Below are 111,330 nucleotides of genomic sequence, written 5' to 3'. Positions count from 1 at the left end.
GGGGCATCGGGGCTCCTTCGCGGGGTGGACCGGTCGACGGTGACGGGGACCGGTCCATGCTACCGAGACGGCGGTCGGAGGGTGGTGCTCAGGCGGAGCCGCGCCAGACCACCTCGGTCGGCAGGATGAGTCCGTGCGGGCCCTCGTCGGCGCCGGCGATCTGCGCGAGTACCTGCTGCGCCGCGCTCTCGCCGAGGGTGTGCGCGGGTTGCCGGACCGTCGACAGCGGCGGATCGCAACGCAGTGCCCAGGCGCTGTCGTCGAAGCCGACCACGCCGACGTCACCGGGGACCGACCGGCCGCTGCGCTGCAGGACGTCCATCGCGCCGGCAGCCACGGCGTCCGAGGCGGCGAACACCCCGTCGAGGTCGGGGGCCCGGTCAAGGAGCTCACGCATGCCCTCGGTACCTGCGGTGTAGCTGAACAGCGGGTTCCGGGCCACCAGCTCGGGGTCGAAGCGGTCGCCGAGGGCTGCGGTGAAGCCGGCCAGTCGGTCCTGCCCCGAGTCGCGGTCGAGCCCGGACGCGAGCATGCCGATCCGCTTTCGGCCGGTGGCGACCAGGCGCCGGGTGATCTGCTCGGCGGCCGCGCGGTTGTCGATGCCGATGTACGAGATGTTCGCGGCGTCGGACGGGTGGCCGACGAAGCACGCCGGCATGCCGATCTCCTCGATCGCCCGGGTGATCGGGTCGCCGTCGCGGGCGGACAGCACGATGGCACCGTCGACGAACCCGCCGCGCAGGTACTCGACGACGCGCTCGTTGTCGCGGGCCGAGTCGACCATGATCGTGACGAGCTGCTGGTCGGCCTGCGACAACACCGTGTTGGTGCCGATCAGGATGTTGCCGATGTTCGGGTCGTCGAGCACCTGGACCGACGGCTCGTGCACGATCAGGGCGATCGCTCCGGAGCGTCGGGTGACCAGGCTCCGGGCCGCCGCGCTGCGCACGTAGCCGACGCGCCGGACGGCTGCCTGCACGGCTTCGCGGGCCTCGGGCGACACGTACGGTTCGTCGTTCAAGACCCGTGAGACGGTGCCCCGGGAGAGTCCTGATTCGTCGGCGACGTCCTGGATCGTGGCGCGCTGGCGTGCGGTTCGGACCTCGGACATGCGGCAACCATATCCGTCCCGCGACGGGCTCCAGCACGCGTCTTGTTGACAGCGGTCCGCTTCTGGTGTTCACTCTGGGAGCGCTCCCAGAACGATCCGAACCCGTTCGATCCGGCTGGACTGGGAGCGCTCCCAGAACCTGGGTGACCTTCGCCGTCGAAGGGGTCGTCAACGACCGGAGCGGCAGCGGTCGCCCCGATCAGCGAGGACCCTGACGTGACCACGACCACCCTGCCGACGCCCGCCACCGGGGCGCTCGGGCTCGGCTCGACCGGGCTCGCCTTCGGGTGCGACTACAACCCCGAGCAGTGGGACCCTGCGGTCTGGGTCGAGGACGTCCGGCTGATGCGCGAGGCCGGGGTGAACCTGGTCGCGATCAACGTCTTCGGCTGGTCGCACGTCGAGCCGCGTCAGGGCGAGTACGACTTCACCGCGCTCGACACCGTCATCGAGCTGCTGCACGGCGCGGGCATCGGCGTCGACCTCGGCACCGGCACCGCCTCGACTCCGCCGTGGCTCACCACGCTGCACCCCGAGGTGCTGCCCGTCGTGGCGGACGGCACCACGCGCTGGCCCGGCGGGCGGCAGGCGTTCTGCCCGAGCTCCCCGGTGTACCGCGAGCACGCACTGGCTCTGGTCCGCGCCACGGCGGAGCGCTACGGCGACCACCCCGCGGTCAAGCTCTGGCACGTGTCGAACGAGCTCGGCTGCCACAACGCGCACTGCTTCTGCGACGTCTCGGCCGAGGCGTTCCGTGGCTGGCTCCGTGCCCGCCACGGCACCGTCGACGAACTGAACGCCGCGTGGGGCACCTCGTTCTGGAGCCAGCGTTACTCAGCGTGGGAGCAGGTGCTGCCGCCCCGCGCGACGCTGTCGTTCACGAACCCCGCGCAGACCATCGACTTCGACCGGTTCTCGTCCGACGAACTCCTCGGCCACCACCGTGCCGAGGCCGCCGTGCTGCGCGAACTGAGCGACAAGCCCGTCACCACGAACTTCATGGTCGCCGCGCACATCACCGCGCTCGACTACTGGTCGTGGACGGCCGACATGGACGTCATCGCGAACGACCACTACCTCGACCACCGCCTGCCCCGCCCGCACGCCGAGCTCGCGTTCGCCGCGGACACCACCCGCGGACTCGCCGGCGGAGCCCCGTGGCTGCTGATGGAGCACTCGACCGGCGCCGTGAACTGGCAGCCGCACAACGTCGCGAAGGCACCGGGCCAGATGCTGCAGGACACCGTCGCGCACATCGCCCGGGGCGCGGACGGCGTCTGCTTCTTCCAGTGGCGCGCGTCGGTGCAGGGCTCCGAGAAGTTCCACTCCGCACTGCTGCCGCACGCCGGCACCGACTCGCGCACCTGGCGCGAGGTCGTCGCCCTCGGGTCGCTCGTCGAGCGGCTCGGCGAACTGCGCGGATCCCGGGTCGTCGCCGAGGTCGCGCTCGTCTTCAGCTGGGAGAACCAGTGGGCCGCCGACCTGGAGGCCCACCCCACCACGGCGCTCCGGTACCTGCAGCAGGTGCACGCGTTCCACGCCGCGCTCCGGGACCTCGGGGTCACGGTCGACGTCGTCGCGCCGGGCGCCCCGCTCGACGGGTACACCGCGGTCGTCGTCCCCGAGCTGTACCTGGTGCGTGACGAGCACGCCGCCGTGATCACCGACCACGTCTCCGCCGGTGGCCACGCGGTCGTCACCTTCTTCAGCGGGATCGTCGACGAACGTGACCGGGTGCGGACCGGCGGCTACCCGGGCGCCTTCCGCGACCTGCTCGGCATCCGCGTCGACGAGTTCCTGCCGCTCGCCGCGGACCAGGCGATCGCGCTGTCCGACGGCACCACCGGCACCGTGTGGTCGGAGCCGGTCGCGCTGCGCGGTGCCACGAGCGTCGTCGAGTACGCCGAGGGCCCGCTCGCCGGCACGGCCGCGGTCACCCGCAACGATCACGGCGCCGGATCCGCCTGGTACACGTCCACCGTGCTCGAGGCCGACGCGCTGCGCGACCTGCTCCGCCGCGTGCTCGCCGAGGCCGGCGTCTCCCCGGATCCCGCGACCGCACCGGGTGTCGAGGTCGTCCGGCGCCGCGACGACCAGCACGAGTGGGTGTTCCTGCTCAACCACTCCGACCAGCCCGCCTCGCACACCGTCACGGGCCACGAGCTCGTCACCGACCGACCCGTCGACGGCGTCACCGTCCTCGACGCCGGCAGCACCCAGATCATCCGCACCGACAGGAACCGATCATGACCACCACCACCCAGCGGCCCCGCGCCGTCCGTCGTCGGGGCGGGGGCTCCCGCTACCGCCTGGCGATCGCGATCTTCGTGGTCCCGTTCGCCCTGCTGTTCACCGCGTTCTACCTCGTCCCGATCCTGTACGCCGTGTGGCAGTCGCTGCAGAAGATCGAGCGCCAGGGCACGTTCGGCGCCCCGACACAGGTGTTCGGCGGGCTGAGCCAGTACGCGCTCGTGTTCCAGAACAGCGCGTTCTGGGACTCGGTGCTCCGCGTGCTGCTGTTCGGTGTCGTGCAGGTCCCCGTGATGCTCGGGCTCGCGCTCCTGTTCGCGCTGCTGCTCGACTCTCCGCTGCTGCGTGGCAAGCGGTTCTTCCGCCTGGCCTTCTTCGCGCCGTACGCGGTCCCCGGTGTCATCGCCGCGATCATGTGGGGCTACCTCTACGCCCCGGACCTGTCGCCGTTCTCCGCCGTCACCTCGAAGGTCGACTTCCTGGGGTCCGGCACCGTGCTCTGGGCCGTCGCGAACGTCGTGACCTGGGTCTTCGTCGGCTACAACATGCTCATCATCTACTCGTCGCTGTTGGCGATCCCGGCCGAGATCTACGAGGCCGCCAAGCTCGACGGCGCCTCGCAGCTCCGGATCGCACTGTCGATCAAGATCCCCCTGGTCGTGCCGGCGATCGTCCTGACCGCGGTGTTCTCGGTGATCGGGACGCTGCAGCTGCTGACCGAACCGACCGTCTTCCGGCAGTTCACCTCGACGATCTCGTCGACGTTCACGCCCAACATGCTCGTCTACTCGACCTCGTCGGTGCCGAACTTCAACCTGGCGGCCGCGTTCTCGGTCGTCCTCGCCCTCGCCACGTTCATCCTGTCGATCGGGTTCCTCCGACTGACCCAGCGGAAGGCCGCACAGTGACCGTCCACGCACCGACCCCGGGCGACACCGTGCGCGACGCGGGCCGACCGCTCGAGCCGAACCGGGCCTCCCGTCCGCACCAGCACGGTGCACGCGGGCCGCGGGAGAGCGTCATCTCGCGCAGCGCCGCGATGATCGTGATGGGTGTCTTCACCCTGTACTTCCTGCTGCCGATCTTCTGGCTGCTGGTCTCGTCGACCAAGACGGCCGCGAACTTCAACACCACGTTCTCGCTGTGGTTCAGCGCGACCTCGGTGCAGGACTTCTTCGCGAACCTCGCCGAGCTGTTCACGCGGCAGGACGGCATCTACCTGCGCTGGCTGCTCAACAGCATCGCCTACGCCGGTGTCGCCGGGCTGCTCGGCACCGTGCTGTCGGCGATGTGCGGGTACGCCCTGGCCAAGTACCGGTTCCGTGGACGCGAGGCACTGTTCAACACGTTCCTCGGCGGCGTCCTCGTGCCGGCCACGGCGCTCGCCCTGCCGCTGTTCCTCATCTTCAGCCAGGTCGACCTGACCGACACGTTCTGGTCGGTGTTCCTGCCGAGCATCGTCAGCCCGTTCGGCGTCTACCTGTCGCGGTTGTTCGCGGCGTCGAGCGTGCCCGACGAGATCATCGAGGCCGCGCGCATCGACGGCTCCGGCGAGGTCCGCACGTTCTTCACCGTCGCCGTCCGGCTCATGTCGCCGGCGCTCGTGACGATCTTCCTGTTCCAGTTCGTCGCCGTCTGGAACAACTTCTTCCTGCCGCTCGTGATGCTCCGCGACTCGTCGCTGTTCCCCGTCACCCTCGGCCTCTACACGTGGAACTCGAGCGTGAACCAGTACCCCGACCTGCGCACCCTCGTGCTCATCGGGTCGTTCGTCTCGATCATCCCGCTGCTCATCGCCTTCCTGAGCCTGCAGCGCTTCTGGCGCTCCGGCCTCGGGTCCGGCGGTCTGAAGTAGCCACCCCGACCAGCACTCCCTCCGCACACCAGCCCTCCCCACACCACATCCCGAACGGAAACAGCATGAAGACAACGAAGTTCCTCAGCGTCGCCGCCCTGGCGGTCGCCGCGACCGTCGCCCTCGCCGGCTGCAGCGCCGGCGGCAGCGGCAGCGGCGGCGGTTCCTCCGACACCGCAGCCGCGAGCTGCAAGCCCTCGAGCGGCAAGGTCACGCTCGACTTCACGACCTGGGTGCCGAACATGGACAAGGTCGTCGCCATCTGGAACAAGGCGAACCCGGACATCCAGGTGAAGACCTCGATCGTCGCGAACGGCAACAGCGGCACGTACCAGAACTTCTTCAACCAGCTCAAGGCGAAGCAGGCGCCGGACATCGGCCAGGTCGAGTACGACACCCTGCCGGCGTTCCGGGTGCAGGGCGGCCTCGAGGACATCGGTGCGTGCTCCGGCATCTCGGCGGCGAAGAAGGACTTCTCCGACGGCCTCTGGAACCAGGTCACCTTCGGCGAGTCGAAGTCCGTCTACGCCGTGCCGCAGGACTCCGGTCCGATGGCGCTGTACTACCGCAAGGACCTGTTCGAGAAGGCCGGGCTCGACGTCCCGAAGACGTGGGAGGAGTACGCCGAGGACGCCGTCAAGATCAAGGCGCTCGGCGGCAACATCACGAACTTCGCCAAGGGTGACGTCAACCAGTTCGCCGGACTCGTGTCGCAGGCCGGCGGCCAGTGGTTCGCGAACTCGGGCGACTCGTGGAAGGTCGACCTGACCGACGCGAAGTCGAAGAAGGTCGCCGACTACTGGCAGGACCTGATCGACAAGAAGCTCGTGAACACCCTGCCGAGCTTCACCGACCAGTGGAACGCCGCGTACGACAGCGGCCAGGACTGGACCTGGGTCTCTGCCGTCTGGGGTGCGAACACCATCTCGAGCGGTGCGCCGTCGACCTCCGGCAAGTGGGCCGTCGCGCCGATGCCGCAGTGGAGCGAGGGCGAGTCGAAGTCGGCCGCCTGGGGCGGTTCGTCGAACGTCGTCTTCGCCGGCAGCGAGCACCCCGCCGAGGCGTCGAAGTTCCTGGTCTGGCTGAACACCTCGACCGAGGCGCTCTCCGCACTGAACAAGGAGGCCAACCTCTACCCGGCCTCCAGCACCGGTGCCGAGCTGCCGGCCCTGACCGAGGGGCTGCCCTTCTACGGCAACCAGAAGATCTACGAGGAGTTCGCGACCGCGGCGAAGGACATCCAGCCCTTCACCTGGGGCCCGACGATGACGCAGACCTACTCGGACGTCTCCGACGGTTTCGGCTCGGCGGCGTCCGGTGACGGCACGCTGCTCGAGGCGCTCGAGTCCGGGCAGTCCAAGACGGTGGCGGCGCTCAAGGCGCAGTCGATCCCGGTCAAGGGCTGACAGCGCTGACGCGCTGACGGCGGACGGGAGGCACGGTCCCAGCTGGCGCCGTGCCTCCCGTCCGTTGCTCGGTCGCTGCATGTGATGTGTTGCCGGTTGCGATAATCGCAAGTAGGCTGAGCACATGGCCGAATCCCTGGAGCAACGTGTCGAAGCCGTGATCAATTCGGTCGACCTCGGGCGGGCGGACTTCGCAGCCTCCATCGGGATCGACGCGAGCAAACTCTCGAAGTCGCTCTCGGGCCGGCGACGGTTCTCGTCCCTTGAACTGGCCAGGATCGCCGAAGTGGGCCGTCGCAGCGTCGATTGGCTGATCACTGGACGTGAGCCGTTCCGACCGGTGTTCGCGCAGCGTGCCCGGCTCGCTGGTGCCGATGACGAGACGGGCGCGAGGACGGTCGAGCTCCTCGCCGCGGGCGTTCGTGGCCTCGCAGCGGTCGACCGCCCGTTGGTCCGGCCTGAGCTCCCGCAGCTCGCTCGACGGTCGAGCTGGTACACGGTCGAGGCGGCTGAGCTCGCTCGTCGCTTCGTCGCCGTGATCGGTCGACCGCTCGGCGGAATGTCGACGCATGATCTCATCTCGGCCATCGAACGAGTCTTCGGCGTGATGGTCGTCGTCACCGACCTGCCGGAGGGGATCGACGGCCTCTCGTACGAGGACACGCAATGTCGGGTGATCCTCCTTGCGACCACCGACCGGCCCTTGCGTCAGCGGTTCACGCTCGCGCACGAACTCGCACACATCGCCTTCGGCGATGCTCGCCAGGGCATGCTCGAGGAACAGATGGGGACGGCGCGCTCGAACGTCGAGCGGCGCGCGAACAGCTTCGCCGCGGCCTTCCTCGCCCCCACGGACGAACTCGGTGCGGCGATCGGCGAGCGCTCGACGGCAGCGGCGTTCCCGGAACTGGTCGAGCACTTCCAGCTCTCGCCCGAGTCGATGGCGTGGCGGCTCTTCAACGAGAAACGCATCGATGAGACCGTCCGAGCAGATCTGAACGGCCTGCGCGCTCGCTCGATCTACATGCAGCTCGGGAAAGCGGCCGAGTACGTCGACCTGTCGCACGCTGCGGGGGAGCCACGTCCGAGTTGGCTGCTCGTGAACGCTGCGCTCGATGCCTACCGCGACGGTGACACGACGGTGAAGCCCGTCGCGACGCTCCTCGGGTGGGCACCGCAGGATGCCGAGGAGTTCTTTGCACTGGACGACGGATCGACACCGATCCCAGAAGCCGGCGTGACCGAGATCTGATCGTGGCGCTCCACTGGTTCCCGGACAACTCGTTGATCTGCAACTTCGCTGCCGTCGACGAACTCGACCTCCTGCGTGCCAGCCTCCACGGTGCAGGAAGGGTCGTGGAAGCCGTCGCGTTCGAGATCGAGCGCTCCACAGCCCATGTTCCGAACCTGGCCCGGCTGGACCTCCACGACTGGTTCGGTCCGGCGATCGAATTCCGCGATGCAGTCGATCAGCTGCAGATCGAAGCTGTGCGCACGGCGCGATTCGGCGGTGGGGACGAGAAGCCCCTGGAACACCTCGGCGAGAGTCAGACGCTCCACCTGCTCCGGACCCGCGCGGAGTTCGCGGGAAGCGTCTGGATGAGTGAGGACGGCGGGTCGCTCAGAGTGGCCGCGCGCATGGGCATCCTCACTCGAGACACGCGTGCTGTCCTCGAGGAATTCGTCGCGTTCGGTGAGGTGACGGCGCAGCGGGCCTACACGATCGCCGTCGCGATCGAGCAGGCCGATCGGCCGATCCTCAGGATGCCGACGTCCTCCCGCGACCTGTCGTGATCGGACCAGTGTCAGGCGTCGAGGGCGCGCCGGGCGGCCGCGACGACCTCGGCATCGGTCACGAAGTGCGCGGAACCGTCGTCGGCCCCGCCCATCGGGACCCCGGCGTGCGCGCTGTCCGGCGCGGCACGCTTTGCCGACAGGTGCACGGCGGCGGCACCCGTCGCGACCAACGTCCGGATGTCGGCCGGGGTGACACCGGCACCGGCCATGACCTGCACCGGCCCGGCGGCGTCGACCATCCGGGCGATCGTGGCAGCGCCGGCTCCTGCGGTGGGGGCGCCGCCGGAGGTCAGCACGCGGGTGAACCCGAGCGCCGCGAGCGTGGCTGCTGCCGCGACGGGGTCCACCGCGTGGTCGATCGCCCGGTGCAGGGTGATCTCGGCGGTCGTGCTGACCGAGCGGGCGGCGTCGACGAAGCGGCGCAGGGCGTCCTCGTCGAGGGTCCGGTCCGGGCGCAGCGCACCGACGACGACGCCGGCGGCACCGGAGCGCAGGACCGTCCGGACCTCGCGCACCATGAGCTCGACCTCGTCGGGGGTGTGCACGAACCCGCCGGGGCGGCACCGGACCAGCGCGTGCGCCGGGATCCCGGTCTCGTGGGTCGTCTCGACCAGGGCCTGCGACGGAGTCAGCCCGCCGAGCTCGAGCCCGACGCAGAGCTCGACCCGGTCGGCCCCGCCGTCCCGTGCGACGACCGCACCCTGCGGCGAGGTGACCGCGATCTCGAGTGCAACGGGCGAAGGGGTCATGCAGAGGCTCCGAGTGGCTGGTCCGAGGCCGGGATGATCCTGGCGGTCAGGTCCGGGGCCTCGGGGAACACTCGATCGTAGGGGAACATCGGCCGCTCGATCCTGTGGTGCCCGAGGCGCAGCAGGTCCTGGTCGACACCGCCCGGGGTGAGCGCGAGCATCCAGTCGGCGGCCATGTCGAACAGCTCCGGCTCGAGGTACCCGATCTTCACGACGACGACGTCGGCCTGCCGTGGTGCCAGGTCGAGGTCGGTGAAGTCGTGCTCGTGGTGGTACGGCTTGCGCAGCTTCGTCAGGACAGCGAAGACGCTGCCGACCTGCAGCACGACCTCGGTCTCGGCGTCGCGGTCGCCGTGCTTGATCGCGTGGACCCGGCCGGTCATGGTGATCGGTCCGGCGTGCACGGCATCGACCGACGCACCCGCGGTCACCGTGACGGTCGCACCCACACCGGCCTCGACCGCGGTCGCCACGGCAGCGGCACCGGGGATGCTCGCGTAGATCAGGGTGGGGCCGTCGGCGCTCGCGAAGGCCGGGTTCGCGAGCACCTGCGTCAGTCCCCAGGTCATGTCGCCGGAGCCGCCCGCGGTGGGGTTGTCGCCGGAGTCGGACACGAAGTAGGGGTGTGCGGCGCCGGTTGCGAGCGCGGCGGCGAGGCACTCCTCGAACGTGCCGGTCGGTGCGACGAAGACGAAGTCCTCGCGGACGTCCCAGAAGGCACGGGCGAGGTGCTCGGCCCCGGCGGCCACGGCGGCCTCGTCCCACCCGGTGACGACGGTGACGGCCTGGTCGCGGGGCTGGTCCGCCCAGGCGTAGCCGACCCAGATCGCGGCGTCGAGCACGCCGTCGGTCTGCTCGACGAGCGGCACCTGGGCGTACAGCGAGGCGGCGGGTTCGAGGCGGGTCGAGGTCTGCTCCCCGGGCAGCAGGACGGGGATCGGGACCCAGGCCTTCACGGGGCGCTGCGCTCCGGCAGGACGCGTGGTGAGCACGTCGACCAGGTTCCGGACGGCACGTTCCTTGGTCTCCATGGCGTCCTCGTGCGGGGCCATCCGGTAGCAGGTGACGAGGTCGACCTGGTGGGCGAGCTCGCGCGTGACGTTGCCGTGCAGGTCCATCGACGCCGACACGATGACGTCCGGGCCGATCACCGCACGGATCCGGCCGAGCAGGTCCGCCTCGGCGTCGTCGAGCCCCTCGACGACCATCGCGCCGTGGATGTCGTACCAGAGGCCGTCCACGTGCTCGGCGTCGACGATCGCGCGCAGTCGCGTGACGATCTCGGCCGCGAGCTCCTCGTACGACGCCCGGTCCACGATGCCGCCGGGCAGCGCGTGCCCGATGAGCGCCCCGCGGAAGTCCGCCGCGTCCGACATCGCGGACAGGAACGGGTACCGTGCCACGACCTCGTCGCCACGGTCCGGGTGGAACGCCGGTGCGTGGGTGCGGGTGGGGGTGAAGGTCGACGTCTCGATCGCCAGTCCAGCGATGGCGACGACCGGACGACGGGCACCGGCGGGGACGGCGGGGGTGGCGGACACGGTCTCAGACACGGACGCTCCTGTTCCTGGTGGTGGACTGCGGGATGGGGGTGGACAGCTCCTCGAGCGAGGCTGCGAGGCCCCGCTGCAGCGCGAACTGCCCGGCACCGACGAGCCCGGCATCGGCACCGAGCGACACCGGCTCGATGGCCAGGTGCTGCGTCATGAGCGGGTGGCAGCTCTCGTAGAGCTGACTGCGCACGGCCGCGATGAACGGGTCGAGGGTGGAGAGGATGCCGCCCAGGTAGACGGCGTCCGGGTTGAAGAAGTTCACGTTGGCCGCGAGCACCTCGCCGAGGTACCGACCGGCCAGGCGCACGGCACGGGTGGCCTCGGGGTGGGCGTCCGAGGCGAGTCGGACGACGTCTGCGGTCGAGGAGACGTCGACGCCGGCGCCCGACAGGATCCGCACCAGGGCAGCTCCGGACGCGACGGTCTCGAGGCACCCGGTGTTCCCGCACGAGCACGGGGTGTCGCCGGCGGCGTCGATCCGCACGTGGGTGATGTCCCCGGCCGAGCCCGTGGACCCGCGGTACAGGCGGCCGTCGATGACGATGCCCGCGCCGATCGCCGACCCGGCCTTGATCGTGATGGTCTGCCGGCGTCCTGGAGGCTGCACGCTCTGCTCGCCGGCGGCCATGCAGTTCGCGTCGTTGTCGACGATCGCCGGCAGGCCGAAGCGGTCGGACAACCAGGCGGCCACCGGGAACCCGTTCCAGCCCGGCATCCGGCTCGGCAGGTCGACGACACCGGCCTCGACGTCGACGGGTCCGGGCAGGCTGAGCCCGACCCCGCGCAGACCGGCGCGGCCACGGTCGTCGGCGAGCCGCTCGAGCAGGCCGGCCAACCGCTGCAGGCCGGCGGTCGGACCGTCGGAGAGCGCGAACGGGACGTTCGCGACCGACTCGAGCGCGCCTCCCGGCAGCACGATCCCGACCCGCGCGTGCCCACCGCCGACGTCGGCGGCGACCGCGTACTCGTCGACGCCGCCGATGCGGAGCACCTTGCGGGGACGGCCGCCGGTCGAGACGTCGGTGCCCTCTTCCGCGAGCAGCCCGTGCGACAGCAGCTGGGTGACCACGTGCGACACCGTCGACGGAGCGGCGCCGAGCAGTGAGGCGATCTCGGTGCGACTCGCGGCCTGACCCGACGCGACGAGTTCGAGGACGCGAGCAGAGAGGTCCGTCACGACTTTCTCCAATCCGGGGGAAACGACGGCCGAACCGACCGAACACCCGGAGCCTAACCGGCGGAACGGCCCGTTCACCCTTTCGTCCAAACGGCAGAAACGCAGTTTTTACACGAAGATGTTTGTTTTTCCAACGGCTTTGGCCATTGACTGTGTCCGTGCCGCTCGGCACGCGTGCTCCACCTCCCCAGAACTCCCACGCACCAGGAGACACACATGACCAAGCCCCGCCGCTGGGCGCTCCTCACCGGAGCAGCGATCGCCGTGAGCGCCCTGCTCGCCGGATGTTCCGGGGGTGGTTCCGCCACCTCGAACGCGAATCCGGACGAGATCGACTACGCCCTTCCTGCGAACTTCACGCCCAACTGGATCCTGCCGATCGGCACCGCCGCGCACCTCAACACGAACAACGGCTCCATCGCGCAGTCGTTGTACGAGCCGCTCGTCGCGTACGACGGCTCCACCGGCAAGATCGCGTGGAACAAGGACGGGTCCGTCGCCACGGACGCGGAGTTCGCCGACGACGGCAAGAGCGTCGAGATCACCCTCGGTGACCGGCACTGGTCCGACGGCGAGGCGATCACGAGCCGCGACGTCGAGTTCTGGTTCAACCTGATCAAGGCCAACAAGGACCAGTGGGGCTCGTACTCGGAGGGCAAGGCGCCGGACAACTGGACCTCGTTCAAGACCGTCGACGACACCCACTTCACGATCACGTTCGACAAGGCGTACAACTCGGACTGGATGCTCGCCAACCAGCTGAGCCACATCATCCCGCTGCCGCAGCACGCCTGGGACAAGACGAGCGCGAGCGCGAAGGTCACCGACGCCGACGAGACCACGGCCGGCGCGAAGCAGGTCTGGAAGTACCTGAACACCGCGGCTGGCAAGATCTCGGACTACGCCACCGACGACCTGTGGAAGACCATCTCCGGTCCGTACGGCGTCAAGGCGTTCACCACCGCCGGCAAGGTCACCCTCACCGCGAACACGAAGTACGACGGTGGCGAGAAGCCCTCGATCACGACCGTCAACCTGCTGCCGTTCACGACGGCCGACGCCGAGGTGAACGCGGTCCGCTCCGGCGAGGTCGACTACGGCTACATCAACGCCACGGACATGGACCAGGAGTCCTCGTTCACGGCGAAGGGCTACGAGGTCGAGCCGTGGACCGGCTGGGCCATCACCTACATGCCGTACAACTTCAACAACCCGGACATGGGCGCCGTCTTCAAGCAGCTGTACGCCCGCCAGGCCGTGCAGATGTCGATCGACCAGAAGTCCCTGTCGAAGGTCGTCTTCAACGGCACCGCCACCTCGACCTACGGCCCGATCCCGCAGGCGCAGGAGTCCGACTACGTCTCCGACGTGCAGAAGGACAACCCGTACCCGTTCAGCACGTCGAAGGCCAAGGACCTGCTGACCAGCCACGGCTGGGAGGAGCAGGGCGGCACGATGGTCTGCACCGACCCCGGCACGTCGGCCAGCCAGTGCGGCGAGGGCGTGAAGGACGGCACGAAGTTCACCATGGGCGTGCTGTCGCAGTCCGGCTCGACCGTGACCGACAACATGATGAGCGCGATCCAGTCCTCGCTCGCGAAGACCGGCATCGGCTTCACGATCAAGACCGCGCCGGTGTCGAGCGTGCTCTCGCAGACCCCGACCTGCACGAGCGACGAGGCCAGCTGTGACTGGGACCTGTCGTTCTTCGGCACCGCGGGCAGCTGGTACTTCCCGGCCTACCCGACCGGTGAGTCGCTCTTCTCGACCGGTGGTTCGGCGAACTTCGGCAGCTACTCGAACAAGCAGGTCGACGACCTCATCGACGCGACCACCACCTCGACCGACGCCACCGCCGTGCAGGACTACAGCGCAGCGGTCGCGAAGGACCTGCCGGTGATCTGGCTGCCGAGCCCCGACTACCAGATCTCGGTCGTCAAGAAGGGCCTGTCCGGCTTCGACCAGGACTCGCTCGCCAACTTCCACCCGGCCCAGTGGAAGTGGAACAAGTAAGACCGTGACCACGGACGGGAGGCGCGGTGCGCGTCCGACGCGCACCGCGCCTCCCGTCCCTCGCACGTCTCCAATCCGACCATCGGAAGCCGCATGACCACAGCTCTCTACCTCACCAGGCGCGTCCTGCAGGCGCTCGCGGTGATCCTCATCGTCACGATCGTGGTGTTCTGCCTGCTGCACGCGCTGCCCGGCGGACCCGCCCGCGGTGTCCTCGGCGTCTCCGCGACGCCCGCGCAGATCACCGCCTTCAACCAGGCGCAGGGACTCGACCAGGCCCTGCCGGTGCAGTACCTGCGGTTCCTCGGCCGTCTGCTCAGCGGTGACCTCGGCACCTCGTACACGCTCAACGAGCCGGTGTCGCAGCTCATCGCCGAACGCCTGCCGAAGACCCTCGTCCTCACCGGCATCTCCGCCGTCCTCGGCCTCGTCGTCGCGATCCCGGTCGGCATGCTCCAGGCCGCCCGCCGCAACGGCGCGGTCGACTACGCCGCCACCGCGCTGGCCTTCGTCTTCTACTCGACGCCGGCCTTCTTCCTCGGCCTCATCCTGATCATCGTGTTCAGCCAGCAACTGCCGTGGCTGCCGTCGCAGGCGCCGAGCGGCACCACGCTCGCCGAGGTGTTCCAGGACCCGGCCGGGCTCGTCCTGCCGGTCGTCACCGGAGCGCTCGCGATGATCGCCGTGTTCAGCCGCTACATGCGGGCCTCGACCCTCGAGAACCTGCAGGAGGACTACGTCCGCACCGCCCGCGCCGGTGGCGCCTCGACGATGACGATCCTGCGCCGGCACGTGTTCCGGAACTCGCTGACGCCCGTCGTCGCGATGCTCGGCTACTACCTGCCCGTGCTGTTCGGCGGCGCCCTCGTCACGGAGCAGCTGTTCAACTACCCCGGCATGGGGCTCCTGTTCTGGAACGCGGCGCAGTCGTCGGACTACCCGACGCTGCTCGGCTGCGTCCTCGTCATCTCCATCGCGACCGTCATCGGCACCCTGCTCGCCGACGTCGCCCAGTCCCTCATCGATCCGCGAGTGAAGGCGAACCGCGCATGAGCGCCGTACAACTGGCACCCGAAGCACCGGGCGCCCCCGTCACCGTCGCGGCCACCGGGTTCCGGCTCGCCGCCCGCCGGTTCCGCGGCAACACGCTCGCCGCGATCGGCCTGGCCGTGATCGTCGTCATCGTCCTGTTCTGCTTCGTCGGGCCGTTCCTGTACCCGACCGACCAGACCCACACCCTGCTCGAGCAGGCCAACCAGGGTCCGAGCGCGGCGCACTGGCTCGGTACCGACGCCGTCGGCCACGACGTGCTCGGCCGGCTGATGTACGGCGGCAAGGTCTCGCTCATGGTCGGCATCGCCGCCGGGGTCCTGGCCACCGTCGTCGGCACCCTGTGGGGTTCCGTCGCGGGCTACGTCGGCGGCTGGGTCGACGCGCTGATGATGCGCGTCGTCGACGCGGGCATCGCGATCCCGGCGCTGTTCATCCTGCTCGTCATCTCGGCCATCACGACCCCCGGTGTCGCCGGGCTCATCCTGATCCTCGGGCTGGTGTCGTGGCTGGTGCCGTCCCGCCTGATCCGCGCCGAGACCCTGACGCTGAAGAACCGAGACTACGTGCTCACCCTGCGTGCGATCGGCGGCTCGCACGCCCGCGCGATCGGCAAGCACCTGCTGCCGAACTCGGTGTCCACGATCGTCGTCGCCGCGACCTTCCAGGTCGCCGACGCGATCCTGCTCGTCGCCTACGTCTCGTACCTCGGGCTCGGCGTGCAGCCGCCCGCGACGGACTGGGGCGGCATGCTCTCGGCGGGACTCACCGCCGCGTACTCCGGACACTGGTGGCTCATCGTGCCGCCGGGTCTGGCCGTGATCCTGATCGTCTGCGCCTTCAACGCCGTGGGCGACGGACTCCGGGACGCCTTCGACGTGAGGGGCCGCTGATGACCACCGAACCGATCCTGCGGACGACCGACCTCGGCGTCTCGTTCAGCACCGAGTCCGGCACCGTGTCGGCCGTCCGGGGTGTGTCCCTGTCGGTCGCGCCGGGCGAGACGCTCGCCCTGGTCGGCGAGTCCGGCTCCGGCAAGTCCACGGTGGCGCTCGCCGCGATGGGGCTGCTCTCCGGCAACGCGACGGCGACGGGCAGCGCGCTCGTCGCCGGGCACCAGGTGGTGGGCGCTCCCGAACCGTCGCTCCGTGCCCTGCGGGGCTCGACGGTGTCGATGGTCTTCCAGGAGCCCGCGACGGCCCTCGACCCGCTCACCCGGGTCGGCGCGCAGATCGCCGAGGTGATCCGGAACCACCGAACGGTCACCGCCGTGCAGGCCGCGGCCGAGGCCGTCGACCTGCTCCGTCGCGTCGGGATCCCGTCGCCGGAGCAGCGGGCCCGGTCGTTCCCGTTCCAGCTGTCGGGTGGGCAACGCCAGCGCGTGGTGATCGCGATGGCGATCGCGAACTCGCCGGAGCTGCTCATCGCGGACGAGCCGACGACCGCCCTCGACGTGACCGTGCAGGCCGAGATCCTCGAACTGCTCCGGAAGCTCGCCGTCGACACCGGCACGGGCGTGCTGCTCGTGACGCACAACATGGGCGTCGTCGCGGACTTCGCAGACCGCGTCGCGGTCATGCTGCAGGGGGAGATCGTCGAGACCGGCAGCGTCGAGGACGTCCTGCTCCGTCCGGAGCACGAGTACACGAAGCGGCTGCTCGCCGCGGTGCCGCGGCTCGAGACGCCGGCGTCGTCATCCGACGCCGCCGAGTCGGCGAGACGCCTCCGGATTCGGGGGCGTGATGCGCAGACGCCGGCGTCTTCCGAGCTGAGGACGTCGGGTGCGGCGGCCGGGAGGCCCGGTGCGGCCCCGGTGGTCGACCTGCGGGACGTCACGGTGACGTTCGGGCGCGGGGCGCGCGCCGTCCACGCGTTGCAGGGGATCGACATCGCCGTGCACGCGGGCGAGACGGTCGGCCTGGTCGGCGAGTCCGGCTCCGGCAAGTCCACCGCGGCCCGGGTGGCGCTCGGGCTCATCACGCCGACGTCCGGCACGGTGTCGCTGTTCGGGCAGGACCTGCGCAGCGCCCGTGGTCGCGACCGTCGGGCGCTCCGGTCCGGCATCGGCGTCGTGCTGCAGGACCCGGTGGCCTCGCTCGACGCCCGGATGTCCGTGGCGGAGTGCATCGCCGAACCGCTCGCCGTGCACCGCCGTGGGATGTCGTCGGCGGACCGTCGTCGGCGGATCGACGAGGTGCTCGACGCCGTCCGGTTGCCGCGGTCGCTCGCATCGCGTGCACCCCGCGAACTCTCCGGCGGCCAGCGCCAGCGGGTCTCGCTCGCCCGTGCCCTGGTGCTCGAGCCGCGGTTGCTCGTCGCCGACGAACCGACCTCGGCGCTCGACGTCAGTGTGCAGGAGACCGTGCTCGAGGTCCTCGGTGAACTGCAGGACGACCTGGGGTTCGCGTGCCTGTTCGTCTCGCACGACCTGGCCGTGGTGCAGCACTTCGCCGAGCGCGTCGTGGTGATGCGCCAGGGCGTCGTCGAGGAACAGGGCACCACCGGCACGACGCTGCTCCACCCCACCACCGACTACACGCGACGCCTGCTCGCCGCCGTACCCGTGCCGGACCCCGTCCTGCAACGGCAGCGTCGGACGGAGCGTCTCGCCTCGCTCGCGGCGGTGACCGCGTGACCCGGGTGATCGCCGGCGTCGACGTCGGCGGCACGAACACCAAGGTCGTGCTGACGACCCCGGACCTCGAGGTCATCGACCGCGTCGACCTGCCGACGCCCGCCCACGCGGGCGGGGCGGCGATCGTGACGGCCGCCGTCGGGGCGGTGACGGGCCTGCTCGTCCGGCACCGGGCCTCCTTGACGGGTGTCGGGGTGGGCGCGGCCGGCGTGGTCGACGCGGCCACGGGCACCGTCCTGGTCACGGGCAACTCGTTCACCGGCTGGGCCGGTTACGGTGTGACCCGCGCGGTCAACGACGCCCTCGGTGTGCCGGCGACGCTCGACAACGACGTGAACGCGTTCCTGCTCGGCGAGATCGCCACGGGTGCCGTCGCGGGGGAGTCCGACGTGCTCGGGATGACCCTCGGCACCGGGGTCGGCGGTGCGTTCGTGCTCGGCGGACGGCTGTTCGCGGGGCCGCGCGGTGCCGCCGGTGAGATCGGCCACGTGCCGGGCTTCGGCGACGCGACCTGCACCTGTGGACAGATCGGGCACCTCGAGACCATCGCGGGCGCGCGGGGCATCGCCGACCGGTACGCCGAACGGTCCGGCCGGCGGCTGTCGGCGCGCGACGTCGCGGTCGCCGCGCGTGCTGGTGACACGGACGCCGCTGCCGTCTTCGAGGCCGCGGGCTGGGGACTGGCGCGCGCCGCCCTGCTCACCGCGGGGATCCTCGACGTCACGACGATCGTGATCGGCGGCGGCATCGCGCGGTCGTGGGACCTGCTCGAACCGGCCATCACCGCGGCGATCGCGGCCGAGCCCCCGGTGAGCGGCGCGACGATCCGGCTGGCGCAGTCGACCCTCGGGTCGGACGCCGTGGCGCTCGGTGCCGCGTCGCAGGTGCGGGCGTTGGTGCCGGAGGCCGAGTCGGTCTAGGGCTTCGCGCGAGCGATCTCCGAGTGGAGGCTGTCATCGATCGGTTACATCAGTCAGGTGTAAGCGATCGGTTACAGTGCGACTGTGTAATCGATCGATTACAGTACGACTGTGTAATCGATCGGTTACAGTTGAGCTGCCGCGATCAGTTACTCCGGAGGTGTCCCGTGCGTGTAGACAGTGTCCTGGCGCTGGGCGATGCCGTCCACGAGCGCCGGGTGGAGCTCGGGTGGTCCCAGGGGGAGCTGGCGCAGCGCATGGGTGTGAGTCGCCGGTGGGTGAACGAGTTCGAGAATGGCAAGGGCACCGCGCAGCTCCGACTCGCTCTCGATGCGCTCACCGTGCTCGGCTTGGTCCTCGACGCAGAGGCTGCGGCTGCGGATGAGTGAGCTCCGCGCGTTCCTCGACGGCGAGCCGGTCGGTGCCTTCGAGATGAACGCCACCGGCAACACCACCTTCACGTACGACGAGGCCTACCGTTCCCGCCCGTCCGCCACCCCGCTGTCGCTGTCGATGCGAACCGGACGGCGCACGTGGGCAGCGAAGTCCGCCGGCCCCTTCCTCGCCGGGCTCCTGCCCGACAGCCCGGAACGGCTTCACGAACTCGCTTCCGAGAACCGCGTCTCGGAGAACCCGTTCCGGCTGCTCGAGCGCGTCGGTCGGGACGCCGCCGGCGCGGTCCAGCTCCTTCCACCGGACGTGGCATCGACGGACGCCGCCGTTCGGCGGGGGGATGTGCAGCGGCTCACCGACGACGACTTCTCCACGTTGCTGGATGCGCTCGCGCGCAACCCCGGTTCCTGGGGCGGAACGAAGAACGCCGGGCGATGGTCGCTCGCCGGCGCGCAGAGCAAGGCTGCCCTCTTCCGCTTCGACGACGGCACGTGGGGAGTGCCGCAGGACTCGACCCCGACGACGCACATCCTCAAGCCGGTGATCGCGGCGCTACCTGATCACGACGTGAACGAGTTCGTGTCGATGGAAGCCGCACGGCTGCTCGGGCTGCACGTTGCGGACCACGAGCTCCTGCGCACCTCGGCCGGGACACGGGTCTTCGTCAGCAGACGGTACGACCGTGCCCGCGACGCCAGTGGGCACTGGCGACGGCTCCACCAAGAAGACATGTGCCAGGCGCTGTCGGTCTACCCGGTCCGCAAGTACCAGGAGGAGGGCGGCCCGTCGGTGAAGCAGATCGCTGCGCTCCTCCGGAGTGCCATCACGAAGCCGGCGGAACGAAGCGCAGCGCAACGACAGTTCTTCGACGCGCTGGTGCTGAACGTCGCGATGCTCGGCACTGACGCGCACGCGAAGAACTACTCGTTGCTCCTCGACGGGTCCTCCGTCCGACTGGCGCCCCTCTACGACCTCGGATCGCATGCCGCGTACCCGTCGGCGGACGGGAGCGCGTTGCGCGCTGCGATGTCCATCGGCAACGAGTACCGATTCGACGGGATCGGGAGCGCGCAGTTCCGCGAGCTCGGGAAGGCGCTCGACCTCGCACCGGACGAGACATCCGAGCGGTACCGTCACATCACGTCGAACGTGGCTGCTGCCTTCGCACAGGCCGCGAGCGCTGTGGACGAGCCGTTCGCACAGGAGCTCGCCGACGCAGTGGCGAAGAACGCTGCGCAGCGCGGCTGGTGATGGCTGCGGGCCCCGTCCGTGCGCCCGCGGCCACACGCCGCTACGCTCCACTGCACCGGGGCCAGGGGCGACCCCGCACCAGGGGGTCAGGGGCACACCATGACGGTACGACGACGACGCACGTCGGTCGGGATCACGACCGCACTGACACTGATCGGTGTGCTGGTCGCGCCGGTCACCGCGGCGGTGGCCGCTCCGGACGACGGCGCGCTCACCGTCATGCTGACCGATCCGGAGAAGCGTCCGCTCGCGATGGAGGGCGTGGTCGTCGACCTCCGCACCCCGGACGGCGGCACGGCGGACTCGGCGACGAGCGACCGCCGCGGCCGGATGACGTTCGATGCGGTCCCGGCCGGCACCAGGACGCTGCACGGTGAGCGCGAGGGCTCGTACGGCTTCGACGACGTCATCCCGGCGGAGCGCACCGGTGTCGTGGTCAGTGCCGGCAGGCAGGAGACCGTCGTGCTGGTGGTGCGACGGGGTGCCTCGATCGGCGGCACGGCCCACAACCCGTACGGCGCGGACCTGTCCGGTGCAGCGGTCGTGGTCCGCGGTTGGAACACCGGCACCGTGCGGCGCACCGTCACCTCGCCCGACGGCCACTACTGGGTGCACGGACTGCCGAGCGACGACTACAGCGTGCAGGTCAACGCGCACGACGAGACACTCGACTCGTGGCCGGCGCTCCGCGGCGAGTCGTGGGCACCGACTTCACCGGCGCCACGGTCCACGTGTACGGCGAGTCGATCGGCAGCACGTTCGACACACACCTGAGCTACTGGTCACCCGGTCGAGGCGGGACCTTCGGCGCGGTGCTGAGCCCCGGACGCTACAAGGTCGAGGTCGTCGGCTGGTCGCCGAGCCAGCGCCGGTACGTCTCGTACTGGTACGGCGGCGAGGGCAACCGGCCCGTCGCGGACCGTGCGGCGTCGCACACGATCGTCATCCGCGACGAGAGTCGGTCGATCTCGTTCTGGAGCACCCGCTGACGGGGTCGCTGATCCGTCAGCCGGCGCGTCCGTCGGTGGGGGCCGGCTCGGTGATCCGCTCACCGGTCGCCGGGTCCCACCCGATCGTGCGGGGTTCGGCGGGGCGATCGCGGCGCTCGGTCTTCGGGAAGAACCCTCGCGTGGACGGCAGGTAGCTCAGGACCGTCGCGGCGACGAGGGCGATCGGGTAGAGGAAGCCTGCGGCCCCCGCGCCGAGCACGAGCCCGACCACGGTGTTCACCACGGCGAAGCCGGCGACGATCGCGAGCCAGAGCCGTGCGGACGCCGATCCGCGGGCCATCCGGATCGCCAGCCAGACGAACAAGGCCGCGAAGGCGAGGCCGATGAACGCGCCGACCAGTGCGACGGCGAGCCCGCCGCCGGTGTGCACCACCGCGACGACCAGGAACCCGAGGCGGACGAGCACCACGGCGCACCAGATGCCGGACGCGATGGTGACGACGTTCGGGCGCGTCCTCCGCGCGGTGTTCGTGCTCATGTCGCTCCTTCGGTTTCCCGGTCGACACGATCCTAGGGCGGCCCCGTCCGCCGAAGTGCGGACTGGCGCGGCCCCCGAACGAGGGTCAGGATGCTGCCTAGTTGCACAGCGCAACGGGTCAGGTGCTTCCCCCGACAGAGGAGTCGTCATGAAGAAGTCCATCGCAGCCGCGTTCGCCGCCGCGGCCGTCATCACCGCGGGTGTGTTCGCCGCGTCACCCGCTTCGGCACTGCCGGCCAGCACGAAGGTCGTCGGTGGCGAGAAGGCCCCCACCACCTCGTGGGCGGTCCAGCTCGAAGCGTCGGGCGGCTCCATCCCGTCGGGTTACGTCAGCAACTGCACCGGCGAGCAGATCAACGCCTCGTGGATCCTCACCGCCCGCCACTGCATGGACGGCATCGGTGCGATGAACGTCTACCACTCCAACTCCACCACCAACCGGGGCACCGCCGTCGCCGTCGACCGCGTCAGTGCCTCGCCCGCGGGTGACATCGCGCTCGTGCACCTGCGGACCGCCTACTCGCTGTCCACCTACGCCCCGCTCGACCTCACCGCGACCGCCAAGTCGAGCGGGACCGGCACCATCCAGGGCTACGGCCTGCGCGCGAACGCGACCCAGTCCGACGGCCTCTACCAGGCCACCGTCTCGCTCACCGGTGCGAGCACCGATGCGTACAGCGGTCGTGCGCAGCACCTCACCGGCGTGACCGGCGCCTCGAACCACGGCGACTCCGGCGGCCCGCTGCTCGTGAACGGCAAGGTCGTCGCCGTCTGCTCCACCGGCGACAGTGCCGACCCCGGCGCCGACACCAAGGCCGGCTCGAACTACGCCCTGCTGTCGCAGGCCTCGTCCTGGATCCGGACCACGGCCGGCGTCTGAACCACGTGGCGGACGGGAGGCCCGTGGCGACGCCGCCACGGGCCTCCCGTCCGTCACCAGCCGTGTCCCAGGACCGCAGCGGCTGAACGCGCGTCCACGCGCGACGACGACAGTGGAACGCATGAGCCAGTACGACAAGCGCGACCCGAACACCCTCTACCCGGCACCGCCGTACCCGAAGCAGGAGCAGTCGCTGCCCGGTGCCGCGTGGAAGATGGACCCGAAGCCCGACCACGGCGAGGAGAGCTACGTCGGCCGGGAACGCCTCACCGGCTACCGCGGCATCATCACCGGCGCCGACTCCGGCATCGGTCGCGCCGCCGCCATCGCCCTCTCGCGTGAGGGTGCCGACCTGGTGCTGTCCTACCTGCCGGACGAGCAGGAGGACGCCGAAGAGGTCCGCGACCTGCTCGAGTCCGAGGGACGTCGCGCCGTGCTCTTCCCCGGGGACATCTCCGACGAGCAGTACTGCACGGACCTGGTGCAGAAGGGCGTCGACGAGTTCGGCGGTCTCGACACCCTGGTCATGGTCGCCGGCCGCATGGACAGCAACGAGGACATCCTGACCCTCGACACGTCGATGTTCGACTCGACGTTCAAGACCAACATCTACTCGCTGTTCTGGCTGACCAAGGCAGCGGTGCCGCACCTCGAGCCGGGCTCCACCATCGTGACGACCGGTTCGATCCAGGCGTCGACGCCCTCGGCCGACAAGATCGACTACGCCGTGTCGAAGGGCGCGATCAAGCTCTTCACCGAGGCCGTCGCCCAGCAGCTCGCACCCAAGGGCATCCGCGTGAACTCCGTCGCCCCCGGGCCGGTGTGGACGCCGCTGCAGCCGGGCTCCGACGACGCCGAGACGGTGTCGCACTTCGGCGAGACCTCGCCGTTCGGCCGCCCCGGACAGCCCGCTGAGCTCGGTGCCGCGTACGTGCACCTGGTGAGCCCGGAGTCGAGCTACCAGTCCGGGTCCACGATCACGATCGCCGGCGGAACGCCCGCGTTCTGATCGGCGTCGTGACAGACGAAGGAGACCACGTGTCAGGAGTGACGCACACCGTGCTGGTCGAGTGGGACGGAGCGGACCGGTCGTCCGAGGCCGACGCCCTGTCGCGCGAGCACCTGCCGCGGATCGACGGTGTCGAGTCCGTGCAGTCGGGGACGAGCGTGAGCACCGAGGGGCTCGAGGGCGGGTTCCACTGGATGCTCGTGGTGCGGTTCCGCGATCGGGCAGCGCTCGCCGGGTACCTGCCGCACCCGGAGCACCGGCCGGTGGCGGAGTTCATCGGTGGTGCGAGTGCCCGGGTCGTGGTGTTCGACGTCGAGGACGCCGCGTAGCCGGACGAGCTCACTCCACCAACGACTGCGTCCCGAGCACGATCGCCAGCGCCAACCGCTCGGCGTCCACCGACCCCGGCACCGCCGTGTACGCCAGGATCCGCAGGTCCTCCGGCCCGACCACCAGGGTGTCGCAGTCGAGCGTGATGAGCCCGACGTCGGGGTGGTCGATCACCTTGCGACGGGCCGTCTCGCCCAGGGTCGTCGCACCCGAGTCCCACAGCTCGACGAACCGCGGGCTCGCCGCCCGCAGGTCCCGCACGAGCTGCTGCAACTGCCGGTCGAGCGGGTAGCGGGCCGCGGTCATGCGGAGTCCGGCGACCAGGTTCTCCTCGAACGCCGCCTGTTCCGCGGGCGTGTGCACGGCACGGCTCCCCGCGCCGACCAGGTGCCGCCAGGCGGTGTTGCGTTCGTTCCCGCGAATCCCGCCGATCGGTCCCATCAGGGCTTCGTGCGGAGCGTTGGTCACGAGCAGGTTCCCGGCGGCGTCGAGCACCGCGACCGGGGTGTCCGCCAGCCGGTCGAGCAGCCGTTGCACGCTCGGCGGGATCCGCGACGGCACGACGTCCGCGCCCGGGGCCGCGTGCCCGGCGAGCCGGTACAACAGCTCGCGTTCGGCGTCCGAGACCCGGAGGGCACGCGTCAGCGCCTCGACCACCTGGGCGGACGGCGACGTCGCGCGACCCTGTTCCAAGCGCGTCAGGTAATCGGCGGAGATCCCCGCGAGGCCCGCGAGTTCCTCACGCCGCAGTCCCGCCGCGCGACGCCGCGGCCCGACGGCCATGCCGGCGGCCGCGGGGGTGACGTGGTCGCGGAGCCGTCGCAGGGTGTGCCCGAAGTCCGTGTCCGCCATGCCCCCAGTCTGCGCGCACGTCGCGGCCCCGTCCTGGCCCCACCAGTCCTACGACAACCGGGCGACTCCCTGCGACGGACGACCGGCGCGACGCTGGACCCATGACAACGACACTCATCACCGGCGCCACCCGTGGCCTCGGCAAGGAAACCGCCCGCCAGCTCGTCGCAGCCGGCCACACCGTCTGGATCGGCGCTCGCGACGCCGACCAGGGAGCGGCCGTCGCCGCCGAGATCGGCGCACGCTCCGTCCAGCTCGACGTCCGCGACGACGACTCGGTCGCCGCAGCCTTCGCGCACATCGACGCGAACGGCGGCCTGGACGTCCTGGTCAACAACGCCGGCATCGCGATGTGGGGTCTGAACGGGCCGGACGCGCTCGCCGTCTTCGACACGAACGCCGTCGGCATCGTCCGCACGACCGAGGCCGCGTTGCCGATCCTGCGCCGATCGGCCAGCCCCCTCGTCGTCAACGTCGGGAGCGCGCTCGGCTCGTTCACGGCGGTCCACGACCCGGACAGCGCGGCGTCGACCGTGCAGGCCGCGGTCTACGGCGCGAGCAAGTCGGCCGTCTCGATGCTCACGGTGCAGTACGCCCGCATCGCACCCGAGGTGCGCTTCGTCGTCCTCGAGCCCGGCTACACGGCGACCGAGCTCGGCGGGGTGCCGAACCCGCACGGTCGCCCCGTCGAGGTGAGCGCGGCGACCGTCGCAGCCGCCGCGAGCGTGGGCCCGGAGGGCCCGACCGGCGTGTTCCTGGAGGACGGCCAGCCGCTCGGGTGGTGACGTCGTGACGGACGGGAGGCACGGTGCCAGCTGGCACCGTGCCTCCCGTCCGCCGTGCGGTCGCGTCTACAGCAGCTGTCGCGCGTTGGTCGACGCGAGGTCCAGCAGCTCGTCGCCGCGACCGGACAGCACCGTGCGGATGGCGTAGAGCGTGAAGCCCTTCGCCTGCTCGAGCGTGACCGCCGGGGGCATCGACAGCTCCTGCCGGTTCGCGCGGACGGACACGAGCGCGGGGCCGTCGTGCGCGAGCGCGGCGGCCATCGCGTCCTCGAAGTCGTCGGACACGTCGACCTTGAAGCCCTTGATGCCGATCGCCTCGGCGACCGCGGCGAAGTCCGGGTTCTGCAGCTCGGTGCCGTAGTTCACGAACCCGGCGGCCTTCATCTCGAGCTCCACGAAGTTCAGCGACGAGTTGTCGAACACGACGATCTTCACGGGCAGTTTGTTCTGCACGATCGTGATGAGCTCGCCGAGCAGCATCGTCAGCCCGCCGTCACCCGCGAGCGCGATCACCTGGCGGTCCGGGAACGCCGTCTGCGCACCGATCGCCTGCGGGACGGCGTTCGCCATCGTGCCGTGCACGAACGAGCCGATCAGACGACGCTTGCCGTTCATCGTGAGGTAGCGCGATGCCCACACCACGGGGGAGCCGACGTCCGGGATGAACACGGCGTCCTGCGCGGCGATCCGGTCGAGCACCCGGGCGACGTACTGCGGGTGCAGGGGCTTCTTCTTGCCGGCGGGGACGGCCAGGTCGTCGAGCTTCTCGCGGGTCTTCCGGTAGCGCTTCAGCGATTCCTCGAGGTGCTTCGTCGGGTGCGAACCGGTCAGCAGCGGGATGAGCGCGAGGGCGGTGTCCTTGACGGTGCCGACCAGGCCGATGTCGACGGGGTGTCGTCGGCCGAGCTGCGACCCGCGGATGTCGACCTGCACGTGCTTCGCCTTGGCGGGGAAGAACTGCTGGTACGGGAAGTCGGTGCCGAGCATGAGCACGACGTCGGCGTCCTCCATCGCGCGGTACCCGGACGCGAAGCCGAGCAGGCCCGTCATGCCGACGTCGTAGGGGTTGTCCCACTCGATGTGCTCCTTGCCCCGCAGGGCGTGCACGATCGGGGCCTGCAGCCGTTCGGCCAGCGCGATGACCTCGTCGTGGGCCCCAACGACACCGGCGCCGGCCAGGATCGTGACCTTGTCGGCGCCGTTCAGCAGCTCGGCGGTGCGGAGCAGCTCGGCCTCACTCGGCACGATGCGCGGCGTCGTGCGCTCGATGCGGGTGGTGCGGTCGTCCTTCGCCTCGGCGAGCAGGACGTCGCCGGGGATCACGAGCACCGCGACCCCACGCTTCTCGACGGCTTCGCGCATCGCGATCTCGAGCAGGCGGGGCATCTGGGTCGGGTCGGCGACGTACTCGACGTAGACCGAGCACTCGCGGAACAGCTCCTGCGGGTGGGTCTCCTGGAAGTAGCCGGAGCCGATCTCGGCGGTGGGGATGTGCGCGGCGATCGCGAGGACCGGGACGCGCGACCGGTTGGCGTCGAACAGGCCGTTGATGAGGTGCAGGTTGCCGGGACCGCAGCTGCCGGCGCAGACCGCGAGCTCGCCGGTCAGTTCGGCCTCGGCGCTCGCGGCGAACGCAGCGGCCTCCTCGTGGCGGACGTGCTCCCACCGGATCGTGCCGTCCTTGCGCAGGGCGTCGGTGAAGCCGTTGAGGGAGTCCCCCGGCAGGCCGTAGACGCGGGCGACGTCGTTCTTGCGGAGGGTGGCGACGATGTTCTCGGCAACGGTTGGCATGCCTCCTGTCTACTCGCGGGCGGCTGCGCTGAGTGCTTTCAGAGGCTCGCCGGACCCGTGGTCGGAGTCCGGGCTGGGACGATGGTCGGATGACCGATGCGCCGCTGCTCCGCCCCCGCCGACCGGAGTCCGACGGCGCCGGGATCCTCGAGCCGTCGCCCTACCCGCTCGTCTCCGTCGCGATCGCGGTCATCGCCGTGGTCGTCATCACGCTCGTCGGGTTCGCCCTCGGCACGGTCGACCTCGGACTGTCGAAGGCCCTGAACGCCCTGCACACCGGCGCGATCGGGGCGTTCACCACCGCCGTCTACCACGTCATCAGTCCCGGTCCGGCGATCGGGATCACCGTCGTCGTCGTGGCCGTGATCTGGTGGCGCACCCGGAGTCTCCGCACGGCCCTGGCCTTCGGCGGCACGATCGCCATCACGTGGGTGCCGTCCGCGGTCGTGAAGGAGATCGTCCACCGCGCCAGGCCCGACGTCGCCGTGCTGCCGCACCCGTTCCCGGTGCAGCCCGACCCCGGGTACCCGAGCGGGCACACCGTCTACATCACGGCGTTCGTCATCGCGCTGATCTGGCTGCTGCGCGAGACCCGGTGGCACCGACTCGCGCTGACGCTCGGGGTCGTCGCGATCGTGGTGGTGTTCTTCTCGGTGTCGATCGACGCGGTGCACTACCCGACCGACGCGGTGGCCTCGATCCTGTGGGCGCTCGCCGTGGCCCCGGGGGTGCGGGTGGTGTGGGTCGACTGGCTCATGCCGCGGATCCCGTTCCTGCGGGCGCGGTAGTCGACGGGGCTGCCGACTCGGGCCGACGTCCTGGTTGTCGTGCGACGTCGATGATGTCGTTCCGGGTCGGCCCCGACCGGGTCAGGCCAGGCGGGTGCGACCCCGGGCGACGAGCAGCGCCACGACGGCCACCACGGCGGACGCGAGCATCACGATCGCCAGCGGTGCCGCCGTCACCGAGCCGCCGATGCTGACGAGCGGGGACACCAGCGCCGCGAGCCCGAACTGCAGCGCACCGAGCACGGCCGATGCGCTGCCGGCAGCGGCGGGGACCGCACCGAGCGCCAGCGCCGTGGCGTTGCCGAGCACCAGGCCGAGCGAGCCGACCGCAGTGAACAGCGGGACCGCGAGCCAGAACACCGGCGCCGCGAAGACGACGAGCAGCGCGAACGCGACCGTCGAGGCGAACACCAGGGCGATGCCGAGCGACAGCACGCCCGTGACCGAACGCGTCTCGGTGAGCTTGGCGGACACGATGCTCACACCCATCAGGGCCAGCGCGTTCAGCCCGAACGCCAGGCCGTAGCCGACGGTGCCGAGCCCGATCATGTCCTGGTACAGGAACGGCGAGGCCGAGATGTAGGCCATCATCACGGCGAACGCGAAGCCGAACACGGCGATGTAGCCGAGGAAGGTGCGGGAGCGCAGTGCACGGAGCGGCGAACCGGAGCCCTTCCGCTCCTCGCGCAGCACGTCGCGGTGCGCCTTCAGGTGGGTCTCACGGATGACGGCGAGCACCGCGACGAGCATGACCACGGACAGACCGAGGACGATCGACAGCAGGCCGCGCCAGCCGATCGGACCGGTGAGCAGACCACCGAGCAGCGGAGCGACGACGGGGGCGACCCCGCCGACGATCATCATGAGCGAGAACGCGCGGGCTGCGGGCTTGCCGGTCGCCAGGTCGGAGATGACCGCACGGCTGATCACCATGCCGGCCGCACCGCCCAGGCCCTGCAGGAGTCGAGCTGCGATGAGCACGCCGATGTTCGGTGCGAACACGGCGGCGACGCTCGCGAGGACGCACAGTGCCGCGCCGGCGATGAGCGGCGGCACGCGGCCGAACCGGTCGGATAGTGGGCCGAAGACGAGCTGGCCGGCCGTGACGCCGACCAGGAACGCGGTCAGCGTGAGCTGCACGGTGGTGGCGCTCGCACCGAGCTCGGTGGTCATCTGCGGGAACGCCGGCAGGTACAGGTCGGTGGCGAAGGGGGCGACGGCGCTGAGCAGGCCGAGCACCAGCAGCAGCGGCGTCGTGATGCCCTGCTGCCTGGTCGTGGGTGTCGCGGCGTGCGCGCGGATGGTTCCGGTGTCCGTGGTCATTGTTATGAAAGCATAACTCATTGCCGATCCTCGGTACAGTACGGACATGCACTCCGCCGTGTCCGACCACGTCCTCGCCGACCTCGCCGACGTCGTGCTGCGGATCTCGCGGGAGATCGACCCGCACGGTGCCGGGGCGCTCGACATCGTGCCGCTCACCGGGACCGAAGCGCTCGTGATGCGCTGGGTCGACCGCAACCCCGGCACCTCGCCGAGCACGACGGCCGAGGCGACGGCACTCAAGCGCAGCAACCTCAGCGTCGCGCTGCGGTCCCTGGTGGAGAAGGGGATGGTCGAACGTCGGCAGGACCCGGACGATGCGCGGACCGTGCAGCTGCACTCGACCGACGTGGCACGGGAGAGCATCGGACGCCTCCGCGCGCACTGGGCCGGCAAGCTCCGCGACGCGCTCGGCGACGACGACGCCGGGTTGCCCGGGGCGCTCGCGCTGCTCGACCGGATCGACGAGGGGCTCCGCGGGGTCTAGTCCTGCGGGGCGTCGTCCTCGATCGGCAGCAGCCGCCGAGCGCCGTGGCCTTCGTCGCCGAGCGTGTCGCCCGGGTTCACGACCGAGCACGCCCCGAGCGAGACGCAGCCGCACCCGATGCACTGCGTCATCTCCTGCTGCAGCCGCTCGAGTTCCAGCTGGCGGGCCCGGAGTCGCGCACGCCACCGCTCGTTCAGCCGGTTCCAGTCGCGCAGGGACGGCATCCGGTCGGCCGGCAGCGTGCCGAACTGCTCGGCGACCTCGCTGAGCGGGATGCCGAGGCGCTTCGCCACCTGGATGATCGCGATCCGTCGTTCGACGTGCCGCGGGTACATCCGGGTACCGCCGTCGGTGCGCTCGGGGCGGATCAGGCCCTTGCGCTCGTAGAAGTGCAGGGCCGACGCGGCGACGCCGGTGCGTCGGACGATCTCGCCGATCGGGAGCAGGTCGGTCGGACGCGGCGGCTGGATCTCGACCATGGTCGAGATCTTACGGCGGGTCGGACTGGAGGCGCGGGGCGGGCCCGCCACGGGCCTCCAGTCCGTCCGTCGGTCGCGCCTACCGCTGCTGGAACGACTCCCAGAGCAGGAACGCGGTGAACAGGACGAACGGCGTGCACGCCACCACGTTGAGCCAGCGGTGTTCGACGACCACCGCGACGAACTCGCGCAGGAACGCACTCGGCACGTAGTACGGCGCCGTCGGCGAGCCGACCACCTGTGCCGGCAGGCCGAGCCGGCGGGCCAGGGTGGCGGCGCGGAGCACGTGGTAGTCGTTCGTGACCACGACGACCTGACCGTCGCGCCCGGCCTCGGCCTGCACGGCGCGGGAGAACCGCAGGTTCTCGCGGGTGTTGCGGGACTCGGTCTCGGGCCGGACGTCGTCGGGGTCCGCCCCGTTCGCCAGCAGGTACTCCGCCATCGCGGTGCCCTCGGCGCGCGGTTCGTCGTCGCCCTGCCCGCCGGAGGGGATCAGCAGCGGCCGACGCCCGGCGGCCCGTTCGGCGCGGTACACGACGAGTGCGCGGTCGAGGCGGCTGCGGAGCAGGGGCGGCACCTCACCGCGGATCAGCCCGGAACCGAGGACGACGATCGTGTCCGGCACGGTGCCGTGACGCATCCGGCCGTAGACGACGGAGTACACGGCGAACGCGACGAGTGACACGGCGAAGTACCCGCACACGAACACCATCAGCACGGCGACCGCGATCCGGGTGCCGTCCCAGAGCGTGAAGCCCTCGCCGCTGGCGGACACGAACAGCGCGATCGCCACCGCCGGCAGCACGAACACGAGCACCCCGGCGACCAGTGACAGCGTGTTGCCGAGACTGCGTCCCTCGGATCGGAGCATCCGGAACCCGTTCGCGATGAGCGCCACACCGAGGACGGCCACCGCGAGCGGGACGAGCAGCAGCACGGTGCCGACGACCAGGCTGAACCCGGGGACCACGAGCGTCAGTGCGGTCACGGCCGTCGCGAGCGCGAAGAACGCGGCGGCCGTCAGGAACACGCCGTTCCGGAGCATCCGCGGGTCACGGCGCCGTCCCAGGGCGTACAGCAGGACGAAGACCAGCGCGAAGCAGGCCGGCACCCCCACGGCGGTCATCGGTCGGCCGAACAGAGCACGGTCATGCGCTCACGGTACCGGCCTGAGCCCGTCGAAATCTGACTCGGCCGGCTGCTCGCCCTCCGCCCTGATCGCCCCATCTCTGGGGATACGCAAATAATTCTCAGATCGTGATGATGATCGTATGAGTTCTGTCCCTCCTCCGCCGCAGCCGTACGCCCCGGGCCCCGCCGGGCCCCCGCCCCCGTTCAACTCCTTCACGCCGCCCCCGACCGGAACAGCGAAGAACGGTCTGGGCACGACCGCGATGGTGCTGGGGATCGTGGCTGCTTTGATGGCCGTCATCCCAGGTCTGTCCTTCGCAGCGTGGCTTTTCGCAGTTCCCGCGATCATCTTGGGAATCATCGGCCTTCGGAAGCGAGGGCTGCCGCACGGTCGGGCACTCGCCGGCCTCATCGAGGGTGGTGCGGCTCTCGTAGTCGCCATCGCCGTCAGCTCCGCCGCGGCGGGTTCTGTGTCCGAGGGCTTCTCAGACGGGGTGGACAGCGCGCGAGCCACCACCGCGGCCGAGACGACGGCGTCGCCTTCTGCAACATCGAAGCCGACCGCCGCTCCTGCGAAGCCGACCGCTGACGCGGCCAAGCCGACCAAGGAGGCCGCTCCCGCGGCCGACACATCCGAGTACGGAACCGGCCCTGCCGACGAGGTGGCCTTCGTGCAGGCCATCCAAGCGACGGCCGACTCGCTGGGCGGAGACTTGACGGACCTGCAGCGTTCACAAGCGCTGCGGAACCGCGATGCCGCGCTCTGCTCGACCCTCGGCGATGCCACGGCCACTGACTGGTCCGGCAAGATCACCACGATCGGTGCGAATGGCGAAGGCAAGGCCTACGTCACTGTCGAGATTGCTCCAGGTGTCGAGATCAAGACGTGGAACAATGCATTCTCTGACGCTGTCGACAACACGTTGATCGACCCGTCGACCCCATTCTTCAACAACCTCGTCGCCATGAAGGAAGGTCAGAAGGTCACCTTCACCGCGCAGATGGTAGCTGAGGACGGATCCTGCCTGAGCAAGGGCAACCTGACAGAGACGTTCTACGGGATCTCCCCCCAGTTCATCGCACACTTCACCAACGTGGTCGCTCAGTAGATCCTCTGATAGGGAGGGCCCGCGGCTGGTTGCGTGCCCTCCTTCTACTGTGGGTCAGACGTCCGCGCTGCAGGGTCAGGCGACCGCGCGGCGGATCAGGTCGGCGACCGTCGCCTCGTCCGCCTCGGAGAACTCCGGCGTGATCGCCCACGACGTCGGCCAGAACGTCCCGTCGTCGAGCGCGGCAGAGTCCTGGAACCCGAGCGTCGCGTAGCGGGCCTTGAACTTCGCGGCGTCCTGGAAGAAGAACGCCGCCTTGCCGTCCTTGTAGTACGCGGGCATGCCGTACCAGAGCTTCGGCGCGAGGTCGGGCGCGACCTCGAGCGCGATGCGGTGGATGCGTTCCGCGAGTCCGCGATCCGGCTGGGGCATCTCCGCGATCTTCGCCTCGACGGCGGCGGCGTCCGCTGCCGCCTTCTCCGCCTTGGTGCCCTTCGTGCCGCGAGTGCGTTTGACCTCGGCGGCGTGCTCCTGCATCGCCGCGCGTTCCTCGTCGGTGAAGGTGCCCTCGGTCTTCGTCGTCCGTGCCATGGTCGTGCCCTTCCGTGTCGGTGCGACGATCATGCACCCGATCGCGCGTGCTGCGCTCGTCCGATGGTGCCGGTGGCAGGCTCGGTCCATGACCTACATCGCCAGCGACGACCGCTACGACTCGATGACGTACCGCCGCACCGGCCGCTCGGGCCTCGACCTGCCGTTGCTCTCCCTGGGGTACTGGCACAACTTCGGTGACGACGTGCCGTTCGAGACGCAGCGCGCGATCAGCCGTCGCGCCTTCGACCTCGGGATCACGCACCACGACCTCGCGAACAACTACGGCCCGCCGTACGGAGCCGCCGAGGTGAACTTCGGGCGCCTGATGCGTGAGGACTTCCGGCCGTACCGCGACGAGATGGTCGTGTCGACCAAGGCCGGGTGGGACATGTGGCCGGGGCCTTACGGTCAGGGTGGCGGTTCGCGGAAGTACGTGCTGGCCTCGCTCGACCAGTCCCTGCAGCGGACGGGTCTCGACTACGTCGACGTCTTCTACTCGCACCGACTCGACGCCTCGACCCCGCTCGAGGAGACGATGGGCGCGCTGCACACCGCGGTCCAGCAGGGCAAGGCGCTCTACGTCGGCATCTCGTCGTACGACGCGGAACGCAGCCGCCAGGCCGCCGCGATCCTGCGCGACCTCGGCACCCCGCTCCTCATCCACCAGCCGTCGTACTCGATGCTCAACCGCTGGATCGAGACCGAGGGACTGCTCGACGCCGCCGGCGAGCTCGGCTTCGGCGTGATCGGGTTCACCGCGCTTGCGCAGGGCCTGCTCACCGGCAAGTACCTGGACGGGGTGCCCTCGGACTCCCGAGCCGCCGCCGGCAAGTCGCTCGACGCCTCGAGCATCACCCCAGAGGTCGTCGGGCACCTCCGAGCGCTGAACGACGTCGCCGCCGCTCGTGGACAGTCCCTGGCGCAGCTCGCCCTGGCTTGGGCGCTCCGTGACGAGCGGGTGACCTCGCTCGTGATCGGGGCGTCGAAGGTGTCGCAGCTCGAGGACAACGTCGCGGCGCTGGCGAACACCTCGTTCACCGACGAGGAGCTCCGCACCATCGACGAGCACTCGGTCGGCATCACCGACGTCGACCTGTGGGCGGGAGCGCGTGCCGGCGAGGTCTCCTGACCGTGGCCCTACGAGCGGTTCGGTCCGGCGGCCACCGGGGTGCGGCCGCGCAGTCGCTCGCGGCTGAGCGCCGGCAGGGCGAACCCGGTGTCCCGTTCGAGCACGTGGGTGCCCGGCGCGACGATCGCGTCGATCGCGTCGAGCAGCCCGTCGTCGAGGACTATCTCGGACGCCTGCACGTAGGCATCGACGTGCGACACGGTGCGGGGCCCGATCACCACCGAGGACACGTCCGGGTGGGTCAGGGCGAAGGCGACGGCGAGCTCCGACACCGTGAAGCCGGAGTCGTCGGCCAGGCGTCCGAGCCGGTCGGCGACCTCGAGCTTCCGACGGTTCCGCGGGGCGCCGATGTCGTACGCGTCCGGCTGTTCGTCGACGTGCGGTGAACGAGGTTGGACGGTGCCGTTGCGGTAGGTGCCCGCGAGCCAGCCGCCGGCGAGGGGCGCTCCGGCCAGGACCCCGAGGCCGAACCGACGGGCGACGGGGAACACCGTGCGCTCCGCCGTGCGGGTGAGGATCGAGTAGGGCACGTGCGTCGCGGTGGCGCTCTTCGACCCGGACCGGAGCCACTGCGCCTCGACGAGTTCCTCGGCCGGGAACCCGGGGAGGCCGAACGCGCGGATCTTGCCCTGGGCCACCAGGTCGGCGAGGGCGTCGAGCGTCTCGTCGAGCGACGTCGCCGGGTCCGGCAGCGCCGGCTGGTACAGGTCGATGACGTCGGTGCCGAGTCGCCGCAGGCTCCGCTCCACGGCACGGAACATCCACCGCCGCCCGTTGCCGCGGTGCGCCGGATCCTGGTCGACCGGGGCACCGAACCGCACCGACAGGAACACGTCCTCGCGCCGTCCGGCGATCGCTGCGCCCACCGCGGTCTCGGCCAGGCCCGCGCCGTCGGCGTCCGAGACGTCGACCGACGTCACGCCGCGGGTGAGCGCCTCGAGCACGAGGGTCACTCCGGCCGACGGGTCGTGGGCCGCGACGCCGGCGACGGCACGCGTCCCGAGCGTCAGCGAGCTGACGGGCGCCCCCGTGCGCCCCATGCGTCGCTGTTCCATGCGCGCCACGATATGGGCCGTGCGGGCCGCAGGACGGTCCGGTGACGAAGCGTTACCCCTGGCCCTGACCGGAACGGTTGGTACGATGGGCGCAGTTCTGAAACACGCAGTGTGTATCTACCGGCCGCCGGCTCCCCGGCGGACAACGGCGGCACCCGATGGGTCCGCCCCCCACCGAACCGGGCCGGGCCGAGAAGGCACACCCCCATGCTCCACACCAGTCCCACCCCGTCGGCGCCCGCTCCGGAGCGAACGGACCCCGCGGCCGGCGCAGACGCCTCGCTCGTCTCCCTCGCCGGACGCTGGTACTTCCCGGTGGCGTTCATCGCCCGCCTGCCGTTCGCCATGATGGTCGTCGGGGTCCTCACCCTCGTCGTGGCCGCGCGTGACTCCGTCGCCCTCGGTGGCGTCAACTCCGCCTCGGTCGGCATCGGTGCCGCGGTGTTCGGACCGATGGTCGGCGCCGCCGCGGACCGGTTCGGCCAGCGTGCCGTGCTCGTCCCCGTCGGCCTCGTCAACGCGGCGCTGCTCGGCGCGTTCCCCTTCGTCGTCAGCGGCAGCGCGCCGGACCTGGCCGTGCTCGCGATGGCGTTCTGCATCGGGGCGTCCGCTCCCCAGGTCGCGCCGATGTCCCGTACCCGGCTCGTCGCCATCATCGCGCAGCGCATGCGGCCGGCCCGCCGCGAGAAGACCCTCAGCGGCACGATGGCGTACGAGTCCGCCGCCGACGAGACCGTCTTCATCATCGGCCCGTTCCTGGTCGGCATCCTCGCCAGCGCGATCGCCCCCTGGGTCGCCGTGGCCGGTGCCTCGGCCCTGACCTTCGTGTTCGTGACCGCCTTCGCGCTGCACCCCACCGGCAAGCTCGTGCTCGGGCAGCACGAGGAACTGACCCAGGCCCCGGCGCGCCAACTCCTGCGTCCGCGGCTCGTCGTCGTGGTCGTCGGGATCCTCGGCATCGGCCTGTTCTTCGGCTCGACGCTGACGTCGCTGACGGCGTTCATGGAGACCCACGGCGAGGCGTCCCAGGCCGGCCTGCTCTACGGCCTGATGGGCATCGGTTCGGCCGGACTCGCCCTCGGGTCCGCAGCGTTCCCGCGGTCGTTCGGTCTCGGCTGGCGCTGGCTCGTGTTCGGTGTCGTCCTGCTCGGCGGCGCGATCGCGTTCTCGCAGGCCGACTCCGTCGTGGCGGTCGGCATCGTCCTGGCGATCATGGGCGTCGGCATCGGTCCGACCCTCGTCGCGCAGTACAGCCTCGGTTCGGACCGTTCACCGGTCGGCCGGTCCGCGACCACGATGACGATCCTCGGGTCCGCCGTGATCGTCGGGCAGTCGATCGCCTCCGCCATCACGGGCGACCTGGCGGAGCAGCACGGCACGTCCGTCGCAATGGCGCTCCCCGCGGCCTCGGCAGCGGTCGTCGTGCTGGCGGCCGTCGTCAACCTGCTGCTGCGGCGCCGTACCGCCGCCTGAAGCAGATCGCACCGGGCCGATCGCGGTCTCCTCGGCGTCCGAGCCCTGTCGCCGTTCAGAGATGGCCGTCGCTGTTCCGACGAGCACGGCGTCGGACTTCCGGGATCACGAGCTCCGGCACGGCTCGAAGCATGAACTGGTCGAAGTCCGGGACGGTGAATGCTGCGTAGCCGTGTTCGGGGGTGTACAGCAGGCCCATGTCGATCAGCTCCGCTCGAGTCGGCCCGAGTTGCGTGGACTCCCGGTTGAGGACGCGAGCCACATCGGCGGCCTTGTGCGCATCCGGCCCGAGTTCTGCCATCGCACGGAGGTAGGCCGTCTGCAGTCCTGTCGCGCGGTCGAGGCGCACTCGGAAGAACGACCGGTCCAGTTTGGTGAGGTACCCCTCGCGAGCTGCGTCGATGTCGTCGGCGGTGATCTCCGGACCAGCGGCGATCTCCCAGGCCTGGTACCCGAGCTCCTGGAGGAAGTAGGGGTACCCCTTGGTGATCTCCAGTGCGAGGTCGACGGCGTCGGAAGCGAACGAGGCCTCCTCCAGCTCGGCCGGGCGGATGAGCGCCTCCCTGGCGTCGTCGTCCCCGAGCGAGTCGATCTCCGGGAACCTGAAGAGCCGCTCGGCGTAGGACTTCGCGTCGCCAGCGAGCTCGGCGATCTGGGGGAGCCCGGCGCCGACGAAGGTGATCGGGAGCTTGCGCTGGACTGTCTTGTGCAGGGCCTGGATCATGGCTTCGAGCTGCGCTGACCGCAGGAACTGTACTTCGTCCACGAGGATCGCGACGCCCCGACCGTGTTCCTGCGCAGCCTGTCCGAGCGCGACGAGGACGTCCGTCAGGTCCAGGGCGAGGTCGCCGTGATCAGCCAACCCCTCCGCCGGCTCGACATCCCAGGTCATCGACCAGGTACCGGTGTGGTCCACGGACATGCCGAAGGCGGTCAGGACTTCGGCCGCCCGTCGCGCGCGATCCGTCCATCGCTTGCGTGGAGAGATCTGGAGCAGTGCCGACCGGAGGAGCGAGGCCATCGTCTGCCGGAACTGTCCATCGTCGTGCTTGCTCGCCTCGAGCTCGACGACCTCCCAGTTCGCCGTTCGCGCCAGCTCCGCGAACTCGTTGAGCAGTACCGTCTTCCCGACGCCTCGGAGCCCGGTCATGATCAGCGACTGGTCTGTACGCCCGCGGGCGAGCCGCTGGAGGAGCACTTCGAAAGCGCGGGTGTGCTCGAAGCGTCCCGCAACGATCTCGGGAGTCGCTCCAGCGTTCGGCGTGTACGGATTCCTCACGCTGTCCATGCGCCAGACCTTAGCGGATTTACCTCGTTTTAGTCATCGCAGATAAAATGGGATAACACTCGAAAGATCAGGACTCGGTGTCGTCGACCAGCAGGTCCTCGTGCCGGTAGTCGTCCGCCCGCAGCCCGGCGCGGGCGATCATGTGCGTCGAGACGGGCACCAGGAACAGCTGGAACACCATGATGGGCAGGACGACCCAGAACGCCGTCCAGGTCCCCACCGCGACGACGATCGCGGCCAGCCCGAACGCCAGCCCGAGCACCTGCGGCTTCGCCATGGCGTGCAGGCGGACGAGCGGGTCCGGGAACCGCACGATGCCGACCCCGGCGCCGAGGGACAGCAGCGAGCCGATGAGCAGCAGGGCGAGCGCGATCCACGCCCGCACGCCGGCGCCGTCGAGGAACGCCTGGATCATCTCGGTCACGACTGCTCCTCTGCTTCGGCGGCGTGCTCGGGGGTGGTGACGCTCAGGCCCTCGTCCGACGGGTCCGACGATGGCGTGACCGCTCGGGCCACGGCGACGGTGGCGAACACGCTCGTCGCCGCGATCACCACGAGTACGGGGATCCCGGTCAGGTCGCGCCGGACCACCATCGACGCCGCGATCACCACGAGCACGGTCGTCAGGACCATGTCCGATCCGATCATGCGGTCGAGGATCGTCGGGCCGCGCACGATCCGGAACACCGCGAGCGCGAGGGTGGCACCGAGCAGGGCCAGGACCAGGGCGATGCCGATCCCCATGACGACGACGGCGGCGCTCATCGGGTGACCTCCGGCAGCGGTTCGGACAGTTCGGAGACGTCCTGCTTCGACCCCAAGGCACGGATCACCATGGCCTCGATGCCGAGGGCCTCGCGACGAGCGGCCTCGACCTGCTCGACCCGCTCGGTGTCGAGCACGTGCAGCAGCAGGCGCCGGCGCCGCAGGTCGACGTCGGCGACGTACGAGCCGGGCACCAGCGAGATCGCGAGGGTCGCCAGCGTGAAGGTCATCTCGGCAGTGGAGTGCAGCTGCACGAGCGTGATGGAGCTGCGGCGGACACCCCGCGGGCGGAACGCGACCCAGGCGACCCGGAACGACGCCGTGATGACGAGTCCGGACCACACCACGAGGAACCGGACGGCGTGCACGATCGAGAACCGGGCCGACAACGGGACCGGCGGGAGCGGCAGCGCCTGGGTTACCAGGAGCGCCACCACGATGCCGCAGAGCAGGGTCAATGGCGTCCACGAGCCCCAGAGCAGGGCCCACAGGACGGTCAGCCCGGCGACGAGCGGGACGTCGTACCGCCACGCCACCGCGATGCGGCGGGCGTTCGCGACGTGTCGGGTGTCGGTGTTCACCGGTCACCCCCGAGGACGGCCTGCACGTACCGGTCCGGCGACTCGAGCGACTCCGCTGCGCGGCTCGCGTACCCGTAGAGCGGGCCGGCGACCACCGTGAGGGCGACGGATCCGAGGACCGCGACCGTCGTCACGCCGACGAGCATGCGCGGCAGTCGGACCTTGGTCGGCGCTTCGCCGACCGTCTCGGTCGACCCGGTGGTCGGACGGGAGGCACTGCTCGCGTGGGGTGCGTCGGTGACCGTCACCGAGCCTCCTGGGTGGAAGGCCTCACCCGTCTCCTCGGAGACGGTCAAGGGGGCGGGTTCCGGCGACCGCAGGGCTGCGTGCGGTTCGGCGGTCGTCGCGTGCGGCGCCGCGGCCTCGGCCGCGGGCTTCGGCCGCCAGAAGGCGGCGTCCCACACGCGCATCAGCGCGTACAGCGTGAGGAGCGACGTGACCACGCCGGCGGCGATCGTGACGTACGCCAGCGGGGAGCCGTCCTCGGCGGCGGCGCGGAACAGCCCGAGCTTGCCGATGAAGCCGGAGAACGGCGGGATGCCGCCCAGGTTGAACGCCGGGATCAGGTACAGCGCGGCCAACAGCGGCGCGGCCTTCAACAACCCGCCGAGCGACCGGGTCGACGTGGTCCCCCCGACGCGTTCCATCAGGCCGGACACCAGGAACAACGTGGTCTGCACGACGATGTGGTGCACCGTGTAGAACACCGCGGCCGCCGTCCCCGCGACCGTCCCGAGTCCGACACCCATCACCATGAAGCCGATGTGGCTGATGAGCGTGAAGGACAGCAGGCGCTTGACGTCGGTCTGGGACACCGCACCGAGCACCCCGACGACCATCGTCAACACCGCCACCACGAGCAGCACGTTGTTCAACTGCGGCCCGGGGAAGATCACCGTCTCGAGGCGGATGATCGCGTAGATGCCGACCTTCGTCAGCAGACCGGCGAAGACGGCCGTGACCGGGGCCGGGGCCGTCGGGTACGAGTCCGGCAGCCAGAACGCCAGCGGGAAGACCGCCGCCTTGATGCCGAAGCCGATGAGCAGCATCGTGTGCAGGAGCAGCTGCACGTGCTCGGGCAGATCGGCGACGCGCTCGCTGATCTGGGCGATGTTGACCGTGCCGGTCGCGCCGTACACCAGGCCGATCGCGGCGAGGAAGATCGCCGACGCGATCAGGCTCGTGACGATGTACGTGGTGCCGGCCCGGACACGCTGCTCGCTGCCACCCAGGGTGATGAGCACGTAGCTCGCCACGAGCAGCATCTCGAACGCGACGTACAGGTTGAACAGGTCGCCGGCGATGAACGAGTCGAGCACGCCCGCGGCCAGGACGAGGTAGGTCGGGTAGAAGATCGTGACCGGGGCCTCGCCGTCGTCGGCTGCGAGCCCCTGACCGATCGAGAACAGCAGGACGATGAGCAGCACGCTGGCGCTCACCGTGAGGAGCAGGGCGCTGAGGCGGTCGACCACCAGTGAGATGCCGTACGGGGCGTCCCACCCGCCGACCTGCACGACGATGGTGCCGTGGTGGTCGACGAGCACCATGAGGGTCGCGGCGACGGCGAGTGCGACGACGAGCACCACGACGGTGATCGCTCGCTGGAGCTTCTGGTGCCGCAGGAGGCCGAGTGCGACGGCTGCGCCGAGCAGCGGGACGAGGACGAGGAGCGGGACGAGCCAGGTCATCGGTTCACTCCGTCCTGGTGCGGTCGGTGTTCGTGCGGATCGTCGGCGTCCTCGGGGGACTTCGGGTCGAAGTCGGCTTCCGGGTCGTCGTCGGGGTCGTCGCGTGTGCGGCCGATGGCGACGTCGGCTTCGTCGACCTCGACCTCGTCGGCACGGGACAGCTGCCACGAGCGGTGGATGAGGGCGAGCAGGAACGCGCTGACGGCGAAGGTGATGACGATCGCGGTCAGGGCGAAGGCCTGGGGGAGCGGGTCGGTGATGCCCTCGGAGGACTTGCCGATCGGCGGGTTGCCGGCGGCGCCCGACATCACCAGCAGGAGCAGGTTCAGGGCGTTGCCGAGCAGCAGGAAGCCGAGCAGCATCCGGGTCAGGGACCGTTCGAGCAGCAGGTAGACGCCGCAGGAGAACAGCACGGCCATCGCGATCACGAGGACGAGGGTGACGGTCATGTGGCGCTCCCTTCCGGGGTGGGGGCCTCGAGGGTGTCGCGAACGGACCCCTCGGTGGTGTCGCGGGTGGGCGCCCCGGCGTCTTCGAGGCGTTGCCGGTCCACCTCGGCGCCGAGGCTGCGGAGGACGTCGAGCACCAGGCCGACGACGACCAGGTACACGCCGATGTCGAAGAACGTCGCGGTGACGAACTCGACGTGGCCGAGGATCGGGACGGTCGCCTCGAAGAACTCGGAGTACAGGGCTTCGCGACCGAAGAACAGCGGCACGATCGCGGTGATCGCTGCCGTCGCGACACCGAGTCCGAGCAGTCGACCGGCACGGACCGGGGCGGCGGCGCCGAGTTCGGCCGGGCCACCCGCCAGGTAGCGGGCCGCCAGCGCGATGCCGGCGACGAGGCCACCGGCGAAGCCGCCGCCGGCCGCGTTGTGCCCGGCGAACAGCAGGTACACCGACAGGACGATGAGCCCGTGGAACAGCAGTCGGACCACGACGTCGAGGAGTGCCGAGCGGCCGGTCGGGATGGCGGCGCTCGTCGGCAGCCAGGCGCGCGGCTCGCCGTCGGTGCGCTGGCCGTCCGCCGTCAGCTTCTCCGGCAGGTCACGGAGCCGGGGCAGCGTGTCCTCGCGGGAGTTCACGAAGATGAGGCTCGCGACGCCCGTGGCTGCGGCGACGACGACGGTGAGCTCACCGAGGGTGTCCCAGCCGCGCAGGTCGACGAGGGCGACGTTGACGACGTTCAGGCCGTGCCCGAACGAGCTCGTGAGCGCCGGCAGGTCCGGCCAGATCGGGTCGGCGGTGCGCGCCGAGGCGGCGACGATGACGACGATCGCCAGCGTGAGTCCGGCGAGCCCCGCGAAGAGCGCACGGACGATGCGGAACCGGCTCGGGTTCGTCGTCGCGATGCGCGGGGGGAGCCGCCGGAGCACCAGGACGAACGCGATGAGGGTGACGGTCTCGACCACGAGCTGCGTGAGGGCGAGGTCGACCGCGCCGTGCAGGACGAACAGGACGGACATGCCGTAGCCGGTCACGCCCACCAGGACGGCGGCGGCGAACCGGGTCTTCGCGGTGAGGACGGCGATCGCGCCGACGGACATCACGATGACGACCGGGATCTGCCCCCACGAGTCGGAGAACCGGACGTGGAACTCCCACGGCCCGCCGAGCACGAGGTTCGCGAGCGCACCCGCGACGAACACCGACAGGATCACCGTCAGGTAGTAGGGGAGCGAACCCCGCTGCACACCGGCGGTCAGGCCCGTCGCGAACCGGTCGAGGCCGCGCATGAGGTGCCGGTAGGTGCCCGAGGCACTCGGGAACCCGGCGAGCTGGTGCTGCAGTGCCTCGACCGGACGTCGGAGGGCGAACAGCGCGAGACCGCCGACCAGCGTGACGGCCGAGATGCCGAGCGCCGGTTCGAGGCCGTGCCAGAGCGCGAGGTGGGGAACTTCCTCGCCGGGGAGCGCGGCCACCGTCGCGGCGGGCTCGATGCCGTGCGCGACGACCGGGGTCAGCAGGCCGAGGGCGAGACCGGTCAGCGCCAGGATCGACGGCACCACACCCAGACCGTGCAGGGCGTGCGGTTCCGTCTGGGCGACGTCGGGCTTGCGGGCGAACGCTCCCCAGAAGAAGCGGAGCGAGTACGCCACGGTGAGCACCGAGCCGAGCGTCACACCGACGAGGGCGAACCAGGCCCAGCCGGCGTCGGGACCGTGCAGCGACTCGGTGAACCCGGTCAGCACGGCTTCCTTCGCGACGAAGCCGATCGTCGGCGGGATGCCGGCCATGGACACGAGCGCGAGGGCGGCCACGACGGCCAGCCACGGTGCCTTCCGGCCCAGGCCGCTCAGGCGCCCGAGGTCGCGGGTGCCGGTGGTGTGGTCGATCGCACCGACCACCAGGAAGAGCGTGGACTTGAACGCGGCGTGCGCCACGAGCAGGGCGACCCCGCCGAGCGCCACCGCGGGCGCGCCCCACCCGGCGGCGAGCACGAGGAACCCGAGCTGCGCGACGGTGCCGTAGGCGAGCAGGAGCTTGAGGTCGGTCTGGCGGAGCGCTCGGTAGCCACCGATGAGCATGCCGAGGACACCGAGCACGGTGATCGTCTCGCGCCAGCCGTCGAGCAGTGCGAACGCCGGGGCGAGCCGGGCCACGAGGTAGATGCCGGCCTTCACCATCGCTGCGGCGTGCAGGTACGCGCTGACCGGGGTCGGAGCGGCCATCGCCGCCGGCAACCAGAAGTGGAACGGCACGATCGCCGACTTCGTCAGTGCGCCGAGCAGGACGAGGACCACCGAGACGGTGACGATCGGTCCGGTCGGCGGTGCAGCGATGATGCCGGAGAGCGAGGTCGTGCCCGCCGCGACCGACAGCATGACCAGACCGGCGAGCATCGCCAGACCACCGGCGGTGGTGACGACGAGGGCCTGCATCGCGGCCGCACGGCTCGCACGCTTGTCGGCGTCGTGCCCGATGAGCAGGTACGAGAAGACCGTGGTGGCTTCCCACAGGACGAAGAGCACGATGACGTCGTCGGCGAGGACGAGGCCGAACATCGACCCGGCGAACGCGGTCAGCACGCCCGCGAACCGGCCGATCCCCGGTTCGTCGCGGCCGAAGTACGAGGCGCAGTAGACGAGCACGAGGGCCCCGACGATCGACACGACGAGCGCGAGGACCCACGACAGGGCGTCCATCCGCAGCGTGATCTCGAGGTCGAGCTGCGGGACCCACCGGTGCCGTTCGACGACGCTGCCGTGCAGGGCCGCGTCCGTCTGCAGCACCGTCAGCACGGCGGCGGCTGCGGGCGCGAGGGCGGCCACGTAGAACACGCGGCGGCCGAGGACGGGGGTCAGGGCGGGGACGATCAGGGCGACGATCGCGAACGCGACGAGGACGAGGACCATCGGGCACCTCCTCGGGGTCGGGCTGCAGTCCGGCTCACTGGGCCCTCACAGCCTACGAAGAGTGGGATGTGGAGAACCTGTGCGACCGGACAGCATGCTCGCGCTCGGTTCACACTGTGAACACCACTCTGCCCGCGCTCCCGGCGGGCTGTCCGGCCCACGTCGCCTCGACGTCCGCCAACCGCACGGCTGTCGCGTCCACCCGGACGGTGCCGTCCGCGATCGCACCGACGATGCCCGGCAGCTCGGCGACGAAACCGGCACGACCGACCGATCCCTGCCCGCTGCCGACGATCGTCAGGCCCGAGGCCCGCAGTGCCGCGGACGGGATCGTCGCCTCGTGGCCCGCGGTGGAACCGATCGCGATCCAGTCGAGTCGGCGTCCGCGGTCGGCGCGCGCGGTGACGACGGCGCGCATGACGTCGGCGGCGGGCTGGCCCCAGACGTAGTCGATGACCACGTCGACGTCGGCTGCCGCTGCGCCGAGTGTGTCGACGTCGCTCAACGGCAGCACGACGTCGGCGCCGAGGGCGGTGAGCGCCGCCAGTCGCTCCGGGTTGCGACCGCTCGCGACGACGTGTGCGGCACCGAGGTGCTTCGCCACCTGCACCGCCGCGGTGCCCGAGGCCCCGGTCGCGCCGAGCACGAGGACGCGGCTGCCCGGGGCGAAGTCGATCCGCCGGCGCAGGGCCACCCACGACGACAGCACCGGGTTCACGCCGGCGGCCACGGTGACCGGGTCGGCGCCATCGGGCAGGACGACGCTCGCCCGTGGGTCGACCGCGACGCGCTCGGCCATGGTGCCGCGGGTGTCGCTCGCGACGGCGACGTAGCGGAGCGTGCCGTCGGGGAACCGGGCGACGCCGTCGACGCCGGGGACCAGGGGGAGCGCGCCCTCGCTGGTGTAGTGCGAACCGTCGGCCTGCGAGCGGACCCGCGGGTGGAGCCCGGCCGCGACGACGTCGACGACGACCTCGGCGGGTCCGGGAGCCGGTTCGCCGAACTCCTGCCAGGTCGGGGCGTGGCCGAACTCGGTGACGACTGCTGCGTGCATGGTGTCCTCCATTTGCTTCGCGTTACGAACAAAGTAGTTCGCATCACGAAATTCGTCAACTAGGCTGGAGCGGTGCAGGAGATGACCGAGGACGAGCAGCTCGTCGATGCCCTGGGCGAGGCCGCCTTCCGGACGATGGGTCCGCTGACCGGGCTCGCGGCCGATGCGGGGCTGTCACTGACGCAGCTGCGGGTCCTCGCGATCCTGCGTGACCGTCGTCTGCGGATCGGTGACCTGGCGCAGTACCTGGGGCTCGAGAAGTCGACGATGACCGGGTTGGTGGCGCGCGCGGAGAAGAAGGGGTTGCTCGCACGGCAGCCGAACGCGGACGACGCACGCGCGGTGGACGTCGTGATCACCGACGCCGGTCTCGAGGTGGCGCGCTCGCTCGAGGGTGCGATCCGCGATGCACTGCTGCCGCTCACTGCTCGGTTGCCGGAGCGGGACCGGCGGCAGCTGCGCGTGCTCCTGGAGCAGATGCTGCGCTGAGTCCTCAGCGGCCGTGGGCGCGTGCCGGGATCTGCGTCGCGAGCTTGCCGCCGGAGACGTCGAGCAGGGTGCCGGTGATGTAGCCCGAGGCGTCGCTCGCCACGAAGACGAGCAGGTCGGCGACGTCGTCCGCGGTCTCCCACCGGCGCAGCGACAGGGTGTCGAGCAGGCGGTCCTGGGCCTCGGCCGGCATGGTCGCGAATCCGTTCATCGCCGTCGGGACCATGCCCGGCGCGTACGCGTTGACGGTGATGCCCCACGGGCCGAGCTCCGACGCCAGCACCCGGGTGAACGAGACGACCGCAGCCTTGGACGCCGCGTAGGCAGCGCTGCCGACACTCGGCACGATGGCGGCGAACGAGGCGGCGTTGATGATCCGCCCCCGGCCCGCGGCCTGCATCACCGGCGCGACGGCCTGGCTCATCAGGAAGGTGCCGCCGAGGTTGACGTCCATGCACCGGCGCCAGGCGTCCCACTGCAGCTCGGCGACGGTGCCCTCGACGTTGATGCCGGCGTTGTTCACGAGCACGTCGATCGTGCTGTGGCGGGCGACGACCTCGTCGACGGCGGCCCGGACCGACTCGGGGTCGGCGACGTTGCACACGACGTGGTCGAGCGGGAAGTCGGGCTCGAAGGCCAGGTCGAGGGCGACGACGCGACACCCCTCGGCGACGAAGCGATCGGCGAGCGTGCGTCCGATCCCGCGTGCTGCTCCGGTCACGACCACCACGCGGTCGGTCAGGTCGAGGTGCATCGTTGCTCCTGTCGTCGTTTGCTGCAATAGGCATACTATTGCAGCATGGCGAAGCAACGGGTGCTCTGGGTCACCGGCGGCGGCAGCGGCATGGGTGCCGCGAGTGCCGAGGCCGCTGCGCGCGACGGGTGGACGGTGGTCCTGAGCGGGCGGCGCGTGGACCGGCTCGAGCAGGTCGCTGCGACGATCACGGCCGCCGGCGGCACGGCGGAGGTCCTGCCCCTCGACGCTGCCGATCCCGCTGCCGTCGCGTCTGCGCGGGACGCCGTGCTCGAGCGGTTCGGACGACTCGACGCGGTCGTGCTCGCCGCCGGGCTGAACGCACCGCGGCGCCGGTGGGACGACCAGTCGTTGCCGGACTTCCGCGCGATCGTCGACACGAACCTCACCGCGGTGGTCACGGTCGTCGACGCCGCACTGCCTGCGCTCCGCGAGTCCGGCGGCGTGGTCGTCGTGGTGTCGTCCTACGCCGGGTGGTCCTTCCAGCCCGGTGCCGGTGTCGCGTACTCCGCCTCGAAGACCGCGCTCGGTTCGGTCGTCCGGAGCCTCAACCAGCAGGAGGCACACCACGGGGTCCGGGCGACGCACCTGTGCCCCGGTGACGTCGCGACCGACTTCCTCGACCAGCGGCCGTCGGTGCCCGACGCCGCCGCACGATCGGTGATGCTGCAGCCGGAGGACATCGCCCGTGCGGTGTCGTTCGTGCTCGAGGCGCCGTCGTACATGCGCATCGACGAGCTCGTGGTCAGCCCGGTGTCCCAACGGTGACCAGCACGTTCGACCGCGTCGTCGACGAACTCGGCGGAGCGATCGTCACCAGCGTCCTGCCCGCCGGACACCGGGACAGCATCGACGGGTTCGCCGTCCGCACGGGCGCCAGTCGCAGCATCGTCCGCGAGGCCGTCCGCGTCCTCGTCGCCCTCGGCCTGCTCACCGCGCGGCGCCGCGTCGGCGTCACCGTCCTCGGTGTGAGCGAATGGGACGTCCTGGATCCGCGCGTCGTGCGGTGGCGCCTCCGGGGCCCGGACGGTGACCGCGTGGCGGTCGAGCTCCGCGAGCTCCGCGCGGCGGTCGAACCCGCCGCAGCCGCCGCAGCAGCCCGGCGGGCGCCGCTCGACGAGTGCGCGGACCGACGGGAGGCGCTCCGCACCACCGCGGACGAGCTCGCCGCCGCAGCGGCCCGCGACGACCGCCTCGACTTCGTGGCCGCCGACGTGCGGCTCCACGCGCTCGTGCTCGACCTGTCCGACAACGCGCTGTACCGACGGCTGCACCGCGTCGTGGGCCAGGTGCTGCGCGAACGCGGGAGCCTCCGTCCGGACCGGCACGACGTCGGCCTGCACATCGCGCTCGCCGATGCCGTCCTCGACGGTCACCCGGACGCCGCGGCCGCAGCGATGCGGGCGATCGTCGAGCGCACGTGAGCGGTGCCCCGCCGACCTGGGAAGATGGAGTCCGGTGCGCTCCTCCGGCGCCCGTGGAGGGTGAGCGTGGACGCAGCACAGGACCTGGTCGTCCAGCTCATCGGCACCCCGTGGACGTTCGTCGTGGTCGGCCTCGTGCTCGCCGTCGGCAGTGTCGCGGTCTTCCTCCCCAGCCAGGCGCTCGTCGTCGCGGTCGGCACGCTCCTGGTGGGCGGTGACGGCGGCCTCCTGCCGGTCCTCGTCCTGGTCGTGGCGGCCTCGATCGGCATGGTCCTCGGCGACCTCGGGCTGTACCACCTGGCGCGCTCGGTCGACCTCGGCTCGAGGTCGTGGTTCGCGCGTCCGAAGGTCCGCAAGGCCCGGGACGCCATCGACGGCCGCTACCGTGCCGCTCCCGGGCGCATCGCGGTCCTCGGACGCTTCATCCCGATGGGCCGGCTGACGACGAACCTGGTCGGCGCGGACAGCGGGCTCGACGTTCGGCGGTTCCTCGTCAGCTGCGTGCTCGCCGACGTCGTGTGGGCCGCGTACTGCGTCGGCATCGCGGCGGCCACCGGACGCTGGAGCCGCGAGCAGCCGTTCCTCGTCACGACCCTTGCGGTCGTGGCGTCGATCCTGCTCGGCCTCGCGATCACGGCGATCGAGAAGGCCGTGCGACGACGCGGCGAGGCGGCGGCTGCGGCCTGACGAACGTAGGGTGGGGACACCGTTCGAAGGAGAACCCGTGCTGCTCGACGACCTCGTACCGGACCCTGACGCGCTCGAGCGCATCGCCACCGGCAGCACCTGGGCCGAGGGACCCTGCTGGATCCCGGCGTCCCGCACCCTGCGCTGGTCGGACATCCCCGGCGATCGGATCCTGCAGTGGCACGCCGACTCCGGCGAGACCTCCGCGTACGCCGAGGGCGTCGAGTTCACCAACGGCCGGACCCTCGACCGCGACGGCAGCGTCGTCCAGTGCTCGCACGGGCTCCGGCGGGTGGAGCGGGACCGCGACGGCGTCGTCACGCCGATCGTCGACGCCTGGGCCGGCGGGCGGTTCAACTCGCCGAACGACGTCGTCGTCGCCCGGGACGGCAGCGTGTGGTTCACCGACCCGGCCTACGGCATCACCCAGCCGCGCGAAGGCCACCCCGGCGTGCGCGAGTACGGCGACCACTGGGCGTTCCGCTGCGGACCGTCCGGCGAGGGCCTGCGCCCCGTCGCGACCGACGTCGACGAGCCGAACGGGCTCGCCTTCGACCCGTTCGAGCAGGTCCTCTACATCGCGAGCTCATCGGGGGACGAACCGGTCATCCGCGCCTACGACCGCCGCGGTGACGGCGGCGACCTGCTCAAGAACGGCCGGGTGTTCGCGCGACTCGAGCCGGGCGAGGGCGCACCGGACGGCATCCGGGTCGACGTGCACGGCAACGTGTGGTCGTCGTCGCACCGCGGCGTCGTGGTGTTCGACCCCTCGGGCGAGCGGATCGGCGAGGTGGCCGTCCCCGAGGTGACGTCGAACCTGTGCTTCGGCGGCGAGGACGGCACGACGCTGTTCCTGACGGCGACGACGTCGGTGTACCGGATCGCCACGACGACGCGGGACGCTGCCGTATCCTGACTCGGCCATGCAGTGCGACTACTTCGACCGCGGGGTGTGCCGGTCCTGCACGCTCATGGGGCAGCCCTACGCCGACCAGGTCCTCGACAAGGAGCTCCGCACCCGCGAACTCCTGCACGACGCCGTCGAGGCAGCTGGTGGCCCCGGAGCCGTCACGTGGTCACCGGCGATCACGAGCCCCGAGTCCGGGTACCGGAACAAGGCGAAGATGGTGGTCGGCGGTTCGACCGAGCACCCGACCGTCGGCATCCTCGACCACCGGCAGCGCGGCGTCGACCTGCGGCACTGCGGGATCTGCACGCCCGGCATCCGACACGCGCTGCCCCTGCTCGCCGACTTCGTCCAGACCGCGGGGTTGATTCCGTACGACGTCGCTGCCCGACGCGGCGAGCTGAAGTACGTCCTGGTCACCGAGTCGCCCGACGGCGAACTCATGGTGCGGTTCGTCCTGCGGTCCGAGGGGCAGGTGGCTCGGATCCGGCAGTACCTCGATGTGCTGCGCGACGCCCTGCCGAACGTGGTGGTCGTCACGGCGAACCTGCTGCCCGAGCACAAGGCCGTGACCGAGGGCGACCGGGAGATCGTGCTCACCGAGCAGGAGACGCTGCCGATGCGCCTCGGCGGGATCACGATGCACCTGCGGCCGCAGAGCTTCTTCCAGACCAACACCGTCGTCGCCACCGAGCTGTACGCGCAGGCCTCGGCGTGGATCGACGAGCTCGACCCGGCGTCGATGTGGGACCTGTACTGCGGCGTGGGCGGGTTCGCCCTGCACGCTGCGCGACCGGGACGAGCGGTGACGGGCATCGAGACGAGTGCCGAGGCGATCCGTTCGGCGAAGCAGTCCGCGCGCGAGGCCGGGCTCGAGGGGCTCCGGTTCGCCGCCGACGACGCCACCGAGCACGCACTCCGCGCCCGACCCGACACGGTGCCCGAGCTCGTCCTGGTGAACCCGCCACGACGCGGGATCGGCGAGGCGCTGTCGACCTGGCTCGAGGAATCCGACGTGCAGCACGTCGTCTACTCGAGCTGCAACCCGGTGACCTTGGCGAAGGACCTCGCGCGCATGCCCTCGTTCCGGCTGCGCCGCGCGCGTGTGCTCGACATGTTCCCCCAGACCGGCCATCTCGAGGCCGTCACGCTGCTGTCGCGGGCGTGATCCGGGCCTCCCGACCGTCATTGCCAGGGAATTGCCAAGGTGACGTACCCGGGTACGGGTCGATGACCATGGCCATGGGCATCGAGGCGTACAGGTTCGGGTGCGGGGTACATAGCACCAATGGGTAGAACCGTTTGTCTCGGTTTGATAACGGTGAAGAGTTTCCTATGGTTGCCGACCGAGGTGCCGCCGGCCCGATGACCACTGCCCCCGGTGGCGCACCCCACAACTGACCGCGATCGGTCGGGGTGGGCAGTGGATTCCGCGTTCGAAGCGGCTCGTGACCCCGGTGGAGCAATCACATGAAGAAGCTTTCCCGTACCCGCACCATCGTCGGCGGCCTCGCGTTCGCCGGCATTGCCGCGACCGGTGTCGGCCTCGCGGCAACCCCCGCGAACGCTGCGTCCGGCTCGACCTGGGACGCCCTCGCGCAGTGCGAGTCCGGCGGCAACTGGGCCATCAACACCGGCAACGGCTACTACGGCGGCCTGCAGTTCAACCTCGGCACCTGGCAGGCGAACGGTGGCGTCGGCAGCCCCGCCGGCGCGAGCCGCGAGGCCCAGATCGCCGTCGCCGAGCGTGTCCTCGCCACGCAGGGCTGGGGCGCCTGGCCGGCCTGCTCGGCCCAGCTCGGACTGAGCGGCACGAGCGGTGCCGCACCGGCCGCCGCTGCTCCGGCTCCGGCAGCCCCCGCTGCTCCGGCCCCGACGCAGCAGGCCGCACCGGCTCCCGCTGCCCCGGAGCAGGCCGCACCGAGCACCCCGGCGCCGGCACCCGCGCAGGAGGCCGCCCCGGCAGCCACCACGCCGAGCAAGCCCGCCGCCGTGAAGACGAGCGGCAAGACCTACACCATCGCGTCGGGCGACACGCTCGACACCATCGCCACCAAGCTCAAGATCGACGGTGGCTGGAACAAGCTGTGGGCCGCGAACACGTCGACCATCGACGACGCGAACCTCATCTACTCGGGCCAGGTGCTGCAGCTCCCCGCCTGATCGTTCCACCGAACACGACGACGCCCCGCGACCTCGGTCGCGGGGCGTCGTCGTGCGTGGTGCGTGTCGAGAGGGTCGGGAGCGCTACTGCTGGTTGTCGGCCAACCAGGCCGCGACGTCGTCGGACCGCAGCGCCTGTGACAGCGAGCCGACCGCCAGGTCGTTGAGTGTCACGTAGGACTGCCCGTCCGGAGACGTCCCGGACCCCGCAGTCGGCACCGTGAACGTCTTGAGGTCGTCGGTCCGGACGTCGCGCAGTGACCACCCGAGGCCGACGAGGGTCGGGAAGGTCAGTCCGGCATCGACCGCCAGGTGCTCGCTCGTGGCGGTCACGAAGTCCTGGATGCGCCCGGGGTTCGTGATCGTGCCGCGGGAGAGCAACTCGCCGACGACCCCGCGCATGAACGCCTGTTGGTTCCGCACACGGGTGTGGTCGGCGTCGGCGAACGAGTACCGCTCGCGCACGAAGGCGAGTGCGGCGTCGCCGTCGAGCCGGTTCGCGCCGGCGACGAACTCGTGCTTCCCTGCGGCGAACGCCTGCCCGGAGTCGACCGTGACACCGCCGAGGGCGTCGGTCATGTCCTTGAACCCGGTGAAGTCGATCTCGGCGACGTGGTCGATGCGGACGTCGAGCAGCTGCTCGACGGTCTGCACGGTGAGCGGGATGCCGCCCCACGCGTACGCGGCGTTGATCTTGGCGCTCCCGTGACCCGGCACGTCGACCCACGAGTCACGCATGATCGACATCAGGTACACGGCCTGCCGGTCGGCCGGGACGTGCGCGAGCATCAGGGTGTCCGAACGGCCACCGGCCTCGGATGGCTTGCCGTCCGGTCCGCGTGCAGCTCGTGAGTCGGACCCGATGAGCAGGATGTTCTCGCCGCCGGACGCAGCCGGTCGGGTCCCGCTCGGGAACGGGTTCGCGATCGTGTCGTGGCGGGCGTCGAAGCTGCGCGCCAGGCCGCCGACGAAGATGCTCGCGACGACGGCGATCACGGTGGCGATGCCGATCAGCGAGCCGACCGTCGCGAGCAGTGCGACGAGGAACGGGCGTCGGCGCCGCGGGTGGCGTCCGCTTCGGGTGGCGGTGTCGGCGGCCAGGCGGGCCGCCCGTCGTTCGGACATGGGGGACTCCAACGGGTTCGCGTCGGCGTGCCACCGACCGACCCATCGTACCTCATGTGGTATTTCAGGTACAGCGTGTCAGTGTCCCGGTTGCCGTGCCTTCTCGAGCAGTTCCGTGAGGGCCGTCCGCAGTGCCGGATCGTCCGGCAGGACCTCGCGCTCGATGTGCCGAGCGGTCTCCCATGCTCGGCGTCCGTGATCGGTCACGGTCACGAGGCGCCGGCGTCGGTCGTCGGGGTGTGGGGTGCGCTCGACCAGGCCGTCCCGCTCCATGCGCTCGAGGGTCCGTGACATCGTCTGCGGCTGCACCCGTGCCGTGCGGGCGATCGTGTCGGCGCCGGTGGGGCCCGTGCGGATCAGGATGTCGACCGCGATGAGGGCTGCGTGCGGAAGCCCGATGGCGCGGAGGCGTTCATCCCAGTCCCGCTCGACCGAGCGTGCCGCGGCCGACAGCAGCCGGCCGAGGGGCCACTGCTCGGTCGTGTCGTCCATGCGCGCAGTCTACGGTCGACACCGATCGTGATCCGCGTCGCGACCGTCTAGTAATCAGCATGCTGACGACCGGTGTACGCTCACCGTCGTGTCCCGCTTCCTCCGCATCGTCCTCCCTGCGCTCGTCATCGTGGTCTGGCTCGCGATCGCCTCCGTCGGTGGTCCGTACTTCGGCAAGATCTCCGAGGTGTCGACGAACGACCAGACCTCGTTCCTGCCAGCATCGGCCGACGCCACCAAGGTGCAGGAGCGGTCGTCGGAGTTCCGACAGGAGTCGGGCGCACCCGCGATCATCGTGCTCGAGCGCGACGGCGGCATGTCCTCGTCCGACCTGACCGCGGCGAAGGGCCTCGCGACCCAGCTCGGTGACCGCGACGACGTCGAAGCCGTCAGCCCGGTGATCCCGAGCGAGGACGGCGACGCGGTGGAGATCGTCGCGACCCTCACCACGGCAGCCGACACCGGTGACGCGGTCGAGGCGATCCGCGCCGACGTCGACGACGCCCTGCCAGCCGGCATCAGCGGGTACGTCACCGGGCCCGCCGGGTTCACCGCCGACCTGACCGAGGCGTTCGCCGGCATCGACGGCCTGCTGCTCGGGGTGGCGCTCGCCGCGGTCTTCGTGATCCTGATCATCGTCTACCGGTCACCGCTGCTGCCGATCCTCGTGCTCGGCACCGCGACGTTCGCCCTGTGCGCCTCGATCCTCGTGGTGTGGTGGCTCGCGAAGGCAGACATCGTCACCGTGAACGGCCAGGTGCAGGGGATCCTGTCGATCCTGGTGATCGGCGCCGCGACGGACTACGCACTGCTCTACACGGCGCGCTTCCGCGAGGCGCTGCGCGACCACCGCACCGGCTGGGGTGCGACGAAGGCGGCCCTGCGGGGGAGCCTCGAGCCGATCCTGGCCTCGGGCGGCACCGTCATCGTGGGCGTGCTCTGCCTGCTGCTCTCCGACCTCAACTCGAACAAGGCGCTCGGTCCCGTCGCCGCGATCGGCATCGCGTTCAGCCTGTTGGCCGCCCTGTCGCTGCTGCCCGCTCTGCTGCTCGCGTTCCGTCGCGCTGCGTTCTGGCCGCTCCGTCCCGCGTACGGCAGCGCCCACCCGGTGCTCACCGGACCGGACGCGCGCGGCATCTGGGCCCGCGTCGGTCGGCTCGTCGCCAAGCGTTCCCGGGTGGTGTGGATCGTCTGCACGGTCGGGCTGCTCGCGATGGGCACGGGCCTGGTCGGGCTCAAGGCCGACGGGGTCCCGCAGAGCGACCTGGTCATCGGGGCCTCGCAGGCACGCGACGGGCAGGACGTCCTGGCCGACCACTTCCCCGGCGGCTCGGGCAGCCCGGCGCAGGTCATCGGGTCGGAGCGCGACCTCGACGCACTCGTCGACGCCGTCACGGGGGTCGACGGGGTCGACGGGGTCGTCGCGGCCGCGAAGGACGCACCGTCCGGCACGGTGCCCGTGACGGGCGACTCGACCTCGAGCGGCGGCGCCGCCGCTCCGACGGTGTCGCGGGGCGACGTGCTGCTCGAGGCCACGCTGTCCGACCCCGCCGACTCCGACGCCGCGGAACAGACGGTCCGCGACCTCCGCACCGCTGTCGAACGGGTCGATCCCGGCGCGGTCGTCGGCGGCGTCACCGCGACGGCCGTCGACACGAACGACACCGGGATCCGCGACCGCACGCTGATCATCCCCGTGGTGCTGGTCGTCATCCTGCTCATCCTGATGCTCCTGCTCCGCAGCGTCGTCGCCCCGCTCGTGCTCATCGGCAGCGTGATCGTGTCGTTCGCCGCAGCCCTCGGCGTCGGAGCGCTCGTGTTCGACCACGTGTTCCACTTCCCCGGCGCGGACCCGAGCGTGCCGCTGTACTCGTTCGTGTTCCTCGTCGCGCTCGGGGTGGACTACAACATCTTCCTCATGACGCGGGTGCGGGAAGAGGCGCTGCGGCACGGTCCGCACGAGGGGGTCCTGCGCGGACTCGGGGTCACCGGCGGGGTGATCACCTCGGCGGGCGTGGTGCTCGCGGCGACGTTCGCGGCCCTCGGCGTCATCCCGATCCTGTTCCTCGTGCAGATCGCGTTCGTCGTGGCGTTCGGCGTCCTGCTCGACACGATCGTCGTCCGTTCGCTGCTCGTGCCGGCGATCGCGTACGACCTCGGTCGGCGGGCCTGGTGGCCGTCGCGCCTCTCGCGCGCGAACCATCACATGTGACACGCTGGGTGCATGCCAGTTCCTTCGACGCAGCCCGCCGCCGAGCGCAAGCTCCTCCGTGACACCGTGCAGGACAAGATCCGCGACGCGATCATGGACGGCACGCTGGAGCCCGGCGAGCGGCTCAACGACGACGACCTGATCGCGTGGCTCGGGGTCTCCCGCACCCCGATCCGCGAGGCACTGGCGGAACTCGCCCGCGCCGGCCTGATCGAGATGGCACCGAACCGCTACACCCGTGTGGCGGCCCCGACGAAGGACGAGCTCCTCGACGCCTACCGCACGCTCGGCGTCATCTACGGGGGCGTCGTGCGCCTGGCGGTGCCCAACTTCACCGAGCCGCAGCGCAAGAAGATCGTGAAGATGCTCGACGACGTCATCGCGCGGGTCGGCGCCGACGAGCAGGACCAGGTCGCCCGCAACGGCGCCGACATCTACTCGCAGTGGGCGGACGCCTGCGGCAACCCGTCGCTCGTGCAGCTCTGCCGGTCGACCACCGACGGGCTGTCCTTCAAGCTCCGGGTCCCCGAACTCGCCGAGCTGATCCCGGCCGCGGTGATCCTGCCCGAGCTCGCCAACCTCAAGGCAGCCGTCCTGGCGAAGGACCCGATCGCGGCCGAGCTCGCGATGGAGGCCATCCACCTGCTGCCGTCGCGCGCGTAGCGCCCCGTCGCCCCGCCCTCACGCGCGTCTCGGGCGCGAAAGCGACAGATGTCCGCGAACATTCCGCGGCAGACTGTCGCTTTCGCGGGAATCCCGTCCCGGCGGGCGTCGGCCGGCGGGCGGCGGGCCGCGACGCCCGCGTCAGTGCGCGACGGCGCTGATCATCCCGAGACCGACGCTGATGCGGTCGGCGACCTCGATGAGGTCCTCGGCGAGGGAGTCCAGGTCGCGGTCACGCAACTGCGTCAGGCGCCCCGAGATCGACAGCGCCGCCGCGATCCGCCCCGAGGCGTTGCGGATCGGTGCCGCGATGCAGAACCGGCCGAGCGCGAGCTCCTGGTTCTCCTCGCACCAGCCGCGCTTCGCCGAGGCGGCGAGATCGGCCGTCAGGGCGTCGTGCGTGGTGATCGTGTGGTCGGTGTACCGGGCCAGGTCGTCCCCGAGCAGCGAGCGCCGTTCGTCCGGCGACAGGTCGAGCATCAGCGCCTTGCCGAGTGCGGACGCGTGCATCGGCTGCCGCATCCCGATCATCGTGTGCGACTTCGGCGCGAGCGACCCCTCGAAGTGGCAGAGGTAGATGCACGACGCGGCGTCCTGCACGCCGACGTTGGCAGTCAGCCCGACGCGGTGCGCGAGTTCCTGCGCCGCCGAGCGGCTCTCGCGGTGCACCGGGTTGTGGTTGAGCCCCTGGCTGGCGAGCTCGAGCACGGCCCGACCGACCGAGTAGGCCTGGGTCTCCGGGTCGCGTCTGACGTACTCGAGCGACTCGAGCGTCGCCAGGAGCCGGCCCGTGGTCGAGGTCCCCAGCCCGATCGCCCGCGCGATGTCGGAGGCTCGCACCGCGCCGTCGGACGCGCCGAGCGCACCGAGGACCGCTGCGGCTCGCTCGATGCTCTGGTTCGGAGGGGTGGTCGCCATCCCCTCATTCTGGCCCGTCCCGGCGCGCGTCAGGAGACCTTCACGGCGCTCGCGGTGACGAACGGGGATCCGTTCGTCGCGGTCACGACGACCCGCAGGGCCGCCGTGCGCACCGGATCGACGTCGTGGATGCGGTGGCGGTGCCGGTTCGCGTCGACCGCGGCGAGCGTCCGCCAGGTCCCGTCGACGCACGCCTCGATCCGGTAGTCGCGGGCGAGGGTGGGCACGGCGTCCCAGGGCGTGCGGTGGTGGTGCAGGTTGATGAGGTCGGCGTCGACGTCGTCGTTCCAGACGATGCGCACCTGGCGGACGTCGATGGGCTCCGCCCAGTCGAGCGCGAGCACGGCTGCGCCGGCACCCGCACCGGACGACCACATGTGCGGTCCGCCGAACGGGCGCTGGTGGCCGTCGCTGACCCGGGAGGCCCGCCACGCGTCCGTCTCGCCGGCCGCGGTGAACGCGAACGCGTGTCCGCGCAGGGCGCGCGCCTCCCAGTCCGTCACGGGCTGGCCGGACTCCTCGGGGATGTGGTCGTCGAACTGCTCGTCGTCGGCGGCGCGGGCGCGCAGGGCCATCACGCCGTAGGGGTGTCCGTCGGTCAGGACCAGGCGGACGCCGGGCTGCCGACGGACCACGACGACCGCGTTGCACGGTGCGTCCGGGTGGAAGTCCAGATCGACGACCGCTTCGCCCGGTCCGGCGGCGACGTGTGCGGAGTGCGTGCTGACGTGGTCGATCGGGGCGTAGTTCTGGGGCTTGCCGGTGGTCCAGAGCTCGACGGTGAGGTCGGTGTCCTCGTCCGTCTCGGTGCGGAGCCGGAACTCGCCGAGCGCGGGGTCGGCGGGCAGGAGGACCGCGACGTCTCGGTCGAGGTCGAAGCGGTCGGCGGTCGCGAACGGCGTCGTGTCGATCGTGGTCAGCTCGCTGCTCGCGGTGATGCGGGCTGTGCGGGCCAGGTCGGCGGGGTCGTCGGCGCGGACCCCGATGACCGGTGCGTCCTCGCGCAGCAGGGTCTGCTGCAGCAGGGCGATGTGCTCGGTGCCGAGGGAGCGTGGTGTCGTGCCGTGCCGGGCGACCAGGTGTGCGGCGGTGCCCGCTGCCTGCCCCTGGGCTGCGCAGGTGGCCATCACCCGGGTGGATCCGAACGCCACGTGCGACGCGGAGATGTCGCGGCCGGCGAACAGCAGGTTCGACACGTTCGCCGAGTACAGCGACCGGAACGGGATGTCGTAGGTGCCGTCGGTGTACCGCTGCTGGGCGCCGGCGGTCTCGGCGTAGACGCCCTCGACGGGGTGCAGGTCGATCGACCAACCGCCGAACGCCACCGTGTCGGGGAACGAGCGCTGCTCGAGCAGGTCCTGCTGCGTCAGGGTGTGGTCGCCGACGAACCGGCGGTACTCGCGCTTGCCGGGGATCGCGCCCACCCAGTCGAGCGTCAGGGTGTCCGCGTCGAACGCCCCCGAGTTCTTGATGTGGTCCCAGATGCCGTAGACGACACCCCAGAGTTCGTCGCGGATGCGTTCGTTCTCGGCGACGGTGTCGAGTGCGCCGCCCCACTCGATCCACCAGTAGTTGCAGCCGTTGTCGCCGGTCCGGATCGCCCGGTTCGCCAGGATCGGCGTCGTGGACAGGTCGACGGCGATCGACGGCGGGACGAACCGGTCGTACCGGCCGGTGTCGTGCGTCGAGAAGAAGACCGAGCTGCCCAGCAGTTCGTCGTCCGCCTGCTCGGGTGCCCAGGCTTCGCCGTGTTCGTCGCGGCCCTCGCGCCCGATGCGGTACTCGGCGCCGGCGAGGGCTCCGACGAGGCCGTCGCCCGTGCAGTCGAGGAACACCGGTGCCGTGAACGTCGTCTCGATCTCCGACCCCATGGTCCAGCCCGTGACGGCGGTGATGCGCGGTGGGCCGCCGGCGTCGTCCGTCGTCTGCACGGTCCGGACGTCGGTGTTGAGGTGGAGGTGCACGTTCGGCTCGGCCCGGACCAGGTCGAGCACCACCTGGTCCCAGTAGACCGCGTTGCCCTGCGGGTTCCGGTACTGGTTCTCGAGGAAGAGTTCGCCCATGATCCCGGTCTCGCGGGCGAACCGCTGCGTGCCGTGCGCCGTCGCGCCGACCACCCACACCCGGATCTCGCTCGAGGCGTTGCCGCCGAGGACCGGGCGGTTGGTGACGAGGGCGACGCTCGAGCCGAGGCGGGCGGCGGCGACGGCCGCGCTGACACCGGCGAGACCGCCGCCGACGACCACGACGTCGTGGTGCTGTTCACGGGATTGCATGCTCGGAACGGTATCACTCGGTGGCGCGTCTTTCCCACTGTGTGGCAATGTGTGCCCGACGAGTGCTATCGTCAACGAATTCTCGACAACGAAGTGTGAGGCCCACCCATGAGCGACGGAACCCGGACGCAACCCAGCGTCGATGCCGCCACCGCCCCCGACGTCCAGGTGGCCCTGGGCGACGACGCACGCCGCCAGGGCATGCGGAAGGTGATCGTCGCCGCGGGCGTCGGCCACTTCGTCGAGTGGTTCGACTTCGGCCTCTACGGCACGTTGGCGACCGTCATCTCGCTGTACTTCTTCAAGCAGGGCGACCCGCAGGTCGCACTGCTGTCGGCCTTCGCCGTGTTCGGTGCCGGCTTCGTGATGCGTCCGCTCGGCGGGTTGTTCTGGGGGTCGCTCGGTGACCGGATCGGCCGGAAGACCACGCTGGCGACGGTCATCCTGATCACGAGCGGCGCAACCGCCGTGATGGGCATCCTGCCGACGTACCAGAGTGTCGGGATGCTCGCGCCGATCCTGCTCGTCGTGGTGCGGCTGGTGCAGGGCTTCGCCGCCGGTGGCGAGGGCGCCGGGGCGACGACGCTCCTGGCCGAGTACGCCCCGTCGAACCGGCGCGGCTTCGTGACGAGCTTCATCGACGTCTTCGGCTTCGCGGCGTTCATCGTCGGTGGCGGCCTGGTCTTCCTGTTCACGGCGCTCGCCGGCGACGGGGCACTCGAGTCGTGGGGCTGGCGTGTCCTGTTCCTGATCGCCGTGCCGCTCGGCCTGGTCGGGCTGTACCTGCGCACGAAGCTCGAGGACACCCCGGAGTTCCGCGCGCTCAAGGCCAAGGGGGAACTCGCGAAGAACCCGCTCCGCCGCTCGCTCCGGACCGGCTGGAAGGCCCTGCTCTTCTGCGTCGGGTTCGTCGTCCTCAAGGCCGTCGGCCACTGGATCCTGCAGACCTTCATGCCCTCGTACCTGCAGGTCGACCTCGGGTACTCGCCACTCGTGTCCTACGGCGTCGTCGTCATCGGGTTCCTGGTGATCGCCGGGCTCGTGCCGTTCTTCGGGCTGCTGTCGGACAAGATCGGTCGGAAGCCCGTCATGCTCGCCGGCTGCGCGGGGTTCCTGGTGCTGACCTACCCGACGCTCATGCTCATGGACGCCGGCAACTTCTGGGCCGCCGCAGCCGCGATGGTGCTGCTCGGACTGTTCATGGCGGCGTTCGACGGGGCGGTGAGCGCCGCGATGGCCGAACTGTTCCCGACCGCCATCCGCTACGGGTCGATGGGCATCGCCTACAACATCAGCGTCGCGGTCTTCGGCGGCATCACGCCGTACTTCGCCACGTGGCTGATCAGCGCGACGGGCAACACCTTCGCGCCGGCCTTCTACGTGATGGCGGCCGCCGCGATCACCGGCGTGACGGTGCTCCGGGCGCGCGAGACGAACAAGCAGGGGCTCGCTGCCGAGTGAGCTGCACGTGAGGGGTGTCGCAGGGGCTGTGGGGTGACCTTCCAGGCGGATTCCATGTCCCCTGCGCGCGCTCCGGTTATGGTTTCCCGGTGAGCAACGAACCCGAGCAGACGACGGAACCCGCGCGCCGCGGTGCCGTGACGCCGCGCCACGGGCGCCAGAAGCGACGAGCGGGCGTGGTGTTCCCGGCGATCGCGGGCGTGCTCACCATGGCGGTCCTGCTGAGCGGCGGGTACGCGGCCTACGCCTACAACCAGCTGTCCGGGGGCGTCACGATCGTCAACGCGATCACCGGCAAGAAGGACGACAAGAACGACGTCGACGGCCAGGCGCAGAACATCCTGCTCGTCGGGGACGACCACCGTCCGGACAACGCCACCCCCGAGCAGCTCGCCGAACTGAGCACCGAGTCGGACGGCGGGGCGACGAACACCGACACGATGATCGTCCTGCACATCAGCGCAGACGGTTCGCAGGCGACGATGATCTCGTTCCCCCGCGATTCGTACGTCGACATCCCCGACGTCGGCAAGGGCAAGCTCAACAGCGCCTTCTACTACGGCACGCTCAACGGTGGCGGCGACACCGGTGGGGCGAAGCTCCTCATCAAGACCATCGAGAACCTGAGCGGCCTGCAGATCGACCACTACGTGCGGGTCTCGCTGCTCGGCTTCTACCAGGTGGTCAAGGAGCTCGGTCCGATCGACGTCTGCCTGAACCAGGCCACCAACGATCCGTACTCCGGGGTCAACCTGCCCGCGGGCAAGTCCACGCTGGACGCCAAGCAGGCCCTGTCGTTCGTCCGCCAGCGCCACGGGCTGCCGAACGGGGACCTCGACCGCAACGTCCGGCAGCAGTACTTCCTGTCGCAGGAGGCACGGAAGGTCACCTCGGCGGGCACGCTGCTCAACCCGGTCAAGATGGGCAACATCCTGAAGGCCGTCGGGGGGTCGATCCAGACCGACACCAACCTGCTCGACCTCGCCTCGCAGATGAGCAACCTGCGGCCGGCCAACATCCAGTCCGCCACGATCCCGACGCTCGGGACGCCGACGATCTACGTCAACGGTTCCGCGCTGTCGATCGTCGAGATCGACACCGTCGGGCTGCCCGCCTTCGTGCAGGGACTGGTCGGCGAACCCGAGGCCTACACGAAGGCCGCGGCTGCGCAGCCTGCGAGCACCTCCGTCACGGTGCTGAACGGCAGCGGTGTCACGGGCGCCGCCGGTGCCGCCGGACAGGTCCTGACGAGTCGTGGGTTCCAGGTCGCACCGGCCGGTTCGTCCGCCACGACGACGACGACGCAGGTGCAGTACCCCGCCGGGCAGGAGTCGCAGGCGAAGGCCATCGCGGCGGTCGTGCCCGGTGCCGTCGCAGTCCGCACCGGTGCCGTGACCGGCGTCACGCTCGTCCTCGGTACCGACGGCAAGGCCCCGAAGGCCGCCAGCGAGCCGAGCGCGCCCGCCTCGACGCCTGCCGACACCGGCTCGGGGTCGAAGCCGTCCGAGCAGGCGAGCAAGGAGCCGGCGCCGAAGTCGACCGCGGTGCACAACTACGGCACCGAGGGCGCCTGCATCAACTGACGCCACCACGGAGCACGGGTCGCTAGGTTCGAGGGGTGAGCAGCGCAGCGCGTTCGATCGTCCTGATGACCTACAACATCAAGAACCCTGACCCGGAGCACGACTGGCCGGCACGGCTCCCCGTCCTGCTCGAGGTCATCCGCCGGCACGATCCGGACCTGGTGTGCGTGCAGGAGGCCTTCGCGCACCAGCTGGACGACCTGCGCGCAGGTCTGCCGGACCACGCGGACGTCGGGCAGGGGCGCGAGGGCGGCACCGCGGGGGAACACCCGGCGGTGTTCTACCGACGCGACCGGTTCCGACCGACGGACGAGGGTTCGTTCTGGCTGTCGGACACCCCGGACGAGCCGGTCTCGAACACGTGGGGCAGTCTGTTCCCCCGGATCGCGAACCACGCAGTGTTCCTGGACACCGACGGCCCGGCGGTCACGGTGCTCACCACGCACCTGGACCACGAAGTCGGCGAGCACGGCGACGAGGTGCGCGGGAAGAGTGCGGCGCTCATCGTCGAACGGCTCGCGCGGGAGACCGGTCCGGTCGTCGTCGCCGGGGACTGCAACGAGCCGGCCGGCGCCGGTACCGCGTCACGGGTGTTCGCGGACGCCGGGTTCGACGACACCTGGCTGCTCGCGGGCGACCCGGGGGACCGGACCGCGACGTTCAACGCCTGGCAGCCGCCGGTGGACACCGGGGAGCGCATCGACTGGGTGCTGACCCGCGGGGTCGCCAGCGTCGACCGGGTCGTCATCGACCACGAGGGTCCGGAGACGTGGTTCGCAAGCGATCACTTCCCGGTGATCGCGACGATCCGCGTGTGAGTCAGCAGCTCCGCTGCGCGTGCACGGGCATCGGGGAGCCGAGCACCGTGACGGTGGTCTCGTCCGTCAGCGCCGAGACGCCGTTCGTGCCGGAGGTGGCTTCGTCGTCCGAGGTGCCCCAGCCGGCGCCCAGCAGCAACTGCCAGGCGCGGAAGTCGTCCGAGCCGAAGGACACCCGTTCCGAGCGCGGGGCGTCCGCGATCTCGTCGGCGATGTCGTCACCGACCTGCACGCCGCCGGGACCGGTCAGCACGATCCGTGCTCCGAGCCGACTGCGGACCTGGTCGCGCAGCACGCGGATCTCGACGGCGTTGCCCGCCTGCGCATCGGTGGTCAGGGCTGCGACGCGGATGGCACCGCCCCACGTGTAGGTGGTGCCGGCCGGGAAGCACGCGCCGCCGTCGCCCTCGGCGGTCTGGGTGCGCGACGGGGTGCCGAGCAGGCGTTCGAGCAGGCTCACGGTCAACCGGGAGTCGCGCATCGACGACTCGACCACGGTCTTCCCGCCGTTGCGGAGCACCAGGGACTCGGCGTCGAGCTCGATCGAGTCGACCCGCCGGAGCTTCGCGTTCGACACGTGCAGCGGAGCGGCGTCGTGGGACGTCTCCGCTGCCACTGCGGCGTCGGCACCGAGCCCGGTGGTGCCGTCGAGCGCGAGCGCACCGGCCGAGAAGGCGAGCACGGCAGCGCCGAGCGCCAGCAGGGTCCGAGGGGTCACCGTTCGACGGTACGACCCCGATCCCTCCAGAACGACAGGTGTTACCGAATCGGGTCCTGGCCGTCACCGGACCGTGACAAACGAGGAAGACGCAGTTGCGGCCCTGGACCGGTGCGGCCGGCGGACGCTGGCCGCACTGCGCGCCGGGGGACAGCCTCCTGGACGGCCCGTGGTGCGCCCCTGCGTAGCGTCGGCGGCATGACGGACCAGCAGAACGACCAGGCAGGGCTCGACCAATACGCCATGCAGGACCCGACGAAGATGTACGCCGACAAGAAGCCCGACGAGCAGTACCTCGAGGGCGCCGGCACCGACGCCGAGATGGCGGAGAACGTCCCTGCCGACCACGGTGAGGACACCTACCGCGGCTCCGGACGGCTGACGGGCCGCAAGGCCCTCGTCACCGGTGGCGACTCCGGCATCGGCGCAGCGGTCGCCATCGCCTACGCACGCGAGGGCGCCGACGTCGCGATCTCGTACCTGCCCGAGGAGCAGGAGGACGCCGACCGCATCGTCGCGCTCATCGAGGCAGCCGGCCGCAAGGCCGTCGCGCTGTCCGGCGACATCACCTCGCTCGCGGTCTGCGAGCAGATCGTCGCCGACACCGTCGCGCAGCTCGGCGGGATCGACATCCTGGTGAACAACGCGGGCAAGCAGCAGAACGTCTCCTCGATCGAGGACATCTCGGACGAGGAGTTCGACGAGACCTTCAAGACGAACGCCTACGCGACCTTCCGGATCACGAAGGCCGCCGTGCCGCACCTTCAGCCGGGCTCCACGATCATCAACACGACGTCGATCCAGGCGTACGCGCCGTCGCCGCACCTGGTGCACTACGCGGCCACGAAGGCCACCGTGAACAACCTGGCGAAGGGCCTGGCCGCGCAGCTCGCACCGAAGGGCATCCGCGTCAACGCCGTCGCACCGGGGCCGATCTGGACGCCGCTGCAGCCGGCCGGCGGGCAGCCGCCCGAGGCGCTGCCGTCCGCGGGCGAGCAGACCTACCTGGGCCGCTGGGGCCAGCCGGCGGAGCTCGCGCCGGCGTACGTGTTCCTGGCGAGCGGTGAGTCGTCGTACGTCGTGGGCGAGACGCTGCACGTCGACGGCGGGATGCCGACGCCGTAGCGCGTCGCCGACGGGCTGACGGGCCGACGGGCCGACGGGCTGACGGGAGGCGCGGTGCCGGTGGGTACCGCGCCTCCCGTCGTCCGGGTGGTCCCGTCTGCGGGCCGTGGTGACGTCAGCAGGTGACGGCGCGCGCCAGCCGTTCGAGGAGCTCCCGCGCCGACAGTGCTGCCGCGAGCTCGACCTCGACCGGGTTGATGCCGATCGCGTGCTCGAACGCGCGGCGACGTGCCTGGTCGACGATCGGCACCTCGGGGCGCTGCGGCAGCACCGCGATGGCCCGGGCGGCGGCGTCGAATGCTCCGACGGGTCGGCCGAGTTGCTCCCACATCGCGCGGACGTCGTGCGCGACCTGATCCGGGTCGCCGCCGAACTCGAAGCCGGCCGAGGCCATCGTCGCGAGTCCCTGTGCGGTGGGGTCGTTCGGGGTCATGCCCGGCATCGTCACACGGATCCGTGCGAACGCGCTGGGCGTGGTGTCGGTGTCCGTGTCCCCCCATGTGCTGACACCCGTACCGGGGATTCTGTTGTCCCCCGTTCTGCGTTTGGATGGACGTGCCCCGGGTCGGGGCGACCTCGGACAGGACGTCCGTGGAACGACGGAGGGCACGATGCTCGAACACACCAGCGCCGACACGCAGGCCGCAGCGGCCGCGGCGGCCACCCTGCACCTCCGGATCACGATCGTGGGGGCCACCGTCGACCTGCTCCGTGACGTCCCGTTCCACGAAGCACGCTCCGTGCACGTCGCCGAGCGGATGGGCATCCCCGTCGAGGAGCTCCAGCAGCACTTCCCGTCCTGGGACGGCCTGGTGCTCGCAGCCGTCGACCGCTGGAACGGCGGTCGGATGGACGAGGTCACCCGCGAGGTCGGCGACGGCTCGACCGTCGAGCTCCTGCGCGCGATCGTCGCGTCGAACGCCGAGGACCCCGCGCTCATGCGCCTGCTCGTCGCCCTGCTGTCCGTCGCGGGCAACCCCGAGCACCCGATGGCGACGTACCTGCGGTCGCGCTACCAGCTCTTCTACGCACAGGTGAGGCGTGGCCTCGAGCACGACATCGCCGTCGGCCGCGCCCCGCACACCATGGAGCCTCGTCGCGGCGCCGAACAGCTCATCGCGCTGTACGAGGGGCTGCAGCTGCAGGCCCTGCTCCGCTCGGACCTCGACCTGGTGCCGGCGTTCGACCGTGCGGTGGCCCGACTCGAGCGCGGCTGGATGGAGCGCTACGAGCCGCAGGCCGCCCGCCGGCACGCGACGTGGAGCGACGGCGACGACGGCAGCTGGGACATCTGAGCCCGGACCGGCAGCGCCCGTCCGGAGCGCCGCACCGTCAGCGTCCGCCCGGCGCAGACCGCGATCCGCGCGGCACCGAGCCGTCACCGGGGTCGTACCCGGTGTCGCGGATGACCCGGAGCGCCGTGGTGTCGTTGTGGACCGAGTGCACGACGACCCGACGGGTCCGCCGGAGCGCCCGGCGCGCGCCAGGCGTCGCGAACAGGCCGCCGAGCACGAGCCCGGCGCCGATGCCGAGCGCCACGGAGACCGCGGCCACGAAGTCGAGGGCCGCGCTCGACGAGCCCGACATGAAGTTCAGCAGTGCGTTCGACACGGCGACACCGGGCAGCAGCGCTCCGCAGAACGCCGGCACCGCGATCGCCGCGACCGCGGTCCGCATCCGCGCGGCCGCGTAGGTGGACAGCACGCCGAGCAGCACCGCGGCCAGGAACGTCGCGCCGAGCAGCGGCAGGCCGAGCTGCCGCAGTCCCCACAGCGAGGCACCCGCGGCTACCGAGAACACCACGGCGACGGGGATCACCCGTGCGCTGGCCTGCTGCACGAAGCAGTTCGCCCCGGCCGACACCACCGTGAGCGAGAGTGACGCCCACAACGGCAGCGCCTGGGTGACGATGCCCGACGGGTCGACCTCGAGGTGCAGCCACTTCGTCATCGCGATCCCCGCGGGCACCCCCACGACGATCGCGGCGATGACCAGGCCGATGTAGAACGCCCGAGCGACCGCCATCGCACGGAAGCCGGAGATCGCGTCCTGGGCCCACGTCACGAGCGAGACGTGCGGCAGGAGCAGCACCACCAGGGCCGCCACCATCGTGGCCGCACCCGCCGGGTGCAGGACGCCCACACCGATGGCGAGGGTGCCGATCACCGACGCGACCGCTCCCTGCGCTCCGGACACGAAGAACTGCGGGTAGCCACGACCCGTCAGCCAGCGCCCGGACAGGATGATCCCGAACATCAGCACGAAGGCACCGATGCCCGCTCGCCACCCACCACCGGCCTGCATCGCGATCGAGGTGCCCAGGATCGAGAGCCCGACGTCGGCGAGCCACGTGGGCCAGCGCGGTGGCATCCGCAGCACCGCCACGAGGGCGCTCACGCCCGAGGTCATGTCCCGTTGGTCGTGGATCAGGTCGTCGACGATCTGGTTCGCGCGTGCGAGCCGGTCGAGGTCGGAGCCGTCGGAACTCACTGTCCGGACCTTCACGAGCGGCGGGATGTCGGCCGGCGCGTACTGGATCGTCACCGAGCTGCCGGAGAAGTCGAGGTCGAGCGGGGCCAGGTTCCACTTCGTCGACACCGCGACGACGGCGGTCTCGACGCTGCGGGTGTCGGCACCGGAGGCGAGCATCACCTCGGCCAGGTCGAGGCAGAAGTCGACGATCTGGGCGGCGGTGTACTGGTCGCGCCCCTTGGCGTCGGGTTCGACGTGCTCGTAGATCGTGCCGCGCAGTCGGGCACGGGCGTCGCGCAGGTCGTGCTGCGCCAGGCTGCGGCGTCGGGGGCGGGGCGGCCGGTGTGGGCGCCCCGGCTTGGGTTCGCCGGGGAAGTGCTGCTCGGCCATCCGACCATGGTGCCAGTCGCGATCTGGACGCGACCAGAGCGGACGGGAGGCCCGGTGCCAGCTGGCACCGGGCCTCCCGTCCGTCACGTGGTGACGTCGCCTGCGTCGCTCGCCTACTGCTCGAACGTCGCGTCGAGCGTGATCTCGACGCCGGTGAGTGCCTTGCTGACCGGGCAGGTCGCCTTGGCGTCCTCGGCGGCCTTCAGGAAGGTCGCCTCGTCGATGCCGGTGACCTCACCGTGCACGGTCAGGGCGATGCCGGTGAGCTTGAAGCCGCCAGCGGAGTCCGGGCCGAGCGAGACGTCGGCCTTGACGTCGAGGGCCTCGACCGTGCCGCCGGCCTCGCCGAGGACGGCGGAGAACTGCATGGCGTAGCAGGCCGAGTGTGCGGCGGCGATGAGCTCCTCGGGGCTGGTGCTGCCACCGGCCTCGTCAGCGGCGCGCTTCGGGAACGAGACGTCGTAGGTGCCGACCTTCGAGCTGGAGAGTTCGACCTGGCCGGAACCGTCGTTGAGGCCGCCGTTCCAGGCGGTGCGTGCGGTGCGCGTGGGCATGGCCGCTCCTTTCGTGTGGGGGATCGGACCCGAGCGGGACCGTCGCAGCCGAGTCAAGCGGAGAACGCACGTTCTCGCAACCGGCTCACGGCGAAGACGCAGGCTTCGCCGGTGTTCCGCGTGCGCGTGGTCGCGCACTTGGTGAAGTCGGGCGTACCTGGTCGGAACTTCCCACCAGGTACGCCCGATCCTTCGTGCCATCGCGGGTGCTCTGGGAAGAACCGAACGCGGGAGGCTGGGCGACAGGTGTTGCGTTCAACAACAGGTGTAGCGTGAGAGTGTTCTGAGGAGACCCACCATGCGCGCCGTCGTGTTCGAGCAGTACCAGACCTTCCCGTCCCTGACGGAGGTCCCCAAGCCCACCCCGGGTCCGGGGGAGGTGCTCCTCAAGGTCGCAGGTGCCGGTGCGTGCCACTCGGACGTCGCGGTGTACCGCGAGTTCGCCGCCGGGGCTCCGGGGTCGCAGCAGCCCCCGTTCGTCCTCGGGCACGAGAACTCCGGCTGGGTCGAGTCCGTCGGTGACGGCGTGACCGGGTTCACCGAGGGCGACGCCTACCTGGTCTACGGGCCGGTCGGCTGCGGGCACTGCTCCTACTGCTCGAAGGGGCAGGACACCTACTGCGAGAACGCCGCGACGAACCCCTACATGGGTATCGGCCTCGGGCGCGACGGCGGCATGGCGGAGTACATCAGCGTCCCCGCTCGCAACCTCGTGCCCCTCGGCGACGCCGACCCGATCGCCGCCGCACCGCTCAGCGACGCCGCACTCACGCCGTACCACGCGATCAAGAACGCGCTGCCGAACCTGGCAGGCGGTGGCAAGTACGCGCTGGTCGTCGGGCTGGGCGGCCTCGGGCAGATCGCCGTGCAGATCCTCACCGCGCTCACCGGCGCCACGGTCATCGCGACCGACGTGAAGCAGGACGCCATGGACCGCGCTGCCGCCCGTGGCGCGATCACGGTGCCCGGCGGGCCGGACCAGGCCGCTGCGATCCGCGAGGTCACCGGCGGCCGCGGGGTCGACGCCGCGTTCGACTTCGTCGGAGCGACGCCCACCATCAAGGTCGCGCAGGCGTCCATGGCCGTCGGTGGCCGGTTCACCGTCGTCGGGATCGCCGGTGGCACCACCGAGTGGAACTTCTTCCGGACGCCGTACGAGTCGACGATCACGAACACCTACTGGGGCACCATCGAGGACCTGCACGAGGTCGTCGCCATGTACCGCGCCGGGCAGATCGTCCCCGACGTCGAGCGCTACGCGCTGTCGGACGCGCTCGAGGCCTACCGGAAGCTCGAGGCCGGCGAGCTGTCGGGTCGCGCGGTGGTCGTCCCGACGCTCTGACCTCGCGGTGTCCCTGGTCGAATCGGGCGTACCTGGTCGGAAGTTCGGACCAGGTACGCCCGATTCCGCTTTCCAGCGCGAGTGTCCTGGGAAGGAACGACCCCGGGTCAGCGGCCCGCGGCGTAGCCCTGGGCACCGCGGGGGTTCGCCGCGGCGCCGAGCACCCCGGTGGCCGGGTCCCGCGTCACGCAGGACAGCCGTCCGAGCGACCAGTCGCCGGCGCGGGTGACGACGTGACCACGGGCCTCGAGTTCCGCGATGACGTCGTCGCCGAGCCGGTCCTCGACCACGAGGCCCGCCGGCTCCCACGTGCGCGGCCAGAACGACCCCGGGAACGACGTCGTGTGCAGCGCCGGGGCGTCGATCGCCTGCTGCGGGGTGTACCCACCGACGATCCACCGCAGCAGGAACAGCAGCTGCCACTGGTCCTGCTGGTCACCGCCGGGTGAGCCGACCGCGGCCACGGGGACGCCGTCACGCAGCACCAGGGTCGGCGTCAGGGTCGTGCGGGGGCGCTCGCCGGGGCGCAGCGTCGACGCCGTGCTCGGTTCGAGCCAGGTCATCTGCAGCCGGGTGCCCAGGCAGAACCCGAGCTCCGGGATCGTCGGCGACGACTGCAGCCAGCCGCCGGACGGTGTCGCGCTCACGATGTTGCCCCAGCGGTCCACGACGTCGATGTGGCAGGTGTCGCCCCGGGTCTCGCCGTCCGGCGCCACGAACGGCTCGCCGCGGTCCTCGACCGGGGCGACCGGCGCGACGGGAGCGACCGGCGCGGCCTGAGCGATCGGCGCGCGCTCGGTTTCGCGCGCGACCTGCACGGTGGGTTCACCGAGACCAGCGCCGTCGCCCGCTGAGTACGACGTCCGGGCCGGCGGCATCGCCCGCTCGACGCCCGCGATCGTGCCCGGTCGCAGCTCGGCCGAGGCCCGCTCCCCGATCAGCGCGCGCCGCTCGTCGGTGTACGCATCGGACAGCAGCACCTCGAGGGGGACGTCGCCGTCGCCGTAGAACGCCTCGCGGTCGGCCATGGCGAGCTTCTGCGCCTCGACGATGGTGTGTGCGCCGACCGACGTCGACGGGTCGAGCAGTGCGTCGTCGAGCGGTTCGAGCAGCCGCAGGGTCTGCAGGAGCGCCGGACCCTGGCCCCACGGCCCGGTCTTCGCGATCGTGCAGCCGCGGAACTCCGCCGTCGCCGCGGGCTCGTACGACGCCCGGAACGCCGCCAGGTCCGACGCCCGGACGACCCCGGCGTGGTCGGTCCCCGACGCGTGTCGGTGGGGCTCCCGCACGAAGCGGTCGATCGCCTCGGCGACGAAGCCCTCGGCCCACTCGCTCCGTGCGGCGTCGATGCGGGCGGTCCGACTGCCGGAGCCGTCACCGGCGTCGAGGAGCCGGTCGAGCACTGCAGCGAGCGCCTCGTTGCGCACCAGGTCCCCGGGGACCGGCACCGTGCCTCCCGGCAGCCACTGCGTGGCGGACGTGGGCCAGTGGTCACGGAACAGGCCCTGCACGGCGGTGATCGTCCGGACCACCCCGGCTGCGACCGGGTGGCCGTCACGGGCGTAGCCGATCGCCGGCGCGAGGACGTCCGCGAGCTCCCACGTGCCGTGGTCGCGGAGCAGCAGCAGCCACGCGTCGACGGCACCCGGGACGGTGGCGGCGAGCGCGCCGGAACCGGGGACGAGGTCGAGGCCCTCGGCACGGTAGTGCTCGGGCGTCGCACCGGCCGGTGCCGGACCCTGGCCGACGAGCACGACCGGGGTCGGGTCCGACGCCGTCGCGAACACCGCCGTCAGGTCGCCGCCCGGGCCGTTCAGGTGCGGCTCGACCACGTGCAGGGCGAACGCGCCCGCGACGGCTGCGTCGAAGGCGTTGCCGCCGCGTTCGAGCACCGACTGCGCGGTGGCGGTCGCGATCCAGTGCGTCGCGGCCGCCATGCCGAACGTGCCCTGCAGGTCCGGACGCGAGGTCTGCGTGGCGGGCGGGACGAAGGCGTGGTTCGGAGTCGGCATGCTCCCATCCTGTCCCTTGTGCTCCGACCGGCTCGGGCGCATACTGAACGCAACGGTTAATTAACCGTCCGGTTCACAGGGGAGGCACGATGGAACCCGACCACACCGACGTCGTCCTCTCGGCGCTCGCCGACCCGATCCGACGGCGCATCGTCGAGCGGCTCGGCAAGGGCGAAGCGACCGTCTCCGAGCTGTCCGAGCCCTTCGACGTCAGCGCCCCGGCGATCTCGCGGCACCTCGGCGTGCTCGAACGCGCCGGCCTCATCACGCGCGAGCGGCACGGTACGTGGCGCACGTGCCGCCTCCGGCCCGAGGCCGTCGACGAGCTCGGCACCTGGCTGGGCCGGTTGCGTCCCGACTGGGACCGCCGGTTCGACCGCCTGGAGGCCCTGCTCGCCGCCCAGCGCACGCCCGCCCCGGTGGGCAGCCCGTCCACCGCCCCACCCGCCAGTTCCGCCAGTCCCGCCTTCACCGTCGATCCGCAGGAGCAGTCATGACCGAACAGTTCACCGCCCACGCCACCCACCGCTTCGCCCACCCCGTCGCCGACGTGTACCGGGCGTTCGTCGACCCAGCGCTGCTCGCGCTCTGGTTCGGCCCCCTCGGCTTCCACGTCCCCGCCGCCACCGTCGAGGTCGACGCGCGGGTCGGTGGCGCCTGGAACCTCACGATGGTCAGCAACGACAACGTCGAGTGGTCGTCGCCCGTCACCTCGACCCTCGAGCAGATCGAGGAGAACCGGATCATCGTCGGGACCTCGACCGCGCACGGCATCCCCGGGGTCGAGGACGGCACCGCGCTGTCCCTGACGCTCGAGTTCGCCGAGGACGGCGACGGCACGATCGTCACCTTGACGCAGGGACCCTTCCCCGAGTTCATGCGCGACATGAACATCGCCGGCTGGACGCAGTCGTTCCACAAGCTCGAAGCGCTGCTGGCGACACCGAAGGAGTTCTTCCAGCAGCCCTGAGCCGACCGCGTGCCCCCGGAACTGGGGTTCTGCACGTCATGTCAAGGGGGTTGTGCCGGCTTCCCGGAAAAGCGACCATCGTTCGGTGGCGCGTAACCGGCGTGTCGCTCACGGTCGCGCAGGGGCGGGACCGGCACACCGGATCGTCTCCCTGGGCGGTCCTGAGTCAGGGGAACCATGCGCACCACCACGTCCACGGCACGTCCGGCGCGCGGGCGACTCCTCGCCTCGGTCGTCGCGATCGCGGCACTCGTCACCGGCATCGTCGCCACCGCCACACCGGCCGTCGCGGCCCCGGCCGTCCACGTCGGCACGGTCGCCGCGGGTTCGACGCTCTGGCCCGGGGACTCCGTCACCTCGAACAACGGGCAGTTCCAACTCGTCATGCAGGGCGACGGCAACCTGGTCGAGTACGGCATCGGCCGCAAGGTCCTCTGGGCGTCGAACACCTCGGGCAAGGCCGGGGCCTTCGCGCAGGTCCGGGCGAACGGCACGCTCGCCATCGTGCACAACAACGTGCGCATCGCCCTGTGGGGCGGCGCGGGGAACGTCGGCCGGAACTTCGGGGTCCGCCCCGACGGCACCATGCGCATGATCAACACCGCCAACAAGAGCGTCGTCGAGTTCCCGAACTACCAGGACAGCGTCGCAGCGGGCAACGTCATCCTGCCCGGCACCGTGCTGCGGTCCGACCGCACCGGGTCACGCACCCTCACCATGCGCGGCGACGGCGTCCTCGCGCAGGTCGTCGACGGCAAGCAGGTCTGGGCCACGAAGACGGCCGGGAACGCCGGCGCCTACGCCTCTGTCCAGTCCGACGGCAACTTCGCCGTCTACTCCGCGGCGAAGAAGTGGCTCTGGTCGAGCGCCACGAGCAAGGCCGGTGGCGGCAAGCTCATGGTGCAGGTCGACGGCAACGTCGTGCTGTACGGCAAGGCCGACACCCGTGCGTGGTCGACCCGTCCGGTCACCGGCTTGCTCTGGCCCGTCGCGAGCACGAAGATCACCGGCAGGTACGGGGACGACCGCGGTGCCGGACACGTTCCGCGCTACCACCAGGGCACCGACTCCCCGGCGGCCGTCGGCACGCCCGTGTACGCATCCGGCACCGGGACGGTCACGACCACCGTGTCGAACAACGCGTCCTACGGCAACTACGTCGTCGTGACCTACGGCAACACGACGGTGCTCACCGCGCACCTCAGCAAGATCGGCGTGAAGCAGGGGCAGATCGTGACGAAGGGCAACGAGGTCGGGAAGTCCGGCAACACCGGGCAGTCGACCGGGCCCCACGTGCACGTCGAGGTCCGGCAGGGCGGCACGCTCGTCGACCCGCTAGGGGTCCTGCACTTCCGGTGATTCGGGGCCGCGCGGAGCTTGCGCCGAGTGAGCAGAAGACGTCGAGTGGCATCACGCCACTCGACGTCTTCTGCTCACTCGATGGGGTCCCTCGCGTGAGCATGCAGGTGCTGAGCCTTCAGGTGTCTATGTTGCTTGACCTGAATGGTCAAGCGCTCTAGACATATGCTCCGAAACGACAGGCGGTGCTGAAGCGCATCAAGATCGCGGCACGCACTGCGGGCCTCGAGTACCGCGAGGTCGAGCTGACGAACCAGACCGGTGTTGTCGTCGGCAGCACTCGGAGCACGATCGGTCGGCACTCCGAGATCGCAGACGGCACGGGCCGCGCGTTCTTCAAGCAGTACGAGCAAGAGCTCGGAAAGTTGTGGTGGCGATGACCTACACGTCACGTGCACATCGTGAGGGCAGCTGGTGGATCGTGCAGAACGATCAGTTCCGCGGCGCGATCTCGCAGGTCCGCCGACTCGACCTCGCCGCTGATGCCCAGCGTGAGGCCATCGCGTTCGTCGCCGAGGTCGACCAGGACGAGATCGTGGTCGTCATCCGAGTAGAACTCGAACCGGCGCTCGCTCGGTCGCTCGACGAAGCCGTTGCACTCCGCGCCGAGGCCGAGGCCGAGGAGAAGGAAGCCAGGGCGCTGTCGCTTCGGCGGGCCGTCGCGATCTCGCTCAAGGACGACGGCATGACGCTGCGCGACATCGCGGTCGTGCTGGGGGTTTCGTACCAACGAGTGCACCAGCTGGTGCGCGAGGCGGAACCCGTGGAGCTCGTGGCGTCCTGACGCCAGCGGTCTGCGGCTGCATTGCGAGGCGTCAACGACGGTGACCTCGCGCCCGGATAGTGAAGCATCCGGGGTGTCGTTCCGGCGCAACTTTGTGCAATGCTGATGTTTTGCATGACGGTCACGACTCGCGACCCGCGAAGTGGGGTGGACGAGTCATCGATTGATGACAGTTCGTCAACTAGCGTTGGATCGATCACAGGGGAGAAACAATGGAGTTCGAAGAACGCCTCGCCGCGCTGGCGACCAAGGTGCAGAACCAGCGCGAGGCCATCCAGACCGAAGAGGCGACGAAGAACGCGTTCGTCATGCCGTTCATCTCGACGATCCTCGGGTACGACGTCTTCAACCCGTTGGAGGTCGTGCCCGAGTTCACGGCCGACGTCGGGGTGAAGCGCGGCGAGAAGGTCGACTACGCGATCATGCGCGACGGCGAGGTGCAGATCCTCATCGAGTGCAAGAAGTCGACCGAGCCGCTGAAGATCGAGCACGCTTCGCAGCTGTTCCGCTACTTCTCCGTCACGAACGCGCGGATCGCTGTCCTGACGAACGGCGAGGTCTACAACTTCTACACGGACCTCGATGCACCGAACAAGATGGACGATCGTCCGTTCCTGGTGTTGGACCTCGCCGACATCGACGAGACCCTGCTCCCCGAGCTGAGCAAGCTCACGAAGGACGTCTTCGACCTCGACTCGGTGATCAGTGCTGCTGAGGAACTGAAGTACGTCGGGTCGATCAAGCGAGCGATCGCCGCGCAGTTCCGTGAGCCGGACGAGGACTTCGTGCGTCTCTTCACGTCGCGCGTCTACGACGGTCGATTCACGCAGGAGGCGCGGGTCCAGTTCACGGCGCTCGTCACCAAGGCGTCGAAGCAATTCCTGAACGAGCAGGTCAACGATCGACTGAAGACCGCTCTCGGCGCTTCGTACAGCGCGCCCATCGGCGCGGAAGCGCCGGCGGAGGCCATGACGAGCGCAGCCGTCGCCGAAGACGACCTCGACCGTGACACCGAGATCGAGACGACGCTCGAAGAACTCGAGGGGTACCAGATCGTGAAGGCCATCGCCTGTAGCGAGGTGAAGCCGGACCGCATTGCACACCGCGACCAGAAGTCGTACTTCGCGGTGCTGCTCGACGACAACAACCGCAAGCCGATCGCGCGACTCTGGTTCAACGGCAAGAAGCAGAAGTACTTCGGCCTGTTCGACGAGGCCAAGGTCGAGACGAAGCACCCGATCGAGAACCTCGACGAGATCTACCTCCATGCCGAGGCGATCCGAGAGGCTGCGCAGCGATTCGCGAATTGATGGGCCACCGCTGTCCCGCTTGGTGAGCAGAAACGGTCGGGTCGCCTTCGGGTACCCGACCGTTTCTGCTCACGAAGTGCGGGTGGGGCGTCGCGGATACCCTTGACGGGATGACATCGCGCGGCGGGACCCGGGCAGGGGACGGGACCGACGCCGAGGCCGTGCTCGTGGCCTTCGCGCGCACGAACGGCGACGTCGCGGCAGCGCGCCGGGTCGCGCGGCGGTTCGAAGGCCTCGACGACGGCGAGCGCTCGGCTCTGCTGTGGAGCGAGGACGACGGCGCGAAGCTCATCGCCGTGCTGCTGCTGGTGCAGGCCATGCGGGCACACCCGGACCCGGAGCTGACCGACGAGTACCTGTCGGCGGCGAAGGCCGAGCGGTTCGACGACCCGGCGCTCGTCGACCTGGCAGCCGAGGAACTCGTCGGTGCGCCGCTCGTCAGCGGCTCGACCGGTCCGTTGTTCGCGCTCGTGAAGTCCGACGTGGCGATGGTGCGCCGGATCGCGGTCGTGGCGACCCTGGCGTTCGCCAAGCAGGGCGACGCCGAGGTGCCGCTCGGGATCGCCGGGCGCTTGGTGCGGGAGCGGAGCGACACCGTGCAGTCCGCGCTGGGGTGGGTCCTGCGCGAGACGGGCAAGCGCGCGTCGGAGCCGGCGCTCGTGGCGTTCCTCGAGAGGAGCGGACGGCTCCTGACGCCTGCGGCGCGCCACACGGCGACCGAGCACCTGCCGCCGGCGGATCGCGACCGCCTGCGCGGCTGAGCACGAACGACACTGGCAACCAACTGTGCAGTCGGCTCTACCGACCATGTGGTCGGTTAGGGTCTCCGGGTGACCGAAACCACCCCGAGCACCAGCACCGCCCCGATCCACCGCGCCTCCGTCCGTGAATGGGCGTCCCTCGGCGTCCTCACCCTGGCCGTGGTGCTGCTCGCGATCGACGGCACCGTGCTGGCCCTCGCCGTCCCGTCGCTGACCGCCGACCTCGACCCGACCGCGACGCAGGTGCTCTGGATCGGCGACGTCTACTCGTTCGCGCTCGCGGGGCTGCTCGTGACGATGGGCAACGTCGCCGACCGGATCGGCCGGAAGCGCCTGCTGCTCATCGGCGCGGTCGCGTTCGGCCTGGCCTCGGCCGCCGCGGCGTTCGCACAGACGCCCGAACTCCTCATCGCCGCGCGGGCACTGCTCGGCATCGCCGGAGCGACCCTGATGCCGTCGACCCTGTCGCTGGTGCGCACGATCTTCCGCGACGCCCGGCAGCGCACCACCGCGATCGCCGTGTGGTCGGCGGGTGCGACGGGTGGTGCCGCCGCCGGACCGCTCGTCGGCGGTGCGCTGCTCGAGCACTTCTGGTGGGGCTCGGTCTTCCTCATCAACATCCCCGTCATCGTCGTGATCGTCATCGCCGGAGCCATCCTGCTGCCCGAGTCGAAGGGCGGCGCGCGCACCCCGATCGACCTGCTGTCCGCCGTCCTCTCGGTGCTGGCGATCGTGCCGCTCGTGTACGCCGTGAAGCACGTCGCCGGGCACGGGTTCGACTGGACGGTGCCCCTGACGGCGCTCCTCGGCATCGGCGCCGGCTGGTGGTTCGTCCGCCGCCAGAAGCGCCTCGCGTCGCCGCTCATCGACCTGCAGCTGTTCCGGATCCCGGCATTCTCGGGCGCCGTCGTCGCGAACTCGCTGTCGGTCTTCGCACTGAGCGGCCTGCTGTTCTTCTTCTCGCAGTACCTGCAGCTGGTCCGCGGGTTCACGCCGCTGCTCGCCGGAGCGGCCGAGCTGCCGGCGACCCTGGCCTCGATCGCGGTGATCGCGATCATCGGGCTGCTGTCCCGGCGGGTCGGACCGGGTCGGTCGATCGGCCTCGGCCTGGCGGTCGCCGCCGTGGGCATGGCCGGCCTCGCGTTCGCCGAGGGGCTGCCGACGTACTGGGGCATCGCGATCTCGCTCGCCGTGGTCGGCCTGGGTGTCGGGGTCTCGATGACCCTGGCCACCGACGCTGTCGTCGCCGCGGCACCTCGGGAGCGTGCTGGTGCGGCCTCGGCCATCTCGGAGACCGGGTACGAACTGGGCGTCGCGCTCGGCATCGCGGTGCTCGGCTCGCTGCAGACCGCTTTCTACCGGTCGAACCTCGACGTCACGAGTGGCGCGGTCAGCGGCGGTGTCGGCGACCGGATCCGTGAGTCCCTGGCGTCGGCGTCCCAGGTCCTGCAAGACGGCGACCCGATCCTCGAACACGCTCGGCAGGCCTTCACCGGCGGCATGCAGCTCGCCTCGATCTGCGCGGCCGTGGCGCTCGCCGTCGCCGCCGCGGTCGCCCTCCGAGTGATCCCGAACCGGCAGGATGGACCGCATGAGCACTGAAGGTCGTCATGAGCACTGAGGGTCGTCATGAGCACTGACGGCACCCGCGATCGTGAGCGCACCCGCCAGGCGGTCCTCGAGGCCGCCGAGCGGCTGCTCGCCGAGCGCGGCACCCGGGTGAGCGTCGCCGAGATCGCGGCGGACGCCGGCGTCTCGAAGAGCGGACTGCTGCACCACTTCCCGTCGAAGGACACGCTGCTGCTCGCGGTCGTCGAGCAGGGCCTCACCACGTTCACGGACGAGGTCATGCGACACGTCGACCTGGCCGAGAACCGCCCCGGCAAGGTCCTCCGCGCCTACGTCCGGACGCTCAGCGGGGGCAGCGAGCGGGCGATGGAGGTCTTCTCACCGTCGTCGCACTGGACCGGCCTGATGGCCGTGCCGGGAGTCGAGGTCCTCGTCGCCGCCGACGCGCAGGACTGGCGCACGATCTTCGCGCGCGACGGCCTGCCGGAGGACCGAACACTCGTGGTCCGGAACGCCGCAGAGGGCCTGGCGGCGGCCATCGCGATGCCGCCCTACCTGGACGAGCGGGAGGTCGCGGTCACCCGCGACGCGCTGCTCGCCCTGGCCGAGCCCGGCTAGCGACCGAACACGTCGTCGAGCGTGAACGTCGCGAGGCGCCGCTCTTCGAGCAGCTTGCCCAGCCGTGGCAGCGCGCCGATCGTCCCCGGGAAGTTCGCGTGCCCGATGACGATGTGCGCCGGCAGGAACCACTGCTCGGCGAACCCGACGATCTGGTCGGACGAGATGTTCCCGGAATCGGCGAGCGTGCCGTACCAGAGCAGTGGTGTGGAGTACCCCACCCGAGCCGCGGCGGCGTCGACGCGGGCATCGTGGTAGCCGAAGGGCGGCCGGAAGTACGGCCGTGCATCGACGCCGAAGGTCTGCTCGATGAAGTCGTGGTTCCGGACGAGCTCGTCCTCGATGCCCTGGTCCGACAGCTTCGTCAGCGCCGGATGGTCCCAGGTGTGGTTGGCGAGTTGCACCTGCCCCGACGCGACCAGGGGGCGCAGGAGATCGGCGTGGTCGGTCCAGGACGGCCGGACGCCGTTCACGAAGAAGGTCAGACGCGTCCCGGTGTCGGCCGCGAACCGGGCGTAGGCCTCGACCACGTCCGAACTCGCACCGTCGTCGACCGTCCACGCGATGCCGGGGGTCCCCTCCGGTAATGCGGTCACCGTTCCGGCCGGCAGGGGCCGTCGTGCGATCGGCGTCGCGGTCTGCGTCGGCGTCGGTGTCGGCGTCGGTGTCGACGACGACCCCGGTGTCGTCGTCGGGCGAGCGGTCGCGGACGGTGCGGTCGCCGGCCTCCGTCCCGTCGCCGCGCACGCGGCGACGGTCGTGGCCGTGAGCAGGCCGGCGGCGCTGGCGAGCAGCGCGCGGCGGGTGGTTCGGTGGTCCATCGGTCGTATCGTCCGGGATCGTCGCCGGGGTCCGCATCGGCTCGACGAATGATCCGTGGTGGCCGATCGGCCACCACGGCCCGGGCCGTGGGTACCGTGGGGTCATGCACACCGAGGTGCCCCGGATCGACGCCGCACTCGTGGAACGACTCGTCGCGACGCAGTTCCCCGAGTGGAGCGGGCTGCCCGTGCGCGAGGTCGACCACCAGGGCTGGGACAACCGCACGTACCGACTCGGCGACGCGCTGTCCGTCCGGCTGCCGAGTGCCGCCGGCTACGTGCCCGGGGTCGAGAAGGAGCAGGACGTCCTGCCGTACCTGGCGCGCCGGTTGGACGTCGCGGTCCCCGAGCCGGTCGGCCTGGGGGCACCGGGCGAGGGGTACCCGTTCCCGTGGTCGGTCCGGCGGTGGCTCGACGGCACGGTGGCAGCGCGTGCGGTCGACCTCGACCACGAGCGCTTCGCCACCGACGTGGGCGCGGTCCTCCGGCAGCTCCGGAGCCTCCCCGCCACCGGGGGGCCGACCGCCGGCGCGCACTCGTTCCACCGCGGCGAGCACCCGTCGGTGTACGGCGCCCAGGTCGTCGCGGCACTCGACACCCTGGGGTCGGAGGTCGACCGAGCGGCGTGCGAGCATGTCTGGTCCGCGGCGACGGCGACCAGTTGGGCGCGTCCCGGCGTCTGGTTCCACGGCGACGTTGCGCCCGGCAACCTGCTCGTCGACGGCGGGGGACGGCTCAGCGCGCTGATCGACTTCGGCACCTGCGGCGTCGGGGACCCGGCGTGCGACCTGGTGCTCGCGTGGACGTTCATCGACCCGGCGGCGCGACCGGTGTTCCGCGAGGCCGTGGGGCTCGACGCCGACACCTGGGCGCGCGGGCGGGGCTGGGCGCTGTGGAAGGCGCTCATCATGCTCGCCGGCAGCGCCGGCCCGGGCGACCGCGCGGAGCACGAGCGCGTGCTCGACACGGTGCTCGCGGATCCCGTCGTCTGACCGGGCGGCGGAGCCCCGAACCGAGGTGGGGCTGTGAACGCACCACGGGGCGGGCGCGTACCGAGGAGGGAGAAGCGAGCCGCGCCTCCCGGCCGGCCCGAAGCGACCACGAGAGGAACGCGACGTGCGCGCACTGACCTGGCAGGGCACCGAGAAGGTGTCCGTCGAGACCGTCCCCGACCCGACCATCCAGGAACCGACCGACGCGATCGTGCGGATCACGTCCACGGCGATCTGCGGCTCCGACCTGCACCTGTACCGGGTCCTCGGCCCGTACATCGACAAGGGCGACGTCCTCGGCCACGAGCCCATGGGCATCGTGGAGGAGGTCGGCAGCGCCGTCACGAACCTCAAGGTCGGTGACCGGGTCGTCGTCCCCTTCAACATCTCGTGCGGCCACTGCTGGATGTGCAAGAACGGTCTGCAGTCGCAGTGCGAGACCACCCAGGTCACCGAGTACGGCTCGGGAGCGGCGCTCTTCGGCTACACGAAGATGTACGGCCAGGTCCCCGGCGGCCAGGCCGAGTACCTCCGTGTCCCGCACGCGGACTACGGGCCCATCGTGATCCCGGACGACGGCACGCCCGACGACCGGTGGCTGTTCCTCAGCGACATCCTGCCCACCGCGTGGCAGGCCGTGCAGTACGCGAACGTGCCCGAGGGCGGCACGCTCGCCGTGCTCGGGCTCGGCCCCGTCGGCCAGTTCGCCGCTCGCATCGGCAAGCACCTGGGCTACCGCGTGCTCGCCGTCGACCCCGAACAGGTCCGCCGCGACCTGGGGGCGAAGCACGGTGCCGAGGTGTTCGACCTGTCGAAGGACACCGTGCCGGAGCTCGTCGACCTGACGGGCGGCCGCGGCCCGGACGGGGTCGTCGACGCCGTCGGCATGGAGGCGCACGGCAACCCCGTCGCCGGCTTCGCCCAGCGTGCGGCCGGGCTGCTGCCCGACGCCCTGGCGCAGAAGGCGATCGAGGTCGCCGGCATCGACCGGCTCGCAGCCGTGCACGCCGCGATCGACCTGGTCCGTCGCGGCGGCACCGTCTCCCTGAGCGGCGTCTACGGCGGCATGGCCGACCCGATGCCGATGATGACGCTCTTCGACAAGCAGATCACCATCCGCGAGGGACAGTGCAACGTGAAGCACTGGATCGACGACATCATGCCGCTCGTGCAGGACCCGTCGGACCCGCTCGGCACGCTCGACCTGACCACGCACCGGGTGTCGCTCGAGGACGCCCCGCACATGTACGAGGTGTTCCAGAAGAAGCAGGACGGCTGCGTGAAGGTCGTGCTCGACCCCGCCCTGGCCGCCGCCTGATGCGGATCGTCGTCGTCGGCGGGACCGGCAACGTCGGGACGGCGGTGCTCCGTCGGCTCGCGCAGGCGCGGGTCGCCGCGCGGGCGGACGGGGGCGACGACAGCGTCGAGATCGTCGGTGTGGCGCGGCGGCTGCCGGACGTGCACGCGGAGCCGTACGGTTCCGCGGTCTGGCATGCCGTCGACATCGGCGCGTCGGACGCGGTCGGCCAGCTCACCGCGGTCTTCACCGGTGCCGACGCGGTGATACACCTGGCCTGGGCGCTGCAGCCGACGCACGACATCCCGCTGCAGTACCGGACGAACGTCACCGGCACCGCGAACGTGCTGTCGGCCGTCGCTCGAGCGGGGGTCCCGCAGGTCGTCGTCGCGTCGTCGGTCGGGACCTACCGGGGCGTCGACGCCGCGGGCAAGCGCACCCCGGTCGACGAGAGCTGGCCGACCGACGGCATCCCCACCGCGACGTACTCGATCCACAAGGCCGCGAACGAAGCGGCGATGGACGCGTTCGAGGCAGACCATCCGTCCGTGGTCGTCACGCGGCTGCGCCCGGGGTTGATCTTCCAGCGGGACGCCGCCGCCGAGATCCGCGGGCTGTTCCTCGGGCACCTCGTGCCGATGTCGATCGTGCGGTGGATCCGGTGGCTCGTGCTGCCCCTGCCGTACCCGTTCGTGTTCCAGGCGGTGCACGCCGACGACGTCGCGGACGCCTACTGGCGGACCGTCGACCAGCGGGCCGGCGGAGCGTTCAACATCGCTGCGTCGCCCGTGCTCAACCCGCCGCGGTTGGCCAGGGCCTTCGGCATGCTCGGTGCCGTCCGGATCCCGCTCGGGCTGCTGCGCGGGATCGTGACGCTGACGTGGCGGCTGCGGTTGCAGCCGACGGATGCCGGCTGGATCGACATCGCGGCCGGGGTGCCGATCATGCAGACCGACCGTGCCCGGTCGGTGCTCGGATGGGAGGCCCGGCACACCTCCGAAGACGCGTTGCGTGCGCTCGTGGCCGGGTTCGCGGACGGTGCGCACGTGGCCGCGTCGGATCCGCTGCGGGGGTAGTTGGGGCGGGGGCTGGCGGGGCGTGCCGGGTGCTTTCGGGCGTGCCGGGTGCTTTCGGGCGTACCGGGTCGGAAGTTTCGACCAGGTACGCCCGATTCCGCTTTCCATCGCGCGTGTGATGGGAAGGAACGCGCGGCGCGAGCCGAGGCCCTGCGCGGTTAGCCTGGGGCGGTGCTGCTGCCGACGGACCTGCTGGGGGAGTGGGTGCTCCGCCGGACCCTGGACGACCGGCGTGCCGGCGTGCGGGGCGTCGTCGCCGGTACCACCACGTTGACCGCGGTCGGTGCGGACGAGGTGCGCTGGGACGAAGCGGGCGTGATGACCTTCGACGGCCGGACCACCCCGGTGTCGCGGACGCTCGTCGCGCGTCGCCGCAGCACGGGGGACCCCGACGACTGGACCGTGCACTTCGCCGACGGCCGGGTGTTCCACGACTGGGTGTGGGGAGCGAGCGTCGCCCACGCCTGTGCTCCGGACGACTACACCGGGGCACTGGACGGCGACGAGCAGCGGTGGACCGTGCGCTGGGAAGCCCGGGGCCCGGCGAAGGACTACCGGCTTGACAGCGTGCTGGAGCGTCACCGGCACGCGCCAGACTGAGTCCATGGCACGTTCCTCCGGCACCGAAGCCCCGCGCATCACCCTGACCGAGCCCGTCGACCTGCAGGACTGGGTCCCCGGACCCGGCGACGTCCTGACCGGCGACCGCATCGAGGGGAAGCGCATCGGCGTGTTCGACCTGGCCGGTGAGCGGCTGCCCGATCTCGAGATCGAGGAGTGCGTCATCGACACGCTCCGGGGCGACGGCGCCGACTTCCGTGGTCTGCGGGTGCACGACTCGATCATCGACACGCTCGACGCCCCTGTGCTGCGGGCGTCGAGCAGTTCGTGGCGCGAGGTCCGGGTGTCCGGCGGTCGCATCGGCTCGGGTGAGCTGTACGACTCCGGGTTGAACGGCGTCGAGTTCGTCGGGATGAAGTTCGGGTTCGTGAACCTGCGCGGGTCGACGCTCACCGACGTGGTGTTCCGCGACTGCGTCATCGACGAGCTCGACATCGCGGACGCGAAGCTGCTCCGGGTGTCGTTCGAGGGCAGCAGCATCCGCGACGCCGAGGGGTCCAACACCCGGATCGACCACGTGGACCTGCGGGGTGCGGACCTCGACCGGGTCGAGCGTCTCGAGGGGTTCCGCGGTGCGACGATCGGCGCCGACCAGCTGTACACGCTCGCCCCGCTGCTGGCGGCGCAGGCGGGCTACCGCGTCGACTGACCGTCGGCCAGCGCGAAACTGCGCAGCAGCCCGGCGGTCAGGCGCCCGCGCGGGCACCCGCCGCGGCCAACGCCGCCGCGAGGTCCGCCTGCACCAGGTCGCCGTGGGCGGCCGCTCCCGCCTGGACCCCGGCGGCTGCGGACGCGATGACCGTCGCCATCGGGGCCGCCACGTTGCCGGCCGCGTACACACCGCGCACCGACGTCTGCCCGGCCGGGTCCACCGTCAGCGCACTCGCGTACCGGAAGTCGCCCATGAACTGGTCGGTGGCGACCAGGCCGAGCCCGGACAGGAAGTCCACGCCCGCCTCAGCGGTGCTCGCCGCGGCCAGGGCGTCGAGTTCGACGACCTCGCCGGAGCCGAGCGTGACCCCGGTCAGCGTGCCCTCTGACGACAGGACCTGCGTGACCGTGTCGTCCACGACCTCGATCCCGCGGGCCTGCAAACCGGCCAGGGCGGTGTCGTCGACGAGGGCCGGATCGGTGACGAACGCGGTCACGTGCTCGCTCAACGCCCGGAACATCAGCGCGTGGTGCACGCCGTTCGGTGTCGTCACGAGCACGCCGATGCGCTGGTCGCGGATCTCCCAGCCGTGGCAGAACGGGCAGTGCACGACCCCGCGCCCCCACTGCTCGGCGAGGCCCGGCACCTGCGGCAGGACGTCCACGGCGCCGGAGGCGACGACGAGCCTGCGGGCGGTGACGACCGTGCCGGAGTCCAGCGTGACCGAGAAGCCGACCGGGTCGGTGCCGTCACCCGTCGTGGCGGACGCGGCCACGATCCTCCCGGCCGTCACCTCGACGCCGTAGGCGGCAACCTCGTCGCGCCCGATCGCGGACAGCTCGGCGGGGGCGATGCCCTCGCGTCCGAGGTAGTTGTGGGCGCCGGCCGACGGCGCGTTGCGGGGCTCGCCCGCGTCGACGACGAGGACGGAGCGGCGGGAGCGCCCGAGGACGAGGGCGGCGGAGAGGCCGGCGGCTGCTCCGCCGATGACGATGACGTCGTAGTGATCAGGCATGCAAGGAGCATGCGGCCGTTGGGTCACGGACAGCAAGGAACCTTGCTGATGTGGCAACCTGGGCAGCATGTCCCACGGCCCGCAGGAACCAGTCGCCCCCCGCACGACCGCCCAGGTCGTCGACGGGGTGGGTCCGCGGTTGCGCGCGCTCCGTGCCCACCGGGACGTCACGCTCGCCGCCCTGTCCGAGGAGACCGGGGTGTCGGTGAGCACGCTCTCGCGGCTCGAGTCGGGGCAGCGCAAGCCGACCCTCGAACTGCTGCTCCCACTGGCGCGGGCGTACCAGGTGCCGCTCGACGACCTGGTCGGAGCGCCCCAGACCGGAGACCCCCGGGTGCACATGAAGCCCGAGGTGCACGGCGGCCGGGTCGTCGTGCCGCTGACGAAGCGCACCGGCGGCGTGCGGTCGTTCAAGCAGCTGTTCCCACCGAACACACCGGGCGGCGAACCGTCGCTCAAGACGCACGAGGGCTACGAGTGGCTCTACGTGCTGTCCGGCCGCCTGCGCCTGGTGCTCGGCGAACACGACCTCGACCTCGGGCCGGGTGAGGTCGCCGAGTTCGACACCCACACCCCGCACTGGATGGGCAACGTCACCGATTCGGTGACCGAGGTGCTGTGCCTGTACGGGCCCCAGGGGGAGCGGGCGCACGTGCGGTCGAGACCGACGCGCTGACCGCCCGGTCTACGCCGCGAAGACGTGGTCCACGACGTCGTCGAGGAGCCCAGAGGTCTCGATGTTCGACTGCTGGATGTGGATGCCGATGTCACCCCGCGTGAAGTAGGTGTCCCCGTCGGTCACGGGGTACTGCTCGTTCTTCGACACCTTCTGGCACTGGTAGCCGTCGGCCTGGTCAGCGCAGTCGTAGCCGTCCGCCGAGAGTTTCTCCAGCTCCGTGCTCGCCGTCGCCGCGTCGACCGTGTCGACCGCGATCGACAGGTACGAGATGTCGGCCTGCGGTTCCCGCCACACGCAGTACAGAGGCTTGCCGTCGGCCTGCAGGACGGGGGTGAGGGCGCTCTTCGGGATCGCGATCGGGTCGCCGACGACCGACGGGTCGTTCAGCGGGGCCGAGGCGAAGGCCTCGTCCCACTCGCCAGGGGTGATGAGGTCCGTGCAAGCGGCCGGCACCGTGCCGGCGTCGTCGGTCACGGGGGCGGTGGTGCCGGTGCTACTCGGGCTGGCGCTCGGTGTGCCGGTGCTCTCCGCCATCGTCGCGGACGGCGTGCTCGGCCCCGCTGGTGCGCTCTGGGCGCAGCCCGACAGGGCGAGTCCGATCGCCAGTGCCGCCGTCAGCGTCGCCGTGATCCCGGATGTCGTCGTGCGCGCTGACCGCCGCATCGTTCCCCCTCGTTCGTCGTGCGGACGTGCCCGCGCGATCGAACGTAGGCGGACGTGCTGACGGCGTCCGCAAGCGTCACCGTTCCGTGACCCCGTCAGCGTGTGCGCCACCCGCGACGCACCCGCAGCCCCGCGCGCACCCGGCGCGCCCACCGACGCACCGGGTTGGCCCGCCGGCCGTTCACGCGGAACGTGTGGAAGGCGCGTCGCGTCCGCAGCAGGGCGGACGGGAGGCCCGACAACGGTCGCGCGGACACCTGCACCGTGAGCACGGGGTCGGCCACCACCCGCCAGGCCGGGTCGAGCTGCATGCTCAGGTCGACGTCGTCGTGCACCTCGGGGTCCTCGCGGTGCGCTCGGGTGCGGACCGCGTCCCAGGTCCAGCGCCGCATCGCCATCGCGGACCCGAACAGCGGTGGGCGACCGAGCGCGGCCCACATGAGCGCGAAGTACGGCCGCATGTAGACGGCGTCCCACAGCCGGCCGATCAGTGGCCCGCCGTCGCGCGGACACCCGGGCCCGGTCACCGCGACGACCGTCGGATCGGCCAACAGCCGCACCGCGTCGGCGATCCACCCCGGCGGCGGGACGGAGTCGGCGTCGAGCCGGACGAGGACGTCCCCGGAGGCCCGGTCGTAGCCGCGCGCCGAGGCCCGGGCGATGCCACGGATGCGTTCGGTGAGCACGATCGCCCCCGCTGCCTGGGCGACCTCGGCGCTGTCGTCCCGGCTGCCGTTGTCGACCACGACGACCTCGTCGGCGAGCAGTGTCTGCACCGCGAGGGCGTCGAGGCAGCGTCGCAGGTGCGCAGCGTCGTCGCGCACGGGGATGACGACGGAGACGCGGACCATCCTCCGATCCAACCGGAGGTCCGCTGTGCGGCCACGCGGTAGCGTTCCGGGCATGGACCGGACCGACGAACTCGCCGTGGAGCTCCGGCACGCGATCGGTCGCGTCGTGCGCGCTGCGAAGCGGGAGGCGGACTCGCTGCCGACCGCCCACGCGACGACCCTCGGGTTCCTCGAGCGCGAGGGGCCGATGCCGATCGCCGAGCTGGCACGTCGCCGGGCGGTGAAGCACCAGGGGCAGTCGCGCACGGTGGGGGAGCTCGCCGACCTCGGGTACGTCGAGCGGACGACGTCGGACACCGACCGTCGCGTGTCGGTCATCCGCATCTCCGACACCGGCAGCGAGGTCCTCCGCCGGGACATGACGGCGCGCGCCGACTGGTTGGCGACGGCGATCCGCGAGGAACTGGACGACGAGGAACGCGCGGCCCTCGAGCGCCTGCCCGGCATCTTCGAACGGTTGGCCCGGCGCGCCGACTGAGTGCTCCCTCACCCGGATCGGACACCAGAAATACAACACAGTTGTAGTGTTGTCGGCATGGAGCTGACGAAGTACACCCACGCCACCGTCGTCCTCGAGCAGGACGGCACCACCCTCGTCATCGACCCGGGTACCTTCACGCCCGAGGCTGCTGATCTTGCCGGCGCTGCCGCCGCGGTCCTCATCACCCACGAGCACGCCGACCACTTCGACGTCGACGCTGTCCGTGGCGGGCTCGACGCGAACCCAACGCTCGTGGTCCGCGGGCCGGCGGCGATCGTCGAGCAGCTGGGTGACCACGACGGCCGTGTCGCTGCGGTCGGTGCCGGTGATGCGTTCGAGGTCGGGCCGTTCTCCGTACAGGTCTTCGGCGAGGAGCACGCCGTCATCCACCGCGACATCCCGACGATCGCGAACGTCGGGTACCTGGTCAACGGTGCCGTCTTCCACCCGGGCGACGCCTACCTCGAGCCAGGTGTCCCCGTGCAGACGCTGCTCCTGCCGACCAGCGGTCCGTGGACGAGCACCGCTGCCGCGGTCGACTACGTCCGGTCGGTGGCGCCGGAGCGTGCCGTGCAGATCCACGAGGCGATGCTGAGCGACCTCGGCCAGCAGTCCACCGCGCGGTTCCTCGGCTCGGACGGTCTCGGACCGGTGCCGGTCCTGATCCTGCCCGCGGGGGGATCGATCACCGTCTGACGGACGCGACCGTGCTCCTGGGAGGCGATCCGCGCCTCCCGGGCAGCATGGAGGGATGTCCGACGCTCCCTCGACCGCAGTCCTCTTCGACATCGACGGCACGCTCGTCGACTCGAACTACGCCAACATCGATGCCTGGTGGCGCGCTGCCCGCGCAGCGGGTGAGTCCGTCGACGCCTGGCGGATCCACCGCGCGATCGGCATGGACTCCGCGAAGCTGCTCGAGACGCTGCTGCCGGACGCGTCCGACGAGACGCGCGACACCGTCAAGCAGTTCCACACCGCCTACTTCGCCGAGCACATGCCGCAGCTGCGGCTGCTGCCGGGCGCCCGTGACCTGCTCCGTGCGGTCGCCGAGGCCGGGCACGCCGTCGTCCTGGCGACGAGTGCGCCGGAGCACGAACTGACGCGGCTGCGTGAACTGCTCGACGCCGAGGAGTGGCTCACCGCCGTGACGAGCTCCGAGGACGTCGAGCAGGCGAAGCCGGACCCCGGGATCATCCAGGTGGCGCTCGACCGGGCCGGTGTGCGTGCGGACGCTGCCGTGATGGTCGGTGATGCGATGTGGGACGTCGAATCGGCCGGACGCGTCGGGGTGACGTGTGTCGCGGTGATGACCGGCGGCATCGGCGGCGACGAACTCCGCGGCGCCGGCGCTGCCGAGGTCCACGACGACGCCGCTGCCCTGCTCGCCGCGCTGCGGTCCGGGGACGGCGCGATCGCGGCGCTGGACGGGCGCGCGTGAGCGTGCACCGCCGCCGGCATCCGTGACAGGATCGTCGACCGTGATCACGATCGAACGCGTGTCCTGGGACGACCCCCGATCCGTGGTGCTCCGCGCCCGCATGGACGACGAGATGCACGAACGCTACGGCTCGTCGAACGGCGACGAGGACCCGGCGATCACGGCCGAGCGGAGCCGCGCGCTGTCCGTCGACCCGTCGACCGTCGTCGCCTCGGTCCTCGCCCTCGACGAGGCCGGGCAGGCCGTCGGGCACATCGCGATCCGGCGTCTCGGCGACGAGGTCGAGCTCAAGCGGCTGATCGTGCTGACGTCGGCCCGCGGCAAGGGTGCCGCCACCGCACTGCTCGACGAGTGCGAGCGCATCGGCCGCGAGCTCGGCGCGCCCCGGCTCATCCTGCAGACCGGTGACAAGCAGCCTGACGCGGTCGCCCTGTACGAGAAGACCGGGTGGAGCCTGATCCCGGTCTACGCGCCGTACGCGGCGACGATGCCGTGGTCGTTCTGCTTCGAGAAAGCGCTCTGAGCGTTCCGACCCGTATTGCACTCTCAGTCAGATAGTGCAATTCTTGCTCGGTGAACACCACCGAACGCACCCGCGAGCTGCGCCGACGCATGATCGTCGAAGCGCGCCGGGCGACGGTCGAGCACGGGTTGAGCGGCTTCACGATCGAGCAGCTCTGCGAGATCGTCGGGGTGTCACGGCGCACGTTCTTCAACCACTTCGCGTCGAAGGACGACGCCGTGCTCGGCATCGAGCTGCACGCCGACGTCGAGGCGATCGACGAGTACGCCGCGGGCGGCGTCGTCCCGACCGACCTCGATCCGCTCGACTCGATCGTCGCCCTGGCGATCGACCAGCTCCGCCGCTACGGCATCGACCGGTCGGACGAGGTCCTGGTGCGCCGGGTCTTCGAGCGGGAGCCGGCGCTCGTCGCGCGGTTCCTGTCGGCGACCGACGTGCAGCTCGCCCGGATCACCGCGGCGCTGCGACAGCGGTTCGGCTGGTCGGATCCGTCCGACCGCCGTGCGCGCTTGGTCACCGAAGCGGCCGCGGCGCTGGCGAAGGTCACCGCCGAGACCTACTTCGACGACGCCTTCGACGAGACCACCGGCCCGCCGTTCGACGAGCTGCTCACCCAGAACCTCCGCCTGATGAGGGCGGCCATCACCACCGGACAGGACTCCACACCATGAGCGCAACCGCGCCGGGCACCACCAAGCGTGCCCGCCCCGGCACCGACGGACCGCTGCTGCTGACACAGCGCCGGATCTGGATCATCTTCTCCGCGCTCATCGCGGGGATGCTGCTCTCCAGCCTCGACCAGACCATCGTCTCGACGGCGATGCCCACCATCGTCGGCGAACTCGGCGGCGTCGCGCACCAGGCATGGCTGACGACCGGGTACCTGCTCGCCTCGACCATCGTGATGCCCGTCTACGGCAAGTTCGGTGACGTCCTCGGCCGCCGCAACCTGTTCCTCATCGCGATCGCCCTGTTCACCATCGCGTCGGCCGGGTGTGCCTTCGCCGGCGACTTCACGCAGCTCGTGGTGTTCCGCGCGATGCAGGGGCTCGGCGGTGGCGGTCTGATGATCCTGTCGCAGGCGATCATCGCCGACATCGTGCCCGCCTCGCAGCGTGGCAAGTACCTCGGCCCGCTCGGTGCGATCTTCGGCCTGTCCGCGATCGGCGGCCCGCTCCTCGGCGGCTTCTTCGTCGACCACCTCACCTGGAACTGGGCGTTCTACATCAACATCCCGGTCGGCATCGCGGCGTTCTTCGTGGCGTGGTTCGCGCTGACCCTGCCGAACAAGAAGGCGACGAAGCGCATCGACGTGCTCGGCGTGCTCTTCATGTCCGCCGCGACCACCTGCCTGGTGTTCTTCTCGGAGTTCGGCGGCAGCAAGGACCACGGCTGGGACGCACCCGAGACCTGGGCCTGGTTCGCCGGGCTCGTCGTCTCCGCCGCGCTCCTCGTGCTCGTCGAGTCGCGTGCGCAGGACCCGGTCCTGCCGCTGTCGTTCTTCAAGAACCGCACGTTCCTGCTCGCGACCGGCATCGGCCTGGTGCTCGGCATCGGCATGTTCGCGGCGATCGGCTTCGTCCCGACGTTCCTGCAGATGGCATCAGGCACCTCGGCCGCCGTTTCGGGTCTGCTGATGCTGCCGATGATGGTCGGCCTGATCGGGACCTCGATCGCGTCCGGCAACCTGATCACGAAGACCGGTCGCTACCGGATGTTCCCGATCATCGGCACGGTCCTGGTCGCCATCGCGATGCTCGCGATGACCCAGCTCGCCGCGGCCACCCCGATCTGGCTGATCTGCGCCTACCTGTTCGTCTTCGGCGCAGGGCTCGGACTGATCATGCAGGTGGTCGTCCTGGTCGCGCAGAACGCCGTGCCGGCCGAACAGGTGGGCACCGCGACCTCGACGAACAACTACTTCCGCGAGGTCGGCGCCTCCCTCGGGACCGCCGTGTTCGGTGCGCTGTTCACGGCCCGGCTCACGACGTCGCTCACCGACGTGTTCACCGGTGCCGGCGGCTCGGCGACCGATGCGGCGTCGTCGGCGGGCAGCATCGACCCGGCGACCGTGGCGAAGCTGCCCGAGGCGGTGCAGGACGGCATCGTGAACGCGTACGCCGACTCGCTGGCGCCCGTGTTCTGGTACCTGCTGCCCTTCATCGCGGTGGCGTTCCTGCTCGCCCTGTTCCTGCCGCAGATCACGCTCTCCGACACGGCCGGCATGGTCGCCCGTGGCGAGGCCGTCGGTGGCGACGAGGCCGACGAGCTCGAGCGTGCGCAGCGTTCGGGCCGGGCGGAGTCCGTGTCGTCGGGTGGTGAGACGCCGGCGTTCCGCCGGGACGCCTCCGACTGAGCGAGACGCCGCCCGATCCGGCGGCGTCCTGCGGGCCGCGGGGCGCGCTGTGGAGACGACGGCGTGCTGACGGGAGGCGCGGTGCCAGCTGGTACCGCGCCTCCCGTCCGTCGTCCGGTCGCGCTCACTGCCGCGGCCGGCTGTCGTCGCGACCCGGCTCGCGAAAGCGACAGTGTGCCGTAGACCATCCGCGGCACACTGTCGCTCTTGCGGGGGTGAACGGGTCGACTCCGCGAGGAGTGTCGCTTCCGCGGACAAGACCGCGCACCGCGCACCGGGCGCCGGGTGCTCCGCGGCGGGCGCTACGCGCCGGTGCTCGCGCGCCGGACCAGGCGGGTGGGGAGCGCTGCCGGCTCGGCCGCGGTGCCGTCGAGCGTCGCGAGCAGCCGTTCCGCGGCCGCGCGCCCGAGGTCGGCGCCGGGCAGGGCGACGCTCGTCAGCGCGGGGGCCGTCACCGACGACGACGGCAGGTCGTCGAAGCCGGCGACCGCGAGCTCCCCGGGGACTGCGATGCCCAGCGACCCGGCGATGCGCAGGACGCCGTAGGCGAGGGTGTCCGCTGCCGCGACGACCGCGGTGACGTCGTCGTCCTGCCAGGCCTCGATGACGTGCTCGGTGGCCGAGGCTGCGGCGTCCACGGTGAGGTCGGCGCGGGCGGTGACCTCGGACACGGTGATGCCGGCGGCGGCGCACTCCTGCTCGAAGAGCTCGCGCCGCACCCCGAACGTCGTCGCTCGCGAGGTCCCGTCGAGGTACCCGACGCGGCGGTGCCCCTGTTCGTGCAGGTGCGCGACGAGGTCGTGGACGCCGGGGGAGAGGTCGTAGTTGACGGCCTCGGTGCCACCCGGGGCGTCGAGGAGGACCACGGGCACGCTCGCCGACATCGACTCGCCGGCGGCCGGGGCGTCGACGAGGATGCCGGCCGGACGGAGGCGTTCGAAGCGGCGGACGTCGGCTGCCAGGGGCTGCGCGCCGCGCTCGGTGACCGACAACACGAGCTGGAACCGGTCGCCGATGGTGTCGCGCACGCCGCGGATGACCTCGGCGAAGAAGGGGTTCGACAGGTCGGGGGCGATGAGGACGACCAGGTCGCCGCTGCCCCGTGCCAGGGAGCTCGCGGCGTGGTCGACGACGTAGCCGAGCTCGTCGACGGCGTCGCGCACCCGCGTGGCGATGGGGACGGACACCCGGCCGCGGTCCTTGCCGTTGACGACCAGGGAGACCGTGGCGATGCTCGTTCCGGCGCGCTCGGCCACCATGGCAGCGGTCACACGGCGGCCCGGAGCGACGGATGAAGGCACGGGTCGATGCTACCGAGGGCGCCTCGACGACTTGACGTCAAACGCTTGACGTGTTTCGATGTCAAACGCTTGACGCGCTGCGCGACGACGATCTGTCGGACCGCGGATCCCCACCGCGTCGAGCACAGACCCCTCGATTCCCCGAAGAAGTGGAGCGCCCAGCGTGCCCAGTGCGACCCAGCCCTCGAAGATCATCCTCGACTGTGACCCCGGCCACGACGACGCCGTCGCCATCCTGCTGGCTCACGGCAACCCGGACATCGAGCTCCTGGCCGTCACCACCGTCGTCGGCAACCAGACGCTGCCGAAGGTCACCCGCAACGCCCTCGCCGTCGCGCGCATCGCCGGCATCACCGGGGTGCCGTTCGCCGCGGGCGCCGACCGTCCGCTCCTGCGCCAGATCGAGGTCGCCCCGGACATCCACGGCGAGAGCGGCCTCGACGGACCGATGCTGCCCGAGCCCTCGTTCGAGCTCGACCAGCGGCACGCCGTCGACCTGATCATCGAGACGGTCATGGCGCACGAGCCCGGCACCGTCACGCTGGTGCCGACCGGCGGCCTGACGAACATCGCCCTCGCCGCCCGCAAGGAACCCCGCATCGTCGAGCGCGTCAAGCAGGTCGTGCTCATGGGCGGTGGCGTGCACGTCGGCAACTGGAGCCCCGTCGCCGAGTTCAACATCGTCATCGACCCCGAGGCCGCCTCGATCGTCTTCGACGCCGGCTGGGACGTCGTCATGGTCGGACTCGACCTGACGCACCAGGCCCTCGCCACCCCCGAGGTGGCCGCACGCATCGCCGCCGTCGGCACCGCCCCGGCCGCGTTCGTCGGCGAGCTGCTCGACTTCTTCGGCCAGACCTACAAGGACGCGCAGGGCTTCGACGCCCCGCCGGTGCACGACCCCTGCGCCGTCGCCTACGTCATCGACCCGACCATCGTCCGCGCCGTGAAGGTCCCGATCCACATCGAGACCCAGGGCAGCCTGACGCTGGGCATGACCGTCGCCGACTTCCGTGCGCCCGCGCCGGAGGACTGCCGGACGAGCGCCGCCATGGAGCTCGACCACGAACGGTTCTGGGACCTGGTCGTCGACGCCCTCGAGCGCATCGGCGAGACCACCGACACCGGCTGGACCCCGCGCGCCGCAGCCGACGCCGTCGAAGCCGGCATCACCACCACCCCGGAGATCTGAACACCATGACCACCACCTCGACGAAGAAGTCGATCGGCGCCCTCACCGCGGCGCTCCTCGCCGCGTGCATCGCGTTCCAGCTCAACGCGAGCATGCTCAGCCCCGCGCTGGTCACGATGGCGCGCGAGCTCAAGACCGACGACGCCACCATCGGGCTCTCGCAGACCCTGTACTTCACGCTGGCGGCACTGTTCTCGCTGTTCCTGCCGCGCCTGTCCGACATCGTCGGCCGCAAGCGCGTCCTGATCGGCATGCTCGCCGTGATGCTCGTCGGCAGCATCGTCGCCGCACTCGCCGTGAACGTGCCGATGCTGTTCGCCGGCCGGATCATCCAGGGCGTCACCGGCCCGGTCGTCCCGATCTGCCTGCTCGTCCTGCGCAACGAGATCGCCGACCCGAAGCGCTACGGCGCCGCACTCGGTCTGCTCACCGCCGTGAACGGCGGCATCGCCGGCGTGGACGCGCTGGCCGGTGGCTGGATCGCCACGAACTTCGGGTTCCGCGGGATCTTCTGGGTCATCGCCGTCGTCACCGTCATCGCGCTGGCGCTCGTCGCCGTGTGGGGCGTCGAGTCGAAGCCCTCGGCCGGCACCCGGATGGACTGGATCGGCGTCGTGCCGCTCGTCGTCTCGGTCGGGGCGCTGCTCACCGCGTTCAACGAGGCCGGCAAGCTCGGTGCTGCCAACCCGGCACTGGTGATCGGCGGCGGCGTCGTCGCGCTCGCCGCCTTCGCGGTCTTCTGGGCGGTCGAGTCCCGCGTGAAGGAGCCGCTCGTCGAGACCCGGTTCCTGAAGCGCCGTGCCACGTGGGCGCTCCTCGCGACGACGTTCCTGACCATGACCGGCGTCTTCGCGGTCGTGAACGGGCTGGTCACGTCGCTCGCGCAGAACGGCGACGCCGGCTTCGGCATGGAACCCGACCTCGCCTCGCTGGTGTTCCTCACCCCGTACGCGTTGGTCGGTTGGATCGTCGGTCCGTTCGCCGGGCGCCTCGCGCCGACCATCGGCTACCGCGCCGTGCTCCGCTTCGGCCTGATCGGCAGCATCGTCTCGACGGTCCTGATGGCACTGGTGGGCGTGCACTCGCTGCCGGTCCTGGTCACCGCGACCGTCCTGATCGGCATCACGTACGCGGGCATCGCGAACATCATCCTGAACGGCCTGGGCATCGTGCTCTCGCCGGAGTCGAACCCCGGTTTCCTGCCGGGCCTGAACGCCGGTGCGTTCAACCTCGGCGCCGGGGTCAGCTTCGCCGTCCTGCCGGCGCTGCAGATCGCGCTCGGGGTCGGCGGGTCCGCGGGCACCGCCGGGTACTCCGGTGGCATGCTGCTCGGTGCCGTGATCACGACCGCCGCGCTCGCGATCTCGTTCCTCATCCCCCGCCCGGAGAGTGCCGAGACCACGTCCGTCGCGCCGCAGAAGGAGACCGTCCGTTGACCCAGACCATCGTGATCGTCGGATCGCTCAACGCGGACCTGGTGGTCCGGACCGAGCGGTTCCCGAAGCCCGGTGAGACCCTGCACGGGTCCGACCTGGCGATCCTGCCGGGTGGCAAGTCCGCCAACCAGGCGGTGGCTGCCGGGAGGCTCGGGGGCACGGTCCGCATGATCGGTGCGGTCGGCGACGACGGGAACGGTGCGCTGCTCCGCGACTCCGTCGCGGCTGCGGGTGCGGACACCACGCACGTCGCCGTCCGGGAGGGCGTGGCCACCGGCACCGCCGTCATCACGGTCGACGCCGCGGGGGAGAACACCATCGTGATCTCCGCCGGCGCCAACGGCACGCTGACGCCGGACGACGTGCCCGCCGACGCCTTCGACGACGCCGGCGTGCTCGGCCTCTGCCTCGAGGTCTCGATCGACGTCGTCCTCGCCGCAGCCCGGGCAGCGCACGCCGCCGGGGTCACGGTGCTGACGAACCTGTCGCCCTTCGGGGACGTCCCCGCCGAGTTGCTCGAGCTGACCGACGTGTTGCTGGTCAACGAACACGAGGCCGCGTCGCTCGGCGAGCACGGCGTCGCGCGCTCGATCGTCACCCGCGGCGGCTCGGGTTGCGTCGTGTACGACGGCGACGCGGACCCGGTGTCGATCGACGCCGTCCGGGTCGAGCCGGTGGACACCACGGGCTGCGGCGACGCCTTCATGGGCTCGGTGGCCCTGCGGCTGGCGGCGGGGGACTCCCTCGTCGACGCCGCACGGTTCGCGGTGGGGGTCGGGGCGTACGCCGCGACCAAGGCGGGCGCGCAGGCCTCGTACCCGACCACGGCGGAACTCGAGGCGTTCCTGCGGGCGGAGGACGGGCCTCCCGGTCCTTGACCGCTTGCCCGGCCGCTAGCGTTGTGGCATGCGCGTGGGAGTCCTCGACATCGGGTCCAACACCGGCCACCTGCTCGTGGTGGACGCCCACGGCGGTGCCGCGCCGCTGCCGGCGTCCTCGTTCAAGCAGCCGCTGCGGCTGGCCGAGCACCTCGATGACGCCGGCGCGGTGACGCCCGAGGGCGTCGACGCGCTGACGCGGTTCGTCGCGGACGCCGTCCGCGTCGCCGAGGAACGCGGCTGCGAGGACATGCTCGCGTTCGCGACCTCGGCCGTGCGCGACGCGGTGAACTCCGACGCGGTGCTCGCCCACGTCGAGGCCTCGACCGGCGTGGAGCTGGCCGTGCTGTCCGGTGGGGACGAGGCACGACTCACGTTCCTGGCCGTCCGGCGGTGGTTCGGGTGGTCGGCCGGACGGCTCGCGGTGTTCGACATCGGCGGTGGCTCGCTCGAGATCGCCGGGGGCGCCGACGAGGCTCCGGACGTCGCGTGGTCGATGCCGATCGGTGCTGCACGGCTCGCCCGCTCGTACTTCGCCGCGGGCACCCCGACGGAGGACGACGTCCGCCGCATCCGTCACGAGATCCGCGTGGAGATCGCCCGCGACGCCGGCAAGTTGCTCCGCGCCGGGCGTCCGGACCGTGCCGTGGCGACCTCGAAGACCTTCCGGTCGATCGCGCGGATCTGCGGGGCGGCGCCCTCGGGTGCAGGTCCGCTCGTGCCGCGGGCGCTCGACGGCGACGTGCTCCGGTCGAAGCTGCCCGCGCTGCTGACGATGTCGGTCGACGAACTCGCGACGCTGCCCGGGGTGTCGGCGAGCCGCGCGCACCAGGTGGTTCCGGGTGCGCTCGTCGCCGAGGCCTGCCTCGACATCTTCGACCTGCCCGCGCTGGAGATCTGCCCGTGGGCGCTTCGCGAGGGCGTGATCCTCGAGCGGCTCGACCAGCTGTCGGTGCTGGGGACGCCGTAGCGTCTACGGGTGCTGCCTCGGCGGCGCCAGCAGCCACGGGCGGATCAGCTTCGTCACGAAGGGCAGCACCCAGAACGTCATGATCGGCGTGAGGACGAGGGTCGTGACCAGCACACGGGGCAGGATCGCGACGTGTGCGAACGCTGGGACGAGCCACGCCATCAAGTACGTGAACGCCAGGTTCACCGGGAAGAAGCCGAGCCAGATGCTCACCGCCTGCTTCCACCGCGGGGGAGCGCTCGATGCCGGGGCGTCCTGCGGGACGTCGAACCAGCCCTCGATGCCCGTGCGCTTCTCGATGCGGGACTCCACGACCAGGTCGCGCCCGAGGTCGAGCCAGCGCAGGCGGTCGTCGGAGTTCTCCCACGTGGCGAGCGAGTCGTGGTCGGCGAAGCGGTAGAGCATGTGCCACTCGCGGGACTGCGCCCGGGAGCGCACCCACCCGGAGCCGAGGAACCCCGGGTAGCGGTTGGCGAGGTTCACGCCGGACTGCACCCAGTGGGTGACCTCGGGGATGCGGTCGGGTTCGACCAGGCGGGTGATGGACACGGTGACGGGCGGGCCATCGGTCGCGGGTGACGACTGCAGGCTCCCAGGCTCTTGTGGAGTCATGGGTCCAGTCTCGCGGAAGCGTGTTACCGGCTCGTGTCGGACGGTCCTAGCTCGCCTGCTTCTTCTCGGCGGGCGCCTTCTTGGCCGCGGGTTTCTTCGCGGGTGCCTTCTTCGCCGGAGCCTTCTTCGCGGGGGCCTTCTCGGTGGTCGCCTGCTTTGCCGGGGCCTTCCGGGCCGGCGCCTTCTTCGTCGAGCCGGACGTGCTCGAGTCGGTACCCGACGACGAACGCGAGCTGGACGACGAACGCGACCCCGCGCCTCCTGTCCGCTTCTTGTCCACGGACGCACGCAGGGCGGCCATCAGGTCGAGGACGTCACCGCCCTCGCCTTCGTCGTCCTCGTCGTCCTTCGCGCCGAACGTCTTCTCGGTGTCGATGTCGTCACCGGCGTCGAGCTTGGCGTCGATGAGCTGCTGCAGTTCCTCTTGGTAGGAGTCGGTGTAGCGGTCGGGATCGAAGTCCGTCGACATGCTCTCGACGAGCGACGAGGACATCTTCAGCTCGTTCGCGCTGACCTTCACCGACGAGTCCAGCGCCGTGAAGTCGGCGGCTCGGACCTCGTCGCCCCAGAGCAGCCCCTGCAGCAGGATGACGTCGTCGTGGACGCGCAGCACGCCGAGCCGGGTCTTCTGGCGCAGCGTGAACTGCACGATCGCGAGCCGGTCGGTCTTCGCCAGGGTCTCGCGCAGCAGCACGTAGGCCTTCGGCGAGCGCGAGTCCGGCTCGAGGTAGTACGTCTTCTCGAACATCATCGGGTCGACCTGCTCGACGGGGACGAACTCGAGCACCTCGACCTCGTGCGACTGCTCCTCGGGGAGCTGCTTGAAGTCGTCCGCGGTCAGGACCACGGTCTTGTCACCGTCGTCGTAGGCACGCTGGATGTCGGCGTACTCGACCTCGTGGCCGAACTCGCAGACGCGTTTGTAGCGGATGCGGCCCTTGTCCTCGTCGTGGACCTGGTGCAGGGACACGTCGTGGGTCTCGGTGGCCGCGTACACCTTGATGGGCACGTTGACGAGCCCGAACGCGATGGAACCCTTCCAGATCGACCTCATGGGCACATGATGCCCGTGTCCGCACGGGAGTGCCCGCAGCCGACGGGTTCTCCACAGATCCGGGTTCGCTGGACCGTCGACCGGTCGACGCGAGCACGATGGGCGCATGAGCCAGCTCGACAAGCAGGACCCGCGTGAGCAGTTCCCACGCCCGCCCTTCCCCGCGCAGACGCAGCAGGGGTCCGGGCTGGCCAGTGCGATGGACCCGCCGCCCGACCACGGCGAGGTCTCCTACCTCGGCACAGGGCGCATGCGGGGGTACCGCGTGCTCGTCACGGGTGCCGACTCCGGCATCGGCCGAGCCGCGGCGATCGCGATGGCGAAGGAAGGGGCCGACGTCGCTCTGAACTCCCTGCCCGAGGAGATCGACGACCTGACCGAGGTCCGTGACGTCATCGCCGACCTCGGGCGCAATGCCGTGATGCTGCCCGGCGACCTGACGGACGAGGGCTTCTGCGACGAACTCGTCCGGACGGCGGTGCGCGACCTCGGTGGGCTGGACGCCCTCGTCCTGGTCGCCGGACACCAGCTGGTGCACGAGGACGTGACCGAGCAGTCGACCGAGGACTTCGACCGCACGATGAAGGTCAACCTCTACTCGCTGTTCTGGCTGGTCCGGGCAGCCGTGCCGCACATGGCGCCGGGCAGCGCGATCGTGACGACGAGCTCGGTGTCCGCGTACCAACCGCAGGACCGCATGATCGACTACGCGGCGACGAAGGCCGCGATCATCACCTACACCAACGGCCTCGCGCGGCAGCTCGCGGCGAAGGGCATCCGGGCGAACACCGTGGTGCCCGGGCCGGTGTGGACGCCACTGCAGCCGATCAGCTACCCGGGCGACGAGATCGCACGGTACGGCCAGGACACCCCCTTCGGCCGGCCGGCGCAGCCCGTCGAGCTCGGCAGCGCCTACGTGTACCTGGCGGGGCCCGAGTCGTCGTACACCTCGGGCACGACCCTGACGGTGGCGGGAGCGACCGGGGTGGCGCTGTGAGTCCGGCGGCCCGCAAGACCGTCGTCCTGATCGGCGATCGGCGACTGGCGCTGACGAACACGGACAAGGTGCTCTACCCCGAGACCGGCACGACCAAGGGGCGGGTGATCGAGTACTACGAGCGTGTGGCGCCGTGGATGATCCCGCACGTCAAGGACCGCCCGGTGACCCGGAAGCGGTGGGCGAACGGCGTCGACGGCAAGGTCTTCTTCGAGAAGAACCTGCCGGACTCCGCCCCCGACTGGGTCCGCCACCACACCATCCACCACTCCGAGCACGACAACGAGTACCCGATCGTCGACGACCTGCCGACCCTCGTGTGGATGGCGCAGCAGGCCGCGCTGGAACTGCACGTGCCGCAGTGGCGGTTCGGCCCGCGCGGTGGGCAGCAGAACCCGGACCGGCTCGTGCTCGACCTGGATCCCGGCGAGGGCGTCGGCCTGCCCGAGTGCGTCGAGGTGGCGGTCGCGGCACGCGAGATCCTGCACGGCATGGGGCTCGACCCGTACCCGGTGACCTCCGGTTCGAAGGGGATCCACCTCTACGCCGCCCTCGACGGCCGGTCGACCACGGCGAACGTCTCCGACGTCGCGCACGAACTCGCGAAGGCGCTCGAGCACGACCTGCCCGACCTGGTGCTGTCGTCGATGAGCCGAGCCGAGCGGACGGGCAAGGTGTTCGTCGACTGGTCGCAGAACAACGGCAACAAGACGACGATCGCGCCGTACTCGCTGCGCGGCCGCGAGCGGCCGACGGTCGCAGCACCCCGCACCTGGAAGGAGCTCGAGGAACGCGGGCTCGCGCAGCTCACGTTGGACGAGGTCCTCGAACGCCTGCAGGCGCACGGCGACCACCTGCACCCGGTCGCCTCCGCCTCGCTGGCCGTCGGGCGCGACGACCACGGTCACTGGGACAGCGACCGGACCGAGCGTGCGAACGAGGCCGAGCAGCCGGCTCGCGACCGGCTCACCGCCTACCGCGCGAAGCGCGACGCCTCGAAGACGCCGGAACCGGTGCCCGAAGGAGCCCCCACGGTCCGGAAGGACGGCACCCCGACGTTCGTGATCCAGGAGCACCACGCCACCCGCGACCACTACGACTTCCGGCTCGAGCACGACGGCGTGCTCGTGAGCTGGGCCCTGCCGAAGGGCGAACCGAACGACCCGGGCAAGAACCACCTGGCCGTGCAGACCGAAGACCACCCGCTCGAGTACGGCGCGTTCGAGGGCACGATCCCGAAGGACGAGTACGGCGGCGGCACGGTCACGCTCTGGGACGACGGCACCTACGAGCTCGAGAAGTGGCGCGAGGGCGAAGAGGTCATCGTCACCCTGCACGGTCGGACCGGCGGCGCTCGCCGACTGGCGCTCCTGCACACCCGCGGCCGGGGCGGAGCGGGCGACGAGAAGAACTGGCTCATCCACCGCACGAAGGAGCAACCCGACCGGCTGGCGGACGCCGGCGGCGCGACGGACGCGGGGCGGGCCTCCCGTCCCTCTGCCGCGCACCGAGACGGACAGCGGCGCATCAGCGGCGCCAGCCCCGCGGACACCGCTCCGGGGGACCGACGGACCATGCAGGCCACCCTGGCGAAGGACGCACCCCGGCTGGACCCGGCCGACTGGGCGTTCGAGATGAAGTGGGACGGCGTCCGTGCGCTCGCCACCGTCCGGGACGGCTCGGTCACGCTGCGGAGCCGGAACGACAACGACTTGACGGAGCAGTACCCGGAACTGCAGGAACTCGGCGACCGTGCCGGGGTCGACGGCGTCTTCGACGGCGAGATCGTCGCGTTCGACGACCGGGGGCGCCCGAGCTTCCAGCTCCTGCAGAACCGGATGGGCCTGACGAAGGCGCGTGAGGTGCGGGCGGCGCAGCAGGCGACCCCCGTGCGGTTCCTGGTCTTCGACGTGCTCGAGGCCGACGGGCACGAACTCACCCGCCTGGCGTACGACGCCCGGCGGCAAGCGCTCGAGACGGTCGTCGAGCCCGGCGGGGCGATCGACGTGCCGCCGGGCTCGCAGGGTGACCTCGACGGCGTGATGGCGTCGTCGCAGGAACAGGGCCTCGAGGGGGTCGTCGCGAAGAAGCGCAGTTCGAAGTACGCCGAGGGCAGGCGGTCCGAGGCCTGGCTGAAGCTGAAGCACCACGCCACGCAGGAAGTCGTGGTCGGAGGGTGGAAGCCGGGCAGCGGTCGTCGAGCGGGCGGGATCGGCTCGTTGCTGCTCGGCGTGCCCGGTCCGGACGGCCTCGAGTACGTCGGCAAGGTCGGCACCGGGTTCCGTGACCGCGACCTCGACCAGATCGCCGCAGCGCTGCGACCGCTCGACCGGAAGACCTCGCCGTTCGTCGACGTGCCGCGGATCGACGCACGGGACGCGCACTGGGTGACGCCGAAGCGCGTGGGCGAGGTCGAGTTCGCCGAGTGGACCGGTGACGGACGCCTGCGGCAGCCGTCCTGGCGGGGCTGGCGTCCGGACAAGGACCCCGAGGACGTGGTGCGCGAGCACTGACCTGCTCGCCGGACCGGCCGCCCTGTGCCAGCTCGCGAACGCGCTGATGCGTGCGCATGGGGTCCGCCCGTGGCGAAATTCCGTCCCCCGTCCGGCGCCCGGGCGGGGGACGTTTCCACCCGTCCGTCCGCCGGTCCGCCGCCGACTGTTACGTTCGCCGGGACGAAAGGGCCTGGGGATGAGCTCGAGCAAGTACCTGCCGCCGTACACGGCCGAGGAACGCGTCGCGATCAACGGAGATCGTGCCGCACGGATCCCGGTTGATCCGGGGGCCGTGGTGACCGACATTGACGCGACCTACGCGGACTTCCTCGCCGACGAGACCGACGAGTAGCCACCGGGGAGAAGACGGCCCGTGCACCGGATCAGGGAGCGCACGGGCCGCCGTCGAAGCACCGTGACCGACCCTTCAGGGATGGCCGGCCACGGCGCGCTCGCACCAGGCGCGCGGAGGCGTACCTGGTAGGCACGTACTAAGGACGTGACGAACACCCGATTCGTCACACGAGAATCCGAGATCCGCGAAGAGGAGCTGCTCCTGTCCAGCGACGAAGCCCTCGCGGCGTTGTCCGACGCCTCGCTCGTCGAGCGCAGCGCCGACGGCGACACGGCCGCGTTCGGGGTGCTGATCCGTCGGTACGGACCGCACATGCGGGCCTACGCGGCTCGGATCCTCGGGTACGGTGACGGCGAGGCCGACGACGCCGTTCAGGAAGCCGCACTGCAGGCCTGGCAGCGCATCGACCGGGTCGAGGACCCGGAACGGGTGCGCAACTGGCTCTTCCGGATCGCGGCCAACAAGGCCCTCGACCGGCTCCGCGGGCGGCACCCGCACGCCGACCTCGAAGCGATGGTCGACGCCCCGGACGAACGACCCGTCGACGAGGTGGTCGCCACCCGGATGCAGGTGCGGGAACTCGCGCGTATCGTGCAGGCACTCCCGGATGCACAGCGCGCCGTCTGGGTGATGCGCGAGGTGGGTGGGGCGCCCTACGCCGAGATCGCCGAGGCGACCGGGTTGCCCGCGCCGACCGTCCGCGGGCTGCTCGCACGTGCACGGCGACACGTGCTCGAACAGATGGAGGGGTGGCGATGACCGACGACGTCGACGACCGTCACGGTGCCTTCACGCTGGACGAACTCTCCGACTACCTCGACGCCGACCGGACGCCTGTCCGGGCGGACATCGAGGGTGATCCCGAAGCCGTCGCCGCACTCGAGCGGCTGCAGGCCCTGCGGGTGGCATCACGGGACCTGCTCGACACCGAGGCATCGGCGGACGGCGACGAGCGCTGGATCAGCTCGGTGCTCGCGTCCATCCGGACGACCGCCCACGCCGGACGGGACATCCCGGTCCCCGACGGCGACCCGGCTGCGCACCTGGTCGTGACCGAGGGGGCTCTGCGCGGACTCGTCCGCACCCTCGGTGACGACGTGCCCGGTGTCGTCGTCCGGCGGACCCGGTTCAGCGGGGACGTCGGGGTCCCCGGCGGTGCCGTGGACGTCGACGTCACCATCGTGGCCACGCTCGAGGCATCGGTGTCGGACCGTGCCGAGGCACTCCGGGCGCACATCACGTCGGTGCTCGGCGCGCACGCACCGTTCCGCATCCGCACTGTCGTCGTCCGCGTCGCCGACGTCGTGGTCGGGGGCACACCGTGACCGCGGACGTCCGGGTGCTCTCCCGCGAACTCACCTCCGTCGTCCTCGCGGTGCCGGGCGTCCGGTCGGTCCTGCCGCCCGGACCCGGGCTCGCCACGCTCGTCCGCGACGTCCGCTCCGTGCTCGAGATCCCTCGGGACGGTGGGGCCGTGCTCGTGCAGGACCGTCCGGACGGGGCGCGGATCCGCGTGGTCGTCACGACCGACCGGGCCGTGCCGACGATCACGGTCATCCGGGCCGTGCGTGACGCCGTCGTGACCGCAGCGCGCCACGCCCTCGGGGCAGCGCCTTCCGACGTCACGGTCCGCGTCGTCGAGATCGACTGACGCCGCGACCGGAGCATGCGCCGACGAACCAGTCGGCGGGGAAGAGGTCAGGCGGCCGGTGCCGGTCCGTCCGACGGCTCGGCGTCGTCCGCGACGGGGAGGTCCTCGTCGACGAGCTCGTCCTCGCCGGGTTCGGACACCTCGGCCGCAGCGGCCTTGGCCTCGTCGATGGACTCCTGCGAGCGGCGGAGGAGGTCGTCGTCGTCGTGTGCAGTCTGGTCGCTCATGCTCCAGGAGGCTACGCGGGCGTGCCTGTGTCGGCGTCCCGGCGTCCAGCCGGGCGGTGCGATCCCCAGGGTGTTCTGCCCCGCGGATCGGTCCTCGGGTGGGGCGGTTCGAAGTCGACCGCTGAAGTCGGAGCTGGAGACGAGGGCATCGCCGGTGCGGCCGGTGCGCCGTACGCGTCTGCCGCATCGAGCACGGCGCGCGTCGCCGCCGCGGCCGTCCGCAGGGCGTCGCCGGTCGGCATCGCCCGGTGGCCGGGGGTCCGGACCTCGACGCCCCACGGCTCGTCGAAGCCGAGCTCCCGGACGGTGCGCACGAGCCCTGGCAGGTCCCACGCGCCCGCTCCGGGCAGGTACCGTGCCTCGCGGGCCTCTTCGGACAGGGTCATGCCGGCCGGGGTGTGCAGGAGCCCGTCGCTCAGTTCGACCGCCGCGAGCGTCGCGGGCGCGACCGCCTGGCGGATCGACGCCAAGGTGGACCCGCCCCGCAGGGTGTGCATCGCGTCGAGCAGCAGCCCGCCGTTCGGGTGACCCGCCGCCGCGACGAACCGCGAGGCCCGTTCGATCGTCGGCAGGTTCGACCACGGCTCGGGTTCGAGCACGAGCTGCGCGCCGACGGCCGCGGCCTGGTCGGCCAGCACGGTCCAGTCGTCGGCCATGGTGATCGGTGAAGCGCCGGGCAACGTCGTGTCGGCACGAGCGATCACCTGCCAGGCCCGGAGCGCCGCGGCGGCCTCGAGGACCACCCCGCGGTCGGCGGCGGCGTCGTCGGTCCGGCTCGTGCACGTCCACCAGCGGTCGAGCGGCCCCAGCTGGACCCAGACGATCCCCGCACCGTCGAGCATGCGGCGGAGTTCGGCGAAGCCCGTCGTCGCACGGACCTGGTGCAGGTCGTCGAGTGACAACGAGAGTCCGGCGAAGCCGGCGGCACTGACCGCGTGGACGCGTTCGCGGATGGGCTCGTCGCCCGCCCACGTCCACGACGTCGCCAGCAGATCGTGTTCCATCACGGCCGTACCTCCGTCATCCCGGAGCAGCTGCAGACGCCCGTCGCGATGGTCCTGCCCCGTGTGTGCGACGCCGCGATCCCCACCTGGCGTCGCACCAGGGATACCCGGCGTGTCTGCGAGCGCTCCCAGCGGCGCGTCACACTGCGGAAACGCCGGTCAGACGATGCGGGTGCGGACCGTGCCGATGCCGGCGATCGTGCCGACGACGAGTTGTCCGCGTTGCAGGGCCCCGACCCCCTCGGGCGTCCCCGTCATGAGCAGGTCCCCGGGGGCGAGCGTCACCGACCGCGACAGCGCCGCGATCGTCTCTGCCACCGACCAGATCTGCTCGGCCAGGTCACCGACCTGCCGTCGTTCGCTGTCGACGACGAGCTCGATCGCACCAGCCGTCGGGTCGATGCCCTGTGCCGGGACGATCGCGCCGATCGGTGCCGAGGCGTCGAACCCCTTCGCCGTGTCCCAGGGTCGACCGAGGCGCTTGGCCTCGGCCTGGAGATCGCGTCGGGTGAGGTCGATGCCCACCGCGTAGCCCCAGACGTGGCTGAGCGCGTCGTCGACGCCGATGTCCGCGCCGCCGGTGCCGATCGCGACGACCAGTTCGACCTCGTGCTCGAGCTGTACCGTCAGCGGCGGGTACGGGGTGTCCGCGTCGTCGACGACGACGGCGTCCGCCGGCTTGGTGAAGAAGAACGGCGGCTCGCGATCTGGGTCGTGACCCATCTCGCGTGCGTGCGCCGCGTAGTTCCGACCGACGCAGAAGACGCGTCGGACCGGGAAGCGTGCGCCCGTGGTCGTGGGGACGGTCGGGAGGCTCGGGGCCGGGATGACGAGGTCGGTCACGGTCTCAGCGTGGCAGGCTCGCAGGGCGTCGGTTCAGCTCTCACCGAAGGACGCCTCGTACTTGAGCTTCCGCGCGCGGGCGCGCTCCTGCCGTTCGCGCCACTCGATCCGCATCTGCGCGAGCTCTTCTTCGGCACCCTTGGCGCGCATGAGCGGACCGTAGTGGGGGCTCGCGAGGAGCCGTGGTGTCGTCATCTCGCGGTTGTCGAGCCATCGTTTGAACTCTTCATCAGTCAGCGTCGAGATCATCTGCGAGCACTCCTTCCTGTTGTCTCCGGGCTTCCGCTCGTGCTGCCTCGAAGTCAGCGAGCGCCGTGGACGTCCATGTGTCGTCATCAGTCGTCCAGCTCCGGGTCACCAGTGCCGCGGACATCACGGCAGCTGCCGCGCGCCTGTCCTCGTCATCCGAGGTTGCTCGGTCAGCGACCCACGACCAACGCTGCCACCAGAGGTCGCGATGCCCCAAGAACTCCGTATTTCGCCGACCGGCGCGCCCGTCGAGCACCGAGGCGACGAGTGCGCCCACTGCGACGGACGCGCTCGTGACCGACACGAGTGCACTGATCCAGCCGATGTCCATGACCGCCACCCTGACGCCACAGGACCGGCCACGCGGCGAGCGTGACCGGTCCTGTGGACGGTGATCCGGGCCTCCCGGCCTGTGCAGGAGGGATCAGGCAGACGGGTCCTGCGGCCACCCCGAGAACTCCCACCCGTCGACGGACGGGTGGTCCTCGCCCCGTGAGTAGGCGTACTCGCGGGCCGCGTCTCGTGCGGCGGACAGCCGGTCGAGCAACTCGGCGTGTGCACCCGCATCGACCCGCGTCAGGGCGTCGTGCGCCAGCGCGAAGCGGTCGATCTCGTTCCGCATGAGCATGTCGAACGGCGACGTCGTCGTGCCCTGCTCCAGGAACCCGTGCACGTGCAGGTCGTCGTGGCCGTTGCGCCGGTAGGTCAGCTGGTGCACGAGCGACGGGTACCCGTGGAACGCGAACACCGTGGGGGTCCCGGGCAGGAAGAGCTCGTCGTACCGCTCGTCGGGGATCGGGTGCTCGTGCTTCCGGGGGTCGCCGAGGGCGAGCAGGTCGACGACGTTGACGACCCGGACGCTGACCTCGGGAGCGTGCTGCCGGATGATGTCCGCGGCGGCGACCGCCTCGACCGTGGGAACGTCCCCGGCGCAGGCGAGGACGACGTCGACCCGACCGACGGTCTGCTCGGTACCGGCCCAGTCCCAGACCCCGAGACCTGCGTCCGCGTGGGCGACGGCGTCCTCGAGGGACAGGAAGACGGGCTCGGGGTGCTTCCCGGCGACGATCACCTCGATGCGGTCGGTGGTCTCGAAGGCGTGTGCCGCGACGGCGAGCAGCGTGTTGGCGTCGGCGGGCAGCTTGATCCGGACCAGGTCCTGCTGCTTGGACGCGACGACGTCGAGGAACCCGGGGTCCTGGTGGGAGAACCCGTTGTGGTCCTGCCGCCAGACGTGCGACGACAGCAGGATCGACAGGTTCGACACGGGCGCACGCCAGTCGATGTCGGTCGAGGACTCGAGCCACTTGGCGTACTGCCCGACCATCGAGTCGATGATGTGGGCGAACGCCTCGTAGGTGTTCAGGAGCCCGTGCCGGCCGGAGAGGACGTAGCCCTCGAGCATGCCCTCCAGCAGGTGCTCGGACAGCACCTCGGTCACGCGTCCACGGGCCGCGAGGTGCTCGTCGCCGACCGCGCGTTGTGCCCGCCACACGCGCGAGGTGACGTCGAAGACCGCGTCGAGCTTGTTCGAGATCGTCTCGTCCGGGCCGAAGAGCCGGAAGGTCGACGGGTTCTTCGTGATCAGCGCTGCGAGCCACGGGCCGAGCGTGCCGGTGGCCGAGGCCGTCGAGCCGGCGGGGACCCCGTACGCGTCGAGCGCTGGTCGGTCGAGGGCCGTCCGGATGCGCCCGCCGTTGGCGTGGGGAGTCGCGCTCATCCGGTCGTCGCCGGTGGGACGGATCGTCGTCATGATCCCGACGGGGTTCCCGTCCGCGTCGAAGAGCTCCTCGGGTCGGTAGGACCGCATCCACTCGTCGAGCTGGGCGCGGTGTGCGGAGTTCTCGCGGACCTCGGACAGCGGCACCTGGTGGGCGCGGAACGTCCCCTCGATCTGCTGGCCGTCGACCTCCTTCGGCCCGGTCCACCCCTTCGGGCTGCGGAGGATGATCATCGGCCAGCGCGGGCGCAGGTCGGCGGCGCCGGCAGGCTGCCCGGCAGCCGCACGTTCGGCCTGCGCCCGAGCTGCCGCCTGGATGTCGTCGATCGATGCGAGCGCTCGACGCAGAGCGCCGTCGAACAGGGCGTGCACGGCGTACGGGTCGTCGTCGACCCGCTTCGAGTCCACCACGATCGGGTCGTACCCGAGGCCACGGAAGTAGGCGGTCAGGTCCTCACCGGGGATGCGGGCGAGGACGGTGGGGTTCGCGATCTTCCACCCGTTGAGGTTGAGGATCGGGAGCACGGCACCGTCGGACACCGGGTCGAGGAAGGTGTGTGCCTGCCACGACCCCGCGAGCGGGCCGGTCTCCGCCTCGCCGTCGCCGACGACGCACGCGACCACCAGGTCGGGGTTGTCCAGGGCCGCCCCGTACGCGTGGGCGAGGGAGTAGCCGAGTTCGCCGCCCTCGTTGATGGACCCGGGTGTCTCCGGAGCCGCGTGTGACGGGATCCCGCCGGGGAACGAGAACTGCCGGAAGAAGCGCTGCAGGTCGTCGTCCGCGTACAGCTCGCCCCACGTGCCGTCGAGCCAGGCGTTCGCGTTCATCGCCGGGCCGCCGTGGCCCGGGCCGCAGACGTAGAGGAACTCACGTCCGGTCTCGGCGATCAGCGCGTTGCAGTGCGCGTACACGAGGTTGAGGGCGGGCGAGGTGCCCCAGTGTCCGAGCAGCCGGGGCTTGATGTCGTCAGGCTCGATCGGCCGCCCCAACAGCGGGTTGTCCAGCAGGTAGATCTGCCCGACCGTCAGGTAGTTGGCGGCACGCCACCAGGCGTCGACCGCCCGGAGTCGGTCGGTGGTGGAGAGCTGTGCAGGAGCCATGCCCCCACGCTACGAAATGCCGGCCCCGTGAACCTCAGGAACTCGTTCCAAACCGATCGCGGGGGTGCACCGAATGAGTTGCACAGGGCAAAAGCCCAGGGCGCTCTCCGGTCAGACATGGCCGTTGTTCAGCGTACGCACAGGAGCATACGTCGGCCGTCGGCCGGGGTGCCCACACAGCAAAGGACAGATCACCATGCGCAAGAGCCTGAAGACCTCCATCACCCTCGCCACGACCGGCGCCCTCGTGCTCGGCGGTGCCGCGTTCGGCATCTCCTCCGCAC

At 70.9% G+C, this 111,330-nt stretch carries 114 protein-coding genes (1 of these 114 only partly in view); 70 read left to right on the top strand and 44 right to left on the bottom strand.

Annotation, left to right across the window (positions count from 1 at the left end):
* Together EDF40_RS08290 and EDF40_RS08285 are read right to left on the bottom strand one after the other, a co-directional pair.
* On the bottom strand, positions 1–7 hold the start of the coding sequence (locus EDF40_RS08290) for a Gfo/Idh/MocA family protein (RefSeq protein WP_123339169.1). It extends 1,013 nt beyond the left edge of the window; the window shows 7 of its 1,020 coding nt (coding positions 1–7); the start codon lies at positions 5–7; its stop codon lies beyond the left edge, outside the window.
* Positions 8–88: 81 nt separating this feature from the next.
* Positions 89–1,111 carry a LacI family DNA-binding transcriptional regulator gene (locus tag EDF40_RS08285; RefSeq protein ID WP_123339168.1) on the bottom strand — a complete coding sequence of 341 codons (1,023 nt, stop codon included), beginning with the start codon at positions 1,109–1,111 and terminating at the stop codon, positions 89–91.
* 216 nt (positions 1,112–1,327) lie between these two features.
* On the opposite strand from EDF40_RS08285, the gene EDF40_RS08280 reads away from it, so the two are divergent.
* The 6 genes from EDF40_RS08280 (at position 1,328) to EDF40_RS08255 (ending at position 8,416) form a co-directional block, all read left to right on the top strand.
* Entirely contained in the window at positions 1,328–3,361 is a 2,034-nt protein-coding gene (locus tag EDF40_RS08280) for a beta-galactosidase (protein WP_123339167.1), read from the top strand.
* On the top strand, positions 3,358–4,269 hold the full coding sequence (locus EDF40_RS08275) for a carbohydrate ABC transporter permease (RefSeq protein ID WP_123294575.1): 912 nt from the start codon (positions 3,358–3,360) through the stop codon (positions 4,267–4,269). The genes EDF40_RS08280 and EDF40_RS08275 overlap by 4 nt, the downstream gene beginning before the upstream one ends.
* A complete protein-coding gene (locus tag EDF40_RS08270) occupies positions 4,266–5,216 on the top strand; it encodes a carbohydrate ABC transporter permease (protein WP_243648935.1) in 951 nt (316 codons plus the stop codon). The genes EDF40_RS08275 and EDF40_RS08270 overlap by 4 nt, the downstream gene beginning before the upstream one ends.
* 65 nt (positions 5,217–5,281) lie before the next feature.
* Complete coding sequence (locus tag EDF40_RS08265) at positions 5,282–6,622, top strand: ABC transporter substrate-binding protein (RefSeq protein ID WP_123339166.1); 1,341 nt, start codon at positions 5,282–5,284, stop codon at positions 6,620–6,622.
* A 124-nt stretch (positions 6,623–6,746) separates the two neighbouring features.
* Complete coding sequence (locus EDF40_RS08260; protein WP_123339165.1) at positions 6,747–7,874, top strand: XRE family transcriptional regulator; 1,128 nt, start codon at positions 6,747–6,749, stop codon at positions 7,872–7,874.
* A 2-nt stretch (positions 7,875–7,876) separates the two neighbouring features.
* Positions 7,877–8,416 (top strand): hypothetical protein, encoded by a 540-nt coding sequence (locus EDF40_RS08255; protein ID WP_123339164.1) that lies wholly within the window; start codon positions 7,877–7,879, stop codon positions 8,414–8,416.
* An 11-nt stretch (positions 8,417–8,427) separates the two neighbouring features.
* Here EDF40_RS08255 and EDF40_RS08250 read toward each other — a convergent pair whose 3' ends face one another.
* The 3 genes from EDF40_RS08250 to EDF40_RS08240 are packed head-to-tail and all read right to left on the bottom strand — an operon-like array spanning position 8,428 to position 11,898.
* On the bottom strand, positions 8,428–9,168 hold the full coding sequence (locus EDF40_RS08250) for a copper homeostasis protein CutC (protein ID WP_123339163.1): 741 nt from the start codon (positions 9,166–9,168) through the stop codon (positions 8,428–8,430).
* Complete coding sequence (locus EDF40_RS08245; RefSeq protein ID WP_260212615.1) at positions 9,165–10,721, bottom strand: M81 family metallopeptidase; 1,557 nt, start codon at positions 10,719–10,721, stop codon at positions 9,165–9,167. Before EDF40_RS08245 ends, EDF40_RS08250 begins: the two co-directional genes overlap by 4 nt.
* Positions 10,714–11,898 (bottom strand): ROK family protein, encoded by a 1,185-nt coding sequence (locus tag EDF40_RS08240; RefSeq protein WP_123339161.1) that lies wholly within the window; start codon positions 11,896–11,898, stop codon positions 10,714–10,716. Before EDF40_RS08240 ends, EDF40_RS08245 begins: the two co-directional genes overlap by 8 nt.
* Positions 11,899–12,114: 216 nt before the next feature.
* On the opposite strand from EDF40_RS08240, the gene EDF40_RS08235 reads away from it, so the two are divergent.
* The 9 genes from EDF40_RS08235 (at position 12,115) to EDF40_RS19185 (ending at position 21,149) form a co-directional block, all read left to right on the top strand.
* Complete coding sequence (locus EDF40_RS08235) at positions 12,115–13,911, top strand: peptide ABC transporter substrate-binding protein (protein ID WP_123339160.1); 1,797 nt, start codon at positions 12,115–12,117, stop codon at positions 13,909–13,911.
* Positions 13,912–14,004: 93 nt separating this feature from the next.
* Positions 14,005–14,964: an ABC transporter permease gene (locus EDF40_RS08230; protein WP_123339159.1), complete on the top strand. Its 960-nt coding sequence runs from the start codon at positions 14,005–14,007 to the stop codon at positions 14,962–14,964.
* The gene (locus tag EDF40_RS08225; RefSeq protein ID WP_123339158.1) at positions 14,961–15,854 is read left to right on the top strand and encodes an ABC transporter permease; all 894 of its coding nucleotides are present in this window, start codon (positions 14,961–14,963) and stop codon (positions 15,852–15,854) included. Before EDF40_RS08230 ends, EDF40_RS08225 begins: the two co-directional genes overlap by 4 nt.
* The gene (locus EDF40_RS08220) at positions 15,854–17,596 is read left to right on the top strand and encodes an ABC transporter ATP-binding protein (RefSeq protein WP_123339157.1); all 1,743 of its coding nucleotides are present in this window, start codon (positions 15,854–15,856) and stop codon (positions 17,594–17,596) included. The genes EDF40_RS08225 and EDF40_RS08220 overlap by 1 nt, the downstream gene beginning before the upstream one ends.
* Positions 17,593–18,516 (top strand): ROK family protein, encoded by a 924-nt coding sequence (locus EDF40_RS08215; RefSeq protein ID WP_221180455.1) that lies wholly within the window; start codon positions 17,593–17,595, stop codon positions 18,514–18,516. The genes EDF40_RS08220 and EDF40_RS08215 overlap by 4 nt, the downstream gene beginning before the upstream one ends.
* A 167-nt stretch (positions 18,517–18,683) precedes the next feature.
* Positions 18,684–18,905, top strand: coding sequence for a helix-turn-helix domain-containing protein (locus EDF40_RS19190; RefSeq protein WP_185002910.1), 222 nt, complete (start codon positions 18,684–18,686; stop codon positions 18,903–18,905).
* On the top strand, positions 18,898–20,160 hold the full coding sequence (locus tag EDF40_RS08205; protein WP_185002908.1) for a type II toxin-antitoxin system HipA family toxin: 1,263 nt from the start codon (positions 18,898–18,900) through the stop codon (positions 20,158–20,160). Before EDF40_RS19190 ends, EDF40_RS08205 begins: the two co-directional genes overlap by 8 nt.
* A 99-nt stretch (positions 20,161–20,259) precedes the next feature.
* Complete coding sequence (locus EDF40_RS08200; protein WP_123339154.1) at positions 20,260–20,934, top strand: carboxypeptidase-like regulatory domain-containing protein; 675 nt, start codon at positions 20,260–20,262, stop codon at positions 20,932–20,934.
* Positions 20,935–20,972: 38 nt separating this feature from the next.
* Complete coding sequence (locus tag EDF40_RS19185) at positions 20,973–21,149, top strand: hypothetical protein (RefSeq protein WP_185002906.1); 177 nt, start codon at positions 20,973–20,975, stop codon at positions 21,147–21,149.
* Between the two features lie 16 nt (positions 21,150–21,165).
* Here EDF40_RS19185 and EDF40_RS08190 read toward each other — a convergent pair whose 3' ends face one another.
* Positions 21,166–21,648, bottom strand: a complete 483-nt coding sequence (locus EDF40_RS08190; RefSeq protein WP_123339152.1) for a hypothetical protein — start codon at positions 21,646–21,648, stop codon at positions 21,166–21,168.
* Positions 21,649–21,796: 148 nt separating this feature from the next.
* Between EDF40_RS08190 and EDF40_RS08185 the strand changes: the two genes are divergently transcribed.
* The 3 genes from EDF40_RS08185 to EDF40_RS08175 all read left to right on the top strand — a co-directional run bounded on the left by EDF40_RS08185 (position 21,797) and on the right by EDF40_RS08175 (position 23,866).
* Complete coding sequence (locus tag EDF40_RS08185) at positions 21,797–22,528, top strand: trypsin-like serine protease (RefSeq protein WP_123339151.1); 732 nt, start codon at positions 21,797–21,799, stop codon at positions 22,526–22,528.
* A 121-nt stretch (positions 22,529–22,649) separates the two neighbouring features.
* A complete protein-coding gene (locus tag EDF40_RS08180; protein WP_123339150.1) occupies positions 22,650–23,537 on the top strand; it encodes an SDR family oxidoreductase in 888 nt (295 codons plus the stop codon).
* A gap of 29 nt (positions 23,538–23,566) precedes the next feature.
* Positions 23,567–23,866 (top strand): Dabb family protein, encoded by a 300-nt coding sequence (locus EDF40_RS08175; protein WP_185002904.1) that lies wholly within the window; start codon positions 23,567–23,569, stop codon positions 23,864–23,866.
* A 10-nt stretch (positions 23,867–23,876) separates the two neighbouring features.
* Here the strand turns inward: EDF40_RS08175 and EDF40_RS08170 are convergent, their stop codons facing one another.
* A complete protein-coding gene (locus EDF40_RS08170; RefSeq protein WP_123339148.1) occupies positions 23,877–24,719 on the bottom strand; it encodes a helix-turn-helix transcriptional regulator in 843 nt (280 codons plus the stop codon).
* Between the two features lie 101 nt (positions 24,720–24,820).
* Between EDF40_RS08170 and EDF40_RS08165 the strand changes: the two genes are divergently transcribed.
* Positions 24,821–25,504 (top strand): SDR family NAD(P)-dependent oxidoreductase, encoded by a 684-nt coding sequence (locus EDF40_RS08165; RefSeq protein WP_123339147.1) that lies wholly within the window; start codon positions 24,821–24,823, stop codon positions 25,502–25,504.
* 66 nt (positions 25,505–25,570) lie between these two features.
* On the opposite strand, the gene poxB is transcribed toward EDF40_RS08165, so the two are convergent.
* Entirely contained in the window at positions 25,571–27,295 is a 1,725-nt protein-coding gene (gene poxB, locus EDF40_RS08160) for a ubiquinone-dependent pyruvate dehydrogenase (protein ID WP_123339146.1), read from the bottom strand.
* A gap of 89 nt (positions 27,296–27,384) precedes the next feature.
* On the opposite strand from poxB, the gene EDF40_RS08155 reads away from it, so the two are divergent.
* On the top strand, positions 27,385–28,083 hold the full coding sequence (locus tag EDF40_RS08155; RefSeq protein ID WP_123339145.1) for a phosphatase PAP2 family protein: 699 nt from the start codon (positions 27,385–27,387) through the stop codon (positions 28,081–28,083).
* A gap of 81 nt (positions 28,084–28,164) precedes the next feature.
* Here the strand turns inward: EDF40_RS08155 and EDF40_RS08150 are convergent, their stop codons facing one another.
* On the bottom strand, positions 28,165–29,406 hold the full coding sequence (locus EDF40_RS08150) for a multidrug effflux MFS transporter (protein WP_123339144.1): 1,242 nt from the start codon (positions 29,404–29,406) through the stop codon (positions 28,165–28,167).
* A 46-nt stretch (positions 29,407–29,452) separates the two neighbouring features.
* Here EDF40_RS08150 and EDF40_RS08145 point away from each other — a divergent pair, with 46 nt between their 5' ends.
* Positions 29,453–29,893: a MarR family winged helix-turn-helix transcriptional regulator gene (locus EDF40_RS08145; RefSeq protein ID WP_260212612.1), complete on the top strand. Its 441-nt coding sequence runs from the start codon at positions 29,453–29,455 to the stop codon at positions 29,891–29,893.
* On the opposite strand, the gene soxR is transcribed toward EDF40_RS08145, so the two are convergent.
* Together soxR and EDF40_RS08135 are read right to left on the bottom strand one after the other, a co-directional pair.
* Complete coding sequence (gene soxR / locus EDF40_RS08140; RefSeq protein ID WP_111085894.1) at positions 29,890–30,372, bottom strand: redox-sensitive transcriptional activator SoxR; 483 nt, start codon at positions 30,370–30,372, stop codon at positions 29,890–29,892. The genes EDF40_RS08145 and soxR overlap by 4 nt on opposite strands.
* A gap of 79 nt (positions 30,373–30,451) precedes the next feature.
* Positions 30,452–31,498 carry a YdcF family protein gene (locus EDF40_RS08135; RefSeq protein ID WP_123339143.1) on the bottom strand — a complete coding sequence of 349 codons (1,047 nt, stop codon included), beginning with the start codon at positions 31,496–31,498 and terminating at the stop codon, positions 30,452–30,454.
* Between the two features lie 268 nt (positions 31,499–31,766).
* On the opposite strand from EDF40_RS08135, the gene EDF40_RS08130 reads away from it, so the two are divergent.
* Positions 31,767–32,612 carry a DUF4190 domain-containing protein gene (locus tag EDF40_RS08130; protein ID WP_123339142.1) on the top strand — a complete coding sequence of 282 codons (846 nt, stop codon included), beginning with the start codon at positions 31,767–31,769 and terminating at the stop codon, positions 32,610–32,612.
* 75 nt (positions 32,613–32,687) lie between these two features.
* Here the strand turns inward: EDF40_RS08130 and EDF40_RS08125 are convergent, their stop codons facing one another.
* On the bottom strand, positions 32,688–33,143 hold the full coding sequence (locus tag EDF40_RS08125; RefSeq protein WP_123339141.1) for an iron chaperone: 456 nt from the start codon (positions 33,141–33,143) through the stop codon (positions 32,688–32,690).
* A gap of 88 nt (positions 33,144–33,231) precedes the next feature.
* Here EDF40_RS08125 and mgrA point away from each other — a divergent pair, with 88 nt between their 5' ends.
* On the top strand, positions 33,232–34,275 hold the full coding sequence (gene mgrA, locus EDF40_RS08120; RefSeq protein WP_123294639.1) for an L-glyceraldehyde 3-phosphate reductase: 1,044 nt from the start codon (positions 33,232–33,234) through the stop codon (positions 34,273–34,275).
* An 8-nt stretch (positions 34,276–34,283) separates the two neighbouring features.
* Here the strand turns inward: mgrA and EDF40_RS08115 are convergent, their stop codons facing one another.
* The gene (locus EDF40_RS08115; RefSeq protein WP_123339140.1) at positions 34,284–35,330 is read right to left on the bottom strand and encodes an aldo/keto reductase; all 1,047 of its coding nucleotides are present in this window, start codon (positions 35,328–35,330) and stop codon (positions 34,284–34,286) included.
* A 207-nt stretch (positions 35,331–35,537) separates the two neighbouring features.
* On the opposite strand from EDF40_RS08115, the gene EDF40_RS08110 reads away from it, so the two are divergent.
* A complete protein-coding gene (locus EDF40_RS08110) occupies positions 35,538–36,803 on the top strand; it encodes an MFS transporter (RefSeq protein ID WP_123339139.1) in 1,266 nt (421 codons plus the stop codon).
* A gap of 55 nt (positions 36,804–36,858) precedes the next feature.
* Here EDF40_RS08110 and EDF40_RS08105 read toward each other — a convergent pair whose 3' ends face one another.
* The 8 genes from EDF40_RS08105 to EDF40_RS08070 all read right to left on the bottom strand — a co-directional run bounded on the left by EDF40_RS08105 (position 36,859) and on the right by EDF40_RS08070 (position 45,537).
* Positions 36,859–38,091, bottom strand: coding sequence for an ATP-binding protein (locus tag EDF40_RS08105; RefSeq protein WP_123339138.1), 1,233 nt, complete (start codon positions 38,089–38,091; stop codon positions 36,859–36,861).
* A 67-nt stretch (positions 38,092–38,158) separates the two neighbouring features.
* Positions 38,159–38,506: a monovalent cation/H(+) antiporter subunit G gene (locus EDF40_RS08100; protein ID WP_243648940.1), complete on the bottom strand. Its 348-nt coding sequence runs from the start codon at positions 38,504–38,506 to the stop codon at positions 38,159–38,161.
* Positions 38,507–38,511: 5 nt separating this feature from the next.
* On the bottom strand, positions 38,512–38,856 hold the full coding sequence (locus tag EDF40_RS08095) for a sodium:proton antiporter (protein ID WP_123294605.1): 345 nt from the start codon (positions 38,854–38,856) through the stop codon (positions 38,512–38,514).
* Positions 38,853–39,437, bottom strand: coding sequence for a Na+/H+ antiporter subunit E (locus EDF40_RS08090; protein ID WP_123294606.1), 585 nt, complete (start codon positions 39,435–39,437; stop codon positions 38,853–38,855). The genes EDF40_RS08095 and EDF40_RS08090 overlap by 4 nt, the downstream gene beginning before the upstream one ends.
* A complete protein-coding gene (locus EDF40_RS08085; RefSeq protein ID WP_123339137.1) occupies positions 39,434–41,125 on the bottom strand; it encodes a Na+/H+ antiporter subunit D in 1,692 nt (563 codons plus the stop codon). The genes EDF40_RS08090 and EDF40_RS08085 overlap by 4 nt, the downstream gene beginning before the upstream one ends.
* Positions 41,122–41,574, bottom strand: a complete 453-nt coding sequence (locus tag EDF40_RS08080) for a Na(+)/H(+) antiporter subunit C (RefSeq protein ID WP_123339136.1) — start codon at positions 41,572–41,574, stop codon at positions 41,122–41,124. Before EDF40_RS08080 ends, EDF40_RS08085 begins: the two co-directional genes overlap by 4 nt.
* Positions 41,571–44,483 (bottom strand): Na+/H+ antiporter subunit A, encoded by a 2,913-nt coding sequence (locus EDF40_RS08075; RefSeq protein ID WP_123339135.1) that lies wholly within the window; start codon positions 44,481–44,483, stop codon positions 41,571–41,573. The genes EDF40_RS08080 and EDF40_RS08075 overlap by 4 nt, the downstream gene beginning before the upstream one ends.
* A 109-nt stretch (positions 44,484–44,592) precedes the next feature.
* Positions 44,593–45,537: a zinc-binding alcohol dehydrogenase family protein gene (locus tag EDF40_RS08070; protein ID WP_123339513.1), complete on the bottom strand. Its 945-nt coding sequence runs from the start codon at positions 45,535–45,537 to the stop codon at positions 44,593–44,595.
* 81 nt (positions 45,538–45,618) lie between these two features.
* Between EDF40_RS08070 and EDF40_RS08065 the strand changes: the two genes are divergently transcribed.
* A complete protein-coding gene (locus tag EDF40_RS08065; RefSeq protein WP_123339512.1) occupies positions 45,619–46,026 on the top strand; it encodes a MarR family winged helix-turn-helix transcriptional regulator in 408 nt (135 codons plus the stop codon).
* 4 nt (positions 46,027–46,030) lie between these two features.
* On the opposite strand, the gene EDF40_RS08060 is transcribed toward EDF40_RS08065, so the two are convergent.
* Positions 46,031–46,780, bottom strand: a complete 750-nt coding sequence (locus tag EDF40_RS08060; RefSeq protein WP_123339134.1) for an SDR family NAD(P)-dependent oxidoreductase — start codon at positions 46,778–46,780, stop codon at positions 46,031–46,033.
* A gap of 45 nt (positions 46,781–46,825) precedes the next feature.
* On the opposite strand from EDF40_RS08060, the gene EDF40_RS08055 reads away from it, so the two are divergent.
* From EDF40_RS08055 to EDF40_RS19600, 6 genes are all read left to right on the top strand, one after another.
* Positions 46,826–47,548, top strand: coding sequence for an SDR family oxidoreductase (locus EDF40_RS08055; RefSeq protein ID WP_123339133.1), 723 nt, complete (start codon positions 46,826–46,828; stop codon positions 47,546–47,548).
* Entirely contained in the window at positions 47,545–48,204 is a 660-nt protein-coding gene (locus EDF40_RS08050) for a FadR/GntR family transcriptional regulator (protein ID WP_123339132.1), read from the top strand. Before EDF40_RS08055 ends, EDF40_RS08050 begins: the two co-directional genes overlap by 4 nt.
* Before the next feature lie 66 nt (positions 48,205–48,270).
* Positions 48,271–48,891: a DedA family protein gene (locus EDF40_RS08045; RefSeq protein ID WP_185002901.1), complete on the top strand. Its 621-nt coding sequence runs from the start codon at positions 48,271–48,273 to the stop codon at positions 48,889–48,891.
* Positions 48,892–48,931: 40 nt separating this feature from the next.
* Entirely contained in the window at positions 48,932–49,807 is an 876-nt protein-coding gene (locus tag EDF40_RS08040; protein ID WP_395862105.1) for an SMP-30/gluconolactonase/LRE family protein, read from the top strand.
* 7 nt (positions 49,808–49,814) lie between these two features.
* A complete protein-coding gene (gene rlmC / locus EDF40_RS08035; RefSeq protein ID WP_123339129.1) occupies positions 49,815–50,966 on the top strand; it encodes a 23S rRNA (uracil(747)-C(5))-methyltransferase RlmC in 1,152 nt (383 codons plus the stop codon).
* A gap of 302 nt (positions 50,967–51,268) precedes the next feature.
* Complete coding sequence (locus EDF40_RS19600) at positions 51,269–51,961, top strand: transglycosylase family protein (RefSeq protein WP_123339128.1); 693 nt, start codon at positions 51,269–51,271, stop codon at positions 51,959–51,961.
* Positions 51,962–52,045: 84 nt separating this feature from the next.
* Here EDF40_RS19600 and EDF40_RS08025 read toward each other — a convergent pair whose 3' ends face one another.
* Positions 52,046–53,086 (bottom strand): LCP family protein, encoded by a 1,041-nt coding sequence (locus tag EDF40_RS08025; protein ID WP_123339127.1) that lies wholly within the window; start codon positions 53,084–53,086, stop codon positions 52,046–52,048.
* Positions 53,087–53,164: 78 nt separating this feature from the next.
* On the bottom strand, positions 53,165–53,578 hold the full coding sequence (locus EDF40_RS08020; protein ID WP_123339126.1) for a MarR family winged helix-turn-helix transcriptional regulator: 414 nt from the start codon (positions 53,576–53,578) through the stop codon (positions 53,165–53,167).
* An 88-nt stretch (positions 53,579–53,666) separates the two neighbouring features.
* Here EDF40_RS08020 and EDF40_RS08015 point away from each other — a divergent pair, with 88 nt between their 5' ends.
* Both EDF40_RS08015 and EDF40_RS08010 read left to right on the top strand, forming a co-directional pair.
* The gene (locus EDF40_RS08015; RefSeq protein ID WP_123339125.1) at positions 53,667–55,790 is read left to right on the top strand and encodes an efflux RND transporter permease subunit; all 2,124 of its coding nucleotides are present in this window, start codon (positions 53,667–53,669) and stop codon (positions 55,788–55,790) included.
* Positions 55,791–55,802: 12 nt separating this feature from the next.
* Positions 55,803–56,453 carry a GntR family transcriptional regulator gene (locus EDF40_RS08010; RefSeq protein ID WP_123339124.1) on the top strand — a complete coding sequence of 217 codons (651 nt, stop codon included), beginning with the start codon at positions 55,803–55,805 and terminating at the stop codon, positions 56,451–56,453.
* A 141-nt stretch (positions 56,454–56,594) separates the two neighbouring features.
* On the opposite strand, the gene EDF40_RS08005 is transcribed toward EDF40_RS08010, so the two are convergent.
* Both EDF40_RS08005 and EDF40_RS08000 read right to left on the bottom strand, forming a co-directional pair.
* Positions 56,595–57,371 (bottom strand): IclR family transcriptional regulator, encoded by a 777-nt coding sequence (locus tag EDF40_RS08005; RefSeq protein WP_123294849.1) that lies wholly within the window; start codon positions 57,369–57,371, stop codon positions 56,595–56,597.
* Positions 57,372–57,400: 29 nt separating this feature from the next.
* The gene (locus tag EDF40_RS08000) at positions 57,401–59,647 is read right to left on the bottom strand and encodes an FAD-dependent oxidoreductase (RefSeq protein WP_123339123.1); all 2,247 of its coding nucleotides are present in this window, start codon (positions 59,645–59,647) and stop codon (positions 57,401–57,403) included.
* Positions 59,648–59,755: 108 nt separating this feature from the next.
* On the opposite strand from EDF40_RS08000, the gene EDF40_RS07995 reads away from it, so the two are divergent.
* From EDF40_RS07995 to EDF40_RS07985, 3 genes are all read left to right on the top strand, one after another.
* The gene (locus EDF40_RS07995) at positions 59,756–61,108 is read left to right on the top strand and encodes an MFS transporter (RefSeq protein WP_123339122.1); all 1,353 of its coding nucleotides are present in this window, start codon (positions 59,756–59,758) and stop codon (positions 61,106–61,108) included.
* 89 nt (positions 61,109–61,197) lie between these two features.
* On the top strand, positions 61,198–62,691 hold the full coding sequence (locus tag EDF40_RS07990) for an LCP family protein (RefSeq protein ID WP_123339121.1): 1,494 nt from the start codon (positions 61,198–61,200) through the stop codon (positions 62,689–62,691).
* 35 nt (positions 62,692–62,726) lie between these two features.
* Positions 62,727–63,509 (top strand): endonuclease/exonuclease/phosphatase family protein, encoded by a 783-nt coding sequence (locus EDF40_RS07985; RefSeq protein ID WP_123339120.1) that lies wholly within the window; start codon positions 62,727–62,729, stop codon positions 63,507–63,509.
* A gap of 1 nt (position 63,510) precedes the next feature.
* Here the strand turns inward: EDF40_RS07985 and EDF40_RS07980 are convergent, their stop codons facing one another.
* On the bottom strand, positions 63,511–64,227 hold the full coding sequence (locus tag EDF40_RS07980; protein WP_123339119.1) for a hypothetical protein: 717 nt from the start codon (positions 64,225–64,227) through the stop codon (positions 63,511–63,513).
* A 198-nt stretch (positions 64,228–64,425) separates the two neighbouring features.
* Here EDF40_RS07980 and EDF40_RS07975 point away from each other — a divergent pair, with 198 nt between their 5' ends.
* On the top strand, positions 64,426–65,352 hold the full coding sequence (locus EDF40_RS07975) for an SDR family oxidoreductase (protein ID WP_123339118.1): 927 nt from the start codon (positions 64,426–64,428) through the stop codon (positions 65,350–65,352).
* Positions 65,353–65,467: 115 nt separating this feature from the next.
* On the opposite strand, the gene EDF40_RS07970 is transcribed toward EDF40_RS07975, so the two are convergent.
* Positions 65,468–65,785, bottom strand: a complete 318-nt coding sequence (locus EDF40_RS07970; RefSeq protein ID WP_148053804.1) for a hypothetical protein — start codon at positions 65,783–65,785, stop codon at positions 65,468–65,470.
* A gap of 178 nt (positions 65,786–65,963) precedes the next feature.
* Here EDF40_RS07970 and EDF40_RS07965 point away from each other — a divergent pair, with 178 nt between their 5' ends.
* Positions 65,964–66,647 (top strand): TetR/AcrR family transcriptional regulator, encoded by a 684-nt coding sequence (locus EDF40_RS07965; RefSeq protein WP_123339116.1) that lies wholly within the window; start codon positions 65,964–65,966, stop codon positions 66,645–66,647.
* 37 nt (positions 66,648–66,684) lie between these two features.
* Here EDF40_RS07965 and EDF40_RS07960 read toward each other — a convergent pair whose 3' ends face one another.
* Positions 66,685–68,214, bottom strand: a complete 1,530-nt coding sequence (locus EDF40_RS07960; protein ID WP_123339115.1) for a threonine/serine exporter ThrE family protein — start codon at positions 68,212–68,214, stop codon at positions 66,685–66,687.
* Positions 68,215–68,327: 113 nt separating this feature from the next.
* Entirely contained in the window at positions 68,328–68,768 is a 441-nt protein-coding gene (locus EDF40_RS07955; protein WP_123339114.1) for an OsmC family protein, read from the bottom strand.
* 298 nt (positions 68,769–69,066) lie between these two features.
* Here EDF40_RS07955 and EDF40_RS07950 point away from each other — a divergent pair, with 298 nt between their 5' ends.
* Positions 69,067–70,110 carry an NAD(P)-dependent alcohol dehydrogenase gene (locus tag EDF40_RS07950; RefSeq protein ID WP_123339113.1) on the top strand — a complete coding sequence of 348 codons (1,044 nt, stop codon included), beginning with the start codon at positions 69,067–69,069 and terminating at the stop codon, positions 70,108–70,110.
* Between the two features lie 107 nt (positions 70,111–70,217).
* Here the strand turns inward: EDF40_RS07950 and EDF40_RS07945 are convergent, their stop codons facing one another.
* A complete protein-coding gene (locus EDF40_RS07945) occupies positions 70,218–72,122 on the bottom strand; it encodes a gamma-glutamyltransferase family protein (protein WP_123339112.1) in 1,905 nt (634 codons plus the stop codon).
* Between the two features lie 89 nt (positions 72,123–72,211).
* Here EDF40_RS07945 and EDF40_RS07940 point away from each other — a divergent pair, with 89 nt between their 5' ends.
* The 9 genes from EDF40_RS07940 to EDF40_RS07900 all read left to right on the top strand — a co-directional run bounded on the left by EDF40_RS07940 (position 72,212) and on the right by EDF40_RS07900 (position 79,493).
* On the top strand, positions 72,212–72,619 hold the full coding sequence (locus EDF40_RS07940; RefSeq protein ID WP_123339111.1) for a helix-turn-helix transcriptional regulator: 408 nt from the start codon (positions 72,212–72,214) through the stop codon (positions 72,617–72,619).
* Complete coding sequence (locus tag EDF40_RS07935; protein WP_123339110.1) at positions 72,616–73,092, top strand: SRPBCC domain-containing protein; 477 nt, start codon at positions 72,616–72,618, stop codon at positions 73,090–73,092. The genes EDF40_RS07940 and EDF40_RS07935 overlap by 4 nt, the downstream gene beginning before the upstream one ends.
* Positions 73,093–73,269: 177 nt before the next feature.
* Positions 73,270–74,451, top strand: coding sequence for a peptidoglycan DD-metalloendopeptidase family protein (locus EDF40_RS07930; protein ID WP_123339109.1), 1,182 nt, complete (start codon positions 73,270–73,272; stop codon positions 74,449–74,451).
* Positions 74,452–74,636: 185 nt separating this feature from the next.
* Positions 74,637–74,831, top strand: a complete 195-nt coding sequence (locus tag EDF40_RS07925; protein WP_123339108.1) for a ribonuclease PH — start codon at positions 74,637–74,639, stop codon at positions 74,829–74,831.
* The gene (locus EDF40_RS07920; RefSeq protein WP_148053803.1) at positions 74,828–75,235 is read left to right on the top strand and encodes a sigma factor-like helix-turn-helix DNA-binding protein; all 408 of its coding nucleotides are present in this window, start codon (positions 74,828–74,830) and stop codon (positions 75,233–75,235) included. Before EDF40_RS07925 ends, EDF40_RS07920 begins: the two co-directional genes overlap by 4 nt.
* 212 nt (positions 75,236–75,447) lie before the next feature.
* Entirely contained in the window at positions 75,448–76,545 is a 1,098-nt protein-coding gene (locus EDF40_RS07915; RefSeq protein ID WP_123339106.1) for a type I restriction endonuclease, read from the top strand.
* Positions 76,546–76,655: 110 nt separating this feature from the next.
* Complete coding sequence (locus tag EDF40_RS07910) at positions 76,656–77,306, top strand: DNA alkylation repair protein (RefSeq protein ID WP_123339105.1); 651 nt, start codon at positions 76,656–76,658, stop codon at positions 77,304–77,306.
* Between the two features lie 69 nt (positions 77,307–77,375).
* The gene (locus EDF40_RS07905; RefSeq protein WP_221180453.1) at positions 77,376–78,908 is read left to right on the top strand and encodes an MFS transporter; all 1,533 of its coding nucleotides are present in this window, start codon (positions 77,376–77,378) and stop codon (positions 78,906–78,908) included.
* A gap of 27 nt (positions 78,909–78,935) precedes the next feature.
* Positions 78,936–79,493: a TetR/AcrR family transcriptional regulator gene (locus EDF40_RS07900; RefSeq protein WP_123339104.1), complete on the top strand. Its 558-nt coding sequence runs from the start codon at positions 78,936–78,938 to the stop codon at positions 79,491–79,493.
* Here the strand turns inward: EDF40_RS07900 and EDF40_RS07895 are convergent.
* The gene (locus EDF40_RS07895) at positions 79,490–80,314 is read right to left on the bottom strand and encodes a polysaccharide deacetylase family protein (RefSeq protein WP_221180452.1); all 825 of its coding nucleotides are present in this window, start codon (positions 80,312–80,314) and stop codon (positions 79,490–79,492) included. The genes EDF40_RS07900 and EDF40_RS07895 overlap by 4 nt on opposite strands.
* Positions 80,315–80,418: 104 nt before the next feature.
* Between EDF40_RS07895 and EDF40_RS07890 the strand changes: the two genes are divergently transcribed.
* The 5 genes from EDF40_RS07890 to EDF40_RS07870 all read left to right on the top strand — a co-directional run bounded on the left by EDF40_RS07890 (position 80,419) and on the right by EDF40_RS07870 (position 84,949).
* Positions 80,419–81,306 (top strand): aminoglycoside phosphotransferase family protein, encoded by an 888-nt coding sequence (locus EDF40_RS07890; RefSeq protein WP_123339103.1) that lies wholly within the window; start codon positions 80,419–80,421, stop codon positions 81,304–81,306.
* Positions 81,307–81,430: 124 nt separating this feature from the next.
* Complete coding sequence (locus EDF40_RS07885; protein WP_123339102.1) at positions 81,431–82,624, top strand: zinc-dependent alcohol dehydrogenase; 1,194 nt, start codon at positions 81,431–81,433, stop codon at positions 82,622–82,624.
* On the top strand, positions 82,624–83,679 hold the full coding sequence (locus EDF40_RS07880; protein ID WP_123339101.1) for an NAD-dependent epimerase/dehydratase family protein: 1,056 nt from the start codon (positions 82,624–82,626) through the stop codon (positions 83,677–83,679). Before EDF40_RS07885 ends, EDF40_RS07880 begins: the two co-directional genes overlap by 1 nt.
* 171 nt (positions 83,680–83,850) lie before the next feature.
* Positions 83,851–84,279 (top strand): DUF6314 family protein, encoded by a 429-nt coding sequence (locus EDF40_RS07875; RefSeq protein ID WP_123339100.1) that lies wholly within the window; start codon positions 83,851–83,853, stop codon positions 84,277–84,279.
* Positions 84,280–84,283: 4 nt separating this feature from the next.
* Positions 84,284–84,949, top strand: a complete 666-nt coding sequence (locus tag EDF40_RS07870; RefSeq protein ID WP_123339099.1) for a pentapeptide repeat-containing protein — start codon at positions 84,284–84,286, stop codon at positions 84,947–84,949.
* A gap of 37 nt (positions 84,950–84,986) precedes the next feature.
* On the opposite strand, the gene EDF40_RS07865 is transcribed toward EDF40_RS07870, so the two are convergent.
* Entirely contained in the window at positions 84,987–85,967 is a 981-nt protein-coding gene (locus tag EDF40_RS07865) for an NAD(P)/FAD-dependent oxidoreductase (RefSeq protein ID WP_123339098.1), read from the bottom strand.
* Positions 85,968–86,034: 67 nt separating this feature from the next.
* Here EDF40_RS07865 and EDF40_RS07860 point away from each other — a divergent pair, with 67 nt between their 5' ends.
* On the top strand, positions 86,035–86,643 hold the full coding sequence (locus tag EDF40_RS07860) for a helix-turn-helix domain-containing protein (RefSeq protein WP_123339097.1): 609 nt from the start codon (positions 86,035–86,037) through the stop codon (positions 86,641–86,643).
* A 9-nt stretch (positions 86,644–86,652) separates the two neighbouring features.
* Here the strand turns inward: EDF40_RS07860 and EDF40_RS07855 are convergent, their stop codons facing one another.
* Both EDF40_RS07855 and EDF40_RS07850 read right to left on the bottom strand, forming a co-directional pair.
* Positions 86,653–87,309 (bottom strand): hypothetical protein, encoded by a 657-nt coding sequence (locus EDF40_RS07855; protein ID WP_123339096.1) that lies wholly within the window; start codon positions 87,307–87,309, stop codon positions 86,653–86,655.
* A gap of 95 nt (positions 87,310–87,404) precedes the next feature.
* Positions 87,405–88,160: a glycosyltransferase family 2 protein gene (locus EDF40_RS07850; RefSeq protein ID WP_123339095.1), complete on the bottom strand. Its 756-nt coding sequence runs from the start codon at positions 88,158–88,160 to the stop codon at positions 87,405–87,407.
* Between the two features lie 52 nt (positions 88,161–88,212).
* Here EDF40_RS07850 and EDF40_RS07845 point away from each other — a divergent pair, with 52 nt between their 5' ends.
* From EDF40_RS07845 to EDF40_RS07820, 6 genes are read left to right on the top strand one after another with little or no spacing between them, the layout of a single operon-like run.
* Positions 88,213–88,638 (top strand): MarR family winged helix-turn-helix transcriptional regulator, encoded by a 426-nt coding sequence (locus EDF40_RS07845; protein ID WP_123339094.1) that lies wholly within the window; start codon positions 88,213–88,215, stop codon positions 88,636–88,638.
* 57 nt (positions 88,639–88,695) lie between these two features.
* A complete protein-coding gene (locus EDF40_RS07840) occupies positions 88,696–89,337 on the top strand; it encodes an MBL fold metallo-hydrolase (RefSeq protein ID WP_123339093.1) in 642 nt (213 codons plus the stop codon).
* A gap of 55 nt (positions 89,338–89,392) precedes the next feature.
* Complete coding sequence (locus tag EDF40_RS07835) at positions 89,393–90,082, top strand: HAD family hydrolase (RefSeq protein WP_123339092.1); 690 nt, start codon at positions 89,393–89,395, stop codon at positions 90,080–90,082.
* Between the two features lie 40 nt (positions 90,083–90,122).
* Complete coding sequence (locus EDF40_RS07830; protein WP_260212608.1) at positions 90,123–90,605, top strand: GNAT family N-acetyltransferase; 483 nt, start codon at positions 90,123–90,125, stop codon at positions 90,603–90,605.
* Between the two features lie 50 nt (positions 90,606–90,655).
* Positions 90,656–91,276, top strand: a complete 621-nt coding sequence (locus EDF40_RS07825; RefSeq protein WP_260212607.1) for a TetR/AcrR family transcriptional regulator — start codon at positions 90,656–90,658, stop codon at positions 91,274–91,276.
* Positions 91,273–92,961: an MDR family MFS transporter gene (locus EDF40_RS07820; protein WP_123339090.1), complete on the top strand. Its 1,689-nt coding sequence runs from the start codon at positions 91,273–91,275 to the stop codon at positions 92,959–92,961. The genes EDF40_RS07825 and EDF40_RS07820 overlap by 4 nt, the downstream gene beginning before the upstream one ends.
* 302 nt (positions 92,962–93,263) lie before the next feature.
* On the opposite strand, the gene EDF40_RS07815 is transcribed toward EDF40_RS07820, so the two are convergent.
* Positions 93,264–94,262, bottom strand: a complete 999-nt coding sequence (locus tag EDF40_RS07815; protein WP_260212606.1) for a LacI family DNA-binding transcriptional regulator — start codon at positions 94,260–94,262, stop codon at positions 93,264–93,266.
* Between the two features lie 163 nt (positions 94,263–94,425).
* Between EDF40_RS07815 and EDF40_RS07810 the strand changes: the two genes are divergently transcribed.
* From EDF40_RS07810 to EDF40_RS07795, 4 genes are read left to right on the top strand one after another with little or no spacing between them, the layout of a single operon-like run.
* Complete coding sequence (locus tag EDF40_RS07810; protein ID WP_123339089.1) at positions 94,426–95,454, top strand: nucleoside hydrolase; 1,029 nt, start codon at positions 94,426–94,428, stop codon at positions 95,452–95,454.
* 5 nt (positions 95,455–95,459) lie between these two features.
* Complete coding sequence (locus EDF40_RS07805; RefSeq protein WP_123339088.1) at positions 95,460–96,890, top strand: MFS transporter; 1,431 nt, start codon at positions 95,460–95,462, stop codon at positions 96,888–96,890.
* Complete coding sequence (locus EDF40_RS07800; protein ID WP_123339087.1) at positions 96,887–97,768, top strand: ribokinase; 882 nt, start codon at positions 96,887–96,889, stop codon at positions 97,766–97,768. Before EDF40_RS07805 ends, EDF40_RS07800 begins: the two co-directional genes overlap by 4 nt.
* A 28-nt stretch (positions 97,769–97,796) precedes the next feature.
* Positions 97,797–98,738 (top strand): Ppx/GppA phosphatase family protein, encoded by a 942-nt coding sequence (locus tag EDF40_RS07795; protein ID WP_123339086.1) that lies wholly within the window; start codon positions 97,797–97,799, stop codon positions 98,736–98,738.
* Between the two features lie 3 nt (positions 98,739–98,741).
* On the opposite strand, the gene EDF40_RS07790 is transcribed toward EDF40_RS07795, so the two are convergent.
* Complete coding sequence (locus EDF40_RS07790) at positions 98,742–99,350, bottom strand: antibiotic biosynthesis monooxygenase (RefSeq protein WP_123339085.1); 609 nt, start codon at positions 99,348–99,350, stop codon at positions 98,742–98,744.
* Between the two features lie 46 nt (positions 99,351–99,396).
* On the bottom strand, positions 99,397–100,404 hold the full coding sequence (locus EDF40_RS07785; protein WP_123339084.1) for a Ku protein: 1,008 nt from the start codon (positions 100,402–100,404) through the stop codon (positions 99,397–99,399).
* 106 nt (positions 100,405–100,510) lie between these two features.
* Between EDF40_RS07785 and EDF40_RS07780 the strand changes: the two genes are divergently transcribed.
* The 6 genes from EDF40_RS07780 (at position 100,511) to EDF40_RS07760 (ending at position 105,902) form a co-directional block, all read left to right on the top strand.
* Positions 100,511–101,401, top strand: coding sequence for an SDR family oxidoreductase (locus EDF40_RS07780; protein WP_123339083.1), 891 nt, complete (start codon positions 100,511–100,513; stop codon positions 101,399–101,401).
* Entirely contained in the window at positions 101,398–103,914 is a 2,517-nt protein-coding gene (locus EDF40_RS07775) for an ATP-dependent DNA ligase (RefSeq protein ID WP_123339082.1), read from the top strand. Before EDF40_RS07780 ends, EDF40_RS07775 begins: the two co-directional genes overlap by 4 nt.
* A gap of 178 nt (positions 103,915–104,092) precedes the next feature.
* Positions 104,093–104,248, top strand: coding sequence for a hypothetical protein (locus tag EDF40_RS19180; protein ID WP_185002898.1), 156 nt, complete (start codon positions 104,093–104,095; stop codon positions 104,246–104,248).
* Between the two features lie 147 nt (positions 104,249–104,395).
* Positions 104,396–105,010: an RNA polymerase sigma factor gene (locus EDF40_RS07770; protein ID WP_235035797.1), complete on the top strand. Its 615-nt coding sequence runs from the start codon at positions 104,396–104,398 to the stop codon at positions 105,008–105,010.
* Complete coding sequence (locus tag EDF40_RS07765) at positions 105,007–105,576, top strand: hypothetical protein (protein WP_148053802.1); 570 nt, start codon at positions 105,007–105,009, stop codon at positions 105,574–105,576. Before EDF40_RS07770 ends, EDF40_RS07765 begins: the two co-directional genes overlap by 4 nt.
* Positions 105,573–105,902, top strand: a complete 330-nt coding sequence (locus tag EDF40_RS07760) for a hypothetical protein (RefSeq protein ID WP_123339080.1) — start codon at positions 105,573–105,575, stop codon at positions 105,900–105,902. Before EDF40_RS07765 ends, EDF40_RS07760 begins: the two co-directional genes overlap by 4 nt.
* A 47-nt stretch (positions 105,903–105,949) precedes the next feature.
* Here EDF40_RS07760 and EDF40_RS07755 read toward each other — a convergent pair whose 3' ends face one another.
* The 6 genes from EDF40_RS07755 to EDF40_RS07735 form a co-directional block, all read right to left on the bottom strand.
* Positions 105,950–106,129 carry a hypothetical protein gene (locus EDF40_RS07755; RefSeq protein ID WP_123339079.1) on the bottom strand — a complete coding sequence of 60 codons (180 nt, stop codon included), beginning with the start codon at positions 106,127–106,129 and terminating at the stop codon, positions 105,950–105,952.
* Between the two features lie 11 nt (positions 106,130–106,140).
* Positions 106,141–107,133 (bottom strand): sugar phosphate isomerase/epimerase, encoded by a 993-nt coding sequence (locus EDF40_RS07750; RefSeq protein WP_123339078.1) that lies wholly within the window; start codon positions 107,131–107,133, stop codon positions 106,141–106,143.
* A 159-nt stretch (positions 107,134–107,292) separates the two neighbouring features.
* Complete coding sequence (locus EDF40_RS07745) at positions 107,293–107,976, bottom strand: fumarylacetoacetate hydrolase family protein (protein ID WP_123339077.1); 684 nt, start codon at positions 107,974–107,976, stop codon at positions 107,293–107,295.
* Positions 107,977–108,009: 33 nt separating this feature from the next.
* Positions 108,010–108,225, bottom strand: coding sequence for a hypothetical protein (locus tag EDF40_RS07740; protein WP_123339076.1), 216 nt, complete (start codon positions 108,223–108,225; stop codon positions 108,010–108,012).
* Positions 108,206–108,556, bottom strand: coding sequence for a hypothetical protein (locus tag EDF40_RS18865; protein ID WP_148053801.1), 351 nt, complete (start codon positions 108,554–108,556; stop codon positions 108,206–108,208). The genes EDF40_RS07740 and EDF40_RS18865 overlap by 20 nt, the downstream gene beginning before the upstream one ends.
* Before the next feature lie 93 nt (positions 108,557–108,649).
* Positions 108,650–111,046 carry a phosphoketolase gene (locus EDF40_RS07735; protein WP_123339075.1) on the bottom strand — a complete coding sequence of 799 codons (2,397 nt, stop codon included), beginning with the start codon at positions 111,044–111,046 and terminating at the stop codon, positions 108,650–108,652.
* Positions 111,047–111,330 lie beyond the last annotated feature (284 nt).

The sequence above is a fragment of the Curtobacterium sp. PhB170 genome (assembly GCF_003752345.1).
Taxonomy (GTDB): Bacteria; Actinomycetota; Actinomycetes; order Actinomycetales; family Microbacteriaceae; genus Curtobacterium.
This window is presented reverse-complemented; position numbering and strand designations above follow the sequence as displayed.

What these genes read in the sequence shown, in the direction of transcription:
- EDF40_RS07975 (WP_123339118.1), top strand. Translation starts at nt 64,426, where the DNA reads ATGACGGACCAGCAGAACGACCAGGCAGGGCTCGACCAATACGCCATG.
- EDF40_RS08130 (WP_123339142.1), top strand. Translation starts at nt 31,767, where the DNA reads ATGGTGCTGGGGATCGTGGCTGCTTTGATGGCCGTCATCCCAGGTCTG.
- EDF40_RS07945 (WP_123339112.1), bottom strand. Translation starts at nt 72,122, where the DNA reads ATGCCGACTCCGAACCACGCCTTCGTCCCGCCCGCCACGCAGACCTCG.
- EDF40_RS07880 (WP_123339101.1), top strand. Translation starts at nt 82,624, where the DNA reads ATGCGGATCGTCGTCGTCGGCGGGACCGGCAACGTCGGGACGGCGGTG.
- EDF40_RS07805 (WP_123339088.1), top strand. Translation starts at nt 95,460, where the DNA reads ATGACCACCACCTCGACGAAGAAGTCGATCGGCGCCCTCACCGCGGCG.
- EDF40_RS08135 (WP_123339143.1), bottom strand. Translation starts at nt 31,498, where the DNA reads ATGACCGCCGTGGGGGTGCCGGCCTGCTTCGCGCTGGTCTTCGTCCTG.
- EDF40_RS08115 (WP_123339140.1), bottom strand. Translation starts at nt 35,330, where the DNA reads ATGGAACAGCGACGCATGGGGCGCACGGGGGCGCCCGTCAGCTCGCTG.
- EDF40_RS08025 (WP_123339127.1), bottom strand. Translation starts at nt 53,086, where the DNA reads ATGTCCGAACGACGGGCGGCCCGCCTGGCCGCCGACACCGCCACCCGA.
- EDF40_RS08220 (WP_123339157.1), top strand. Translation starts at nt 15,854, where the DNA reads ATGACCACCGAACCGATCCTGCGGACGACCGACCTCGGCGTCTCGTTC.
- EDF40_RS08260 (WP_123339165.1), top strand. Translation starts at nt 6,747, where the DNA reads ATGGCCGAATCCCTGGAGCAACGTGTCGAAGCCGTGATCAATTCGGTC.
- EDF40_RS07740 (WP_123339076.1), bottom strand. Translation starts at nt 108,225, where the DNA reads ATGATCTCGACGCTGACTGATGAAGAGTTCAAACGATGGCTCGACAAC.
- EDF40_RS07835 (WP_123339092.1), top strand. Translation starts at nt 89,393, where the DNA reads ATGTCCGACGCTCCCTCGACCGCAGTCCTCTTCGACATCGACGGCACG.
- EDF40_RS18865 (WP_148053801.1), bottom strand. Translation starts at nt 108,556, where the DNA reads ATGGACATCGGCTGGATCAGTGCACTCGTGTCGGTCACGAGCGCGTCC.
- EDF40_RS07850 (WP_123339095.1), bottom strand. Translation starts at nt 88,160, where the DNA reads ATGGTCCGCGTCTCCGTCGTCATCCCCGTGCGCGACGACGCTGCGCAC.
- EDF40_RS07795 (WP_123339086.1), top strand. Translation starts at nt 97,797, where the DNA reads ATGCGCGTGGGAGTCCTCGACATCGGGTCCAACACCGGCCACCTGCTC.
- EDF40_RS07960 (WP_123339115.1), bottom strand. Translation starts at nt 68,214, where the DNA reads ATGGCCGAGCAGCACTTCCCCGGCGAACCCAAGCCGGGGCGCCCACAC.
- EDF40_RS08155 (WP_123339145.1), top strand. Translation starts at nt 27,385, where the DNA reads ATGACCGATGCGCCGCTGCTCCGCCCCCGCCGACCGGAGTCCGACGGC.
- EDF40_RS08190 (WP_123339152.1), bottom strand. Translation starts at nt 21,648, where the DNA reads ATGAGCACGAACACCGCGCGGAGGACGCGCCCGAACGTCGTCACCATC.
- EDF40_RS08005 (WP_123294849.1), bottom strand. Translation starts at nt 57,371, where the DNA reads ATGGCGACCACCCCTCCGAACCAGAGCATCGAGCGAGCCGCAGCGGTC.
- EDF40_RS07890 (WP_123339103.1), top strand. Translation starts at nt 80,419, where the DNA reads ATGCACACCGAGGTGCCCCGGATCGACGCCGCACTCGTGGAACGACTC.
- rlmC (WP_123339129.1), top strand. Translation starts at nt 49,815, where the DNA reads ATGCAGTGCGACTACTTCGACCGCGGGGTGTGCCGGTCCTGCACGCTC.
- EDF40_RS07970 (WP_148053804.1), bottom strand. Translation starts at nt 65,785, where the DNA reads ATGACCCCGAACGACCCCACCGCACAGGGACTCGCGACGATGGCCTCG.
- EDF40_RS07855 (WP_123339096.1), bottom strand. Translation starts at nt 87,309, where the DNA reads ATGCGGCGGTCAGCGCGCACGACGACATCCGGGATCACGGCGACGCTG.
- EDF40_RS07920 (WP_148053803.1), top strand. Translation starts at nt 74,828, where the DNA reads ATGACCTACACGTCACGTGCACATCGTGAGGGCAGCTGGTGGATCGTG.
- EDF40_RS07940 (WP_123339111.1), top strand. Translation starts at nt 72,212, where the DNA reads ATGGAACCCGACCACACCGACGTCGTCCTCTCGGCGCTCGCCGACCCG.
- EDF40_RS08235 (WP_123339160.1), top strand. Translation starts at nt 12,115, where the DNA reads ATGACCAAGCCCCGCCGCTGGGCGCTCCTCACCGGAGCAGCGATCGCC.
- EDF40_RS08225 (WP_123339158.1), top strand. Translation starts at nt 14,961, where the DNA reads ATGAGCGCCGTACAACTGGCACCCGAAGCACCGGGCGCCCCCGTCACC.
- EDF40_RS07860 (WP_123339097.1), top strand. Translation starts at nt 86,035, where the DNA reads ATGTCCCACGGCCCGCAGGAACCAGTCGCCCCCCGCACGACCGCCCAG.
- EDF40_RS08170 (WP_123339148.1), bottom strand. Translation starts at nt 24,719, where the DNA reads ATGGCGGACACGGACTTCGGGCACACCCTGCGACGGCTCCGCGACCAC.
- EDF40_RS07995 (WP_123339122.1), top strand. Translation starts at nt 59,756, where the DNA reads ATGAGCGACGGAACCCGGACGCAACCCAGCGTCGATGCCGCCACCGCC.
- EDF40_RS08080 (WP_123339136.1), bottom strand. Translation starts at nt 41,574, where the DNA reads ATGACCGTCACCCTCGTCCTCGTGATCGCGATGGCCGTGCTGTTCTCC.
- EDF40_RS07895 (WP_221180452.1), bottom strand. Translation starts at nt 80,314, where the DNA reads ATGGACCACCGAACCACCCGCCGCGCGCTGCTCGCCAGCGCCGCCGGC.
- EDF40_RS08070 (WP_123339513.1), bottom strand. Translation starts at nt 45,537, where the DNA reads ATGCACGCAGCAGTCGTCACCGAGTTCGGCCACGCCCCGACCTGGCAG.
- EDF40_RS07845 (WP_123339094.1), top strand. Translation starts at nt 88,213, where the DNA reads ATGGACCGGACCGACGAACTCGCCGTGGAGCTCCGGCACGCGATCGGT.
- mgrA (WP_123294639.1), top strand. Translation starts at nt 33,232, where the DNA reads ATGACCTACATCGCCAGCGACGACCGCTACGACTCGATGACGTACCGC.
- EDF40_RS08000 (WP_123339123.1), bottom strand. Translation starts at nt 59,647, where the DNA reads ATGCAATCCCGTGAACAGCACCACGACGTCGTGGTCGTCGGCGGCGGT.
- EDF40_RS08265 (WP_123339166.1), top strand. Translation starts at nt 5,282, where the DNA reads ATGAAGACAACGAAGTTCCTCAGCGTCGCCGCCCTGGCGGTCGCCGCG.
- EDF40_RS08055 (WP_123339133.1), top strand. Translation starts at nt 46,826, where the DNA reads ATGGCGAAGCAACGGGTGCTCTGGGTCACCGGCGGCGGCAGCGGCATG.
- EDF40_RS07840 (WP_123339093.1), top strand. Translation starts at nt 88,696, where the DNA reads ATGGAGCTGACGAAGTACACCCACGCCACCGTCGTCCTCGAGCAGGAC.
- EDF40_RS07755 (WP_123339079.1), bottom strand. Translation starts at nt 106,129, where the DNA reads ATGAGCGACCAGACTGCACACGACGACGACGACCTCCTCCGCCGCTCG.
- EDF40_RS08180 (WP_123339150.1), top strand. Translation starts at nt 22,650, where the DNA reads ATGAGCCAGTACGACAAGCGCGACCCGAACACCCTCTACCCGGCACCG.
- EDF40_RS07915 (WP_123339106.1), top strand. Translation starts at nt 75,448, where the DNA reads ATGGAGTTCGAAGAACGCCTCGCCGCGCTGGCGACCAAGGTGCAGAAC.
- EDF40_RS08145 (WP_260212612.1), top strand. Translation starts at nt 29,453, where the DNA reads ATGCACTCCGCCGTGTCCGACCACGTCCTCGCCGACCTCGCCGACGTC.
- EDF40_RS07765 (WP_148053802.1), top strand. Translation starts at nt 105,007, where the DNA reads ATGACCGACGACGTCGACGACCGTCACGGTGCCTTCACGCTGGACGAA.
- EDF40_RS08200 (WP_123339154.1), top strand. Translation starts at nt 20,260, where the DNA reads ATGACGGTACGACGACGACGCACGTCGGTCGGGATCACGACCGCACTG.
- EDF40_RS08065 (WP_123339512.1), top strand. Translation starts at nt 45,619, where the DNA reads ATGACCGAGGACGAGCAGCTCGTCGATGCCCTGGGCGAGGCCGCCTTC.
- EDF40_RS07735 (WP_123339075.1), bottom strand. Translation starts at nt 111,046, where the DNA reads ATGGCTCCTGCACAGCTCTCCACCACCGACCGACTCCGGGCGGTCGAC.
- poxB (WP_123339146.1), bottom strand. Translation starts at nt 27,295, where the DNA reads ATGCCAACCGTTGCCGAGAACATCGTCGCCACCCTCCGCAAGAACGAC.
- EDF40_RS07935 (WP_123339110.1), top strand. Translation starts at nt 72,616, where the DNA reads ATGACCGAACAGTTCACCGCCCACGCCACCCACCGCTTCGCCCACCCC.
- EDF40_RS08275 (WP_123294575.1), top strand. Translation starts at nt 3,358, where the DNA reads ATGACCACCACCACCCAGCGGCCCCGCGCCGTCCGTCGTCGGGGCGGG.
- EDF40_RS07910 (WP_123339105.1), top strand. Translation starts at nt 76,656, where the DNA reads ATGACATCGCGCGGCGGGACCCGGGCAGGGGACGGGACCGACGCCGAG.
- EDF40_RS07870 (WP_123339099.1), top strand. Translation starts at nt 84,284, where the DNA reads ATGGCACGTTCCTCCGGCACCGAAGCCCCGCGCATCACCCTGACCGAG.
- EDF40_RS19600 (WP_123339128.1), top strand. Translation starts at nt 51,269, where the DNA reads ATGAAGAAGCTTTCCCGTACCCGCACCATCGTCGGCGGCCTCGCGTTC.
- EDF40_RS08205 (WP_185002908.1), top strand. Translation starts at nt 18,898, where the DNA reads ATGAGTGAGCTCCGCGCGTTCCTCGACGGCGAGCCGGTCGGTGCCTTC.
- EDF40_RS08150 (WP_123339144.1), bottom strand. Translation starts at nt 29,406, where the DNA reads ATGACCACGGACACCGGAACCATCCGCGCGCACGCCGCGACACCCACG.
- EDF40_RS07780 (WP_123339083.1), top strand. Translation starts at nt 100,511, where the DNA reads ATGAGCCAGCTCGACAAGCAGGACCCGCGTGAGCAGTTCCCACGCCCG.
- EDF40_RS08075 (WP_123339135.1), bottom strand. Translation starts at nt 44,483, where the DNA reads ATGGTCCTCGTCCTCGTCGCGTTCGCGATCGTCGCCCTGATCGTCCCC.
- EDF40_RS07790 (WP_123339085.1), bottom strand. Translation starts at nt 99,350, where the DNA reads ATGACTCCACAAGAGCCTGGGAGCCTGCAGTCGTCACCCGCGACCGAT.
- EDF40_RS08020 (WP_123339126.1), bottom strand. Translation starts at nt 53,578, where the DNA reads ATGGACGACACGACCGAGCAGTGGCCCCTCGGCCGGCTGCTGTCGGCC.
- EDF40_RS19180 (WP_185002898.1), top strand. Translation starts at nt 104,093, where the DNA reads ATGAGCTCGAGCAAGTACCTGCCGCCGTACACGGCCGAGGAACGCGTC.
- EDF40_RS08085 (WP_123339137.1), bottom strand. Translation starts at nt 41,125, where the DNA reads ATGACCTGGCTCGTCCCGCTCCTCGTCCTCGTCCCGCTGCTCGGCGCA.
- EDF40_RS08010 (WP_123339124.1), top strand. Translation starts at nt 55,803, where the DNA reads ATGCCAGTTCCTTCGACGCAGCCCGCCGCCGAGCGCAAGCTCCTCCGT.
- EDF40_RS08250 (WP_123339163.1), bottom strand. Translation starts at nt 9,168, where the DNA reads ATGACCCCTTCGCCCGTTGCACTCGAGATCGCGGTCACCTCGCCGCAG.
- EDF40_RS08060 (WP_123339134.1), bottom strand. Translation starts at nt 46,780, where the DNA reads ATGCACCTCGACCTGACCGACCGCGTGGTGGTCGTGACCGGAGCAGCA.
- EDF40_RS07865 (WP_123339098.1), bottom strand. Translation starts at nt 85,967, where the DNA reads ATGCCTGATCACTACGACGTCATCGTCATCGGCGGAGCAGCCGCCGGC.
- EDF40_RS08165 (WP_123339147.1), top strand. Translation starts at nt 24,821, where the DNA reads ATGACAACGACACTCATCACCGGCGCCACCCGTGGCCTCGGCAAGGAA.
- EDF40_RS07750 (WP_123339078.1), bottom strand. Translation starts at nt 107,133, where the DNA reads ATGGAACACGATCTGCTGGCGACGTCGTGGACGTGGGCGGGCGACGAG.
- EDF40_RS08095 (WP_123294605.1), bottom strand. Translation starts at nt 38,856, where the DNA reads ATGAGCGCCGCCGTCGTCGTCATGGGGATCGGCATCGCCCTGGTCCTG.
- EDF40_RS08230 (WP_123339159.1), top strand. Translation starts at nt 14,005, where the DNA reads ATGACCACAGCTCTCTACCTCACCAGGCGCGTCCTGCAGGCGCTCGCG.
- EDF40_RS07820 (WP_123339090.1), top strand. Translation starts at nt 91,273, where the DNA reads ATGAGCGCAACCGCGCCGGGCACCACCAAGCGTGCCCGCCCCGGCACC.
- EDF40_RS08105 (WP_123339138.1), bottom strand. Translation starts at nt 38,091, where the DNA reads ATGGACAGCGTGAGGAATCCGTACACGCCGAACGCTGGAGCGACTCCC.
- EDF40_RS07955 (WP_123339114.1), bottom strand. Translation starts at nt 68,768, where the DNA reads ATGCCCACGCGCACCGCACGCACCGCCTGGAACGGCGGCCTCAACGAC.
- EDF40_RS08285 (WP_123339168.1), bottom strand. Translation starts at nt 1,111, where the DNA reads ATGTCCGAGGTCCGAACCGCACGCCAGCGCGCCACGATCCAGGACGTC.
- EDF40_RS07930 (WP_123339109.1), top strand. Translation starts at nt 73,270, where the DNA reads ATGCGCACCACCACGTCCACGGCACGTCCGGCGCGCGGGCGACTCCTC.
- EDF40_RS08110 (WP_123339139.1), top strand. Translation starts at nt 35,538, where the DNA reads ATGCTCCACACCAGTCCCACCCCGTCGGCGCCCGCTCCGGAGCGAACG.
- EDF40_RS07900 (WP_123339104.1), top strand. Translation starts at nt 78,936, where the DNA reads ATGAGCACTGACGGCACCCGCGATCGTGAGCGCACCCGCCAGGCGGTC.
- soxR (WP_111085894.1), bottom strand. Translation starts at nt 30,372, where the DNA reads ATGGTCGAGATCCAGCCGCCGCGTCCGACCGACCTGCTCCCGATCGGC.
- EDF40_RS08125 (WP_123339141.1), bottom strand. Translation starts at nt 33,143, where the DNA reads ATGGCACGGACGACGAAGACCGAGGGCACCTTCACCGACGAGGAACGC.
- EDF40_RS07950 (WP_123339113.1), top strand. Translation starts at nt 69,067, where the DNA reads ATGCGCGCCGTCGTGTTCGAGCAGTACCAGACCTTCCCGTCCCTGACG.
- EDF40_RS08185 (WP_123339151.1), top strand. Translation starts at nt 21,797, where the DNA reads ATGAAGAAGTCCATCGCAGCCGCGTTCGCCGCCGCGGCCGTCATCACC.
- EDF40_RS07965 (WP_123339116.1), top strand. Translation starts at nt 65,964, where the DNA reads ATGCTCGAACACACCAGCGCCGACACGCAGGCCGCAGCGGCCGCGGCG.
- EDF40_RS07785 (WP_123339084.1), bottom strand. Translation starts at nt 100,404, where the DNA reads ATGAGGTCGATCTGGAAGGGTTCCATCGCGTTCGGGCTCGTCAACGTG.
- EDF40_RS08100 (WP_243648940.1), bottom strand. Translation starts at nt 38,506, where the DNA reads ATGATCCAGGCGTTCCTCGACGGCGCCGGCGTGCGGGCGTGGATCGCG.